The sequence below is a fragment of the Longimicrobiales bacterium genome (assembly GCA_029245345.1).
Taxonomy (GTDB): domain Bacteria; phylum Gemmatimonadota; class Gemmatimonadetes; order Longimicrobiales; family Gaopeijiaceae; genus CALFPJ01.
Map to the genome: position 1 here is coordinate 1 of JAQWPM010000022.1, position 115343 is coordinate 115343.

105 protein-coding genes and 1 pseudogene (1 of these 106 running past the window's edge) are annotated in these 115343 nt (G+C 61.8%); 52 read left to right on the plus strand and 54 right to left on the minus strand.

Annotated features, from left to right (window positions below; translation table 11 throughout):
* Nucleotides 1–75: 75 nt before the first annotated feature.
* A complete protein-coding gene (locus P8L30_14175) occupies nt 76–711 on the minus strand; it encodes an NAD(P)H-binding protein (GenBank protein ID MDG2241347.1) in 636 nt (211 codons plus the stop codon).
* Nucleotides 712–828: 117 nt separating this feature from the next.
* On the opposite strand from P8L30_14175, the gene P8L30_14180 reads away from it, so the two are divergent.
* Complete coding sequence (locus tag P8L30_14180; GenBank protein ID MDG2241348.1) at nt 829–1212, plus strand: hypothetical protein; 384 nt, start codon at nt 829–831, stop codon at nt 1210–1212.
* A 52-nt stretch (nt 1213–1264) separates the two neighbouring features.
* On the opposite strand, the gene P8L30_14185 is transcribed toward P8L30_14180, so the two are convergent.
* From P8L30_14185 to P8L30_14210, 6 genes are all read right to left on the minus strand, one after another.
* Nucleotides 1265–2053 carry a PHB depolymerase family esterase gene (locus P8L30_14185; GenBank protein ID MDG2241349.1) on the minus strand — a complete coding sequence of 263 codons (789 nt, stop codon included), beginning with the start codon at nt 2051–2053 and terminating at the stop codon, nt 1265–1267.
* Complete coding sequence (locus tag P8L30_14190; GenBank protein MDG2241350.1) at nt 2054–3160, minus strand: hypothetical protein; 1107 nt, start codon at nt 3158–3160, stop codon at nt 2054–2056. It abuts the gene before it with no gap.
* Nucleotides 3161–3371: 211 nt separating this feature from the next.
* On the minus strand, nt 3372–5321 hold the full coding sequence (locus P8L30_14195; protein ID MDG2241351.1) for an endonuclease/exonuclease/phosphatase family protein: 1950 nt from the start codon (nt 5319–5321) through the stop codon (nt 3372–3374).
* Nucleotides 5322–5773: 452 nt separating this feature from the next.
* Nucleotides 5774–6628 carry a hypothetical protein gene (locus P8L30_14200; GenBank protein MDG2241352.1) on the minus strand — a complete coding sequence of 285 codons (855 nt, stop codon included), beginning with the start codon at nt 6626–6628 and terminating at the stop codon, nt 5774–5776.
* Between the two features lie 83 nt (nt 6629–6711).
* On the minus strand, nt 6712–7389 hold the full coding sequence (locus P8L30_14205) for a flavin reductase family protein (protein ID MDG2241353.1): 678 nt from the start codon (nt 7387–7389) through the stop codon (nt 6712–6714).
* A 78-nt stretch (nt 7390–7467) separates the two neighbouring features.
* Nucleotides 7468–7995 carry a hypothetical protein gene (locus P8L30_14210; GenBank protein ID MDG2241354.1) on the minus strand — a complete coding sequence of 176 codons (528 nt, stop codon included), beginning with the start codon at nt 7993–7995 and terminating at the stop codon, nt 7468–7470.
* A 115-nt stretch (nt 7996–8110) separates the two neighbouring features.
* Here P8L30_14210 and P8L30_14215 point away from each other — a divergent pair, with 115 nt between their 5' ends.
* Nucleotides 8111–8512 carry a hypothetical protein gene (locus P8L30_14215; GenBank protein MDG2241355.1) on the plus strand — a complete coding sequence of 134 codons (402 nt, stop codon included), beginning with the start codon at nt 8111–8113 and terminating at the stop codon, nt 8510–8512.
* 83 nt (nt 8513–8595) lie between these two features.
* Here P8L30_14215 and P8L30_14220 read toward each other — a convergent pair whose 3' ends face one another.
* The 5 genes from P8L30_14220 to P8L30_14240 form a co-directional block, all read right to left on the minus strand.
* Nucleotides 8596–9066, minus strand: a complete 471-nt coding sequence (locus P8L30_14220; protein ID MDG2241356.1) for a nuclear transport factor 2 family protein — start codon at nt 9064–9066, stop codon at nt 8596–8598.
* Between the two features lie 52 nt (nt 9067–9118).
* Nucleotides 9119–9280, minus strand: coding sequence for a hypothetical protein (locus P8L30_14225; GenBank protein MDG2241357.1), 162 nt, complete (start codon nt 9278–9280; stop codon nt 9119–9121).
* 10 nt (nt 9281–9290) lie between these two features.
* Nucleotides 9291–10028: a metallophosphoesterase family protein gene (locus P8L30_14230; protein ID MDG2241358.1), complete on the minus strand. Its 738-nt coding sequence runs from the start codon at nt 10026–10028 to the stop codon at nt 9291–9293.
* Complete coding sequence (locus P8L30_14235; GenBank protein MDG2241359.1) at nt 10019–10384, minus strand: hypothetical protein; 366 nt, start codon at nt 10382–10384, stop codon at nt 10019–10021. Before P8L30_14235 ends, P8L30_14230 begins: the two co-directional genes overlap by 10 nt.
* 302 nt (nt 10385–10686) lie before the next feature.
* The gene (locus tag P8L30_14240) at nt 10687–11148 is read right to left on the minus strand and encodes a PTS sugar transporter subunit IIA (protein ID MDG2241360.1); all 462 of its coding nucleotides are present in this window, start codon (nt 11146–11148) and stop codon (nt 10687–10689) included.
* Between the two features lie 206 nt (nt 11149–11354).
* Between P8L30_14240 and P8L30_14245 the strand changes: the two genes are divergently transcribed.
* Nucleotides 11355–13163 carry a hypothetical protein gene (locus tag P8L30_14245; protein ID MDG2241361.1) on the plus strand — a complete coding sequence of 603 codons (1809 nt, stop codon included), beginning with the start codon at nt 11355–11357 and terminating at the stop codon, nt 13161–13163.
* Between the two features lie 9 nt (nt 13164–13172).
* Here P8L30_14245 and P8L30_14250 read toward each other — a convergent pair whose 3' ends face one another.
* The 4 genes from P8L30_14250 to P8L30_14265 form a co-directional block, all read right to left on the minus strand.
* Nucleotides 13173–14276, minus strand: a complete 1104-nt coding sequence (locus tag P8L30_14250; GenBank protein ID MDG2241362.1) for an aromatic ring-hydroxylating dioxygenase subunit alpha — start codon at nt 14274–14276, stop codon at nt 13173–13175.
* 754 nt (nt 14277–15030) lie between these two features.
* A complete protein-coding gene (locus tag P8L30_14255) occupies nt 15031–15666 on the minus strand; it encodes a class I SAM-dependent methyltransferase (GenBank protein MDG2241363.1) in 636 nt (211 codons plus the stop codon).
* Nucleotides 15663–16508, minus strand: a complete 846-nt coding sequence (locus P8L30_14260; GenBank protein MDG2241364.1) for a hypothetical protein — start codon at nt 16506–16508, stop codon at nt 15663–15665. The genes P8L30_14255 and P8L30_14260 overlap by 4 nt, the downstream gene beginning before the upstream one ends.
* A gap of 41 nt (nt 16509–16549) precedes the next feature.
* Nucleotides 16550–17002: a DCC1-like thiol-disulfide oxidoreductase family protein gene (locus tag P8L30_14265; protein MDG2241365.1), complete on the minus strand. Its 453-nt coding sequence runs from the start codon at nt 17000–17002 to the stop codon at nt 16550–16552.
* A gap of 108 nt (nt 17003–17110) precedes the next feature.
* Between P8L30_14265 and P8L30_14270 the strand changes: the two genes are divergently transcribed.
* Nucleotides 17111–18310 carry a dicarboxylate/amino acid:cation symporter gene (locus tag P8L30_14270; GenBank protein ID MDG2241366.1) on the plus strand — a complete coding sequence of 400 codons (1200 nt, stop codon included), beginning with the start codon at nt 17111–17113 and terminating at the stop codon, nt 18308–18310.
* A 23-nt stretch (nt 18311–18333) separates the two neighbouring features.
* Nucleotides 18334–20646: a HEAT repeat domain-containing protein gene (locus P8L30_14275; protein ID MDG2241367.1), complete on the plus strand. Its 2313-nt coding sequence runs from the start codon at nt 18334–18336 to the stop codon at nt 20644–20646.
* A gap of 11 nt (nt 20647–20657) precedes the next feature.
* Here P8L30_14275 and P8L30_14280 read toward each other — a convergent pair whose 3' ends face one another.
* The 5 genes from P8L30_14280 to P8L30_14300 all read right to left on the minus strand — a co-directional run bounded on the left by P8L30_14280 (nt 20658) and on the right by P8L30_14300 (nt 24081).
* Entirely contained in the window at nt 20658–20969 is a 312-nt protein-coding gene (locus P8L30_14280; protein MDG2241368.1) for an antibiotic biosynthesis monooxygenase, read from the minus strand.
* On the minus strand, nt 20966–21175 hold the full coding sequence (locus P8L30_14285; GenBank protein MDG2241369.1) for a hypothetical protein: 210 nt from the start codon (nt 21173–21175) through the stop codon (nt 20966–20968). Before P8L30_14285 ends, P8L30_14280 begins: the two co-directional genes overlap by 4 nt.
* Nucleotides 21176–21412: 237 nt before the next feature.
* A complete protein-coding gene (locus tag P8L30_14290; GenBank protein MDG2241370.1) occupies nt 21413–22021 on the minus strand; it encodes a GNAT family N-acetyltransferase in 609 nt (202 codons plus the stop codon).
* A complete protein-coding gene (locus P8L30_14295) occupies nt 22021–22488 on the minus strand; it encodes a GNAT family N-acetyltransferase (GenBank protein MDG2241371.1) in 468 nt (155 codons plus the stop codon). The genes P8L30_14290 and P8L30_14295 overlap by 1 nt, the downstream gene beginning before the upstream one ends.
* Before the next feature lie 39 nt (nt 22489–22527).
* Entirely contained in the window at nt 22528–24081 is a 1554-nt protein-coding gene (locus P8L30_14300) for a CRTAC1 family protein (GenBank protein ID MDG2241372.1), read from the minus strand.
* A gap of 129 nt (nt 24082–24210) precedes the next feature.
* Between P8L30_14300 and P8L30_14305 the strand changes: the two genes are divergently transcribed.
* The 3 genes from P8L30_14305 (at nt 24211) to P8L30_14315 (ending at nt 26159) form a co-directional block, all read left to right on the plus strand.
* Entirely contained in the window at nt 24211–25014 is an 804-nt protein-coding gene (locus P8L30_14305) for a carboxypeptidase-like regulatory domain-containing protein (protein MDG2241373.1), read from the plus strand.
* Nucleotides 25015–25022: 8 nt separating this feature from the next.
* The gene (locus P8L30_14310; GenBank protein MDG2241374.1) at nt 25023–25232 is read left to right on the plus strand and encodes a hypothetical protein; all 210 of its coding nucleotides are present in this window, start codon (nt 25023–25025) and stop codon (nt 25230–25232) included.
* Between the two features lie 252 nt (nt 25233–25484).
* Nucleotides 25485–26159 carry a DUF2161 family putative PD-(D/E)XK-type phosphodiesterase gene (locus P8L30_14315; protein ID MDG2241375.1) on the plus strand — a complete coding sequence of 225 codons (675 nt, stop codon included), beginning with the start codon at nt 25485–25487 and terminating at the stop codon, nt 26157–26159.
* Nucleotides 26160–26161: 2 nt separating this feature from the next.
* On the opposite strand, the gene P8L30_14320 is transcribed toward P8L30_14315, so the two are convergent.
* Together P8L30_14320 and P8L30_14325 are read right to left on the minus strand one after the other, a co-directional pair.
* Nucleotides 26162–26599, minus strand: coding sequence for a hypothetical protein (locus tag P8L30_14320; GenBank protein ID MDG2241376.1), 438 nt, complete (start codon nt 26597–26599; stop codon nt 26162–26164).
* A 131-nt stretch (nt 26600–26730) separates the two neighbouring features.
* Nucleotides 26731–27867 carry a CapA family protein gene (locus P8L30_14325; GenBank protein ID MDG2241377.1) on the minus strand — a complete coding sequence of 379 codons (1137 nt, stop codon included), beginning with the start codon at nt 27865–27867 and terminating at the stop codon, nt 26731–26733.
* Nucleotides 27868–28283: 416 nt separating this feature from the next.
* Between P8L30_14325 and P8L30_14330 the strand changes: the two genes are divergently transcribed.
* The 3 genes from P8L30_14330 (at nt 28284) to P8L30_14340 (ending at nt 31194) form a co-directional block, all read left to right on the plus strand.
* A complete protein-coding gene (locus P8L30_14330) occupies nt 28284–29165 on the plus strand; it encodes a hypothetical protein (protein ID MDG2241378.1) in 882 nt (293 codons plus the stop codon).
* Between the two features lie 293 nt (nt 29166–29458).
* Nucleotides 29459–29824, plus strand: a complete 366-nt coding sequence (locus P8L30_14335) for a helix-turn-helix transcriptional regulator (protein MDG2241379.1) — start codon at nt 29459–29461, stop codon at nt 29822–29824.
* Entirely contained in the window at nt 29824–31194 is a 1371-nt protein-coding gene (locus P8L30_14340) for a permease prefix domain 1-containing protein (protein MDG2241380.1), read from the plus strand. The genes P8L30_14335 and P8L30_14340 overlap by 1 nt, the downstream gene beginning before the upstream one ends.
* A 6-nt stretch (nt 31195–31200) precedes the next feature.
* On the opposite strand, the gene P8L30_14345 is transcribed toward P8L30_14340, so the two are convergent.
* Together P8L30_14345 and P8L30_14350 are read right to left on the minus strand one after the other, a co-directional pair.
* Nucleotides 31201–31896, minus strand: a complete 696-nt coding sequence (locus tag P8L30_14345; GenBank protein ID MDG2241381.1) for a hypothetical protein — start codon at nt 31894–31896, stop codon at nt 31201–31203.
* An 89-nt stretch (nt 31897–31985) separates the two neighbouring features.
* Nucleotides 31986–33530: an amidohydrolase family protein gene (locus P8L30_14350; protein ID MDG2241382.1), complete on the minus strand. Its 1545-nt coding sequence runs from the start codon at nt 33528–33530 to the stop codon at nt 31986–31988.
* A gap of 48 nt (nt 33531–33578) precedes the next feature.
* Between P8L30_14350 and P8L30_14355 the strand changes: the two genes are divergently transcribed.
* Both P8L30_14355 and P8L30_14360 read left to right on the plus strand, forming a co-directional pair.
* On the plus strand, nt 33579–33764 hold the full coding sequence (locus tag P8L30_14355; GenBank protein ID MDG2241383.1) for a hypothetical protein: 186 nt from the start codon (nt 33579–33581) through the stop codon (nt 33762–33764).
* The gene (locus P8L30_14360; GenBank protein ID MDG2241384.1) at nt 33759–34352 is read left to right on the plus strand and encodes a DsbA family protein; all 594 of its coding nucleotides are present in this window, start codon (nt 33759–33761) and stop codon (nt 34350–34352) included. The genes P8L30_14355 and P8L30_14360 overlap by 6 nt, the downstream gene beginning before the upstream one ends.
* A 41-nt stretch (nt 34353–34393) precedes the next feature.
* Here the strand turns inward: P8L30_14360 and P8L30_14365 are convergent, their stop codons facing one another.
* Both P8L30_14365 and P8L30_14370 read right to left on the minus strand, forming a co-directional pair.
* Nucleotides 34394–35566, minus strand: a complete 1173-nt coding sequence (locus tag P8L30_14365) for a cyanophycinase (protein ID MDG2241385.1) — start codon at nt 35564–35566, stop codon at nt 34394–34396.
* Between the two features lie 860 nt (nt 35567–36426).
* Nucleotides 36427–37350: a MerR family transcriptional regulator gene (locus P8L30_14370; protein ID MDG2241386.1), complete on the minus strand. Its 924-nt coding sequence runs from the start codon at nt 37348–37350 to the stop codon at nt 36427–36429.
* Nucleotides 37351–37483: 133 nt separating this feature from the next.
* Between P8L30_14370 and P8L30_14375 the strand changes: the two genes are divergently transcribed.
* The 11 genes from P8L30_14375 to P8L30_14425 all read left to right on the plus strand — a co-directional run bounded on the left by P8L30_14375 (nt 37484) and on the right by P8L30_14425 (nt 46382).
* Nucleotides 37484–37972 (plus strand): fasciclin domain-containing protein, encoded by a 489-nt coding sequence (locus P8L30_14375; GenBank protein MDG2241387.1) that lies wholly within the window; start codon nt 37484–37486, stop codon nt 37970–37972.
* 80 nt (nt 37973–38052) lie between these two features.
* Nucleotides 38053–39285, plus strand: coding sequence for an FAD-dependent oxidoreductase (locus P8L30_14380; GenBank protein ID MDG2241388.1), 1233 nt, complete (start codon nt 38053–38055; stop codon nt 39283–39285).
* On the plus strand, nt 39282–40040 hold the full coding sequence (locus P8L30_14385) for a DUF1365 domain-containing protein (GenBank protein MDG2241389.1): 759 nt from the start codon (nt 39282–39284) through the stop codon (nt 40038–40040). Before P8L30_14380 ends, P8L30_14385 begins: the two co-directional genes overlap by 4 nt.
* Complete coding sequence (locus P8L30_14390; protein ID MDG2241390.1) at nt 40037–41272, plus strand: cyclopropane-fatty-acyl-phospholipid synthase; 1236 nt, start codon at nt 40037–40039, stop codon at nt 41270–41272. Before P8L30_14385 ends, P8L30_14390 begins: the two co-directional genes overlap by 4 nt.
* A complete protein-coding gene (locus P8L30_14395; protein ID MDG2241391.1) occupies nt 41269–42039 on the plus strand; it encodes a DUF1295 domain-containing protein in 771 nt (256 codons plus the stop codon). The genes P8L30_14390 and P8L30_14395 overlap by 4 nt, the downstream gene beginning before the upstream one ends.
* Nucleotides 42039–43046, plus strand: a complete 1008-nt coding sequence (locus tag P8L30_14400) for a cyclopropane-fatty-acyl-phospholipid synthase (GenBank protein MDG2241392.1) — start codon at nt 42039–42041, stop codon at nt 43044–43046. Before P8L30_14395 ends, P8L30_14400 begins: the two co-directional genes overlap by 1 nt.
* Nucleotides 43043–43444: a DUF2177 family protein gene (locus P8L30_14405; protein MDG2241393.1), complete on the plus strand. Its 402-nt coding sequence runs from the start codon at nt 43043–43045 to the stop codon at nt 43442–43444. The genes P8L30_14400 and P8L30_14405 overlap by 4 nt, the downstream gene beginning before the upstream one ends.
* A gap of 1 nt (nt 43445) precedes the next feature.
* Nucleotides 43446–43967: a hypothetical protein gene (locus P8L30_14410; protein MDG2241394.1), complete on the plus strand. Its 522-nt coding sequence runs from the start codon at nt 43446–43448 to the stop codon at nt 43965–43967.
* A 7-nt stretch (nt 43968–43974) separates the two neighbouring features.
* Nucleotides 43975–44757 (plus strand): hypothetical protein, encoded by a 783-nt coding sequence (locus P8L30_14415; protein ID MDG2241395.1) that lies wholly within the window; start codon nt 43975–43977, stop codon nt 44755–44757.
* On the plus strand, nt 44748–45218 hold the full coding sequence (locus P8L30_14420) for an SRPBCC family protein (GenBank protein MDG2241396.1): 471 nt from the start codon (nt 44748–44750) through the stop codon (nt 45216–45218). Before P8L30_14415 ends, P8L30_14420 begins: the two co-directional genes overlap by 10 nt.
* A gap of 600 nt (nt 45219–45818) precedes the next feature.
* Nucleotides 45819–46382 carry a PH domain-containing protein gene (locus P8L30_14425; GenBank protein MDG2241397.1) on the plus strand — a complete coding sequence of 188 codons (564 nt, stop codon included), beginning with the start codon at nt 45819–45821 and terminating at the stop codon, nt 46380–46382.
* 11 nt (nt 46383–46393) lie between these two features.
* On the opposite strand, the pseudogene P8L30_14430 reads toward P8L30_14425, so the two are convergent.
* From P8L30_14430 to P8L30_14450, 5 genes and pseudogenes are all read right to left on the minus strand, one after another.
* Nucleotides 46394–46896: pseudogene (locus P8L30_14430) on the minus strand (transposase).
* 137 nt (nt 46897–47033) lie between these two features.
* Entirely contained in the window at nt 47034–47759 is a 726-nt protein-coding gene (locus tag P8L30_14435; protein ID MDG2241398.1) for a hypothetical protein, read from the minus strand.
* Nucleotides 47760–48266: 507 nt separating this feature from the next.
* Complete coding sequence (locus P8L30_14440; protein ID MDG2241399.1) at nt 48267–50840, minus strand: ATP-binding protein; 2574 nt, start codon at nt 50838–50840, stop codon at nt 48267–48269.
* A 322-nt stretch (nt 50841–51162) separates the two neighbouring features.
* On the minus strand, nt 51163–51723 hold the full coding sequence (locus P8L30_14445; GenBank protein MDG2241400.1) for a hypothetical protein: 561 nt from the start codon (nt 51721–51723) through the stop codon (nt 51163–51165).
* Between the two features lie 293 nt (nt 51724–52016).
* The gene (locus tag P8L30_14450; protein ID MDG2241401.1) at nt 52017–52985 is read right to left on the minus strand and encodes a proline iminopeptidase-family hydrolase; all 969 of its coding nucleotides are present in this window, start codon (nt 52983–52985) and stop codon (nt 52017–52019) included.
* Between the two features lie 573 nt (nt 52986–53558).
* Between P8L30_14450 and P8L30_14455 the strand changes: the two genes are divergently transcribed.
* Both P8L30_14455 and P8L30_14460 read left to right on the plus strand, forming a co-directional pair.
* A complete protein-coding gene (locus P8L30_14455; protein MDG2241402.1) occupies nt 53559–55619 on the plus strand; it encodes a S9 family peptidase in 2061 nt (686 codons plus the stop codon).
* A 394-nt stretch (nt 55620–56013) separates the two neighbouring features.
* Complete coding sequence (locus tag P8L30_14460) at nt 56014–58053, plus strand: S9 family peptidase (protein ID MDG2241403.1); 2040 nt, start codon at nt 56014–56016, stop codon at nt 58051–58053.
* Between the two features lie 484 nt (nt 58054–58537).
* Here P8L30_14460 and P8L30_14465 read toward each other — a convergent pair whose 3' ends face one another.
* Complete coding sequence (locus P8L30_14465; protein ID MDG2241404.1) at nt 58538–59686, minus strand: M42 family metallopeptidase; 1149 nt, start codon at nt 59684–59686, stop codon at nt 58538–58540.
* A 308-nt stretch (nt 59687–59994) separates the two neighbouring features.
* Here P8L30_14465 and P8L30_14470 point away from each other — a divergent pair, with 308 nt between their 5' ends.
* On the plus strand, nt 59995–60390 hold the full coding sequence (locus tag P8L30_14470; protein ID MDG2241405.1) for a RidA family protein: 396 nt from the start codon (nt 59995–59997) through the stop codon (nt 60388–60390).
* Nucleotides 60391–60922: 532 nt separating this feature from the next.
* The gene (locus tag P8L30_14475; GenBank protein ID MDG2241406.1) at nt 60923–61615 is read left to right on the plus strand and encodes a hypothetical protein; all 693 of its coding nucleotides are present in this window, start codon (nt 60923–60925) and stop codon (nt 61613–61615) included.
* Between the two features lie 89 nt (nt 61616–61704).
* On the opposite strand, the gene P8L30_14480 is transcribed toward P8L30_14475, so the two are convergent.
* A complete protein-coding gene (locus P8L30_14480) occupies nt 61705–62826 on the minus strand; it encodes a serine hydrolase (protein ID MDG2241407.1) in 1122 nt (373 codons plus the stop codon).
* A gap of 673 nt (nt 62827–63499) precedes the next feature.
* A complete protein-coding gene (locus P8L30_14485) occupies nt 63500–64426 on the minus strand; it encodes an MBL fold metallo-hydrolase (protein MDG2241408.1) in 927 nt (308 codons plus the stop codon).
* Between the two features lie 304 nt (nt 64427–64730).
* Between P8L30_14485 and P8L30_14490 the strand changes: the two genes are divergently transcribed.
* Nucleotides 64731–65588, plus strand: coding sequence for an MBL fold metallo-hydrolase (locus P8L30_14490; GenBank protein MDG2241409.1), 858 nt, complete (start codon nt 64731–64733; stop codon nt 65586–65588).
* Nucleotides 65589–65655: 67 nt separating this feature from the next.
* Here the strand turns inward: P8L30_14490 and P8L30_14495 are convergent, their stop codons facing one another.
* From P8L30_14495 to P8L30_14505, 3 genes are all read right to left on the minus strand, one after another.
* Nucleotides 65656–67542, minus strand: a complete 1887-nt coding sequence (locus P8L30_14495; protein ID MDG2241410.1) for a gamma-glutamyltransferase family protein — start codon at nt 67540–67542, stop codon at nt 65656–65658.
* A gap of 274 nt (nt 67543–67816) precedes the next feature.
* The gene (locus P8L30_14500; protein ID MDG2241411.1) at nt 67817–68269 is read right to left on the minus strand and encodes a hypothetical protein; all 453 of its coding nucleotides are present in this window, start codon (nt 68267–68269) and stop codon (nt 67817–67819) included.
* A gap of 68 nt (nt 68270–68337) precedes the next feature.
* The gene (locus P8L30_14505; GenBank protein MDG2241412.1) at nt 68338–68871 is read right to left on the minus strand and encodes a metallophosphoesterase family protein; all 534 of its coding nucleotides are present in this window, start codon (nt 68869–68871) and stop codon (nt 68338–68340) included.
* Nucleotides 68872–68954: 83 nt separating this feature from the next.
* On the opposite strand from P8L30_14505, the gene P8L30_14510 reads away from it, so the two are divergent.
* The 8 genes from P8L30_14510 to P8L30_14545 all read left to right on the plus strand — a co-directional run bounded on the left by P8L30_14510 (nt 68955) and on the right by P8L30_14545 (nt 75877).
* On the plus strand, nt 68955–69911 hold the full coding sequence (locus P8L30_14510) for a PhzF family phenazine biosynthesis protein (GenBank protein ID MDG2241413.1): 957 nt from the start codon (nt 68955–68957) through the stop codon (nt 69909–69911).
* Nucleotides 69908–70684, plus strand: a complete 777-nt coding sequence (locus tag P8L30_14515) for a carboxypeptidase-like regulatory domain-containing protein (GenBank protein MDG2241414.1) — start codon at nt 69908–69910, stop codon at nt 70682–70684. Before P8L30_14510 ends, P8L30_14515 begins: the two co-directional genes overlap by 4 nt.
* Nucleotides 70685–70749: 65 nt before the next feature.
* Entirely contained in the window at nt 70750–71727 is a 978-nt protein-coding gene (locus tag P8L30_14520; GenBank protein MDG2241415.1) for a polysaccharide deacetylase, read from the plus strand.
* Entirely contained in the window at nt 71727–72881 is a 1155-nt protein-coding gene (locus P8L30_14525; protein MDG2241416.1) for a serine hydrolase, read from the plus strand. The genes P8L30_14520 and P8L30_14525 overlap by 1 nt, the downstream gene beginning before the upstream one ends.
* A 19-nt stretch (nt 72882–72900) precedes the next feature.
* Nucleotides 72901–73152 carry a zinc ribbon domain-containing protein gene (locus P8L30_14530; GenBank protein MDG2241417.1) on the plus strand — a complete coding sequence of 84 codons (252 nt, stop codon included), beginning with the start codon at nt 72901–72903 and terminating at the stop codon, nt 73150–73152.
* Between the two features lie 433 nt (nt 73153–73585).
* Nucleotides 73586–74971 carry a Xaa-Pro peptidase family protein gene (locus P8L30_14535; protein MDG2241418.1) on the plus strand — a complete coding sequence of 462 codons (1386 nt, stop codon included), beginning with the start codon at nt 73586–73588 and terminating at the stop codon, nt 74969–74971.
* The gene (locus P8L30_14540; GenBank protein MDG2241419.1) at nt 74968–75399 is read left to right on the plus strand and encodes a cupin domain-containing protein; all 432 of its coding nucleotides are present in this window, start codon (nt 74968–74970) and stop codon (nt 75397–75399) included. The genes P8L30_14535 and P8L30_14540 overlap by 4 nt, the downstream gene beginning before the upstream one ends.
* Before the next feature lie 34 nt (nt 75400–75433).
* The gene (locus P8L30_14545; GenBank protein MDG2241420.1) at nt 75434–75877 is read left to right on the plus strand and encodes an MOSC domain-containing protein; all 444 of its coding nucleotides are present in this window, start codon (nt 75434–75436) and stop codon (nt 75875–75877) included.
* Between the two features lie 26 nt (nt 75878–75903).
* Here the strand turns inward: P8L30_14545 and P8L30_14550 are convergent, their stop codons facing one another.
* The 8 genes from P8L30_14550 to P8L30_14585 all read right to left on the minus strand — a co-directional run bounded on the left by P8L30_14550 (nt 75904) and on the right by P8L30_14585 (nt 84756).
* Nucleotides 75904–77088, minus strand: coding sequence for an aminotransferase class V-fold PLP-dependent enzyme (locus tag P8L30_14550; protein ID MDG2241421.1), 1185 nt, complete (start codon nt 77086–77088; stop codon nt 75904–75906).
* The gene (locus P8L30_14555) at nt 77085–77870 is read right to left on the minus strand and encodes a tryptophan 2,3-dioxygenase family protein (protein MDG2241422.1); all 786 of its coding nucleotides are present in this window, start codon (nt 77868–77870) and stop codon (nt 77085–77087) included. Before P8L30_14555 ends, P8L30_14550 begins: the two co-directional genes overlap by 4 nt.
* Before the next feature lie 636 nt (nt 77871–78506).
* Nucleotides 78507–80837 carry a bifunctional salicylyl-CoA 5-hydroxylase/oxidoreductase gene (locus P8L30_14560; protein MDG2241423.1) on the minus strand — a complete coding sequence of 777 codons (2331 nt, stop codon included), beginning with the start codon at nt 80835–80837 and terminating at the stop codon, nt 78507–78509.
* Nucleotides 80838–80841: 4 nt separating this feature from the next.
* Nucleotides 80842–81999, minus strand: coding sequence for an acyl-CoA dehydrogenase family protein (locus tag P8L30_14565; GenBank protein ID MDG2241424.1), 1158 nt, complete (start codon nt 81997–81999; stop codon nt 80842–80844).
* 17 nt (nt 82000–82016) lie between these two features.
* Entirely contained in the window at nt 82017–82814 is a 798-nt protein-coding gene (locus P8L30_14570) for an enoyl-CoA hydratase family protein (GenBank protein MDG2241425.1), read from the minus strand.
* A gap of 6 nt (nt 82815–82820) precedes the next feature.
* Nucleotides 82821–83234: a RidA family protein gene (locus P8L30_14575; protein MDG2241426.1), complete on the minus strand. Its 414-nt coding sequence runs from the start codon at nt 83232–83234 to the stop codon at nt 82821–82823.
* Nucleotides 83231–84004: an SDR family NAD(P)-dependent oxidoreductase gene (locus P8L30_14580; GenBank protein ID MDG2241427.1), complete on the minus strand. Its 774-nt coding sequence runs from the start codon at nt 84002–84004 to the stop codon at nt 83231–83233. The genes P8L30_14575 and P8L30_14580 overlap by 4 nt, the downstream gene beginning before the upstream one ends.
* Nucleotides 84001–84756 carry a creatininase family protein gene (locus P8L30_14585; protein ID MDG2241428.1) on the minus strand — a complete coding sequence of 252 codons (756 nt, stop codon included), beginning with the start codon at nt 84754–84756 and terminating at the stop codon, nt 84001–84003. Before P8L30_14585 ends, P8L30_14580 begins: the two co-directional genes overlap by 4 nt.
* Before the next feature lie 109 nt (nt 84757–84865).
* Here P8L30_14585 and P8L30_14590 point away from each other — a divergent pair, with 109 nt between their 5' ends.
* The 5 genes from P8L30_14590 (at nt 84866) to P8L30_14610 (ending at nt 90027) form a co-directional block, all read left to right on the plus strand.
* The gene (locus tag P8L30_14590) at nt 84866–86395 is read left to right on the plus strand and encodes a benzoate-CoA ligase family protein (GenBank protein ID MDG2241429.1); all 1530 of its coding nucleotides are present in this window, start codon (nt 84866–84868) and stop codon (nt 86393–86395) included.
* Nucleotides 86392–87306 (plus strand): hypothetical protein, encoded by a 915-nt coding sequence (locus tag P8L30_14595; GenBank protein ID MDG2241430.1) that lies wholly within the window; start codon nt 86392–86394, stop codon nt 87304–87306. Before P8L30_14590 ends, P8L30_14595 begins: the two co-directional genes overlap by 4 nt.
* A gap of 152 nt (nt 87307–87458) precedes the next feature.
* Nucleotides 87459–87716, plus strand: a complete 258-nt coding sequence (locus P8L30_14600) for a hypothetical protein (protein MDG2241431.1) — start codon at nt 87459–87461, stop codon at nt 87714–87716.
* A complete protein-coding gene (locus tag P8L30_14605; GenBank protein MDG2241432.1) occupies nt 87706–88428 on the plus strand; it encodes a uracil-DNA glycosylase in 723 nt (240 codons plus the stop codon). Before P8L30_14600 ends, P8L30_14605 begins: the two co-directional genes overlap by 11 nt.
* A 9-nt stretch (nt 88429–88437) precedes the next feature.
* Entirely contained in the window at nt 88438–90027 is a 1590-nt protein-coding gene (locus P8L30_14610) for an amidase family protein (GenBank protein ID MDG2241433.1), read from the plus strand.
* 30 nt (nt 90028–90057) lie between these two features.
* Here P8L30_14610 and P8L30_14615 read toward each other — a convergent pair whose 3' ends face one another.
* On the minus strand, nt 90058–91740 hold the full coding sequence (locus P8L30_14615; protein ID MDG2241434.1) for a carboxypeptidase regulatory-like domain-containing protein: 1683 nt from the start codon (nt 91738–91740) through the stop codon (nt 90058–90060).
* Between the two features lie 67 nt (nt 91741–91807).
* Between P8L30_14615 and P8L30_14620 the strand changes: the two genes are divergently transcribed.
* Nucleotides 91808–93058: an isoaspartyl peptidase/L-asparaginase gene (locus P8L30_14620; GenBank protein MDG2241435.1), complete on the plus strand. Its 1251-nt coding sequence runs from the start codon at nt 91808–91810 to the stop codon at nt 93056–93058.
* A 29-nt stretch (nt 93059–93087) separates the two neighbouring features.
* Here P8L30_14620 and P8L30_14625 read toward each other — a convergent pair whose 3' ends face one another.
* On the minus strand, nt 93088–93519 hold the full coding sequence (locus tag P8L30_14625) for a hypothetical protein (GenBank protein ID MDG2241436.1): 432 nt from the start codon (nt 93517–93519) through the stop codon (nt 93088–93090).
* A 199-nt stretch (nt 93520–93718) separates the two neighbouring features.
* Between P8L30_14625 and P8L30_14630 the strand changes: the two genes are divergently transcribed.
* Nucleotides 93719–94747 carry an acetamidase/formamidase family protein gene (locus P8L30_14630; protein MDG2241437.1) on the plus strand — a complete coding sequence of 343 codons (1029 nt, stop codon included), beginning with the start codon at nt 93719–93721 and terminating at the stop codon, nt 94745–94747.
* A gap of 96 nt (nt 94748–94843) precedes the next feature.
* On the plus strand, nt 94844–95212 hold the full coding sequence (trxA, locus tag P8L30_14635) for a thioredoxin (GenBank protein ID MDG2241438.1): 369 nt from the start codon (nt 94844–94846) through the stop codon (nt 95210–95212).
* Here the strand turns inward: trxA and P8L30_14640 are convergent.
* Nucleotides 95209–95883 carry a class I SAM-dependent methyltransferase gene (locus tag P8L30_14640; protein MDG2241439.1) on the minus strand — a complete coding sequence of 225 codons (675 nt, stop codon included), beginning with the start codon at nt 95881–95883 and terminating at the stop codon, nt 95209–95211. The genes trxA and P8L30_14640 overlap by 4 nt on opposite strands.
* Before the next feature lie 177 nt (nt 95884–96060).
* Here P8L30_14640 and P8L30_14645 point away from each other — a divergent pair, with 177 nt between their 5' ends.
* Nucleotides 96061–98952 carry a M14 family zinc carboxypeptidase gene (locus P8L30_14645; protein MDG2241440.1) on the plus strand — a complete coding sequence of 964 codons (2892 nt, stop codon included), beginning with the start codon at nt 96061–96063 and terminating at the stop codon, nt 98950–98952.
* A 43-nt stretch (nt 98953–98995) separates the two neighbouring features.
* On the opposite strand, the gene P8L30_14650 is transcribed toward P8L30_14645, so the two are convergent.
* Nucleotides 98996–99784, minus strand: coding sequence for an SDR family NAD(P)-dependent oxidoreductase (locus P8L30_14650; GenBank protein ID MDG2241441.1), 789 nt, complete (start codon nt 99782–99784; stop codon nt 98996–98998).
* Nucleotides 99785–99863: 79 nt separating this feature from the next.
* Between P8L30_14650 and P8L30_14655 the strand changes: the two genes are divergently transcribed.
* The 3 genes from P8L30_14655 to P8L30_14665 all read left to right on the plus strand — a co-directional run bounded on the left by P8L30_14655 (nt 99864) and on the right by P8L30_14665 (nt 104495).
* Complete coding sequence (locus P8L30_14655) at nt 99864–100784, plus strand: hypothetical protein (GenBank protein MDG2241442.1); 921 nt, start codon at nt 99864–99866, stop codon at nt 100782–100784.
* A gap of 340 nt (nt 100785–101124) precedes the next feature.
* Complete coding sequence (locus P8L30_14660) at nt 101125–103857, plus strand: hypothetical protein (protein ID MDG2241443.1); 2733 nt, start codon at nt 101125–101127, stop codon at nt 103855–103857.
* Nucleotides 103858–103967: 110 nt separating this feature from the next.
* On the plus strand, nt 103968–104495 hold the full coding sequence (locus P8L30_14665; protein ID MDG2241444.1) for a DsrE family protein: 528 nt from the start codon (nt 103968–103970) through the stop codon (nt 104493–104495).
* Nucleotides 104496–104579: 84 nt separating this feature from the next.
* On the opposite strand, the gene P8L30_14670 is transcribed toward P8L30_14665, so the two are convergent.
* Nucleotides 104580–107732: a hypothetical protein gene (locus P8L30_14670; protein ID MDG2241445.1), complete on the minus strand. Its 3153-nt coding sequence runs from the start codon at nt 107730–107732 to the stop codon at nt 104580–104582.
* Between the two features lie 135 nt (nt 107733–107867).
* Between P8L30_14670 and P8L30_14675 the strand changes: the two genes are divergently transcribed.
* On the plus strand, nt 107868–109208 hold the full coding sequence (locus P8L30_14675; GenBank protein ID MDG2241446.1) for a hypothetical protein: 1341 nt from the start codon (nt 107868–107870) through the stop codon (nt 109206–109208).
* Nucleotides 109209–109794: 586 nt separating this feature from the next.
* On the opposite strand, the gene P8L30_14680 is transcribed toward P8L30_14675, so the two are convergent.
* Together P8L30_14680 and P8L30_14685 are read right to left on the minus strand one after the other, a co-directional pair.
* Entirely contained in the window at nt 109795–110190 is a 396-nt protein-coding gene (locus P8L30_14680) for a Rid family detoxifying hydrolase (GenBank protein MDG2241447.1), read from the minus strand.
* Complete coding sequence (locus P8L30_14685; protein ID MDG2241448.1) at nt 110191–110616, minus strand: hypothetical protein; 426 nt, start codon at nt 110614–110616, stop codon at nt 110191–110193.
* A gap of 121 nt (nt 110617–110737) precedes the next feature.
* Here P8L30_14685 and P8L30_14690 point away from each other — a divergent pair, with 121 nt between their 5' ends.
* Nucleotides 110738–111280, plus strand: a complete 543-nt coding sequence (locus P8L30_14690) for a hypothetical protein (GenBank protein MDG2241449.1) — start codon at nt 110738–110740, stop codon at nt 111278–111280.
* Between the two features lie 6 nt (nt 111281–111286).
* Here the strand turns inward: P8L30_14690 and P8L30_14695 are convergent, their stop codons facing one another.
* Complete coding sequence (locus P8L30_14695) at nt 111287–113737, minus strand: fused MFS/spermidine synthase (GenBank protein ID MDG2241450.1); 2451 nt, start codon at nt 113735–113737, stop codon at nt 111287–111289.
* 10 nt (nt 113738–113747) lie between these two features.
* Between P8L30_14695 and P8L30_14700 the strand changes: the two genes are divergently transcribed.
* A protein-coding gene (locus P8L30_14700) for a multicopper oxidase family protein (GenBank protein ID MDG2241451.1) crosses the window boundary here: on the plus strand, nt 113748–115343 show its 5' portion. It continues 162 nt past the right edge of the window; only the first 1596 of its 1758 coding nucleotides appear in the window; it begins with the start codon at nt 113748–113750; the stop codon falls past the right edge of the window.

The following is a 115343-nucleotide window of genomic DNA, read 5'->3' on the forward strand; positions in this document are numbered from 1 at the left end:
CGCTCGGGTTCGCCAACGGTCCTGTGATTCACAGGTAGACCACCATGCGGTGCCGAGCCCCGGTCGGCAAGCGGGTCAGGCGTTCTGAATCGTCAGCGCGCCACCAACGTCCGGATATCGCGGTTCTCCAGGACCGGCCCCTAATGCTGCGGAGTCCCCTCCAGTCCGACCATGAGCATGGGTTTTGCCAACTCGTGCGAGGCGATCCCAACGTTCGGCACGATGGCTCGCACCAGAGGCCAGATCGGGCGAACCAAGCGGTCCCACACGATCGGCTTGTCTCTCGGAGTCACAGGATAGATGTACCCGGGTCGAAACAGGTGCACCCGCGAGAATCCCATCTTCACCAAGGCCTTTTCCGCCATGCCCTTGTATCGGGCGAGGGTTCGCCCGGCGGAGTGCTTCCCCAAAGGCGACCGTGCAGTCGACGGTGATCTTCCTGAAAACGTCATCGGGGACCGATCCTGTGTACGCCCCGAGGCAGAAGAGAGCGGCGTCCTGCCCCGCGAGCACGTCCTCGAGGCCAGTGAAATCCTCGAAGTCGGCGTGCTCGATCTCGGTCAGCTTCGGAGAAGCGACGCCGGTCGCCCGACGGCCGAGCGTGGTCACCGCACCGATCCGCGGCTCGGCTAGCGCCTGCTCGAGCACCAGCCCACCGACCATGCCGGTCGCACCGGTGATGACCACGTTGACTGCACTCAACTCGCGCACCCCCATCCACTTGTATATGATCGGAACCTGATCCGATCGGAGACTTCGTCCGCGAAGCTAGGAGCATCGAGCTCCCGCACCCAACGACGCCACGCCCGTCCCACTTGGAGGGGAAACATGTTCAAACGCGCACCCACGGCAGCCTTTATGCTGCTCGTCCTCACTGCTTGTGGAGCCAGCACACCGCCCGCCCCACCGCCTCCGCCACCGTTCTCACCGGCCGGCACCTACGACATCATGCTCGAGATGCAGGGGATGTCGATGGGTGGCATTCTCGTGATTTCGGGATCCGCCGAAGCTGGATGGGGTGGAAGCATCGAAGTTGAAATGGGTGGAACAGGGTTGGGCGACGTAGTCGTCAGCGGAAATACGGTCACGTTCAGCCTGGCCGAGATCGGCGGCACGGCAGAACTCGAGTTTGAGGGCGACGAATTCATGGGCATCATGAGCAGCAGCATGGGTGACGCTAGCCTGCAGGGAACGAAGCGGGCCGGCAACTAGCCGGCCACACCCGAAGACTTACGAAGATGATCGCCAAGCGGTCCCGTCGGGTTTAATCCTGTCGGGACCGCTCTCGGTTCTGGCTGAAGAGCCACGGCGCCAGATCGTCGGTGCTGTACGCCGCGTCCCACGAATTGTGGGTGACCCCTTCGAACTCCGTGTAGGTCACGTCCGCGCCAATGGCCTCGAGCGCCGCCGCGATCCCGCGTGACTCCGCGACCGGAACAACCTGGTCGGCGCCCCCGTGAAAGATCCAGGTCGGCAGACCAGCTACGGCCTCGGCGAGTTCGGAGAACGGTTCCTCTGAGTCGACGAAGGGACCAGGGTACCGCGCCGTCCCCGTCACGTAGCCGCACACCGCCACCAACGCCGCGAAGCGCTCCGCGTTGCGTGAACCCACATACCAAGCGCCGGCCCCACCCATCGATAGTCCGGTGAGGTAGACCCGGTCCACATCCGTGCTGTATTCAGACTCCGTCGCATCGAGGGCGACCAGTGCCACGTCCCCGAACGTCCCAACCCAAGTGGCGTCCTCAGCGACCTGCGGCATCACCATGATGGCCGGCCAGCGCATCACGTTGAAACGCACCGCGGCAGGCAGCCCGACCTGGGTCTGAATGAGACCGTCGTCCCCTCGCTCCCCCGCGCCGTGAAGGAACAGGATCACCGGCCAGTCCTGCGATGCGGTGTAATCACGCGGGACGTAGACTTGGTACCGGTGTTGGGCCCCATCAACGGTGACTGTGCGATCGAGGAACCCGGTCGGGACACCTTGAGCCGCGGCGCCTCCTCCTCCGGCGACGATCGCACCAAGCAGCAGCCCAGCCATACGCCTCGCCATTCAGCCTCCGCCTGGGGAGAACTTCTGAACACGACGTCCCGTGGATGCTTCACCCACGTAGATGTTGCCCTGGGAGTCCACACTCATGCCGTGGGGACGAAGGAACTGGCCGACCTGCCGGCCTCCACGTCCGAACTCACCAACAACCTCCAGACTCTCACGCTCCAGCACCCAAATCTTGTGGTTCGTGCCGTCGGCCAAGTACAGCCATTCCTGATCCGCATCGGGCGAGAGCGAGATCACAAAAGCCGAGCCCGACGCAAGCGTCTGAGGCGCGATGATCTTCTCGGTAACGAACGTGCCGTCCTGCTGGAAGACCTGAATGCGATTTCCACGCCGGTCCGCCACATAGATGTGACCATCATTCGATCCGATGAGGCCATGCACGGTGCCGAATTCCGTGGGCGGCATACCCACGTCGTAGTTTGCGTAGTCGTAGCGAGCTTCGTCGTCCGGCGTCTCGCCGTATGCGCCCCAATGGCGAAGATAGGCTCCCGTCTCACCGTCGAAGACGACAACACGCCGGTTGCGATACCCGTCGGCTACAAAGACCTCGTTCGTTCCCGAATCCACCCAGATCCCGGCGGGGCCACCAAGAAGCGTCTCGGAAGCGGATCCCTCGGTCACATCGTACTCACCAATCTGCATCACGAGTTCACCGCTGCGCGTGAACTTCATCAGTCGATGGTGGCTGTACGTGCCGACCCACACGAAGTCGTTGTGATCGACGAAGAGGCCATGTGGATTTCGGGGAAACTCAGACACGTCCTGTGTCGAGGCGTCACCCCACCCTTGCACGAGGTCCCCGTTCGCGTCGAACTCGAGAACGACAGGAGCGGGCACGCAGCATTCTCCAATGGGCGGATCCTGAACGGCGGACGTCTCTTCCGGAGTCAGCACCTCAGGCAGATGCGTGACCCACACATGGTCCTGCGCATCTACAAACACGGCCGTGACGGCTCCCATGATCCAATCGTTCGGCATCTCATGCGGCCAAGACGGATCAACGGTGAACGTCGGTGGGCCGTCCGTGCCTGCCTCACTCCCGCAGGCGCTGACACCAACCGTGAGCGCAACTACAGCCGTCATCAATCCGAATCTACGCATCGCTCGGTACCTCCAATCGGGTGGATCAAGCGAACAACTTGTAGAGGAGCCGCTGCGTACGCGAGTGTGTACCGGCCGGACTGAGCTAGAAATTCGGACCCAAGTATTCCCTAACGGAACTGGTCGTGGGCCTGCGCTTCGTCCGGAGATCCCAGTCCGTGTTTGGTACCGGCGACCGGCGTCGCCTCACGGGTCGTGACCTCAGGCGACATCAGCGGTGGATGATGAAGTCGACGAAGAGTGGTCGGTGGTCCGAGGCGACAGGTTCGTCCAGCACTCTCTGCTGCAGCACAGTGAAACGATCCTTCGGGCGCATGATGACGAAGTCGATCTCTCGTACCGGGTCGAAGGACGAGAAGGTGAAGCGGTCCACACCCTTGTCCACGATGCCCCATTCGTCGGCGAAGAAGTCCATCACGAACGAACCCGGTGTCGAGTTGTAGTCGCCGGCCAGGATCGTGGGAACACCATCGTTCGGGAGCTGCGCAGACAGTTCAAGCGCCTGAGCCAAGCGCTCGTCCTCCGTCCTGTAGAAGTGAATGCTGGCGAAGCGCACCATTTCTCCAGTCGATGGAGAAATGACGTCCACAACGACTGAAGAACGAGGCTCGTCTCCGTCTGGAAGTCGGACGTTTCGTGAGGCAGAAATTGGCCACCGAGACAGTACAGCCATGCCGTACGCGCCCCCTTGATAGGCCATGAATCGCCCGAAAACGGGCGTCATTCCCGTGAGTCGCCCCAATTCAGCGGCTTGATCGACCCCGTCGGTACGGGTCGCGACACTGTCGACCTCTTGGAGCGCCAAAAGGTCCGGATTCACTTCACGAATCAGAGCAGCGATCCGCTCGAGATCGAGCACCTCATCCATGCCGGCCCCGTGATGGATGTTGTATGCCATGACACGGATCGTATCCGCCGCGTCCGTCTCTATGGAAGCGCCGCCACCACCCTCACGAACCATGACCTCCGAGGTCATCTCGTATATCTCGAGGCGCTGAATGCCCAACTCGTCTACTCGCACGGTGAGGAGATGGTCTCGTCCCACCGACAGGAGACGCGCTCTCGGTGCCCGGACCGCCCCGAGAGAAGCACCGGACGGATCGAACAAGAAGTACTCCACGAATTCCCCGACCGGGCCATGCGTCACCCACAGGTCTCCCGAAGGCGCCAGGTGAAGATCCGAATAGGGAGGCCGCTCCGTCGGCATAGGGACCTCAGCCAACAGCCGGCGCATATCGTCCGCGCTGACTTTGGCACCAAGGGACGCGTAGGCAGCGTCACGCCACGTTGCGATCTCGGCCTCATCATCTCCGACCGGTAGGGGCGAGGCACTCCACTCGATCGACGTCTCGGTACCATCCTCGGCGAAACACGTGACACCACTGGCCGACTGATCACCAATGCACACGCGCCCTCCTGTCCCATCGACGGCGAAGGAAGGTTGCCGGGCGAGAGGAGGCGCCATGGCCCAATCGCCCCAAGGCGCGGACACGGTGACTTGTTCGAGGTCACCGAAGAACATCAAAGTGTCCACCGACTGCATATCCGCAGATACGCGAAGGGCACCACTCCCAGGACGGAAGCGTGCTTCGCGCGACCCCTCTTTCATCTCTTTCACCGAGGCCTTCTCGATGAGGCTTACCAGAATGTCCCGATTGGGGAGCAGCATGGCAGACTTCGGGTAGAGCGGCGCTGCCGTGGCCTTGGCAATCTGGGCCAGTGGATAACTGTCTACGCCTGCGAAGGCACCTTCTCCATCAAAGCTGGAGACCCGCCACGCTTCGCGATCCCACACGAAGATCGAATCTTGATCGCCAATGAAGACCTGGCTGGGAGATTGAAACTCACCGGGCCCCTGCCCCGGCCCGCCAATCACTCTCTTGAACGTCCCATCCGGAGCGAAGAGGCGGACGCTGTGTGTACCGAGATCAGCAACAACCAAGTCCCCATCCGACTGCAGGCCCGCCGCCGAGATGTTCACGAACTGGTACTCGGGATCTCCGTCCAGGACCCCCACTGAGCGCAGCGGCTCTGGCGAGACGTGCCAGGGACTTCGCTCCGCGGTACCCATGGCCGAGCTCGTGTCCGCAGGCCGATCTTCGCCACGGCAAGCGACAAGAACCGCGACGACGGCCAGAGCCGTGCACCTCCGGAGCTTCATAGTCCTCAGTCTCATACGGTCCCTGGTGCTCACAATTAGCCATCGAAAAAGAAGGTAGACTCCGATCAAAGTCAGGGTAGACACTTCCGACCCTGTCGGCGACGAGTGCCACCACATCCGGTCCGAACAGGTCCTTCAGTGGTACAGCCATGCTCCCCCATCCTCTTGTACGAGATCAACTGGATCTCATCCAACTCCGGCAAATACGCTTCCCGATCGGTGACCCGCAACTCGCATCCCTGGTCGGTCCAGTCCGAACGAAGGCCGCCCGGAATCCCGCCGTAGTCCTTCGTGTACGGAGGATCCTGGAGTACTTCACGAAGCACCTCGCCCCCGAGCCAGCAGAGTCAGCTTCAAACCGAGTCGACACTTTGAACGAGATGGTGCGGTGGGTATAAGCACCCAAGTCACGGAGGTCCCCACTCCGACTCTCGACGTTCATGCGCGAATGTTCACCGAACATGGATGGCGACGCCCAAGATGAATCGATGGGCTAATGCGAATTCATCGGGATCGATGATCGAGCTATACCACCCACTGATCTGATCTCGTAAGAACACCTCGACGCCCCACGCCTCCGTCAGGGGAAAGCGGGCCAGAATCCCCGGAACCAGGAGCTCCTCGGCGTTCGCGCTACTGCGGAAACCGGGGTCCGTCTCGTTGAGGTCATCCCATAGATAGGCGCCGATCCCGAGCGTCACACCAACGGCACCGCCACCGCCACCCGCACGGGTCATAAGACGTCCACCAATCGAGATCGAGGCGTGATTCCGATGGAGTTCGTCCGAAGCCACCGGAAAGTCGGTCCGAGCAAATCCGAGATCCATGGTGAACGCCGAGCCTCGCTCGGGTCCGCTGGAAACCCCGATGTTGATCCCCGGACCCACCTCAGTCCCATTGAAATCGGTATCAACCCAGAGCGTGGGGCCGACCGACCACTTGGTCTGCGCGGACACTGCCCCGGGTATGGCGGCCAAGGCGGTGATTATCAGCATTCGGCGGAGCTTCGTCACGATCTTCTCGGCGTCAGTTCCAAGTGGGATATCGGCGCGCATGGCGAGGCGAGGATCAGGCCCCGCGAAGGAGAGGCGAGCCCGGTAGACATCAGCTTCGGTTTGACTGACCAGCGCTTCGACGAGTGACGAGAGATCGTCGGCCCCTGCGGAAGCACCATCGGTAGCCGTGATGTCCGAGACGTTCACGATGTCCACACTCGCGATCGACAACTGATCGATGGATGCGAGCAGTGACCCCTGCCCGCACGGTCGGTCGCTTCCAGCGTCGAAGCGCCAGCGTGACTGATCCATCGGCGATCTGGACCAACGTCTTCTGCTTGAGAATCACATTCCCTCCCTCGAGCCGTCCCGGTTATCGAGAAGTCCTTAGGCAACTAGTACTTGATGTCGGTCCGTCCCACCGTCATCCCGATATTCCCGACTCGCTCGCCCATCGTGTAGTGCTCCCCGCTCCCCGCGGTCATGCCGAAGAAGGGTACGTTCGGGACGATAAGGCGACCGTCTGGATCGACGGCACCCTCAAGCGCCGTCGTCGCCACGACTTCCGCGATGAAGAGCTTCCGTACCGGGGGCACAACGAGCTTCGCGATGATACGGCACTCACAGTGGATCGCGGCTTCTTCCACAGTCGGAGCATCAACCACCGTGGCCCGTCCTCGAGTCAGTCCCGCGAGCTCGAACTTGTCCGCCACTCGGCTCGAGTTCATGTCGACGGTGTCGAACGAATCGATCATCGACGCGGTCGGAATGTTCAACACGAACTCGTCGTGCTCATCAAGCAACTTATGCGCCAAGTGCTCCGTCCCGGCGGCCACACCGACTTGGGGAGGCTCCCCATTTACGACGAACGTCCACAGAACCGAGATCTCGTCCGGGTCTCCCGGCATTCCGTTCACCGTGAGCAGAACGGCCGGAACCGGTGGCAACATGGGGCCCGGCTCGGCAAGCGTCCTGCGGGGGCCGGTCAACGGAGGCGCTGAGCAGCCCCAAACCGCAGCCAGCGCAGCCGCAGACGAACCACCTTCCAAAAAGCGACGTCGAGTCCAATCCAAGAGTCAATCTCCTCGGGGAGCGACGAGCGTAGTAGGAGTAGGAGTCGCGCCTGGCCGTCACCGGCCAGGCGCTACCACCTAGTGCAGCGTGTCGAATACTTCCAGAACGAGAGTCTTCGCCGAGTCGATGAAGCCCGGAATCGAGTCCTTCATCCCAGCGAGTACCTTCTGCTGGGCTTTCAGCGCTACGAGCATGTGTTCGCGGAGCTTGTTCCAAGCCTCCTTCCGCTTCTCGATCAGGTCGATGACGTCCTGAGCCTCGTTCGCGGTCGTTACGACCGGCGTCACGATCTTGGTGACGTATCCGTCTGACCCGGCCCGGGCTGTGTGACGGTAGTCGATGTCGAAGGGCAGGTTCCAGTCATGCTTCACCGCGGCTTTGGCCAGCTGCTTCTGGATCTTTTCGAGCTGGGTGATCTCGATCTTCTTGCTCGCATACTCTTCAGCGAGCTCCTTCCCCAGAATCGTGTGCCCCCTCTTACCCAGCCGGTTGAGGTCTTTGACAGCCTCGGTGAGCGGGTCATCGCTACTCGCGACCATGGCGCCCCAGCCTAATACATGGGCTCCCAAGGCGATGGCGCGGCGCAGCTGTTCCTGCTGACGCACACTCAACTGCCCTTCCTGCTTCACTTTGTCGAGTGCCAGACTCGCGACGGCACGGGCAACGGTCGACTGATCAGGAACAGCTTTGGGAGGCGGACCGGTCGGAGCTCTACGCGTAGTGGCCGCTCTTCGGGCCGGGCGCCGCGTAGGCGGTGGAGGTGGAGGCGTGGGAGCGGCCTTCTTCGCAGGGGCAGCCTTCTTCGCCGGCTTTGCAGCCTTCTTCGCCGGGGCAGCCTTCTTCGCCGGCTTCGCGGCCTTCTTCGCCGGGGCAGCCTTTTTGGCCGGCTTTGCAGCCTTCTTAGCCGGGGCAGCCTTCTTCGCCGGCTTCGCGGCCTTCTTCGCCGGCTTCGCGGCCTTCTTCGCCGGCTTCGCGGCCTTCTTCGCCGGGGCAGCCTTTTTGGCTGGCTTGGTGGCTTTCCGAGAGATGGAGCTCCTCCAGGGATTCTGCGTTTCTACGAACTACTTCAGGCCCGGATTGGGCCCAGCATCCCAAAGACTACAAGAGATTCCCGGAAGTTGAAGCCCGACAGGGCATCGGGGAGAACAAGCCACCGAGACAAGTCCCGAAAAGGCCCAGAGTAACAGGTTTTTTCAGGATTTCGATCACGGTGTGCAACCCGCCCCTTCGCAGAACAGCGTCACGAACAGCTCCGAGCGGATTCTCCAGCCGTCGTCGGTCTGGCGCCAATAGGCCGAATACCGCCCTCCGGCCCGTCTTGGCCCATCAGGCACCGTCCAGCTTCCGACCCAGGTGCCGCGTTCGGAGGCCACCGCGGCTGCGCTACCGATTTCAAGAGAGGTGATCGTTCGTACATACAGCACATCATCGAATTGATCGAACTGCCGAGCAAAGGCACTTCCCATCGCTTCGGACCCCGAAATGAACACCCCAGCTCCCGCTGTGACGTGAACTTCATCGTCCAGCGTGGCGACGATGGCGGGCACGTCATGCCGTGCGATCGCTTCGTTTGAAACGGCTCGGAGAGCTCGGATCTGCTCGGCATCCGTACCTGTCTGAGCAGACACCGGAGCGGAGAGCGCGAAGGCTAGGAACAGCGCGAACCACTGCTTCATTGACCCATCCTTTCCTTCCCAACGTGTTCGGAGCGCAGACGCACTGCCGCAGCTACCCCAGCAAGCGCTTAGAGAGTCGGCGGGCTCCGTAAAGTCCCACACCCGTCCCGATCATACTCACGACGAACGCAGTGAAAATCGAAATGTATGCGCCCAAGGCCCACCCGATCGCACTACCGATCGTCATCCCCATGAGATCCAAGAGCCGCTTCATGATGCTTCCGCTATTTGAGCGCCGCGTCCTCGAACAGACGCTCCATATCAGGCGCCCGCGGTGGTTGGAGAATGTCGAGGCCAGCCGCTTCAGGATAGCCCGAACTCCGGATCCGCTCGTCCGCAGCGGTGAGATCGTATTCGGTCCGGCGCAGATCCACTCCGGCGTCCAGCATCAACCAATAGGCCCCAGGCTCCCCGAACGGCATGCCAACGGAGCCAGCATTCACAACCTGAATTGAGCCAACGTTGCGATCGAACTGCATGTGGGTGTGCCCACAGACGATGACATCGGCGCCGGTAGGCTCGAACAGCATGCGAAGGGGCGGCTCCGGCGTGATACGCGTGAAGATCCTATTTTCATTTTCCGGTGTCGCGTGGCAAAACAAGACGCTCCCCATTCCCGGTACTTCGAGAGTGGTGGTAAGCGGCCACGCCGCGAAGTCTGCGATGTACTCCGGAGGCAAACTTTCGGCGACCCATCGCATGACCTCATGGAATTGCGCGGGCACTCGGACCATGGGCTCGCCGCGGTGGAGGGCGACGATGTCACTCTCTCCGTTCCCACGGATGAAGTCGACCGGAACGGAAAGATCTTTCAGAGCGGCGACACACTCGCGCGGCATCGGACCCGGCACGACATCACCCCCAACCACGATTCGGTCGATGCCTTCGGCTTGGATCTCACCCAGGACCGCCTCCAAAGCGGGGAGGTTGCCATGGATGTCGTAGATCGCGGCTACCCGCACCTGTAGCTCTCCCTACCCATCAGCCCGAGCCGCGACGCCGTACCGTTCGCGCAGCGTCTCGACCCATGTGGGAGATTGCGCTCAGGGTCCTGAACCTCTTCAGCAACACTCGCGACGCTCGTCATACCCATATCGCTGACGATCACAAGGCCGGCCGTGCTGATAATCCCCGTGCTGCCGGAGTCATAAAAACCGGCGAAGTCGGCCTGCAGCGCTCCGAGGCCGCAGAACCAGGCGAGGAGAATCAGCACACCGATCAACAGAAAGACCTGGAAGGAGCTGCTCTTCTTGGCTCCGAAGCAGTTCACCATCCCGAAGAACACCGCAAAGCCGGCCGCGATTGGACCGAGTTCCAACCTCCGAGAAGAACAGATGCAGATAGGCCCCCACGCCAACGAGCGCGAAGGCCGATCTGAGCACCAACGAAATCCACGTCCCAAATCCTCCGATCGTCCCAACCAGCGGACCCATGCTGCGATCGAGGAAGTAGTCGATGCCGCCAGCCTTCGGCATCGCCGCCCCCGCCCCCGCAACTGCAAACCCCGGGAGGAGGAAGAATCCCGAACTGAGCGTGGCGCCCGCCGCGAGCGCATAGACGTCCCATAGCCCAAGCTGCTTCTCGAGCGCCGAGTGCTGCGGGTGACTCCGGGAGTCGGAGTTATCCATGGGTTGCATCGACGGCCTCGACCGCCTGTACGACGGCCCCTGTATCCTCAGCAGCGTCCAGTTGCGCGGCGAATGCAGCGTCGCGGGACAGCCGACAAATGCGGGCGAGGAACCTCACGTGCTGACGTTCACGCCCCGGAGGCGAAAGGAGCACGAAGAACAGCCGCACCGGTTCGTATTCTTCCGGCCCAAACTGAATCCCCTGTGGAGCCAGTGCGACACCTAGCACCGTGTCGCTGAGTCCGTCCACAGTAGCATGAGGAATGGCCACGCCGGGCCCCACAATCGTCGCTTGAGACTCCTCCCGTACCATCAGCTGCGTCGCAATGACATCCCGACTCGCGATACCCGCGGCCTCCGCGCTCACGGACAATTCGTCTAGGACTCCAACCATGTCACTGGCCTGGAGCCGCAGGACGACGAAGTCCTTGTTCAGCACATCGATGAGACGCATAGGAGGGGTTCCTGACGGAATGGCGATTCTACCGGGCGCTGCAGGATGCCGAAGCGGGCGACGGGCGGCAAGGACGAGACCGGTCCGTGCGTCGCGTGCGACGGTTAATTTCAGTGCGCGCAGCACCTCAAGTGTGCCAAAGCGCGGCACTTATGCGTCGACTATAGGTAGGCAAAGGACGAAGACATCCGCACGGGAACCCTCAGATGCGACAACGAACAGCGCGGGGCCGAAGTAGGCCCTTGGTTTGGATCATGGCAGGAATCAGTGCACTCGCTATGTGTCCTGTCGTCACGTCTGCCCAAGCCCTTCAGCTCTCGGCTGACGACGCGGCCGCCCTCGAAGACGCATTCAAGCTCCAGCGCGAATTCGAAGAGTACCGTGAGAGCCGGACTCCGGTCGCCCCGCAGCGCAACGACGTTTACTGCGACGAGCAGATCGGGCGAAATTGCATCTGGTTCGGCGGAGACGACGGCGAGCGCTTCCCGACCGAACGGTCCGAGGTTGGCGGCGCACGTGTCGAACTCATTCGTGGCTTGTTCGACACCTTCGAGGAGATCCCACACGCGTGGGTCCTCGGCCAGCTCGTTCACTACCTCACGGAGGCCCGGGAGGTAGGCGAAGCCGAACGCGTCGCGACCGAGTGCGGCATTACAGACGAGTGGTGGTGCCACGCCCTGCTCGGATACGTCCTCCACGTGCGTACGGAGTACGTCGAGGCGGAAGCCGCCTTCCGCGAGGCGCTCGATCTCATGCCGGAAGTCGAATACGAACGGTGGATCACCCCGCGCTACATCGTCACGGACGAGGCGGTGCGCAAATTCCGGCAATCGACTCCGTTAGAGCAGGACCTTCAGTTTGAGCTCTTTTGGACCCTTTCCGATCCGCTCTTTCTTTTTGAAGGAAACGACCGCCTCACGGACCACTTCGCGCGGCTCGTCCGGGCAGAAAATCTTAGGAACGCCCGCGACCCTCAGGGCCAGGAATGGGGCGACGACTCAGCTGCAACACTCATCCGGTACGGCATGAACATCGGCTACAGCCGGACCCAGAATGCGATGGCTACGGTTGGGCCAGGAGGTAACGGGCTGAACGATACACGGCGCATGGTCGGTCATCATCACCCTAAGAGCAGAGGATACCTCTTCCCCGAGCAATTCCTCCAATCTCCGGCAGAGATTCTACCCGAGAGCTGGATCACCGGGCCGCGGGAAGCCAGGACGTGGTATGCCCCGCCCTATGCGCCGGACATTCGAGGGCTCGAGACACAGGTCGGTCGCTTCCGGCGGGGCCAGGAGATGCTCGTCGTCGGAGCATATCGTCCGACCCTCCCCTCAGACGGATCCCCTGGTTCAGTGGTCTCGGCCTGGGGGCCGAGCGATGGTGTGAAGGGGCCCGCGTACGCAGCGCTCTTCCTAATGCCCGAGGACGGGGCGGATCCGGAGCTCGTGCGATCCAGTGAACCCGAGGGCGTGCTCACCCTCCAAGCCTGGCCAGGACGATACGTGAGCAGCCTCGAGGTCGTGGACCTTGAGGGCAAACAAGGCTGGCGGGCCCGCCAAGGTGTGGTTCAGGAGCCGCTGATCCCCGGGCTGGTGGGGGTGTCGGACCTCATGATCCTGAGGGAAAACACGCCGCTTCCAGAGACCCTAGAGGAAGCCATTCCAAACGTTCGTCCCGGAGTACGGCTCACCCCGGGTGAGCGCTTTCCGGTGGTTTGGGAGGTCTACGGACTCCGGATCTTCGAACCGGTGAATGTGACGATCGGGTTCAGCCAAGGCCGTCCCGGATTCCTGACCCGGGTCGGCGAATTCCTGGGTGTCATCGAACCCGACGAACCCGTGGAGATCACCTTCGAAGACACGGGCCCGGACCAGGTTCAGTCAATCTTTCGCTCGATCGAAATCGAACTTCCCGACCTGGAGCCTGGACCGTACACGCTGCATCTCCAGTTGGATCTCTTTGGCCGAAGTCCGGTCATCGTGAATCGCCCGATCATCGTGGAGAACCGATAGGTGTAGGGTCTAGCCTTCGCCTATGGAGCGGAGGTACTCACGATCCCATGCGGCGATCATGCTCTCCAACTCAGAGTAGGGCCCGGGCGTATACGCTCGAGACGAGATGCCTTGTTGGGACAAGCTGCTGACGTGCCAGTCCTGCTTGTTGGTCAGGTTCCAGAATCCCACGGCGCCACTCGGATCGAAATCGAGCGCTGCCATCGCTTCTGGATGGAAGAGCCAGTCGCAGACGATCCTGGTCGAGTCCGGCGCCAACCGTTCGATGCGGTGGATGAGCACGTAGTCCGGATGCAGGCTCAGCAGCATGTTTGGGTAGACCGTGTAATACTGGACGCAGTTGAGCGCCTCACCACTTAGGTCTCCAAGCGGGGGAGCGCATGTCTGACCCGTCATGGTCATGCTGCCACCATCGATGGCCATACGCATGGGGCCACCCAAGTACGGCCCTTCTTCCAAATCGTTCGAGGAATTCCTGAACGGCGTGAGCTGATTCAGGGTCGGGTGCAGACCCGGGCAGTGATAACACTCCGAGTAGTTCTGAAAGACCAATTTCCAATTCGCAGGGATCTCGTAGATGATCGTGTGAGCGATTTGCAACTCGTCCATCGTCCAGGACGCGAACTTGTCGATGAGCGGCGCAAATGCCTGCTCGAACGGTTCGGGCTCATCCGCGAGACTGACGAAGATGCAGCCCTCCCATGTCGCTAATGACACCGACTTGAGCGGGTAGTTCTCCTGGCAAAACGACTCGACCTCGTCCATGAACGGTGCGCCGATCAGCGAGCCATCAAGAGCGTAGGTCCACGCGTGGTACATGCACTGAATGGATTTGGCGAGCGTGCCCTCGGGTTCCGAGAGCAGGCGTGTCCCTCTGTGCCGGCACACGTTGTGATGGGCGCGGACCTCACCCTCATGATCCTTGAGAACGATGATGCTCTCCGACTCGATCTCACGCAGGAAATAGCTCCCAGGCTCACTCAGAGCACTCGTGCGCCCCACATAGATCCAGTGCTTGAAGAAGACCTGCTGGGTCTCGGCCTCGTAAATGTCCTGACTCGTGTAATACTTGCCGTCGAGCGTCTTGGCATTCTGGGCGGTGCGGGTCGACATGGCGTGTACCTAAAGCACGTGATGGAATCGGGGCATGGTCGACAATACTGATGCATCGACGAGCCGGAAAGCGTGATTCGTTGGTGTAGACCCAGATACGCTACAGTGCCGCCTGACGGCCCATGACTGCTAGATGTACAGCATCCCTGATCATGGAAGCTGCAGTCGGAACCGGTTCACGCTCGTACAGTTTGTGGGAATCGGATGGTGTTCGCCGCAATTACCAGCTTGGCTGCCGTATCCCAGCCACCCACGTCGAGGCTTGGACCTGCTTCGGCGACTCCGATGTCTTGGGCCTTCCTAAGCGCGTCGGAATAGGCCCGCCCGTTGAGCATCTCTTCGCGATGTGGGTGACAAGTGTTTCTTGCACCTCTCGGTGGCCTCCCGCACCAACTGAGGCACGTCGATTTGTTCCGGCGCTTCGCGAGCCATGGGTTTCTTCGTTCGGGTTGATCCGGCCGGCAGTTGCAGGCAGCCATCTAAGCCGCGTAGGGTCGTCACCGACCTACCCCGTGTTGGTCGCCACAAAGTCTGGGCACCCCAATGACTACAGGAGCGGCGGAATCGTGAGTGGCTCAGTGACGTTCGACGGCGCCCCGCCGCCCGGCACGATCAACTTGGGCATTGGCCAACGACGACAGCCTCGGCAACTACCTCCGTCTGCCTTTTGCGCATTACAACGAGAATGACATTCGCGAAGGGATCGCGCGCCTGAAAACGCTGTTTGCTCGATAGAGCCTGACTGCTGTCTAGCTCAGCTCTTCTTGAGCACCCACGTCGTCATTGCGCGCATGTTCTGCACGTTCGTGGTCTTGAGGGGATCCAACAGCGTGCCCTCGAGCACGGCGCCAACCTTCAGCAGGTAGTCCTCATCCACGAGGAAGCGGTCTGTCCCGTCGGGTAGCGAATGCCATCTGTCGCGGAGAAGCGTTACCCGACTTTCGATCCCGATGGTTGATGCGAGTCGGGCGAAGAAGACTCCTCCGGGCGCGATCACGCGCCACATCTCGGCGACCATCGACTCGAAGTCAGCAGAGCCTTCCGCGAAGTGCAGCACCGCGCTGCAGATGACCGCGTCGAAGTCTCCATCGGCAAACGGGAGGTCGTCGAGTCGCGCGACGGCGAAGTTGCTGGCCGCCAGCTCGGGGGCGGCCTCCGCGGCGAGGGACTTGATCCGCTCGATCGGCTCTGGGTACGCATCAACGCCATAGACGTCTGCCCCACAGCGCATGAGATACTCTGAGTTGCGACCCGTTCCACAACCCGCGTCTAACACCTTCATCTGCGGGGTAATCCGACCTCGCATCAACTGATCGAACACGTAGATGTCGATCCGGCCGAAGGTGGCGAGCAGCTCTTCTGGGCCGCACGGAATGTTGGAGCCAGTCATGGCCTACTCCCGGTCTGTACCGAACCTGCATCCGACTCGGCACCTGTCGAGGTCGGGTAGCACGGCTCTGCGATCACACCCTCGTCACTCAGCAGCGCAGCGAGACTCTCGTCTCGCAGCACATCCACAAGATCGTGCATAACGCCGTCGATCGACACTTCGCGATGGACCAATCGAATCCCGTGGCTGTAGTCGACCCACCGGTCCGTGTGGCCGGTATAAAGCGGCTGGATCGGTTCAGCGTTGGCCTCATGCCATCCATATATCGCCACCTTCCCGGGGACTTCCGCGAGGGCGCCGGCAATGACGACGTCCTTCTTATGGCCTGCCATGATGCCATTCGGGCGACTTAGTAGCGCGGCGAGTTGACTTCGTACTACCCGATTGTGGGCTTCGAACACGGCGACCGTAGTCATCTCCGAGCTGGGCGGGATCGGGGCGGGTTCAAGCTGTGTGGAAGCCGCCTCCCAGATCGCATCCACCATGAACGGCGTCGGGAGCGAGGCTCCTACAAGGTCCGCGACACGCTGCGCTGTTTGAGGTGAAAGCGGCGCATAGAAGGCATCCTCTTCGGAACCCACGCCTAGGTAGTCCGCCGTCGCCCAAAACGTCACGCGATACTCGCGGCCATCCAGCTGCCGAGTGACCTGTACGGGCATGAGGGTCCGGAACGACTCCGGAATGTTGCCCTTCGCGATCTCCGTGAAGATCCGGTCTTCGCGTGCCTCCAACTCGACGGTCCAGACCATCGCGGCGACCTCGCGGCCGGTCGGCGCGTCAGCCCCGCGTGGGGGAAGCTCCAGCGTCTGTCCGCTCACCGGCATCCCAACGCTCATCGTCATGAGGCAGGTCCATCTCAACCTCTTGGCGAAGCGCCAGGCCCTCACAGAGTCACCTCGTCCGCGTCTAGGAAGCGTGAAGCGAGGTCAGGACTCGGACGCATGCACACCTCGCGCCGCCCAAACCACCTGTACCTGTTCCGCGCCACAAAGCGATACAGCGCATCGCGAATAGGCCGCGGCACCAGAAGCGCCCCTCTCAAGATACTGTACGGGGGCCCCAGATTCGAAGCGATGCGGATTGCCGCTGCCGAACGAACGTGAACACCTTCGTCGTCGATGAAAACAATACTGTCAGGGAGAGATCCCGGACCCGGAGCACCCACTTTTTCCAAGGCAGCTCGGGCCGCGTCGGATTGTAGAGAGGCGTAACGGAGCCGGGCGTCTGGGTCTCGAGCGATCAACCACTGCACGGCCGCGCTGCAGAGCGTACACACGCCGTCGAAGAGCACGAGTGGTCGCCCTGAAGAGGGACCGATGGGATTGTCGATGGGCATAAGTTCCATCCTAGGACCACGACCGAACTTTGCAACATCCCCTCGCCCCTCGTATCTGTGCGACGCATGTTGCCGACCATGCTCTCTCATCCACAAAAGGTGTAGCCGATGTCCTTGGCCATGCGTGTCCTCATCGGCTTGGTGACCGGGCTCGTCATTGGGCTCATTCTGTCCCCGGCTGAAGCGGGCCTAGCAGCTTCCGTAGTGGGTTGGATCGAACCGGTGGGCGGACTCTGGGTGAACGCGATCCGGATGACGGTCATCCCGCTCTTGGTTTCACTGCTCATCTCTGGGATCGCCTCGGCGAACACAGGCGCAGTCGCCAAAATTGGCGGTGGCGCAGTCGCTTGGTTCGTGGGACTCGCAGCGCTTTCCGCGACTCTCGGCGGGCTGCTCGCACCGCCCCTCCTCACCCTGCTCGGTGCCGACGCCGCTCAGGTCTCCGAGCTGGCGGCCGGAGCAGCGACGACGGAGGTCACGCTTCCGCCTTTTCGCGATTGGTTCGTCGGCTTGCTCCCGTCGAATCCCGTAGCGGCGGCGGCTGAAGGAGCGATCCTACCATTGGTCTTGTTCAGTGTGCTCTTCGGCTTGGCCGCGGCGCGCATTGATCCCGGGCCCCGCGCGCGAATTGTTGGTGGTGCCCAAGCGGTCGGCGACACGATGTTCGTCGTTATCGGGTGGATTCTGGCGGCCGCTCCGATCGGGGTCTTCGCGTTGACCTTGAACCTCGCGGCCCGGACGGGCTCCTCCCTCGTGGGTGCGGTCGCTGGCTTCTTGATCACGGCGTCGCTGTTGGCGACCCTCGTGACCGCTTTGCTCTACCCCCTCGTCGGCATGTTCAGCAAGACACCGATTCGTTTGTTCGCGAAGGCCGCAGCTCCCGCCCAAGCCGTCGGGTTCAGTACCCGCTCGTCGCTCGCGACGCTGCCCGTCCTCATGGAGGAAGCCGAGAAAACGCTCGGGATTCGGCCCGAAGTAGCCGGACTCGCACTCCCCGCCGCAGTGTCGCTCTTCAAGTATGCGTCGCCAGTAGTGCGGGTCACCGGCACGTTCTTCATCGCCAATTTGTTTGGCGTCGAGTTGGGGCTGGTCGAAGGCGCAGCTCTGGTCGCAGGAATCGGGGCGCTCTCGTTCTACTCTCCCGGCATTCCGAGTGGCGGGCTGTTTGTCATGGCCCCGCTCTATCAGGCGTTCGGACTTCCCCTTGAAGGCATCGGAGTCCTGATCGCCTTGGACATCATTCCCGACATGTTCATCACCGGCGCAAATGTCACCGCAAATCTTGCGGTCACGGCCATGGTGGACTGAACGACCTCGAGTACCACCGTCCCGTGAACACCCTTCCTCGTGTCAGCCGCGGTACTGGCCTGCTCGTGCTGTCGCTCGTCGTCATCGCATGTGACGAAGGGCCCGCACCGGCGGGGGCCGTGGCCGCCTATGTTGGCGCAGCGGCGTGCGCCGAGTGCCATGTGGCAGAGACCCAGGCCTGGCGGGGCTCCCATCACGACCTCGCCATGCAGGAAGCCACTCCGGACGCGGTCCTCGGTGACTTCTCCGGTGCGACCTTCGCGCACCGAGGAGTGACATCGACGTTCTCGCAGAGTGGAGAGCAGTTCTTCGTGCGCACGGAAGGCCCGGGCGGTGCGCTTACGGACTACGAGGTCGTCTACACCTTCGGAGTCACCCCTCTCCAGCAGTACCTCATCAGTTTCCCCGGGGGGCGCCTGCAAGTCTTGGGTATCGCGTGGGATTCGAGACCTACAGCAGAGGGCGGTCAGCGATGGTTTCACCTCTATCCGGATGCGGACACCGGTCCCGAAAGCGCACTGCATTGGACGCGTCCAGCCCAAAATTGGAACACGGTGTGCTCTGAGTGCCATTCGACGAACCTTCAGAAAGGGTACGACGCAGAGACCCTGACGTTCACGACGACATGGTCCGAGGTCGACGTCTCGTGTGAATCCTGTCATGGACCCGGGTCGATTCACGTGGACGTCGCCGGTGCCGTGGGCGCTCTGGCCGCGTCGCGCCCTGCCCCGGAACCCGAGTCCGGTTGGGGCTTCTCCCGTAGCATGGTCCAGCCGGCCCGCGCTTGGAGTCCCGCAGCCGGTGCAGCGACTGCATCGCTCACCACGACCGAACCCTCGACCCTTGTCGAAGACTGCGCTCGTTGTCACGCAAGGCGAGCAACGATCTCTGACGCGTCGGGCGCATCACTCCACGACACCTATCGGGTGAGCCTACTTCGGGAAGACCTCTACTACCCTGACGGACAGATCCGTGAAGAGGTCTACGTCTACGGCTCGTTCATCCAAAGCAAGATGTACGCGGCCGGAGTCACGTGTGCGGACTGCCACGAACCCCACTCGCTCGGACTCCGCGCCACCGGCAACACACTCTGTGGCCAGTGCCACAGCGCAGCGACCTTCGACACGAATGCGCACCATTTCCACGAGGAAGGCTCCACCGGTGCACAATGCGTCGAATGCCACATGCCCGAAACGACCTATATGGTGGTCGACCCCCGCCGAGATCACGGCATTCGAGTCCCGCGGCCCGACCTGACTGAAGCGACGGGCGCTCCGAACGCGTGCAGCCGCTGTCACCAGGACCAAACGGTCGCGTGGGCGAGCGAGGCATTCGAATCCTGGTACGGGCCGGCATCCACCCGGGGCACGCACCACAGCGAAGTGATCGCCGCTGCCCGGGCCGGGAATCCAAACGCACTCGACCCGCTCACATTACTCGCGGCGGACCGCTCAGCCGCTCCGATCGTTCGTGCCACAGCGGCCTCACTACTCGCCGGATATCCGTCGAACGAAGCGGTACAGGCCATTCGCACCGGACTCAATGATCCAAATCCATTGGTTCGTACGGGAGCTGCCGAGGCACTCGCTGGCTTCCCGGAAAGTGTCGTGTCTGCTCTCCTCTTCCCCCTCCTATCCGATCCCGTCCGCGCGGTGCGCCTGCAAGCCACTCGGGCGCTGGCGTCGTCACTCGCGAATCCGGCTAACGAGGCACAGGCTGCTGCGCTCTCGACCGCGCTTGACGAATACGAGCAGTCGAATCTGGTAAACGCAGATCACTCCGGTGCATGGGTCGCTTTGGGAGATCTATATGGAGCTCGCGGAAGTGTCGACGAAGCACGAAGAGCATACGAACAGGCCATCGCGACGGATCCAACGGATCGTGTCGCACACCTGAACCTGGCAGACATGCATCGTGCGACGGGGAGAGACGATCTCGCGGAACAAGTCCTGCTCGCGGCTCTGGACGCACAGCCAGACGCGGCTGAGGTGCAGCACGCGCTCGGACTCCTTCGGGTGCGAGAGGGAACACCAGAATCGGCGCTGCCACTCCTGCGCAGCGCGGCGATGACGCAGCCAGAAAACGCACGGTTCCAGTATGTCCTGGGCGTTGCGTTGGCATCGAATGGAGATGTGGACCAAGGAATCGAGGTCTTGGTCACGGCGTTGTCAGTAAGCCCCTTCGATCGGGATGTACTCACCGCACTCGCGACATACAGCAGAGACTCGGGCGACACCGACGGTGCCATCATCTATGCCGAACGACTCGTGGAGGTCACGCTGGGAGATCCAGGCACGATCGAGTTGTTGCGTCAGCTCCGCGCCGGGAGTCGCTGACCGCGAACGGTTCAGGCGCCTAGGTCGAGCACCACATCGAAGTGTTCGGCCCGACGGTCGTAGGTCGCGAGGAGTTCTTGGGCCTCTTCAGGTACCACCGCCACCCCGATGTCGGCGCCCGCGAAAGCCGCCACCGATTCAAGGTCGACCCAATACGTCTGCACGATGAACGAGTCTGAATCACCGGCGGTCCCACGCAGCACTCGAGCACCCAAGTTCCCAGGTACCTCTCTGATTTCTGGGAGGATCGATCCTTCTAGGAACGCCAGGTAGGCTTGCGCCGCACCGGGCTTGGTAGCGCCACTCCACGACCGGACAATCACATTCCGCCTCCTGCTCCGCTGAAAAAACACCAACTTTTGGGACGCAGGCTCTTCTTGCCCTGCAGAACATCCTGCATGTACTCACGAGTGTGGACCCGCACGTGGCCGAAGTCGAACACCTCGATCGAATGAAGCTCCCACGGCTCGTATCGTTCGATGTCGGAGGTGCCTAAATAGGCCGGCTGGTCGTCGATGTACCCACTCACAAGCGACTTTCGGCTCGACTACCAAAGCACAGGCGACCATCCTCGTCGTAGCACCCTCGGGTGAGTGGGATGACTCTCTTCAGCATCTCGACACAACCCTCACAGGCCGTGCAGACAAGAATCGGCGCTTCTCGCACTGCCCCGCGACTCCCACGTTCAAGCCTTCCAGTTCGACCGGTTTCGGGTACAGCGCGATCGTGAGGAGCGTGCCCGGCTCCGGTCCCCGAGTCAGGCGCCTCAGCACGCGGGATCCGGCCGAAAGAAACCCCAGGTCGTCAGCTCAGCATCCACTCGGGCACTGCCCACGCGGTCGTACCCGAAGTGTTCGTAAAAGGAAATGTTGGCTTCCAGTTCAGTCGTCAACGTGACCCCCGTCGACCACGGTGCCTCCTCCGATAGGTCATGGACGGCCCGCATCATTGCGCCGCCCAAGCCCGATCTTTTTGCCTCACTCCGCACGCCGATCATGTCCAAGTGGATGTGCGGCGCCTCCACCTCAAACGGTGCGTTCGCAGCTCCGAAGGACTCGTAGCGGGACCGTGCTGCAGGGCCGAGAGAGTCCCAAGTCCGTTCACGCAATTCGCCGAGTTCGGGAGGGCTCTCACGTTGGCCGGGATACGACACCGTCGCCGCAGCGAGCAGAGCCGTGGGCCCGGGCACACCAATCATCACCTCGTCCCGTAGCACTCGTGCCATCACGTAGACGGTCATCAGCTCGTGGAGGCGGGCGGTGTAGTCCGACGGTGACCCGAGGACCCAACGCATGACGGGATAGTCGTAGAACGCCTCACAGAGCACGTCGACAACCTCTGGTGCCGCATCCATATCGAGAACCACAGGAGTCATTACGACTCCGCCTCGAGGTGGAGCTTCAATCCGTCGTGCGTCCCCTCAAAACCCAGACTCAAGTAGAAGCGGAGGGCCTCGGGGCGGCGGCGGTCCGTTGTGAGCTGGACGAGGTGACAGCCCTTCCGTCGCGCCTGGGAGATCGCGTGTTCGAACAACGATTTCCCTACACCGCCGGACCGCGATTCCTCAGCAACCCGCACCCCTTCAATCTGCGCCCGCCAGCCACCCTCATAGGTGAGATGCGGAATGAAGGACAGTTGCAAAACACCTACCACAGCTCCGCCGAGGCTAGCTACGATTAGTTCGTGATTCGGATCGCCGGAGATCGCACGAAACGCATCGTAGTACGACGGCACCAACACATCTGAGCCGCCCTCACGCAGCGCGCCGAGTGGGTCGTTCGCGAGGAGGGACACGATGACCGGCAGATCGGCCTCGGTCGCTTCACGAAATATCGGCTCCATGGCACTCACTCGATCAACTGTCGTCGGTCGATCATCGCGCTACCTCCGGATCTCGAGAGGTCGTCCGACGAGAGCGGCGGGATCGATCCCGTCCTCGCGAGTCACAGAACGGGTTCCATCAAGTAGTACAGTGACCTCTACGTCTACCAGTTCAACTCCCTGCGGCAGTCCGAAGTGAACGGGTCTCGCACCTTGAGATGAATAGCCGCCTCCTGTCTCTATCATCCGAGTGCCCAGCAGCTGGCCGGACGCCGCGTCAAAGACTCGCACCTCGGAACCAGCTCGTGTCCAGCGTCCTTGGTCATCCAACAGGACGACCTGGAGCGACCGGGCTGACACGTCCTCGCTGGAAAGATTGCGGTATATGTGATGGGTGCCGCCCGTGGGATCGTTGTTGGCGAGCGCCAAGTCGAGATCGCCGTCCTGGTCGAAGTCTGCCCAAGCCACGCCGTGACTCGTGCCACGCTCCACCATCAGGTCAGGCGTGACCGTGTGGAAGCTCCGGTCACCGAGGTTCCGATAAAGATAGTCTGGCGCTTCAGGCACCCCCGAGAGGAAAACCCCAACGTAGAGATCGAGCCAACCGTCGTTGTCCATGTCACCCCAATCGGCGCTGACCGAGTGATGATCCCCCTCGAGGCCGGTCCCTACGGACCGAAGCTGGAAGCCCCCTTCGGGTCTTTGATTTTCCCAAATGAGGTCGGGCCCATACGACGCCACAAACACGTCGAGATCTCCGTCGTTGTCGTAGTCCGCCACTGCCGTTCCCACACTCCCTTGAACGTCCGAACGGCCGGGCTGATGCATGCCCATCTCGGCGGCAACATCCACGAACATGCCGTCCCCCTGATTCTGGAAGAAGCCGTCCTCATCTCCATTCTGGTTCGCGACGAAGACGTCCAGGTCACCGTCCTCATCCGCGTCGAACCAGGCGGCGCCGACGGTTCGGCGGGGGTCACCAATACCTGAGGCCGCCGTCACATCTACAAAGAGCCCTCCATCGTTCCGATGGAGCCGGTTCGGCTGATCCCTGAGAGCAACGAACAGATCGACATCGCCGTCCCCGTCGTAGTCCACAAAGGCAGGCTGTCGCGTCGCCCCTTCTATGTCCAAGCCCACTACCTGGCTCACGTCGACAAAGCGCGCGCCGCCTTCGTCGTTTCTATACAGCCGATCTTTGACCGGCGCACGAGATGCCACGGTATACCCGAGGTAGAGATCGAGATCACCGTCGCCGTCATAGTCGCCCCAGGCAGCTGCCCTTGTCTCGGCCTCCGGTACAGCCTGGGTCGCGAGGCCGACCGACCCAGCAACGTCTGTGAACGTGCCTTGGTCGTTCCGGTACAGTCGATTCTCACGGCCCCGGAATCCAACGAAGAGATCCAGATCTCCATCGTTGTCGTAGTCCGCCCACGCATTGGGTTGGGCGCCGACGTCCGTGAACAGATCCGGCTGATGCCGGACGAACTCAGGCGTGGGTCGTCCGACATCCCCGGCAACGTCTTCGACCTGATCAGGTGTTGGCGAACACGCCGCCATTAGCACGACAATCAACGGAATCCGGCGGACAATGGAGCATGTTTGAAAAGTCATGCGACCCAACATGCCCCTCTCAGCCAAGCAGCGCGACCACCGGAATGTAGGCAACATTTTCAGGCGAAAGGCCGTAGAATGTCGTGACCAAAACCAAACTGACTCTAGGGATCGAGGAGCGTAGTCGTGATGCGACTATGGACGGCCACTGCTGCAGCACTCATTGCTGCGACGGTGTGCTCCCACGGCGAGGCATCCGCCCAGGAGATCCACGGGCAGATCGTGGACACACAAAACGGCGGCCCGGTGGGCCTTGCCGCAGTCATCCTCTTGGACACAGATCGAAAGCCAGTCGCAGGCAGTTCCACGGATGTAGACGGTCGTTACCGGATCACCACGCCCGGGGCCGGGCAGTTCTACCTCGTCGTGGAGCGACTCGGCTACTTCGAAAATGAGACGCCGCTCTTCGAGGTCGGGCCCGAGGGCCAGTACGGCATCGACCTCGAAATGCGACCTGAGCCATTTCGACTGGACCCACTAGATGTGACAGTCACCAACGAGAAGCTCGAGGACTTCCTCGCCCTCCAATTCGGCCAGCACCCCGCCACCTTGCGAGGGTATCGAAACATCCAAGGCATCCGTCTGGCGCAAGCGATGCTGAAAGCGAAGGACAACACCGACCTCCTTCGTTGGCTCTACATCCCAGTGTCCCATGGCCGGCGGGCCTGTGTAGGCTCGTTCGGGGCGCCGCCCCTCCCGGCGAGAATGGGGTATGAGCGGACCATGGCTGCCTCTGAGGCAGCTGGAAACGTGGACGATCAATCCCAGTGCGGTGCGCTCTATCTGGACGGTTACCGATGCCGAAACGAGTTCCTTGAACAGATCGATCGGGACAGGATCGGCGTCGTCGTCACCATTGGTGAGGCCGTCTATCTGTACACGCGGGAATTCGATTGGACGTTTCGCCCGGGCGTTGGCACTCCCACGTGCTAACGTAAGCCATGGCCGACGAACGCAGATATCGAGACGGCGAAGTCGAGGAGATCCTCGACCTCGCGATGCTCGGCCTCCTGGGGATGGGCAGCGGCATCCTGACCGTCAACAAACTCACTCTGCCCAAATGGGCGCACGACGGTGAGGGCCAGATCGAATACGTCACCGGGCGCGTGAGAGAGTTTGTCGCAGAACAGTCGTCAGGCTCTACGGGCTGACGCCCGCCTCGGGCCGTCCGGCCACAACCAGTGCCAAGGACAAGAGAAGGCAAAGCTGCGGTTTCCATGGTGTAGGCACATCCACATCCAGCAAGAGAACAATCCACCTATAGGGATCAGGCATCGGGCCCGGTCAGAATACCGCGAGCGCCCTCAGGGCGCTCGCGGAGGCCCCTTCTAGCCACCACCCTTCTCCGCCCGGTACAATCCGGTGACACGCACTCCACCTAAGACTCACGAACATGCTACGGAATGGCTGAAACCGACCTCTACGCCCCAGTAAAGCAATTCTTGGAAGCTCAGGGATATGCAGTGAAGGGCGAGATTGGGGCGTGCGATGTCGTGGGCGTGCGTGGTGCAGAGGACGCCGTCGTGGTGGAGTTGAAGGAGCGCCTGAACTTCGCGTTGCTGCTCCAAGCTGTGGACCGACTGAACATCTCCCCGCTCGTGTACGTGGCGTTCCGCATCGGGAAGGGTCAAAGCGCCACTTGGCGTTCACGAAGAAAGCAGGTATTGAGCCTGTTCCGCCGCCTCGGGCTCGGCCTCCTTACCGTCTCGTCTCGAGGCAACGTCGTTGCTGTGCTGGATCCCACCCCATACAGCCCAAGGACGAACGCCCGCCGTAGCGAACGCCTGCTCAAAGAGTTCGCCGAACGGGTCGGGGACCCAGAGGTCGGAGGCTCGACCTCTCGCCAACGGCTGACCGCATACCGCCAAGACGCACTTCGGTGTGCTCGGGAGTTGTCGAGCGAGGGGACGCTCAAGGTCAACATAATCCGGGAGCGCGCTGACGTGGAACGCGCCGGGCCTATCTTGCGTGACAATCACTACGGTTGGTTCGAGCGAGTGAAGACGGGTTACTACGACCTCTCACCCAAGGGACAGCGCGACTTGGCCGACTGGTCTGAGGTGCTGGACAAACTCTAGCCTCAACCGTCCACTCCTGCCGCCAGGTCGTCTCCATCGCGAAGAAGGGATCGAACACCTCGCGGGTTGGATGATTGTCCTCGTTCGCCGCCGGACTTCGGATATAGAAATCCACCTGAATCGCCGCCGGAATCCCCGTGCTCGAAAAGCCAGGCCGCGATCCCTCCGTCGTGACAGGGCGAGAACTCCTCGAAGCGATCGAGCTCTACGGCGTATTCACCTTCCGGCAACTGCAGCGAGGCCCGGAACGTGCCGGTGTTGGAGAATTCATCGACATCGATCTCGATCGTGCCCCGGACCTCGTGCACGTTCGTCCCGTCGTCACTCAAGTGATCCCACGGCGAAGCGTCGGAGAGCGATCCGGCCTGATACACCCGGCTTCCCGAGATCACGAAACGGCCGTCGTACAGCGGATGCTGAGTAGGCGCGTGGATCCCCATGGTCGTACCCGGCTACCCCGGTGATTCGGCCGTCGTAGCCTGAGACGCGGGGGCCTCGGGTGAGCACGCACCTGCGCAGACGAGCGCAACGCGAACAACAAAGCGATGATTCATTCCTTCGCTCCACATCATCAGATTCCGTCCGGGTAACCGATCACGAGGGTCGCACGGGAGGCCGCAATCGACAGGTCCGTCCCATACTCCGCGGACAAGCCCTGGAATCGCTCCAGAATGGCGTCGGCCAGCCCACCGCTCGCCAACTCAGCGAGGCCGCGGCGAGACAAGAACTCTAGATCGTCATACTCCTCACGATAGGTCTCGCCTTCGTCCAGATCGAGAGGGATGAAATCGATCTGTTCGACTCGGCCTTCACGGATGACGACCTCCGCGACCAGACCCTCCCAGGGCCTGTGCTCATCGTATCCGCCGATTACCGGATTCAGTCCTTGGTACGCGAGGCCGCCGAGCTGCCGGATCAACGGCTTGCCGTCATAGACCTCGACCCCATCAAAAGCCCGGTGGCCGTGCCCCACGTACATGGAGGCCCCCGCATCTAGAACCGCTCGGGCGAAGTCCGTCTGCCACTGCGCAACGTCCGCAACCCAGACGTGCCCGTCCCCGGTCGAATCACCCGGCGCCACGCCCTCGAATTCGTCGAGATCAATCTGAAAGTGCTGGTAGAAGAGAACGAAGTCCGCGTTGGCAGCCGCCTCACGAACTGCGGAGATATTTCGATCCCAATCCTCCTGCCTTCCCGTCCAGACCCCGTTCACGGCGTGCCCAATCGCAGACCGCTCGTCATGGCTCGTCGTGGCAGCAATCAAGGCGATGGTGAAGTCGCCAACGGTGAGGTAGCCAGGTGCCGTAGAGGTGGCGACGTCTGCGCCGGTGCCGGAATAGGCGACCTCGTGTGCCTCTGCCGCAGCCTGGGTCGCAGCAACGCCACAGTCTCCCAAGTCATAGGCATGGTTATTCGAAAGCGACATGAGATTGAAGCCACGATCGGCGAGAAAACCCATCACGTCAGGAGCGACCGCGTGTGGGCCTCCTGTGTTTCCAGGCCGAGTCGCTGCGGGCAATCGAGGCTCAGCGAGCGAGACCTCGTAGTCGGCAGACACGCCGCACCGGTCCTCGTCGGACAAAATCGCCATTTCGAAGTTGGTGAACGCGACGTCCGCACGATCCAAGATGGGGGCGAGGCTTCCATACGGGTCCTCCCACCGGATCCGCGGATCCTTCTTGATCAACGCCTGGCCCGCGAGGACCAATCTGGTCTCGGACGCGGGAGGCGAGTCGGAACAAGCCGTAGAGAGGACCATGCAGGCACCTGCGAGGGCGAGCATCGGTGTCCGAGGAGGCCTACTCAACATCCTGCATCTCACGTTCCGCATCCTGGCTCCTAGTGATTCCTGAAACTCCGGAAACTGTGAGATATCACATCCCTGTAAGTGACCACAATGCCTCCCGCTGTCCGCGACGGGCAAGCAGCGTGCCCCGCACAGTCATTCCGTTGCGGCGCTGGCCTCCCTCGTGGTGCCTCCACATGGCGCCCGGATTCTGCTCACCGCTGCAATGCCAGTCCAGAACCGGGACATGCAAGACGAAACGGGCGAATGTGCTCACTCCAGGGCGGTGGACTGAGACACGAGTGCAGTCGCTTCGGTTAGTTTCACCACAGGGCCCCGTGCCCTTCCTCGTTGACTCACCTCAGCAGCGGGCTCTTCCAAAGATGGCGGACCGGGACCCAAAAATTCTCACGGACGAAGAGGCCGCGCAGGTCTGGAGCAAGGCAGCTGAGCTTCAGGCCGACGCCGGGAAGCAGGTCGAAAGCCCCCAGCGCGAGGGTGAGGAACCCCACCTTCCGTCCGACGGCTATGCGCTCACGCACGTCCGCGAAGCGGCCCATGAGGCAGGGATCGCCGGGGAATACGTCGAAGCAGCCTTGGTGCACCTCCGTGCGGAGCGGAGTCTCGCTGGGCATCGCAAGGGCCATCCTCTGGCTCGGAAACTCCTGAACGATCCGCCCGATGCGATCGTCGTACAGAGGGTCTTCGACGCCACCCCGGAAGACGTTTTTTCAGCGATGCAAGAGGTTTTCCCCACTGAACCATTTCGCCTGACGTTGACGGACGACGTAGGCGATCCGCTCGATGGTGGGGCGTTGATCTTCGACCTACCCGGAATGAAAAACGCCTTCGAACGGGGATTCGCGTTCGACATGGCAGACGCCGGGCTCAAGCAGGTCTTCGTGTCATTGCGGCCAAAGGACGAGCCAACTCCGTCGTGTGAGATCACCCTAGAGAGCCCCGTGACGTCGGAGAAGCTTGGAGGCGTCCTGGTGGTCGTCGCGGCGACGCTCGGTGGAGGTGTCGGACTCGGCGGACTCGGGGCTCTCGGGTTGGCCATCGGTCTCGGACCCGTGGGTGCCGTTGTCGGGGTCGTGTTAGGCGCCGGCCTGGGCATCAAGGGCTTTAGAGCCCTCTACTCTGCCTCCATGCGAAGATCACGAAAGGCGCTGGAAGGATTGGTAGGAGCCGTTGCGGTGCGTGCGAAGGGTGTCTGGTAGCCCGCATGCCAAGATCCAGTGGACCCATCTATCAAACACCAGGCAGCCGCCGCGACCGCGCCCGACTCGCCTAGTCGCCGTACCCGAGGAGTTTGGCGTGCAACGTGCGGTCTTCCAGGGCCGTACTCCTCGGTTGGGACGACCTGAACCTCCGCGGCACCATCATGCCTACGCGCTGGACCGACCCGCGAGGCGAGAGCCCCCGACCCGACAAAGAGCGAGCACGTGTACATACATAGCACTGTCATGTATAATACTTCTATGTATCAACGCCCCCCTCTCTGGATACCGTCGTGTCTCCCGAAATAGACATCGGCAAAGACCTGGTCGCGGCATCCGCCACGCCTCTGGTACTCGCCATCCTCAGTGACGGTGAGAGCTACGGCTACGCCATCATCAAACGGGTGGACGAGCTGTCGGGCGGCAGGCTTCAGTGGACGGACGGCATGCTCTACCCAGTCCTTCATCGGCTAGAGCGGAATGGCCTGGTGGACGCCACCTGGGGCAAGTCCGAGTCGGGCCGACGGCGGAAGTACTACCGGCTCACGGATCAGGGCTCCAAGGAACTGACGAACCAACGGAAGCAGTGGCAGATCGTGAATGAGACACTCCGCGCGACCCCGTTCCGGTCCTTCCAACTCGCAGTGCAGGGCCTCTAATGGCGCAGACAGAAGGCGCGCAGGTGCTCGAGGAACGGATCGACGAGTGGCGGTCCTACGTGCGCCGACGACAAGCGATCGATGCCGCAGACATAGATGAGCTCGAAGACCACCTCCGGAGTCAGGTGGCCGACCTCCAGGGGGCCGGGCTCGACGTTGACGAGGCGTTCCTTATCGGCGTGAAACGGATCGGCGAACTCGACACTCTGTCCCGAGAATTCGCGCGGGATCACTCGGAACGACTGTGGAAGCGCCTCGTCGTAGCGGACGCGGGTGAGAGCGACACGTTGTGGAGCCGAGAAGCGATGATGGCTCTAGGCATGGCTGTGTGCGCCGGGGTCGCCATCAAGGTGCCTGAGTTCTTCGGCGTAACATGGGACGGAGACGCCGACGCGTTGTTCTATCTGAGGAATATCAGCTTCTTTGTGCTGCCCTTCCTCGCAGGGTTCTTCGCATGGAAGCGCGGGCTGGCATCAGCAAGCCGAGTGGGCTTGGCCGCGACCTTCGTCGCCGCCGTACTGGCCGTGAACCTCATCCCCTTCGAAGCCCAGGGACAAACGGAACTCCTGGCGATCATCCACCTTCCCATGGCGCTCTGGCTCGCGGTGGGAGTCGCGTACGCCGGAGGTGCTTGGCGGAGCCACGATCATCGAATGAACTACGTGCGGTTCACTGGCGAGTGCTTCATCTACTACGTGCTCATCGCCTTGGGCGGCGGCGTACTGATGGGACTCACCGCGTTCGTCTTCAGCGCTATTGGGATGGACCCGGAGTTGCTCGTAACCACATGGATCATGCCTGTAGGCGCTGCGGGAGCAGTCATCATCGCCGGCTGGTTGGTCGAGGCGAAGCAGAGCGTCATCGAGAACATGGCTCCGGTGCTGACGCTGATCTTCACCCCTCTCTTCACCCTCATGCTCCTGGCGTTCTTGATCACTATGGTGCTCACGGGGAGTGGGATTCAGGTGGAGCGGGACGTCCTGATCGGCTTCGACCTCCTGCTCGTCTTGGTCGTGGGCCTGTTGCTGTACTCCATCTCGGCCCGGGACCCACAGGCGGAACCCACGCTCTTTGATTCCCTGTCGCTCCTGCTCGTGATCTGTGCTCTACTCGTGGACGCATTAGCCCTCTGGGCCATCATGGCCCGGATCACGGAGTTCGGCTTCAGCCCCAATCGGGTCGCGGCGCTCGGCGAAAATCTGATCCTAGTCGTGAACCTGGCCTGGTCGGCCGTGCTCTACATGAAGTTCGTCCGAAGACGCGGGAGCTTCTCAGCCCTTGAGCGGTGGCAGACTGCATACATGCCGGTATACGCCGTCTGGGCATCGATCGTCGTCTTGGTCTTCCCGCTGGTGTTCGGGTTCCAGTAGATGGAATCACCGTCCGAGAAGCGCGAGGACATCGGTAAGGTCTGACCGGAGGATCTGCAGCTCGTTTTCGGCCGAACGCGTAAGGCGATACCGCACCCATAATGCGTTGATCAGGCGGCGGTCGACGACCATGAAAGAAGAAGAGGTCGGCCGTTCAATTCCGACCCCGCCCCTCATGATGTCACGCACATCACTGATCAGCCACGAGTACGCTTCGCCAATCAAGGCGACCTCGCCCAGAATCGGCAGGAGCTCGCGGTATAACTGCTCCGAGGCCCGTTGCTCTTCTTCCTGTGCATCGGCCAGCGAACGACTCCAGCTTGCTAGAGCACTCTGCGTCTCAGGGGAGCGAATGAGCGATATACGGCCTGAGCTCACGGCCGCGTCCAGACTGCTCAGGTCGGGATCGAAGGTCGGATTTCTTCCGATGAGTGCAATCAAGGAATCCGGGAGCGTCACTGACGCTCCCTCACCCGTCGACTCGAGATAGCCCAGAAGTGCCTCTACCGATGAAGCAACGCTCTGGTGCAATACAATCCACCGGTCGAGCGTGTTTTCGTTTTCCTGAAACTCGATCGCGAACTCTTCGAGCAAGGCCTGCTCGTCCGAGCGATCCACTCGGTATTGCCACATCGCCTCGAGCGAGAGCGCGATGAGCACACCGCTGACGATGAGCACGACCTCACGCATAGATCCGCGCATCCTCGCTAGGCTCACGGGCTTCGGGTCACCGTCACTACTCAATGGCTCGCATCACTGCTGTCGTCCTCCAGGGTTCTCGTCCTCCAGTCTCACCGGCGATTGGTTACCGGGCGTAGCACCGGCCGTTCGAACGGCGCTCCCGGAATGAACTTCCCCGAACCCGGTTCGGCCAGTACGACGCCATTGTCGTAAACAATCTCGCCCCGACGGATTGTCGTGCGCGGAAATCCAGTGACCTCCCATCCCTCATAGGCGGAATAGCCGGCCCCGGACAGCAGATCCTCTTCGCGGATCTGCTTTGTGATGGTCGGATCCCAGATCACGATGTCGGCATCCGATCCCACTTGAATCGTTCCCTTTCGGGGGTAGAACCCAAACAACTTGGCCGCGTTGGTGGAGGTAACCGCGACGAACTGCTCGAGAGTGATCCGACTCGTCAGAACGCCCTCCGAGAACATCATCGGTAGGTACTCCTGCAGGTTCGGCGTGCCCAGCCGCTTGGTCCCTACCGCATGAACACTTGCGATCGTCTGGGTCGTGTCGAGCTTCGTCGCCCTCGAATAGCCCGTGTGATCCGTGCCGATGGTATGGACGGTCCCCTTCGCGATGCCTTCCCAGAGTTTGTCCTGGTCCCATTGGTCGCGAATGGGTGGTCCTCCGAGGTAAAGCCCGACGTCCGGCCTTTGATACACCTCTTGGGTGAGGTGCAGGTACATGGGGCGCGCCTCGACATACACAGGCAGACCTCTCGCCATTGCATCCTCGGCCACCTGCAGCGCCCGCCCCGACGAGATATGCAGGATGTACATGGGGGCCCCCGTTGCCTCCGCGATGGCCACCACCCTCTGCACCGCAACGACCTCTGCGACGTCCGGAGCACTCTGCGCAAAATTGTGAATCGATCCTTTGCCCTCAGCCATCAGTCGGTCTCTCGTCCCCTGGAGAATGGCGAAGTCCTCGGCGTGCATCATGCTGAGCACCCCAACCTTGCCAGACTCTTCATGGGTCTGATACCACTCCAACGCATGGTGGTCGTAGCCGGACCGGGCCATGAAATCTTCGCCCGTGCTCACGAAGCCTCGCTCGACCAGAGCCTTCAGTCGGTCGCGTCCAAAGGGGGTGGGGTCGTTCCCGGCGTTCACGTGGATGAAGACATCGGCCATTCCGTTCGCTTCGATGGCCCCAATAACCCGAGCGGCATACGCATCTTCGTCCTCGCCAGACAGCAATCCCCTGAAGTTCGAGACTGTCGTCACACCGCCAGCGAAGCCCGCCGCAGACCCACTGACATAGTCGTCCTGGTTTCCGTCAGGCCGAGGCGGATCTGGCATCACTGAGTTGAGGTGCGTGTGCGTGTCGACCGCGCCTGGAAGCAACAGCATGCCTTTGGCGTCGATCTGCCGCGCACCCGCGCCGGCCGCCAGGCTCGGTCCGATCTCGACGATGATCTCACCGCGGATCCGCACATCAGCCTCCAAGCGCCCTTCCGCGGTCACGATGAGGCCATTTCGGATGACCGTCTCGGGCTGCTGCTGAGCAGCCACATGGGCTGGCAAAGCCAAGGCGAGAGCCGCTAGCCAGGTCAGGCGTCGTGAGAGGGAGCGAACGATGGCAAATGCTTTCGATGTAGTCATCTAGCGGGGCTCCGAGTCATTCTGGGTACCAACGACCTTGGCACCGTGATGCGCGACTACAATGCTCCCCGCAGGCTGCGAGGTGCAAGACGTCCGGATAGATTCGGAAAACGCTCGCTCGCCGGCCGGATGGCCACACCCCCGTCGCCCAATGACTCCATGACCGACCCGACCTCTACCTCACCCGTCGGCTCAGCCCCCGAGATCTTCCAGGTGTTCACCGACTTCGTGTGACCATGGTGCTACTTGAGCGCCGGGCGCGTTCGAAAGCTTCAGGCCGAATATGAGATCCAGCCGGCTTATACCTACTTCCCCCTGCATCCGGACACGCCAAAAACGGGTCGTTCGCTCGCAGATCTCTTCAAGGGGCAAGAGGCCGTGTTCGAAGACATGCGAAAGCGTCTGGTCGAGTTGATTGCGGCCGAAGGGCTCCCGTACGGGGACAGGACCCATACGTACAACAGCCGTCTAGCCCAAGAGTTAGCCGCATGGGGGGATAGCCTTGGTGCAACGGATGCCCTCCATGACGCGTTGTTTCGGGCCTACTTCGTCGACGACCTCAATCTGGCCGAATCGGACGTCCTAGTCGCTGCTGCGGAGTCGGCCGGGCTGGACCCAGGTAAGGCCCGCGCGGTTGTGGAGGAGCGCCGTTTCAAAGAGACGATCGACGCCCATTGGCAGGCAGCGAGACAGACTGGAGTGACGGGCGTTCCGACCTTTGTGGCCGCCGGCGCCGGTGTCGTCGGAGCACAACCCTACGAAGTACTCGAACTCCTGATGGAGCGGGTTGGCGTGCCTCGACGCGGTACCGCGTCCCTCTGACAACGGTTCCTCCGGGAGTACTCGGTCCGCCATCTCCCGTTTCACGAACCGGGTCCCACGAGATCCACCCGGAAGGGTCCAGCAGACAAGCCATACGGCGTGTCCTCGACCCCGTTCACGGAACTCGTCATGGATGCAGAAAACCCAGCCCCTTCAACGATTTTGAGGGTAGCGCCCGAAACGGCGAACGTCGCTTCCGTATCCACGCTCGCGGCCAAGTCGGCTACCAAATGAAGGAAAGCCCACCGGGAGAACGGGTCCTCGGGTGACTCAACCGACGCGTCACTAATAGCGACCGCGGTCTTCGCGCCCTGCCTCCGGACCTCGAGCGTCCGCAGGTCCAGCACATCCCCAGCCCCAGCCAGGCTCACCCTCACTTCCGACGCACGGTGCGGTCCAGCCCTCACCACCGCGCGACCGTCAACGACGACGACGCCGGAAGCACCGACAACGAGGGCGCTATCTCCATCGACGACGAGAGCCGTGTTCTCGTCGATCCCCAATCCAACATCGGGCAACTCTTCTTGGATAACGGATACCAGGAGTCGCCCGATTCGACCTCGCGCCAAGAAGTGCTGGTCAAGCAGCGGTTCGAAGAAGCCCATGCCCTCGCGGATCTGGACACCGTCCTCGTCCCCACCGGCTGCAATCCCATAGCTCACGGCCTCCGAAGAACTTCCACCGGAGATCATCAAGCGGCTCATCATCGCCGCGCCGGCACTGCTCCCTGCGACAACAGCACCTTCCTGCCACCGCTGCCAAAGCGCCCGATATGCCGCAGTGGTGTCCCCTGCCGGGAGGAAGACATCCAGAATCCGGCTCTGCGAACCACCCGTGAAATAGAATCCTGAGCAGCCCTCCAGTTCGGAGACAACGGAAGGGTCCTGGGCCCGAGCAGGATCCTCTGTCGTGATGAGGATGCCGACTACTTGCCCATCCCCCACGTACCCGGTCAAGGTCTGGATCGCTCCACTCATCGCCTCCGGAGCGTCGCTGCTGGCCGTGGGCACGACACACAGCGGGCCGTCCCCGGCTCGGGCCGAGACCACGGCATCGTACACACCAGCATTGTCGGCTTGGAGCGCACCTCCAACGATGACCAACCGGCCCGGGTCGTTCGCGGCTTGGCCGAGCTCCTCAGTGCCTCCCGGCGCGCAGGCCTGAAACGCGGCCACGGCCAGAGGAAGGCAAAGGGCACTGATCGACTTCTTCATCGGGTCATCCGGAGGGAGATGTGAGCAGCGAGGGCTGCTACGCGACTACAATGCTTCCCATACGTCGCGAGGTGCAAGCGGAGTGATCCCATCTGACCCGACCTTGCCTTATCGGTGTAAGAAGCTCGCGACTCGCTGAGAGGTGATCGTGAAATCGATGCTGGAGCGCATCCGAGCACGACTCACGCCAGGCCTGACTTGGGCCGTCGCATAGGCACCCGTTGGGTTGATCGTCGGAGGGAATAGCCAGACTCTCGATGAGTTCCCCCTCGACGAAGTGTCCCTTCCTCCCTTCGGCGGCTTGGGAGCATTGGGTGGCGTGCTGCTGGGAGGAATCCTGCTCGCGTAGTGGAGCCTCGACCAAGGATTTGGGCCCATTTTCTCGTCGCGCGCCGCCGTACTGGGCGGTGCTACGACTCTAACTCATGGGCCGAGACGTGCCTCTATCGGGCCTTCTCCCAAGCCTCCACATCGTCTTCAACAACGGTGAAGAGCGGATGGATTACGGGCAACGCCGCCGCCGGGAGTCGCTCGCATCTCTCCGGGCGGCGCGCGCCTCAAGCTTGCGCCGCAAATGTCCCGTCTCGAAGCCTAACTGTCCCATCGTCACTGGAATCGTCACACGCACGCGCACGGGCCCGATCCTGGACCTGTCAAAACGATAGCCGCGCGTCTCGGGCTCGTCTGCGATAATGGCCAGATACCCGCTGATGGTGGCCAACTGGAGATCGAAGCTGCCGGAATTGCGTCAACTGCGGGTGCTGTCTGTATCCCTTCGTTGCACCTCGCAGGACCGCGCGGGCTAGGAGACCCCACGCCACCTTCGCGTCGAGGTAGAGGCTCCAAAGCCTCATGTGCGCCTAGGAACGGCGGGCGGGATGATGCGCTGCGAACCCTTCCAGTCCGACCATCTGGATCAGCCCCGCAGGCATGAGAACCTCGGGAATCTCGGCCAGGCCTCCGCCACCAACGAAGAGAAGGACGCGAGGATCAAGCGCCTGGCGAAGATCCGCCAGCGCGGACGCGCTGTCCATCGCGTCGACTGTTCGCACCACGCTGATCGCGACCCCATCCGCTGCCAGCGTCACGGCCGCCATCGCCACCTCCTCCACCGGCAAGTCCGTACCCAAATACACCACGCTCCAGCCGTCGAGCGTCGCCGCGGCGCTTGCAAGGCGGGCGCCCAGCCCGTGCTTCTCTCCGGGTAGCGTCGACACGATGAGGCTAGGCGCGTCGTGCGGGCGGGCGCGATCAACAACGCGGGCGAGGATCCGCTCGATGACTTCGCTCGCGAGGTGCTCGTGCGCGGGCGTGATTTGGCCGCCCTCATAACCCTCCCCAAGGAGTTGTATGAGCCGGCCGGCGACCTGAGAAAGGAAGGGCCGAGCGCCATGAATCACGAGCGCGCGCCAGAGTGATTTCTCGAGTCCCTCGTCATCCAGATCCCGAACGCACCTGTACGCTTCATCCAATCCGGACGGAGGCACGGCAAGCCCAGAAGAATCTGAGGGGATCCGCGTCGATAGGTCCTCCGTGAGCAACGCCTCAGCGTCTGCCAGAGAGAGGGCGGCCACCATGCTGATACCGCGCCCCGCGTCGGCAAGCGCCTTTAGCGTGCTCAGACGCTGTACGTCTACATCGGAGTAGACGCGCTGCCCCCCTTCGGATCGCGTCGGTGTAACGGCGTCGTACCGCCGTTCCCACGCCCTAATCGTTGCCGGCGTGAGTCCAGTTCGCTGTGCGACCACCCGGATCGGATGCCTGGCCTTTTCTGATTCTTTCATACCCAATTGTACACTCACGTCTAAGCAATGTCAAATTAATAGCTTGGCAATACCTTGACACATTGAACTTTTGTGACGAAGATTGCTGGACAACGGTTAAACACTCGCAATTATCTCCACGGAGAATCAAAAAATGACTCGCAAGTTTTTCGCTCTCGCGCTCCTCACCGTGTTCGTTCTTGTCCCCGCTTCAGCAGCCGCTCAGACGGCTGAGAAGAACATCGTCGAAACGGCCGTCGCGGCCGGTTCCTTCACCACTCTGGCCACAGCGCTCGAGGCCGCTGACCTCCTGGGCGTGCTCCAGGGAGACGGCCCATTCACAGTATTCGCGCCGACCGACGCTGCGTTCGCCAAGCTCCCAGCCGGCACGGTCCAGGCGCTCCTCGCGGACAAGGACGCCTTGATCCGAGTGCTGACCTACCACGTGGTAGCCGGAAAAGTGATGGCATCAGACGTGGTGGCCCTTTCCGCCGCTGAGACGCTCGCCGGTATCAGCGCGCCGATCGAAATCAAGATGGGCAAGGTCTATGTAGCCGGTGCAGAAGTCTCGACTACCGACGTGGCAGCGTCCAACGGCGTCATCCACATCATCGATTCCGTCATGCTCCCCCCACAGAACTAACCGAGAGACACTTCTTCGGAGTGCCGAGGCGGTCTGTTCGCAGGCTGCCTCGGTCAACTCTGGACCAAAGGATCCAGCTCATGCGCATCGCAATCATCGGCACGGGAGTCGCGGGGCTCGTCACTGCTCACCTTCTCCAAGACCGCCACGACATCACCGTGTTCGAGGCACGGGACCGGATCGGTGGTCACGTGAACACGATCGCGATCGAAGAGCGCAGCGGTCGACTGCGCGCCGTCGATACCGGGTTCATCGTCTACAACGAGACGAACTACCCTCTCTTCACCAAGCTGATGAGTGACCTCGGGGTCGCCACACAGCCATCGAACATGAGCTTCGGTGTTCGGAGTGACGCGGCGCGCCTGGAGTACAGCAGCGCCAGCCTCACCACACTATTCGCGCAGCGAAGGAATCTCTTCAGCCCGGGCTACATCCGGATGCTACGAGACATTCTTCGTTTTAATCGTGACGCAGCGCCTGCCATTCTTAACGGCGCGGCAGCGCTCACCCTCGGCGAATACATCGAGACGACTGATCTGTCTCCCCGACTCGCTGAGCACTACCTCATGCCCATGGGATCGGCTCTTTGGTCTATCCCTGGAGGTCGGGTCCTGGAGATGCCAGCGGAGTTCTTCGTCCGCTTCTTCGAAAATCATGGCATGCTCACGGTGAACAATCAGCCGGAGTGGCGTGTGATCGAAGGCGGATCCGCCCGGTACGTGGAAGCCCTCGCTACCCCGTTCAGGGACCGCGTCCGCACGTCGACACCGGTGCGTCGTGTCGAGCGGCACCACGCGCACGTGACCGTGGACGGTGAGGCATTCGATCACGTCGTCTTCGCCTGCCATTCGGACCAGGCTCTCTCGATCCTGGCTGATCCGAACCGCGCCGAGCGCGAAGTCTTGGCTGCGCTCCCATTCCAGGAGAACGACGTGGTGCTCCATACTGACACTTCGGTGTTGCCACGGAGCAAGCGCGCGTGGGCATCTTGGAACTACAAGGTCGGAGCAGACCCTGAGGCGCCCGCAACGGTCACCTATAACATGAACAAGCTCCAGACTCTCGACGCGGACCCGACCTATTGCGTCACCCTGAACGACACCGAGTCGATCGACCCGGAGACCATCCTCTACCGGACGCAGCTGAGTCACCCGATGTACACATTAGAGGGCATGGCTGCCCAGAAGCGTCACGAGGAGATCAGCGGCCACGGCCACACCCACTACTGCGGTGCCTACTGGGGATTCGGCTTCCACGAAGACGGCGTCCGGAGCGCGGCAACGGTCGCGAAGCGGTTCGGGGGGGCTCTGTGAAGAGCTGCATCTACGAAGGAACGGTCCGGCACAGGCGCTTCGGTCCAGTCCCGCACGAGTTCACCTATCCGCTCTTCATGATGTACCTCGACCTCGAGGAGTTACCGACGCTCTTCTCCGACCGTTTGCTCTGGTCCGCTGACGCCCCCGCTCCCGCATGGTTCCGTGCGGGTGACTATCTGGGCCAAGGTGAGACCGACCTTCGAGACGCGGTTGTTTCCGAAGCCGAGCGACTCACAGGGCGACGTCCCAAAGGGCCGATCCGCATGCTCACGCACCTGCGTTATCTCGGCTTCGCCATGAACCCCGTGACCTTTTACTACTGCTTTAATGAGGACGGTGAGAGTCTCGACGTCATCCTCGCCGAGATCACGAACACACCCTGGAAGGAGCGCCACGTCTACGCCCTCCAGGCGGACGAAGAAAGCGGATCACCGGCCCGCCGGCCCCATCGCTTCGCCAAAGCGTTTCACGTCTCACCCTTCATGCCAATGGAGCAAGAGTACACGTGGCAACTCAACGAGCCGCGCACGGGACTCTTGGTGCACATGGAGAACAAGGAAGAGGACGCGAAGGTGTTCGACGCCACGCTCCGACTCCGCCGCGAGGAGATCTCAGGAAGATCTCTCGCCACCGTATTGACCCGCTATCCGCTGTTGACCCTGCGCATCGCCTCAGGCATCTACTGGCAGGCTCTTAAGCTGCGTCTCAAGCGTCTTCCCTACTTCCACCACCCCGACCAGGTAGCAGTATGAGCACTCTTGATCATATAGCGGAACGTGCGGTCCGCATGAGCCTCAGGCGGCTTAAGCACGGGCGTCTGGCGCTGACACACGGCGGCACAACCAGCCACTTCGGGAGAGGCCACACTCCCCCCGCTTCTATCCAAGTGACGGACCCGTCCTTCTTTCGCTCGCTCACGTTCGGCGGCCACATCGGCGCTGCGGAGTCCTATGTCCGTGGCGAATGGGTAACGGATGATCTGCCCGCGCTCATGCGCCTCTTCGCAGCCAATCGCGACGCGCTCGATGGACTTGAGACGGGGTGGGCCCGTCTGTCCCAGCCCTTCCTAGCCATGCTGCGTGTGTGGAATCGCAACACACGAAGCGGAAGTTCCAGAAACATCCGCGCACACTACGATCTGGGAAACGACTTCTTCCGGACCTTCCTCGACGAGACGCTCACCTACTCGTGCGGGATCTTTAGTGACGATCGGACGTCGATGCGCGACGCTTCGATTGAGAAGTACGACCGGATCTGCAAAAAATTGGAACTCACCTCCGACGACCACGTGATCGAGATCGGGTCCGGCTGGGGTGGTTTCGCGATCCATGCGGCCAGCATCTACGGCTGCCGAGTGACGACCACCACCATTTCTGTCGAGCAGCATCGATTCGCTTCACGTCTTATCGCCGAGGCGGGCCTATCGGATCGGGTGGACGTGCTCCTGAAGGACTACAGGGACCTCGAGGGCACCTACGACAAGCTGGTCTCTATAGAAATGGTCGAAGCGGTCGGCCATCAGTTCCTCGAAGACTACTTCCAGAAGTGTGCCGACCTCCTCGCGCCCCACGGGCGGGCAGCCATTCAGGCCATCACGGTTCGGGACGACTGGTACGACCCGAAGCAGCGACAAATCGACTTCATCAAGCGGTACATCTTCCCCGGGAGCTTTATCCCTTCCGTTTCAGCGTTGAGCAGCGCTGCCGGGAAGACAGATATGCGGATCGTACACTTCGAGGACCAAACTCCGCACTACGCTGAGACACTTCGTCGCTGGCGGGCCGCGTTCATGGAGAACTGGCCCGAGATCCGTGCGCTGGGCTTCGACGCACAATTCCGCCGCCTCTGGGACTTCTACTTCTGCTACTGCGAAGGTGGATTTGACGAGGCGATCCTCGGTTGCGCTCAGATCGTTTGGGCCAAGCCGGCGTCCAAAGGTGTGATCGACGCACGTCTACATGAGCGAATCGAGGCGGTCGCATGAACACCATCGTCCTCCTCGGTTGGTCGATCCTCGCGGTCGCTCTTTCAGGGCTCTGGCTTCGTCAGTTGAAAACGAAGAACGCGACGAGCGTCGACGTCGCCTGGTCGGCTGGCCTTGCCTTCCTCGCCCTGCTCTACCCCTGGTTCGGCGACGGCGACATCTGGCGCAGAGTCCTCGTCTCCGCGCTTGGAGCCGTGTGGGCGTTTCGGCTTGCCTGGTACCTGCTGACCGACCGGGTTCTGAAGCACACAGATGAGGACGGCCGATACAAAGCGATGCGCGTCGAGCTCGGTCCGCGAGCGCCCCTGGTGTTCTTTCTCTTCTATCAGGGTCAGGCTGCAGTCGCGGTGCTCTTCTCCCTACCCATGCTCGCCGCCATGCAGGGCCCCTCACTCGGCCCATTCGCAGTCCTCGGTATTGTCGTGTGGATTGGGGCCGTCACCGGCGAAAGCATTGCCGACGCCCAACTGGCTCGTTTTCGGGCGGATCCGGCGAACAAAGGCCTAGCTTGCCGCGACGGCCTTTGGTGGTATTCCCGACACCCGAACTACTTCTTCGAATGGGTCCATTGGTGGGCCTACGTACTCATCGCCGAGGGTGCAGCACTCACCTGGCTCGGCCCAGTCATGATGCTAGTCTTCCTCTTTCGTATCACAGGAATCCCACACACCGAAAGGCAGGCGCTGCGGAGCCGCGGTGACGCCTATCGGCACTATCAGGAGACAACCAGCGTGTTCTTCCCCTGGCCACCCAAGGAACTCTCATGATGGGTGAATTCGGTATCGAGCTGGCCGAGCGAGGACTGGTTCCTCTGCCCGGCCTGAGAATGGGGGTGCGAGGGCTCGTGAGGCAGCGCCTCCGCGACGCCACGACCGGGCCGGACGTGGCCACCTTCGCCGCGATGTTGGCGGAGAGTCCGCTCGCACTCGCCCCCGAGACGGCGAACGAGCAACACTACGAAGTTCCGTCTGAATTCTTCGAACTGGCCCTCGGACCCCGTCTGAAGTACAGCGGTGCTTACTGGCCTCCAGGTGTGAGCACGCTCGAAGAGGCCGAGACCGCGATGCTCGAGCGCACCTGTGATCGAGCCCAGCTCGACGACGGGCAGGACATCCTCGAGTTGGGCTGTGGGTGGGGGTCGCTGACGCTCTATATGGCGGAGGCATTCCCGAACAGCCGTATCACGGCGGTATCGAACTCCGCCCCGCAGCGGCGTTTCATCGAGGCGCGCGCTCCGAAGAACGTACACGTCATTACAGCCGACATGAACGATCTCTCACTCGCTCAGAACTTTGATCGTGTCGTGAGCGTCGAGATGTTCGAGCACATGCGGAACTACCGCGAGCTGCTTCGTAGAGTCCACGGATGGCTGCGCCCCGACGGGCGCCTTTTTGTCCACATCTTCTGCCACAAAAAGTTTGCCTACCCTTACGATTCCGAGGGCTCTGACAACTGGATGGGCCGCTACTTCTTCACGGGTGGCATCATGCCTTCGTTCGACTTCTTCTCCCACTTCGAAGAAGACTTCGCCGTCGAAGTCGACTGGCAGCTCGACGGCACCCACTACGCGCGGACCGCACGGGCCTGGCGAGAGAATATCGAACGGCAGCGCGACGAGGTCATCGCGGTGTTCCGCGGCTCCTATGGTGGCGACGCGGAACGTTGGTTCCAGCGTTGGCGCCTGTTCTTTCTGGCGTGCGAGGAGCTGTTTGGCTTCCGCGAGGGCTCGGAGTGGATCGTGGGGCACTACCGTCTGGCTCCGGTGCAGCCGTGATTAGGCTCTATCTGTTCACCGCAGGTGTCCTGCTCAGCGCCGAAGCTCTTTGGTTGGGCCTCTTCGCCGGGAAGCTATTCCGAAAAGAAGTAGGCCACCTCGTTCGGCCCGACTTCAGCCTCGGTCCAGCCGCGGTCTTCTACATGATCTACGTGGCAGGAATTCTGGTGTTCGCCGTGCTCCCGGGCATCGAAGCACGACAGCTCCACCGCAGCGTCGCGCTCGGTGCGTTCCTCGGGATGGTGGCTTACTCGACCTTCGACCTCACCTCGATGGCGGTGTTCAAGGGATTCCCTCTCCGCCTAGCCCTCGTGGACATCGCGTGGGGAGCGTGTGTTACGGCGGCCGTCTCGGCTGCCGGGTATGGAATCGGCCGTTATCTGGGATTGGGAGACTGACATGCCCACCACCGATACCCTACTCTCGCTCGCGGAGATCTCCGCGGCATTCGCCGGCTTCGCTGCGCTCGTCAGCGCCCTAAAACGCAGCTCGGACCGCGCCGGCGAGGCAATCCATGATCTCCTCCGCTTGAGGCTGGTCATTTCCAGCGCCGTCGCTGGAGTTGTCGCCGCCCTGCTTCCGGTGGGGCTGGCTGGTTTCGGGATCGACGGTTCGCTGCTCTGGAGGCTCGCCGCTGGCGCCTTCCTCGTTTTCGACAACGGCGTCATCATCTCATTTGCGCGCGCATACAGTCCGGTAAGAAGGGTCATCAAGCCAGACCAACTCGCAATGTCGATCGTATCGATACTCGAATTGGTCGAGCAATCGTGCCTCATCGTGGTTGTGGTGGGCCTGTCGATCGACAATGCGCCGGCTTTGTACGTTACAGCGTTGATCGCCAACATCAGCCAAGCTGGCTTCATCTTCGTGCGGTTCGTGGGCTCCACGTTCAGCCATGAGCATGAGCTCGCCGGCCACTAGCGTGAGCGTGGGACGCAGATCGGGGCTCGGGCCGAGGGGAGATCTCCTACGGCAAATCGCAGGCGTACTGACCTTCGCCGTGGTGCTTTGGCTGAACAGCTTTGCCGGGGCCGGAGGCCTGAGCGGAGAGTCCATCGGTGTGATCGCCAACCGGTATAGCTCCGATTTTCTGCCGGCCGACTACGTCTTCGGTATCTGGGGGCTCATTTATCTCGGCCTCTTCGCCTTCACAGTATTCCAGGCGCTTCCCAGGCAACGCACGAATCCGCTGCTTCGTCGCCTCGGCTGGCTTTGGCCGGCAAACGGACTTCTCAACATCGCGTGGATCGTGACCTTCTCCTTCAGTCGATTCGGCGCGGCCATGATCGTCATGCTGATCCTGCTCAGCTCACTGGTTGCGATCCACGTCAGGGTCGGAATTGAGGATGACCTGGGGTGGAAAGAGCGCGCCTTCATCGCAGCTTTCTTCGCGATCTATCTCGCCTGGGTCTCCGTGGCGTTCGTAGCCAACAGCTTCCAATACCTGACATATCTCGACCTGGACGTCAGCCTCGGAAACGGTCCGGTGTGGTCGGCGGCCATGATGCTGGCCACTACGGCGTTGGCCGCATTCATGGCTTGGCGAAGACGGGTATGGCTTTACCCCATAGTCGTCGCGTGGGCGCTCTCCGGGATCGCCGTGCGCTTCGCAGAGACTGGGATGCTTGCCGGGACCGCATGGGCCATGGTCATTATCGGACTCGGGTCCCTCGCCATCAGTCGGCGCAAAAGGAACCGAGCGTGGGCCTGAGGCATCATCGACTCGAACGCGCGCAGGTTGTCGCCGGTGAATTGGCGGACGTCTTCGCGTTCTTCAGGGACCCGAGTAATCTCGAGGCGATCACACCCCCTTGGCTTCGCTTCGAGGTCCGGTCATCTACTTCGGCTAGGGTGCGACAGGGTACAAAAATCACGTACGGTCTCAGATGGCAGATCTTTCCGCTGACTTGGAAGTCTCGGATCGCGGAATACGAAGAGGGCAGGTTGTTCGCCGATGAGATGCTGAGTGGACCCTATGAGCGATGGTATCATCGGCATCTCTTCTCTGAGGTCAGCGGGGGCGTGAAAGTCACCGACATCGTAGAGTACAGGCTCCCCTTTGGTCCGCTCGGCCGGCTCGTCCATTTCGCGATGGTTCGCGGGCAACTGGAGGCCATCTTCGATTATCGACGCGATGCGATCGCTCGGCTCTTCACTCCCCTGGATTCATAAACTAAGTGCGACAGATGGTGCGACCGGCCGACTGAACTAGGAGTGACTCACGAGGACCTGCCACCAGCTCACCTCTGTAGAGCGACATGCGCTCTCGACCCTGAAGAGGCAATGACCCGGGCCAACGGCGATCGCTCGGGCCTTGGCCCGGCATCGCGGCACGGTCTATCGAGAGATCAAGCGCAATCAGGCGCCACCGTGCTCGGTACCGCACAAGCGCTATCTGCTCACGCTCGTCGACCGTAAGACAAGCTTCACCATCATCGGCAAACTCACCGCTCGAACCGTCGAGGCTACGCACTGGGGAAATTCGCTCTCACGGAGAACGCGGCTGCCCGGGTCCTCGCACCAGCCATGCTGGCTTGGTCGGTCGGCTTACTCCAGGCGGTCATTCGGATCGTCCAGCACGGGCTGGGCCAAGGGTCGAGCTTTGGCCATTCAGTGAGAGGCGCCATCTAACGACTCAGTGCCTTGCCCGGGGCTCACTGGCTGCCACGCATCCCTGCACGGACTGGCACTCGCAAGACCCTTTTACACGGGTGGACTGCGGGCTAGAGTTGGGAGATCCATTCAGCCTGCTGCGCGAACCCGGAGCCTCTCTTGGCCACCGAAATCATACTCTCCGAGGCTTCGTTCAATCGAAGTGTCAGAACCTACTGGCTCCTCTCGGGCACGATCTTCTGCGTGATCACTGTCGTAGGAATCTTGCTGCTCCCCTTCTGGCTGCTGCTGGGCCACTTCTTCGCCGAGCGTTATCTCCAGCACATGAGTTGCGTTCTAACGGATCGGTCGCTGAAGGTGAGCAAGGGACTTCTGGTACGGCAGGAGAAGACTGTCCCTCTGGACAAGATTACCGACCTCGCGCTGACCGAGGGTCCGATCATGCGGTATCTCGACCTCCAGGCCGTGAAGGTGGAGACCGCCGGAGGCTCGGCTCCGGGTTCGTTTATCACGCTAGTCGGGATAGTCGGAGCTCGCGACTTCCGGGACAAAGTCCTTCAGCAACGCGACGTCGTGGCCAGGGGCGGTTCTGCGTCGCCTGTTCAAGAGGCGGCACCCGCTCAGGTTTCTCGCGACCCTCTTCTCGTCGAAATTCGTGACGCCCTACTGAGGATTGAAGAACGACTGCCCGGCTCTGCGCCGTCAGGCGACTCGAGTGGTTAGCTCCGAAAGGTCCTTCGGGCCACCTTGATCGCCATGCACTCCCGCGTGTGTTCATCGATCACCGTAAGCAGTTTGAGCGGCCGACCGTCATGTGTCCGAGTGCTCACGAAGTCATACGACCATACGTGCTGAGCATACAGCGGTCGAAGTCCGATACACGATCCGTCATTGAGCCACAAACGGCCCCGCTTCGGCTGACGGACATGCACCACACACCGGCGTCTGCGTTCGGGGCTTAGAAGTTTCCCTTGGCTGCTTCCTCCGGGGTCAACTTGTCCAGCGTTAGGTTCGCCACCGCTCGCTTCAGCTGCGCGTTCTCTCGCTGCAGATCCTTGAACTCGCGTGCCGGGTCCACCTTCATCCCCCCGAACTCCTTCCTCCACCGGTCGTACGTCTGCTCGCTGACCCCGAGCTCCCGGCTCACCTCACCCACCGTCTCGCCGTTCGCCAGACCGACCTCGGCCTCCCGCAATGCCGTGATGATCTGCTCCGGCGTGTGCCTTCTCCTGCTCATCGCTGACCTCTTCTCTGAAGCTGCGACCAGCCTCGGATCCGAACATCCGCGCTGGTCTCGTTTCAGGGGGTCACGCCAGTGCCTCCTTACCGCTTAGCTGCTGTTGTGCTTCATACTTGATATCACAGAGCCAGCTCTCAGGAAGCCAGCTCCTGTTGAACCAAAGCATATAGACCGTCGATTAGCCTCGACACTTCTCGATTGCGGGCCAAAACTCTAGCCACCATCTCGCGGCGCTCAATGAGGAGGTTCCGGAAGACGTCGTCCTCCACCAGTGCGTCGAGGGACGGACGAGACAGAGTCCGAGCACCACCGGTTCCGATCCCTTCGAACGTGAGTTCACCCGGACGGAATTGTACCAGCTCACCCAGAGACACCGCGTCCAACGGAACCCGACGTGAGAGATAGGGGGCGAACCGGTCCGCGACGAACTCCCGAGTCGTCTGCTCAGTCAACGTGTTCTTGTCCAGTGCCTGCGCGTAGGTCAGAAGGCCCGCTCGGATGGCGTCGGACCGCAGCAACTGCAGTCTCCCCGAGGAAACCAAGTCGTCAAACACGGAACGAACCGGCGTAAACTGGCGCGTGGTGCGAGCTCGGCCCAGTGTAGCTCTCGTAGAGTCTATCGGCGGCGGCGGGGCGCCATCAGAGCTTCTGATGATGCGCTCAAGCCCCCATTCGAGTTCTTCTCGGGCCGCCAGGTCTGAGTCCAACTCAAGGCGGCTGGCCTCAAGTTCGACGACTAACCCAACCAGGTACTCTCGCTCTAGACGGAGTTCACCCCGCTCCTGCCACCATGCGTCAACGGCAAACGCGAGGAGGATACTCAGCGAGATGACCGCGCTCTCGGCGAGCAGTCGGCTCAACTGCGGCTTATTGGCAAACGTTCCTTCCTTACCTCAGAGGCTTCCTAACGTCTGGCAATTCTGCTGCACGGCCATCCTGCAAACAAGGGTTAGGAGCCGATAGGCGAGTGGCCCGTTATCGACTAGGTAACCCGTGTCAGTAGCAATCGCTTGTCAAGAAAGTCTCGGGATCGAGCCTCCGGGTCATCTCTCGCTCAGCGCCTTCGCGACGGCATAGCCGGTCAAAGCAACGACGCCCATGAGCCAACATTTCGGTCCACAATTCGTTAGATGAGCCTCCACTCCCTTCAAACGGGAGATGGCATTGGTAGCCGTATTGCCCGCAGTCGTACTCCTAGTCGTCGTGATAGCCCGCCACGTGAACAGGACGCAATCGCAGCACGACATCGAGGAGTACGGCCCTGAACGCTCCGTTACTCTGGAGCGGCTTTTCTTGGCCTAGCCCTGCCCTCGGTGCTACGACTTCCGGATGGAATTGATCTCAATCAGTCCCAACGCGAGCTCGATTCAGTCTCGCGCTGAACGCGCCTCCGTGATCAACGAAGTGACGCGATCCAGAAGAGTTTCACGAACGAAAGGCTTTTCTATGACCAATCCCGGCTTCTCCAGAAATTGTGCGCTCATTGTCGGATCTTGCACGAAGCCTGACATGAAGAGAACAGGGATGTGCGGTGCGGCTTCCCCGATAACGGAAGCCAGTTCCCATCCGTCCATCCCAGGCATGACGACATCCGTCAGAAGCAGGTCGACTTCGTAATTCAGTGATCGAAAGATCTCGACGGCCGCATCAGCACTTCCCGCCGCATGCACCTCGTAACCGCTCCGCGTGAGCATGGACGAAACGGACTTCAGTACCATCGCGGTGTCGTCGACGACCACGATCACGGCAGGGGAATCCGGATTGGGTGCAAGACGACCTGGAGTATCACTTACGAGTCCGCCGGCGGACTCGGGCACCCTTGCAATAACCGTCGTCCCACGACCCACCTCACTGGTGATGTCTACGGTCCCCCCGGCCTGTTGCAACAGCGTATAAACCGATGAGAGGCCAAGCCCTGTTCCCTCTCCAAGTGGCTTCGTCGTAAAGAACGGATCGAACACCTGCTTGAGATTTTCCGAATCTATTCCGACACCCTCATCCGTAACGCGCACGACAACTTCTGTACGAGAAGGGTCGACCTCAGACGGCTCCACCCCACAGAAGATGTTGATCTCGCCTCGTTCCTCCATTGCATCACGTGCATTGAGAATGAGGTTGACCAGCGCCTGCGCGAACTCCCTCGGGTCTAGGTCCGCATAGCACGGTTCGGCGCTGAGGTCGAGCACGATCTGGATATGACTCGGAAGTCCGGATCGCATCATATCCGTCGTATTTCGAACAACCTGAACCACATCGGACCTTGAGACATCTCCGGCACTCGGGCGGCTAAAGCGCAAGAGCCTACGTGTTACAGATCTAGCCCCGTCAGCCGCATCCAGTATCAGCTTCACCTGTGCCTGGTGAGGGCTACCTGGCTCAAAGGACTCCTTCAAAATTTCCGCATTACCGAGCACAGTCATCAGGACGTTGTTGAAGTCGTGGGCGATACCGCCCGCCAAATGACCGATTGCCTCCATTTTTTGCGACTGCCTCAGGGCTTCTTCGGCACGCCTCCATCCCGTTACGTCCATCAACACGGAATGCATGCACGGCCCTTCGCCATCGACGGGCATGATCACCCCGGACATGCGGAGCTGCACCTGAACCCCGTCAGGCCGGCTCATTTCGAGATCACGGGGTCGTACCCTTCCCGTGAGCTCAATCTCCTTTAGAACCTCAGCGCGCTCACTAGCATCGTGGTAGAAATCTTCGACATCCAGAACATCGGCATCGCCCAGATGGAAAAGTGAGCGCGTATATTCGTTCGCGTAGACAAGCTTCCCGTCCAAGCTGGTAACGGCGACTCCAAACTCGACGCTTGCCAGGATCTGCTCAAAACGCTCACGACCTCGCACCTCCACGAGTCGAGCCACGTCCTTCGCCTGGACCATCCCACCAAGAACCTTCATTAGTGGGGCTAACTCTGAGGGAATGTTCCTCTTTTCCTGGAGCTCGGCCCAGTCGCCGACATCCGCCTCAACCAGACGGACCTCCCGCTCAAGCATCTGGGTCAAGCGCCGATAGCCCATCGCGGTCGCCACAACCACAATAAGAACGATTAGGAGGCTCAGAAAGAAGGCCACGTAGCCTCGCTCGGCGAGAGCACCAAATGCCTGATATTGTGTGATGCCCGTGTAGACGCTCCACCCAGTGGGAGTGCTTACTTGACCCCAGTAACGTTGGGTGCCCGTCAGGTCTGGTCCTGCAGTAACAGACCTTCCCGGTTGGATCTCAACCGTTCCCCGTCTATTCTGGACTGGGACATGTGAACCAATGCGTTCACGGTCCTGCGAGCGAAAGACAACGACGCTGTTCGGGGACGCCACGGTCACAAGGGAAAGGTACTCGGCTTCCGGGAGTAGACGCTCAGACACAGCGTCAAGGTTCAGCCAGACCTGCAAGGTCAGGCCTTCGCGTGTCACAGTTTCGAGCAAGGGCACGGCGACAGGCAGCAACCAAGAGCCACCCGTGACCAGCTGCGATACGGGGCCCGTTTGCAGTCTGCCTTCCACTGGTGTCGGCCCCATCTGACTCAGCGGCGTGACCCGCGCCGGCAAGCTCCCGGCAGGGTAATCGCACAGAACGTCACCTTGCGAATCCACGACAGCGAGTCCGCTCGCATAAGCATACTTCAACTGGATCTGCTCAAGGTCAGTCGAGCACGATTCCAGATCGGAGCCACTGAGATAGTACGTGGACAAGGCGAATGCGTCGGCACTCAACTGTTCCGCGAGAACTTCAAAGAAGTTAGTGACCGTAACAGAGACAGCGTCGGTGATTCCGAGTGCGCTGCGTCGAGCGGCCTCCAGCGTCGAATAATATTGGTCGAAGCCGGCTACACCGAGCAATAAGAGCGGAGGAAATGCCACAGCAAGCGCGAGCAATCGGAGACGATTTGCGATCGAGCCAGATATGGGTGCAGCCATAATGGACTCCAGCATTTGAACTCTCTTCTTCACCGTCGAGGCGAGTCAACTGGAATAATAGCAGTAACGCTCGACTCCTGGGGCGCAGTTTCCGGCTCCAGAACATCTGTACCTTCGCACGCCATGGTCCGACAGGCGCACACCATGAGCGTCAAATGCTGGACGTACAAGGCAGGGTGATTCGGCTCATGTGGGGACTCAAGAGTCGGAAACCCTAGAGTGACGACACATGTCTGTCCGAATATTTTCGTCGCCGTCAGACCCGCTTCGGCACTTGAGTGTCACCCGGCCGGGAGGCCCGTGTCGGTAGCAACCGCTTGTTCGGCTTCCAGCGGTCCTAGTCAATCGTTCTCAGTAGAGACTCCTCAGCGAGCTCGAACAATCGGTGGACGTCAGCAAGTGTGGTGCGTGGATCGTTGTTGAAGTTCATGAGTCGATGGTCCACGACCCGGTCAGGCCACTCCGCCGCGATCACGCGCCGCACAGCCTGCATCGCCGGCTGGCGGTGTTGGTAGCGTCCCATCGCTCCAGCAGTAGCCCGAGCGAGTGCGCAATAAAGGCTGATAAGAGATGTATCGTTCTCACAATTTCGGTCATCCTCACGATCCCAACGCGCTTCTTCGTTCAGCAAGTCACGGGCTGTATGGAAAATGTCGAGATCGGTCTGCGAGGGAGGCGCCTCGATGCCTTCGTCCCAAGCGAGTCGCAGGCCTTGGTCGGAGACTGAGAGCTCGCCAAGCACATGCCAAAGGCCGGTCCGGACGATAAGCCGGGGGCCTGACGAGTATTGGTAGGTGGCGATCTCAACGGGAGTCGATCCAGTCGCACCCTCCACGGTTCCCACCCAGAGTGCGTCGCTAGCATCCGCAGGTCGCGACAGTTCGATCCGGCGTGTCACGGTCGAGAATTTACAGCTGCCGACGAACGATCCGGTGTCCCCTGCCGACAGGCTACAGGAGACAGATTGACTCGAGCCAGATGCCGGAAAGACACACAACATCGGCAGTACTAGGGCGCCCCTCGCCACCCAATGCGTGAAGTCTCTCCTCATAGTGCAACGTGTCCTCCGCTGGATGCCTGATGTCTCGTGGTTTGTGCTGCACGGCCAGCCCGTCCACAAGCGCGTAGCGGTGCCTACCCCTTCTCCAGGGGCGGCCCCACTCGCTTGTTGAGCGGAGTCTCGCTCGTGGGTTACCGACGCTCGACTCCCGCCAAGAATTCGTTCACGGCGGCATTGAACAACTCGGGTTGATCGACATTGCTCACGTGCCCAGCGTCCGGGATCACCCTTACGATGGACCCAGGTACCATGGCCTGAAACTCCCGGACCGTCTCTGGTCGGGCCTCATCATATTCGCCGACCAGGAACAGAACCGGCAGGGTTAGCTCCGGAAGCCGGTCGATTCGATCGTAGTCTCGCAGAGTGCCCGTTGAGACGAACTCCGAAGGACCCCACATGTACTCGTACAACCCTGAGTCTCCTGGTGGTCTGAGCGCGCACTCTTGAATACCCGCGTATGCATCGGGATTCCGGATGCCGAACTGACCCATGAACTCTGTGTTCGCTGCCTCAAAGGCTGCAGTCGCGAAGTCTCCAGAATCCACGGCAGCACGGACCGCGGCCTGAGCCTCAACCGAGAGTTCCGCCACCAGGTCATTCGCATCTCGAAGCCAACGATCCGTTCCGACCAGTGGGCCCACTAGAGTGACTGACAGCACTCCGGTTGGTGAGGCTGTGAGCAGGTATTCCAAGGCGACGGTGGCACCCCAAGAATGGCCCAAAATATGAAGCTCCTCCAACCCGAGTTCGGCGCGAAGAGCTGTAACCTCCTCAACGAACCTCGGAAGAACCGCGTAGCGCTCCAAGTCGGTTATCCGCTCTGAGTGACCTGTCCCCAATTGGTCGTACATGATGACCGGCCGTTCCTCGGCCATGCCAGTCAACGTCGAGGGATAGATGCAACTGGAACTCCCCGGACCGCCGTGAATGACCAGCACAGGCACCCCGGCTCCGTCGCCCATGACGCGGAATGCGATTCGTCCACCCGTGACGTCGACGAACCCATCGTCGGGCAGCCCTGCGGGTGGGCCACAGCCAGCCGAGTACAGGGCGACCGCAAGGAACGTCCCACACGCAGCAAATTTTCTTCGGTGCTTCACTATGCCTCCTGACTGAGCCGAACGTCTTTCGATTCTGCTGCACGGGCGACCTCGTGACAAAGCACAAGAGCCACCTGACCTGCCGCCTACGCAACCCGTGTCAGTAACAATCGCTCGTCACATAGCGCGGTTACCCCGTCACGCGCTCTGCGATTTTTTCGGGGACTGTGCCGGCGCACCCGAATGGCTGTCGGGATCTGACCCAATAGTCTGAGCCCGCGGCTCAGGGGACGCTCCAATAGGCCGGCACGGCATCCCCCTGACACACGCTGTTCGTGATGTCTGGCCCCGATCGAACAACGTGCATCCGCCCGAATTCCTCCATGCAAAAAGTGTCCTGATTGCAAAAGGTTGGTGGCTCTGGGCCGGACTCTTACTTGCCCGCCACCGGGCCCACTCGGATGTTGCACACCCTCGCGATCGCCTTGAAGGCACTCTGCGTAGTGATGTGGACCCGCCCGACGCCCGTCCCACCCTGCACCTGTCCTGTCTGTCGGCTCTGCCCACCGTGTCCCCATAACACCGCATCTCATGTCCAACCTCGCTCTAAAGCCGCTCCGGCCCACGACTCCGATGACCTGCAAGGTCGTGTCCGCCGCTCTCCTGGGGGTGATCTTCTCCTCTCCACTGCTTGCGCAGGATCTTCGTCCGATCGAGCCGACCGACATGTTTCTGACTCGCTCGGTAGGAGCACCAGTGGTCAGCCCGGAGGGCGACTGGATTGCATATACGGTCTCGCGCACATCGCTCGAAGAAGAGCGGGCCTTCACTCGCATTTTCATGTCGCCTTCAACAGGAGGAGAAGCGGTCGGACTGACGGCTCCGGGCAAGTCTGCCGGCTCGCCGGGCTGGAGCCCGGATGGCCGCTACTTCTCGTTCACCGCATCTCGTGACGAGGGTGAGACGCAGGTCTGGGCGCTCGACCGACGAGGTGGTGAGGGGTTCCCGCTCACCGATGTCTCACAAGGCATCTCCGGCTACCGCTGGTCTCCGGACGGCACCCGGCTACTGCTAACGGTACGCGACAAAGAAGACGAAAAGGAAGATGAAAAGGCGAACGCACCCCAGGAACCGTGGGTGATTGACCGCCTGCAGTTCAAGCGCGACAACACAGGGTATCTCACAGGCAACCGGCACACACACCTGTACGTCTACGACCTCGAGACCAAAACCCTGCGGCAACTCACTACCGGGCCCTGGGATGAATCTCTGGGTGTCTGGAGCCCCGACGGCACCCAAATCGCGTTCACCTCTAACCGGACGGACGAGCCGGACGCGAATGAAAACTCCGACGTGTGGACCGTGTCGGCAGATCTTTCTGAACCAACCGATTCGCCGACCCGGGTGACGACCAATCTGGGCTCGGACGGATCTCCGGCGTGGAGCCCCGATGGGCGTTGGCTCACCTACACGACCGGCGTTCGTCCCGACCTGATCTGGTACGCAACCACGCACCTCGCGGTGATCTCTTCAAACGGCGGTGAGGCTCGATTGCTGACGACTGCGCTCGATCGGAACGTGAGCCAGCCCCGCTTCTCCGCGAACGGCGAATGGATCTGGTTCCGACTCGAGGACTCCGGAGAAAATCACATCGCACGGATCCGACCCGACGGGTCAGGCCTGGAGCGACCGATCTCGGGCCCTCTCAGCGCGGGTGCGTTCGACTGGGCGGGTGAGACTTTCGCCGCATCCGTCAGCTATCTGGACCGGCCTGGGGAAATCTATCGAGCCGCGACCCTCGGCTCCGGGGACTGGATCTCTGGCACGGCGCCCGGTGAGACCGCGGCGCTGGATCCAGTGACCACGCACAATTCAGATTTTCTTTCCACGGTCCGCATCGCGGAGACCCGTACCATTCAGTTTCAGTCCGCCGACGGAACCGAAGTCGAGGGCTTCGTGACCTTTCCCCCGGACTTCGCCGAAGGACGTCGGTACCCGACTCTGCTTCGCATCCACGGCGGTCCGGTATCGCAGTACAGCCATGCGTTCCAGTTCGAATCTCAACTCTTCGCGTCCAAGGGCTACCTGGTTGTCCGTGTAAATCCGCGCGGATCGTCCGGATACGGCCAGGACTTCTCGGCCCAACTATGGGCGAACTGGGGCACGCCAGACTTCCAAGACGTGATGGCCGGCGTGGACCACGTGATCTCCGAGGGCTGGGCAGATCCGGATCGCCTCGGCGTGGGCGGGTGGTCGTACGGCGGGATCCTCACGAATTACGTGATCACCCAGACCGATCGCTTCCAAGGCGCAATCACGGGTGCGAGCGAGGTGCTTTACATCTCCAACTACGGGCACGATCACTACCAGCGGCAGTGGGAGGCTGAACTGGGGCTCCCATGGGAAGACGACAACCGTGACAACTGGGAGCGACTGAGTCCGTTCAACCGGGTCGAGGACATCGAGACCCCGACCCTGGTCATGGGGGGTGAGGACGACTGGAACGTCCCCATCCTGAACTCCGAGCAGTTATACCAGGCACTACGCCGGCGTGGAATCGAGACACAGCTCGTCGTGTATCCGGGACAGAGTCATGGGATCCGCGTGCCCTCGTACCAGGTCGACCGATACGAGCGCTACCTGGCCTGGTACGACACCCACGTTCGGGGCGCCGGCCGGCCAATCAGCGACTGACGGACCCGTCCCCTGGTCAAGCCATGACCCTGCAGCTTGCCGCACACAGCCTAGGAGGGCCAGAGCCGTTCACGCTTGAAGCGTGAACATCGCCCCGAGACCCTCAGAGCCACGGCAATCGCTCTGGATGGGACAACCATGCTCGATATAGCTCTTCAATGAAGGGCCGATGGGCTGGCTATGACGCGGCCAAAGACAGACAAACGCTGCGACTTGGGTAGTGCCCGGTATGCCACCCAACTCCTCCATGGCATTCTCGCGTTCAACTTCGAACCCCATACGCCACTCGTAGGGCGTTTGCGACGCTTCCAACGCTGGCGTGTTCGCCCGGCGACCGTAGCTTAGTCACACGATTTGAATTGAAATGTTTTCACCCACGAAACGAGGTGCTGCGATGTCGCAACGCATGCAACCCTTCGCTGCCGCGGTCCTGGCGATCGCCTTGGTGTTGGCGGCTCCGTCCTTCGCGTCCGCTCAGGCAGACGGAATAAGGACGATCTCCCTGGAGATGTATCTCGATCTTGAGAGCGCATCCGACCCTCAGATCTCGCCCGATGGCTCGCAGGTCGTCTACACCCGTGGCTGGGTCGACAAGATGAACGATCGCCGCGAGTCGTCAGTCTGGATCATGAATGCCGACGGTTCGAGGGCTCGCTTCCTCGTCGACGGCTCCGGTCCAATCTGGTCTCCCGACGGGACTCGGATCGCCTACACCTCGGAAGGCGAGCCCGAAGGCAGCCAGATCTTCGTTCGCTGGATGGACGATGAAGGTGCCTCGAGCCAAATCACGCGACTGCAGAAGGCTCCTGGCGGAATCCGTTGGGCGCCCGACGGTAACACACTTTCGTTCACGATGACCATGGACGGAGAAGAGGCTTGGTCGGTGAGCCCTCCCGGCCGACCGGAGGGGTCGAACTGGACCGAACCACCGAAGGTCGTCACCCGGGCCGACTATCGTCAGGACCGTGTCGGATTCGTCGACGAAGGTTGGCGGCACATTTTCGTGGTTCCCGCAGAGGGTGGGACCGCACGGCAGCTCACGGACGGATACTGGAACCACTCGACAGGAGAATGGACGCCCGACGGAGCGGAGTTGGTGTTCTCGTCACTGCGTACCGAAGACTCCGAGCTCTCTTGGCGTCAGTCCGAGGTCTACGCGGTGAACGTCGCGAATGGCACGATCCGTCAGTTGACGACCCGGAATGGCCAGGACTCCGGTCCGATCCCGTCTCCGACGGGTGACCTGATCGCGTATCGCGGTGCCGACTTCCACACCGACACGTATCGGAATTCCGGCGTGTACGTCATGAACATGGATGGTTCGAATCCCCGCCTGATTTCGGGAGACTTCGATCGTTCCATCAATGGCATGCAGTGGGCCCACGATGGAAGCGGCCTGTACCTCACGGTCAGCGCTGAAGGGGACCGGAACATCCACTTCGTCTCGACGGGTGGTGGCGTGACTGCGCTGTCGTCGGGTAACCACATGTTCGCACTGAGTTCGTTCACAGCTGATGGACGAGCGGTCGGCACCCTCACCAGTCCACAGTTGCCGTCCGACATCGTGTCCTTCAGTCTCTCCGACCCGAACCGTCGGACGCAGCTGACACACGTGAATGACGACGTGTTCGCTGGCGTGACATTCGGCGACGTCGAAGAGATCAAGTACGAGTCGGTCGATGGCTTCGAGATCGAGGGGTGGATCGTCAAGCCGCCGGACTTCGATCCGAGCCGCAAGTACCCGATGATGCTGTCGATCCACGGTGGACCGCACGGCATGTACAACGTCGGCTTCAACTTCGCCTGGCAGGAGCATGCGGCGAACGGATACGTAGTACTCTACACAAACCCCCGTGGCAGCTCCGGGTACGGAAGTGCGTTCGGTAACTCGATCAAGAACGCGTATCCGGGCAAAGACTACGACGACCTGATGAACGGAGTCGACTTGGTCATCGACCGTGGGTACATCGATGATGAGAACATGTTCGTCTATGGCTGCTCCGGTGGTGGCGTGCTTACGTCGTGGGTGGTTGGGCACACCGATCGTTTCGCAGCCGCTTCGGCAAACTGCCCCGTGATCAACTGGCTGTCTTTCGTGGGTACGACGGACGGGATCGGATGGTATCGGAACTTCGAGAATCTCCCCTGGGACGATCCGAGTGAGCACCTACGTCGCTCGCCGCTCATGTACGTGGGGAACGTCACGACTCCTACGATGCTCATGACGGGCGTCAACGACCTTCGTACGCCGATGCCTCAGACCGAGGAGTATTTCGCGGCGCTCAAGGTCATGGGTGTAGAGACGGCGATGGTTCGCTTCAACAACGAATGGCACGGTACGTCGAGTACGCCGTCGAACTTCCTCCGTACCCAGCTCTTCCTGCGAGAGTGGTTCGCGAAGCACTCTCGCGGACGGGGCATCACGCAGGACTGATTCAGTTTCGATCCGCAGTCGGATCCGAACGGGGGCTGGGTGGCATCGCCGCCCAGCCCCTTCGTTCGTTCAGTCGCTCTTCGAGTGCCCTCATCGGGGCGCAGAGCCTAACACGGCGGCCATTCCAATCACCGTGTCGGTCACGGCAAGCCAGAGTCTCTCCCCGAAGACCCGCCGCTGGACCGCGCCCCGATCGGCGCCGGGTGCAAGTCGAATTCCGATCTCACGCTCTCGGAGTGATACCGAGTAGGCCATCACTCCCTAAATAACCACCACAGCCAAGGTGAGGCCGGGCACTCCGAATCGACCGAGTACCGTCCTGCCCTCGGCCAGATCAGTCACCGACACAGTTGCTCACGTCTCGCGACTGTGCGGCACGGCCTGCCTGCCTGCTAAAAACCCCGAAACCCTACCTGACATATCCACCCGCGAGCTCGTGCCAGCAGCAACCGATTGTTAGAAAGCTGACTCGACTAGCTGAGGACTAACGGAAGCTCCCCAACTCTCGGACAGTCTCTTGATCGAGGCGTTGGAGCACCTCGATGAGCAACTGAACTGCCTCATCAAAATCCGACCGCTGTATGATGCCGGTATGAGAATGGAGATAGCGCGTGGGTACCGTGATGTTCACAGAAGGGCGGCCTGAGTCGAAGCGCTGGATCTCAGCGCCGTCCTCCCCGTACCCGGTCAGGACATCGGGCTGAAGGGAAATACCAGTTTCGTCGGCAATTCTGAACATGAAGTCACGGAACTTCCTGTTGGGGATCATGGAGCTATCCAGCAGGAACATTCCTGGCCCACCTCCGAGTCGCTCCTGAGCTTGGGTCGGGCCGATTCCCGGGAAGTCAGCCGCGACCCCGGCCTCAATCGAAATTCCGATTTCTGGCTCAGCGAGTGCGACGGCAGTTTGAGCCCCCCGCAACCCGATCTCCTCCTGCGTGGTGGCCACCCAGACGACCTCCGAAGGGACTTGGATTCCTTCATCCCGGATCCGTCTAGCTGCAACCAGCATCACTGCGAGGCCCACGCGGTCGTCCCACGCCTTCGCCGCGTAACGCTCGTTGGCCAGTACGGCGAAGTCACTGAGCGGAGCGATACCGTCTCCTGGCCTCACCCCCATCGCCTCGACTTCGTCTCTCGACGTCGCTCCCACATCCAGGAAAATCTCCTCCAACGCCCATACGCGCTCACGTTGAGCGGCTGGCGTGACGTGGACGGTCCGAATCCCGCTGATCCCCATCACTGGACCATCACTCCCCAGTATGGTCCACCGCTGATCCGGAAGGGCCTGTCTGAGCCAGCCACCGAGAGCCTTCACCCGGATAAATCCATCTGGCGTGATGTACTGCACCATGAGCCCGACTTCGTCGAGATGCGCCGTGACCATGACCACAGGACCACCCGCCCCACCCGGGACCGTGGCGAGCACGGACCCTAGACCGTCAAACCGAATATCAGCGCCCAGGTCCTCAAACTCCCGGACAACAATCTCTCTAACGGATTCTTCAAAGGCTGACGGACCCGGTGCCTCTGTCAGCGTCCGCATCAGCTCGGCACTCGCATCGAGCGTCTGGCTGGAGGCGGGGGCCGCCAAGAGCGAAGCTGCAAGCACAAACATCCAAGATCGATTCATCTGAGTTCCTCGGGGTAGCTCAACGTAGCAGCAGCCTTGTACCCTCTCGCGACTCTGCTGCGCGGCAACGCTAGTTGACTGCGCGCAAACGCACGCGACCCGACAGTAACCCGTGTCAGTCGCAACCGCTTGTTAGGCATCCGCTCCGCACCACGGACGGCTCCTTTAAAAGAAATGTGCTCTCGGCCATCTGGTCGACGGCGAACAGGGCCACGGCCCCGACCACTTGACTGGACAATGGCCCACGCCAATGATGCGCCCGCTGTCGAATGTCTCCGAACTATTCCCACCTGCACGAGAAGAGCGCCATGCAGAAACGAGAGATCAACCCGACCGACTGGCTACAGGGATTCAACATCAACCACGGCATCGAGGTCACCGGTGGGCAGCGTGTGCTCTACCTATCGGGCCAGACCTCAAACACGGCCGATGGCGCTCCGGTGCACGCCGGTGATCTCGTCGCTCAATTTGAGCTGGCCTGGTCAAACCTCAAGGACGCGCTCGCGGCCGCCGACATGACGCCCTCGAACATTGTCCGTCTCAACATCTACACCACCGATGTCGACGCGTTTATGGCAGCCGCCGGCGAGCTTGTACCGATCTACGCCGAGGACGGATGCAAGCCGGCGTGCACGCTTCTCGGTGTCAGCCGGTTGTTCGAACCGGAGCTCATGATCGAGCTGGAAGCCACCGCCGTGGCATGACGCTTCGGCAGGAGCTCGATGCCACGACTGGCCCGTGCGTCTCGTCGGGCCTGAGTTGAAAAGCACCGCGTTCATAGCGCCAGGATGACAAGGACAATCTCGTCGTCGTCGCGCGGTGGGAAACGAAGGCCGCGTTCGAGAACTACCTGGGATGGCGTCAAGAGACCGGCATACTCGATCAGTTGGTTGCCGCGTGCTCGGGACCACCGAGCATCCGATATTACGACATTACCGACGCTTAGGCGCATCTCCGCTGGCCTGTTCCGGCAAATAGGTCAGTCCACGGTCAGGCGACCGCAGCCGACCTATTTTAGGATGTGAGAAGCTGCTTAACGACTGCGGAAATCTGCTGCGCGACTACAATGCTTCCCACGGATCGCGAGGTGCAAGCCGAGTGACCCGGAACCCTCTACGCTTTCCCGCGACAGCAGCAATCTCTTGTTCGGCGGCACTCCGGTCGCTTGCACTCCGCCATAACGTCTGAGACCTTCGCGTCGCGACAAGATCACTTGACTCTACGAGAGGGCGCGCGGTGGGACAGCCATTCAAGCAAGTGCCTTGGGCGCGCGTCTTCGTGGAGGGCGCGGTCATCGTAGCGTCGATCCTGTTCGCCTTCGGTATCGAGGCGTGGTGGGCAGGGAAGCAGGCCAAGTCCGAGCAGCTTGAACTTCTTCAAGCGCTTGAGGCAGAGTTCGAGGCCGCCGGCGAGGAGTTGGGTCGAGCCGGGACGGTTCACGTCAACAGGCAGCGCGCCGCCGACCAGCTAATTCAGATCATGGAGGGGGGTCCGCCATTCCCTGAGCCTGACTCCGTTTGGGTTCTCGTGGAGGCCGCTCACAGGAGGACCACTACCGATCCACCGGGAGGGGTCCTCGCAAGCGCGCTCGGATCCGGAAGACTAGCGGATGTAGGCCAAGTCAAACTCCGATCGGCTCTCGCGGCGTGGCCGCGGAGCCTTCTCGACCATAACAATACCGAGGATAATACCCGCGGCTACATCAACAACGTGCTGTTGCCATGGTTCGCCGAGAACGCAGAGTATCCAAGGGCCGACGGTGCGATAGAATCCTGGAGCAGCGTGGCCGACTTCCTCATGCGGTCCAGGACCTATCGGGGTCACATCTGGAACATTCGCCTAAACACGGGAGCCGCTGTGTCCGAGAACGCGGCGCTCGTCGCTGAGGCTATGGGTATCCGGGAGCTATTGGCGGCGTCCATTCAGTAGGTGTCCAGCCACAAGTGCGACAGCCTGTGAAGGACGCTCAGGCGGCACGCTCCCAAGGGAGTGCCATCTAAAGGCTTTGGAATTCTGCGTCAGTTTGCAACCGCTAGTCCCAGCGCCCACCGTGCGATCCTGCGCTCAATCTTCCCGGGAACTCCACTACTTGTGTTGGATAGGACCACGATGTCGAGATCAGACTCTGGGTAGTGTGCCATCACGGTGCTGAAACCGTTGATGCCGCCCGTGTGGGCCACCCTGGAGTGCTCCTCGAGAGCGTCGACTCCTAGAGCGAAACCGTACCCGGTGGCTGAGCCATTATTCAACTGACCTGAGGTGGTCATGGCCTGGTAGCTGGCCTCAGATACCACCCGCCCGCTCCGCAGCGCCATGGTCCACGACAGTAGGTCCGGCACGGTGGAGCACAGCGCACCTGCTGCTCCCGGCGTGTTCATAGAGATGCTCCCGTCGTTGAGAAGCCCGTCCCCTCCCTGCTCATAGCCCTCCGCCCTACCGGGGATGATCTGGGCCTCATGGCAATAGGACGAACGCGACAAACCCAGCGGGCCGAAGAGGTGGGCGTCGAGGTAGTCGTCGTAGGACTCCCCACTCACCTCCTCGATGATCATACCGAGCAGATAGTACCCTGAGTTGTTGTACCGGTACTCCTCACCCGGGGCGAAGTCGAAGGGCTCGTCCTTGAATAGGGCGAGCATCTCGGTATGGGAGAGGTCCAAGAGGCCAGCCTTCCGCCAGAAGACATCTCCGAGGCTCGTGTAGCTCTTGATTCCGGACGTATGACCGAGCAGGTGGCGAATGCTCACCTCATATCCTTGGGTGGGATAGTCCGGCAAGTGCAGCGTCAGCGGATCGTCGATAGCAATCTGACCCGCCTCGACCAACTGCATGACCGCCGCAGCGGTGAACTGCTTCGTGAGAGAACCGATCCGGTACACAGTCCCCGCGGTCATCGGCACGCTATTCTCGATGTCTGCGACGCCGTAGCCCTTCACCATGAGCAGGTCACCGCCGCGCTTCACCCCGATGGTCAAGCCAGCGACCGGCCCGTCGCGGAGCGTCGCTTCAGCGAGGGAGTCGATCCGTTCAACCAGTTCCCCACCCCACACGGGGGCCTGAGACTGCGCACAAGCTGGCAGAGTGGAGAACAGACAGCCCACGATGACAAGACGAAGCATAGATCTCGAAGTCCTACTCATCGGTCTCTCCTAATTGACATGGATGGAAGCACCTGATCGGAACCGACCCTCGGCCGTCATCCCATTTTAGCCACAGCTCGGTAGGCTTCCGGAATTCGTATCCGGCGAGGATGGGGTAGGGATCAGCGCTCAAACCGGCCATCGTGACGCGCGCTCCGCGTGGAAATCGGGCCGCCTTCCTCTCAAAATCTGACATGCACCGGTCCCGTACAGACAAAGTCTGAGTGATCGATTCGCTATCGCCCTACCCGAGGAGGTAGCAGATGCGAGCTTAGGTCCAACCTGCAGGCTCGTCCAGGCGAGCAGGTCCCGTGCGCCACGCGAGCCCGCTTCCTAAAGTGCGAAACCCGCGCAGTACGCAGGTCCCCGATCGCACCGACTCCGTACATGTGGTGGTGCCACCAGAGAAGGCCCGAAAGCGCCTTTTCACGACGATCGCTCGGCCCGAGGCTCAGCCCTCCCTCCTTTAGGTGGGCGGCTCCCTAAGTAGGCTGGGCATGACATCCATAATGTCTGCGTTAAGCGCCGTCTAACGACTTTGAAAATCTGCTGCGCGACTAGAATGCTTCCCACGGGTCGCGAGGTGCAATCCGAGTTATTCGGGAACCTCTACGTCATCGCGCGACGGCAGCAATTTCTTGTTATGAAGCTCACAACCCAGAAATTGTAGCAGCTAGTTAATGACGATCGGCTCCAGATGGACAGGTGAAATCACTCGTGAATCTGGCGCCAGGTCTGCCGCAGCCTGAACGAACGGCACGATGTTGCGCTCGTAGTCCGCCTGCTGAGAGTAACCGTACGGGAGGCGGAAGTTGTCCCAGTGGGTCGGGATCACGATCGACGGGTACCCAGTAGACCGAAGAAGGCGCTCATCGTAATTGTATAGACCCAACCGAGACCCGTTGATACCCGCCAAGAGGATATCCGGATTCAGGCCCTGGTACTCGCGCTCAATGAAGTTCATAGACCCCATAGTGAGAACATCATGGCGAGCGAATCGAGCCAAGAAGCTCAGTGAGCCCCCTTCGATGAACTGGTCGATTCGGAGCGGCACTTGCAGCGTGCTCGCGTCCGTGAGGCGCCGAGAGTCATAGTAGCGCTTCTCGTTAAGGGCCGAGTGTATCGTTGGGACGATTCTGACAGAGAATCCATCGAACTGATAGTCTTCGCCCCCCTGCACGGCATAGAGTTGATCCTCGGGAACGCCGTAGGCCCGTAGGATCGTGATCACGGTCTCCGTGCCGATGACCTTCGCGCCGGTCTTCTTCGCGATATAGGGGACGTCGCCGAGATGATCGTAGTGACCATGGTGGATGAGGATGAAGTCAGCCACGGTGATGATCTCGTCGATCAACGTTGTATCGGACCAGGCAGGATCCGTCCGCGCGAAATTCGGTCTCGGATCCTCCGGATGAACGCCATCCCCGTACTTGAGGCGGGAGATGTAAGGATCGATGAGGACCGTCACAGTCCCGTCGTTGACCTCCCATCCGGCCGCCCCCAGGTACGTGAAGCGAATTGGATCTGCTCCCCCCTCCTGTGCATCTACGCTAGGTCCAGCCATCGCGATCGCAACAGCCAGAAAGAGTGTTGATTTCAAGGCACTGCTCATCGGATTGCCAGCCGGGTCTAAAGGGAGCGTCCTAACGACTTTGGAATTCTGTTGCCGCACCTTAGTAGCTGCCGGCGAGCGCAGCGAATCACCCTCACGCCATCAGCGGACAGCAGCAATTCCTTGGTACACGGCAAGCGACCATCGGGCCAAGAGAGCGTCAAGGCCCGCCGGACTTTCCATCGTCGTCCATCGGTCTCAGAATACGAATCTCAGGTTCGGACAAGGCGGTCGCACCGCGGATCCACCGTCCCACTCTCAGGTCGACCCATTCGTCTAGGTAGGAGATTCCATGCGTCCAGGGCGAGTCCCGCTGCTGTTCACCGTAGTCGCCGCATTCATGTCCCCAGCGGACGTGACCGCGCGCGTTCAAGACGTGGACACAACGATTGAGTCAATCCGTGTGATCGGGAACATCTACTACGTCGGTGGGCAGTTCGGCTCCTACCTCATCACCACACCTGAGGGTCACATACTCCACGACACGGGCAGCTCCGAGATGCACGAGGTCATCCTCGCGAACATCGAGCGGCTCGGATTCGACGTCGCTGATGTACGAATCATGATCTCGAGTCACGCACACTGGGACCATGTGGGGGGACACGCCGCCATGAAGCGAGTGACCGGTGCGCAGGTGGTGGCGCTTGGAGGAGATGCCCAGGCCCTTGAGTCGGGGGAGGACAACTCGGCTCTGGGAGCCCGGGGCTGGGAGCCCGTCGCAGTGGACCGCGTCATCCGTGACGGTGAGACAGTCACGCTTGGCGGAGTGACGCTGCGGGGCACCTTGACGGGTGGGCACACTCAGGGGGCGACCTTGTGGATGACGACGGTGGAAGAGAACGGCTCGGAAATCACAGTGGCATTCCGGGGCGGCGAGATCCCGAACGCCGGCGTTCAACTCATCGACAATCCTAGGCACCCGTCAGTCGTCGAGGATACGAAACGGACGCTGGAGAGGCTGAACGCGCTTGAGCCCCCCGACCTCTTCCTCCACAATCACGCGAGTCCAGCTCCGATGGAGCTCGACCCATCTCTGCCCATCCATCCGAGATGTGTCACGTGCTTCGACGCGGACGGGTGGACCGCTTATGTGGCTAGGGTCACCGAGGCCTTCGAGAGGATGCTCCGAGAGGGGGGCAATCGGCTCTGACAGTTCACGTCCCGAGAGTGCGTCGCTTGCCGTCTAACGACTCGCGGTTCTGCTGCACCGCCCTCACCTACCAACCCACTGCGTAGGCCACTCGCCTCGGGTCTGCTCCTGCCCAGAAAGTCCCGGTAATGGGGTCCCGAAAGATCCCCTGATTGCTGCCGAGGCTGTATGGAGCGGCAAGCTCTACGGTGTGTCCGATGTCCCTGAGCGCCGCGACGATGTCAGAGTCCACACGATTCTCAAGATTTAAGACGAGTTCTGCATCGAGCAGATAGAAGTTCGGCGCCGCTGTGAGGGCGAACCGGGGCGCCGCCACCGCCTCCTGGATCGACATTCCGAACTCCAGAACGTTGAGTATGGCCTGGAACTGTGTCTGGCCGATGGTCTCGCCGCCGGGAGATCCGATCGCAAGGACGAACTCGCCGTCTTTCATGACAATGACGGGGGAGTTGTTCAGCAACGGAATCTGTCCACCGCGGACGTAGTTGACATCATCCGGATAGGGGGAGGTCGAGCCGATCCGGGTCCCGTTGTTGAACAGCAGTCCCGTAGTCCCGACGACCACGCCAGTGCCGAACCCTCCACCGTGGGTCGGCGTTGCGGCTATCACATTTCCGAATTGGTCTGCCACGGAAAAGCTGGTCGTACCGCCTACCTCGGCACCCTCATCGAACTGAGGTCCACGAGGGGCTGCCATCAAAGCCGATGCTTCGGTTGTCGAGTGAGGTGGCTGGCCCGCTTCCGGATAGTGCATCGCTGCCAGCCGGCTGATCAGTTCACGGCGCTCGGTCGCGTACTCTTTCGACAGCATGCCTGCCACGGGGATATCCGTGAACTTGGGGTCGCCGACATAGTGGTAGATGTCGGACTTCGCGACCTTGATAGCCTCAGCAAGGATGTGCAGGGTCTCCGCGCTGTTGTGACCCATTGCCCTGAGGTCGAAGCCCTCCACGAGGTTCAGCTGCATGGCGACTTCGAAGCCACCTCGGGACGTCGAGGGACTTGAGTAGATGTCGTAACCCCGGAACGTCGTGTGAACCGGATCGGCCCAAATCGGCTCATACGCGGCGAAATCGTCGAGCGTGAAGTCACCACCGTTTTCGCTGTAGAATTGGGCCATCTCTTGGGCAATGTCACCCTTGTAAAAGAGATCGAAGGCGGCCTGCAGAGCTTCGGATCTGCTTTTGCCCTCCGCGAGCGCCTGTCGCTCAGCTTGCACCACCCGCCTGAAGGTGTTCGCCAGGTCGGTCATGCGGAACATCTCCCCAGGCTCCGGCACCTTTCCGTCAGGCAAGAAAACCCCCGCACTCGTCGGGAACTGTTCGAAGAACGATTGGGATCGGGCGATGGAGCCGGCGAAGGACGCTTCGATCGGGTGCCCGTTCTCCGCGTAGTCGATGGCCGGCTCGAGGACCTCGGCGAGACTCATCGTGCCGAAGCGGTCCAGGACCGCGATCCAGCCTCCAAACAGCCCCGGGACCACACCCGCTCGAATCCCTCTATTCAGAGCCTCCCGCGTCATCGTCTCCGGGACGATCGCCAGAGCGGCGGCCCCCGTCGCGCCCAACGAATAGACCTGATCGGTCGCCTTGTCATAGATCGTGATGAAGCCGTTCCCACCGGTACCCGAGCTCTGTGGCCTCACGACGTGCAGGGTCGCCAAGGTAGCCACCGTGGCATCGGCCGCGTTGCCTCCCTGAAGCAGGACCCTCAGTCCCGTTGTCGAGGCGAGCGGATGACCCGCGGTGACTGCTCCGTTCGTGAATTGAACGGCCGGTCGGTACACGGAAAGAGACTGAGCCGCAGGACCCGCTGCATCCGGATGTATCTGGTCCTGGCGATTCTGCGCTTGCCCCTCGACAGGTGCCTCCAGGTCGAGGACCCTGCCCAGTGCCAACAGAGCCAGGATCAGGACACCACCAATCACGCCCCAGAATCTATTCTCTCTACTCATGGCACTTTGCTCCTCGTTCTATCCAGCGTGACGTTCGGTCTCCAGGCCTGGTGCCGGCGAGGCACGATACCGCCCACAAGGGGCGATGTTCGCACGGTCAGTGCGCTGCCTAGTGCGTCACGATTCTGGAGCACGGATCGTCGGCAAACAACCCCAGGACGCACCGGACTGGCGACCGAGCCGACCCGCGTCAGGACGCTTGTGAGGACGGGCGCTGGAAAGCGAGACGAATGTCTCGGCAAAGGTGGGCGGTTTCCTGTGTTTTGCAGACTGCTCATAGGCGTAGGCCAGCCGAAGCAGTGTCGGCGCTCAGCCCACGCAGCACCGGAGAAGCGGAGAAGCGGAGCCCTACCGGAAGCCCTGAGACAAAGCCCATGGGGACGGTGATGCTCGGGTACCCGGCCATCGCAGCCGCGCTATAGCCATCACCGCCGAGAGGGCTTGGTTCTGTGAACTCGCCCTCAGCTTCAACTGATCCCGAGAGGCTCAGCGAACGCTTCGACCTCCAACGGCCCGGCCCCTCCGGGTCACGACCGCCGTGGCACGTCAGATACCGGCGAATCCAGGCCAGATAGGTCTTCTCGGTTCTCCGACTTAGCTGCCTCGTCCAGATGCCTCGGCTCATTTGTTCGAAGAGCCACTGCCGCGCTTGCGGCGCGAGTACAGCATGTCCGGACACCGGCCGGTTGAGCTCGAGCCCTAGATCGGCTTCGATTCGTCGTTTCATCCATCGACCATCCCCACAAACAGTGGGCGACGGCATGGACGGATGGGCCGTCGTCTTTACTGTGCCGCTCAGTCCCCGCCCGAGTCCAACCCCAAATCCAGAATCTCCGCCTCGAGCGACGCTTCACCGTCCGAGTGCGATATCCTGACCCGCCCCACCGTCACCGGCAGGCTGAACCGCCTCGGCCCAGCGCTTCCGGGATTCATCCACAGCACACCGTCTCGCTCGCGAATGAACGGCTCATGTGTGTGGCCGAAGACGACCATCTTCATGCCGGCAGCCTGGGGGTCCAGGTCGAGCTCTTCATTTATGTGAAGTACATAGGCGAGTACGGGGTTGGTGTCCGTATTCGGCTGGTCCGCACCGGCAGGATCCACAGCCATGAGGTCGACGACCTGCGAGTGAGGGAGCGCAGCCCGAAGAGTTCCATAGTCAGTGTTGCCAAACACGGCATAGGTGGGCGCGATCTGGTTCAGGGCATCGAGGATGTCGGAGCCTCCCACATCTCCGGCGTGCAAAATGAGGTCACTGCCCTCAAGCGCCTGCAGCGCCTCCGGCCTGAGTTGGCCGTGCGTGTCTGAAATCACCCCAATCGTGCGCATTCCCTCTCCATTGCCGCTGATGTCTCCTGCAGCCAAGGTAGGTCACGACCAGCCGGTACGCGTACCCTCTCCTCTGCACTTCCATGAATCTCCCGTTCCAAACCCTCGACGTATTCACTGAAGAAATCTTCGGTGGAAACCCACTAGGCCTCTTCACCGACGCGACACATCTCCCGACGGAGCTGATGCAGCGCATCGCCTTAGAAATGCACCTGTCGGAGACAGTGTTCCTGGGCCCCCCAGAAACACCCGAGGGCACGGCCCGGGTTCGCATCTTCACGCCGGGACGGGAGGTGCCTTTTGCGGGGCACCCCACAGTCGGCTCGGCAATTTTTCTGGCGGCGCTCGGTCATGCGGGGCCGCTGGAGGGGAACGGAGAGGTCACGGTCGTTCTCGAAGAGAACGTGGGACCGGTGCCCGTCGTGGTCCGCTACGAGAACGGGACCCCCGTCTTCGCTCGCTTCACGACGGCGCTGCTTCCGGAGCACCGACCGGCTCCTCATTCAGCGGCTGACCTCGCGGCTATGGTCGGCCTCTCGGCGGAAGACGTATGCGACGTGGAGCCGTCCTGCGGCCGCGGCGGTCCGAATGGGCTCTCCCCAGAAATGGTGTCGTGTGGGCTGCCCTACTACTGCATCCCGGTGAAGAGCATCGACGCGGTTCGGAAGTCCGCGCTCGACATGACCCTGTGGAAGAGTATGGGCGTCGCGACAGGTTGGGCGGATCATGTCTACGTGCTGTGCATGTCCGGCGAAGGAGACGCAGTCGATGTGCACGTGCGCATGTACGCACCAGGCTCGGGGGTCCCAGAAGACCCGGCAACAGGCTCGGCGGCAGCAGCGCTTGGCGGCTACCTGTCAGCGGCAGACGGACGCGACGAAGGCTCGCTCTCCTGGACTGTCGAGCAGGGGATCGAAATGGGTCGACCCTCACTTTTGTATGTAGAAGCGGACCGAGCCGGCGGAGAGACTACGGCGGTACGCGTGGGCGGCAGCGCGGTCTTCGTGAGCGCAGGTACAATGGACGTGCCCAACCCGTGAGCCTGATATGGCGTGGTCTCGTATTGGCCGCAGCTTTTCTTGCGGCTGCGGGGCCAATCCGTGCCCAAACCATCTCGGGCTGGATCGTAGACGAGCAGCGTGGGAGCCCCATCGGGGGGGCGATCGTGACCCTGGTCGACAAAGACGGCGAGCAACACGCCCAGGCCCTGTCCGACATCGCGGGTCGCTTCACGATCTCTCCTCCCGAAGCCGGGGAGTATCAACTCCGGGCATCACGCATCGGGTACCACGCCGGCCAGTCGCCGCTCTTGGCACTCGAAGCTGACGGCACTGCCGAACTGGACATGCTCCTTCAGCCCGCCCCGATCGGCCTCGAAGGGCTCAACGTGGCGGTCAATCCATCGGTGGAAGCGGCGGCCCAGCTCGAGATTGCCGGACTCCCCATCCGAGACCTTGGCAATCGTTGGATAGACCGCGCGGACATCGAAGCCGTCCAGGTGAAACGCGACGTGGGCAGTGTTCTGGAATGGCAGGGACTCGGGGGCGTACGCGTGATCCGCCCTGAGGCCACGACCACGGGCAGCGACCCGATCGGGCTGTGCATCAGCATGAGCCGCGCCAACACGTTCGGCGGCGCGAAACGATGCGCGCTTGTGGTCGTCGACGGTCTGGCCTGGAACAACATCGAGGCTCTTCACATCGATCCGAATACAGTCGATGCCATGGCGCTGCTCCTCCCCACGGAAGGCGCCGTCATGTACGGGACGCGTGGCGAAGCGGGCGTACTGATGCTCTGGACCAAGCGCCGCTAGCCACTGATGCTGGCCGGGACCCCGCCCTCACCGTAGGCTGGGACCATCCTAACCCGGAGCTTCTTATGCATCGTATGACCCTCCTTCTTTCTACAGCCATCCTCGTCGCCGGCTGCCAACCCGCCACCGACAGTGCCTCCACCGCAGACGGCCCGGATCCGACTCCATGGGACTGGTCTGAGGAGACGGTCCGCAGTGCGGTGAACCAAGTCCGAGCCGGCCGTGACCTGAACCCTGACGAGTGGCCTGGCGGCGCGCGCGTGGCGGTTCTCCTCTCGTTCGACGTCGACAACGAGACGGTTCAGGGCCTACGCGACGGAGTGGTGAGTGTCGGCCCGCTGTCCCAAGGCCAGTACGGGTCCCGAGTGGCGCTTCCTCGAGTGGTGAAACTGTTGGATGCCGAGGGGGTCCCGGCCTCGTTCTTCTTCCCTGCATGGAGCCTGAAGCTCGCGCCGGAACAGGCCGAGGTGATCAACGCGTCAGGTATGCACGAGATCGCGGTCCATGGATGGATCCACGAACGCAACTCCGAACTCGACGCCCCGACAGAAGAACGTTTGCTCGTTCAGGCCATAGAGAGCATCGAGGAGATCACGGGCCGCCGGCCGGTGGGGTACCGCGCCCCGTCCTGGAATTTCTCTCCGAACACGCTCGACATCGTGAGACGGCTGGGCCTTCTGTACGAATCGTCACTCATGGCAGACGACCGTCCGTACGAACTCGTCGCGGACGGCGTACCGACCGGTATGGTCGAGCTGCCCGTGGAGTGGATCCTCGATGACGCGCCGCTCTTCAACCCACGCGGTGACAGCTATGCGTCGCCCCGCGACGTGATGCAGGTCTGGATCGATGAATTCGACAAGGCCTGGGAAGAAGGCACGATGTTCCTCCTCACCATGCATCCGCACATAAGCGGACACCGGTCGCGCATCGTGGCGCTCGAGGGACTCATCGAGCACATGAAAGCCAAGGGCGGCGTCTGGTTCGGGACACATGAAGAAGCGGCCCTGTATGTGCGCGAGCAGGCGGGAATGAACGAGTGATGCGTCGGAACTTCGTGCTTGGCAGTGCCCTCGTGCTCGGCGCCTGTATCGCCCCAGCACTGGACGCCACGAAGCCCTACGTCCCAACGGCGACTTCCTGGGCAGTTCGAACGCCGGGAGAGGCGGGCATGAGCGCCGCGAAGCTCCAAGAGGCCGTCGACTACGCCCTCGCCCACGAGACCACGCAGATCCCAAACGACCCTGGCGTCTACCTGCGTGACCGCTTTGCAGGCCAGCCATACCAGGACATCGTCGGCCCGACCGCGGAACGGGGCGGCGTGAACGGTATCGTCCTGAAAGGCGGCTACATCGTCGCCGAGTTTGGCGACACGGACCGTGAGGACATGACCTTCTCCGTAACCAAGTCCTACCTGTCCACGGTGGCCGGTCTCGCCTTCGATGACGGCCTGATCCGCAATGTGGACGACAACATTGGTGACTACGTGACGGACGGGACCTACTCGGGCACGCACAACGCCCAGATCACATGGCACCATCTGCTGCAGCAGACCAGCGAGTGGGAAGGCACGTTGTGGGACAAGCCGGACCAAGCGGACCGGCGCATGGGCATCGACCGAGAGCTCCAGACGCCGGGCACGTTCTGGGAATACAACGACGTGCGCGTGAACCTGATGGCGTATTCACTGCTGCATCTCTTCGCGCGTCCGCTCCCCGAGGTGCTGGAGGAGCGCATCATGGATCGTATCGGCGCATCGGATGACTGGCGCTGGCACGGATACGAGACGTCTTGGACAGAGATCGACGGGCAGCGAATGCAGTCCGTGAGCGGCGGCGGTCACTGGGGCGGCGGTTTCATCATCGACACTCGAGACCACGCGCGCTTCGGACTGCTGGCACTTCGTGGCGGCCGGTGGGGCGGCGAACAGCTGGTATCCAGCGAATGGTTCGACATGGCCACGCGGCCCGCGGACATCCAATCCAACTACGGGTACATGTGGTGGCTGAACACGGACCAGGCCCAGCTCCCCTCCGCGCCGGGTTCTGTCTTCTACGCCAACGGTGCGGGCTCCACGAACATCATCTATATAGATCGTGACAACGATCTGGTGACGGTGACCCGCTGGGTTGACGGCGCGGAACATGTCGACGAATTCATTCGTCTGGTGCTTGAATCGATTGAGGGTGAGGGCTGACCCGCCCGGGACCGAGAACATGCCGATCTACGACTACATCTGCAGCGACTGCCAAGAAGTGTTCGAAGCGTGGGTGCGAAAAGAGAAAGACGTCCCCGCATGTCCCTCCTGCGAGGGGGCCAACTTGGAGAAACAGCTCTCCATGCCCCAGGTCCACTCCGCAGGCACAAAGGCGCGCAGCATGAAAGCAGCCAAGAAGCGCGACGCGTCACAGGCTGCTGAAAATACCTACACGCAACAGCAGTACGAACTGAACCACGACGACCACTAAGAGTTAGACGACCTCTGGCCCCATCGCCTGAGTGATGGCGGCGGTCACGCGCTCAATCGGAGGCGCCCCCACCAACGCGTCGCCGTTCCGGTAGACACGGCATCGCGGTCCCTGCGCTGGATCCCGCGGAGTCCATTGATGGGGGCCGGGGGCTACGTCTTCCCCGTTCACCAAAATGCTCGGTGACCCCAACCCCAGAACACGGGGCGGGCACTCGGCGTCCTCGCTGTTCCACTCGGTCCACACGGCCGGGATCTCACTCTCGCGACACGCAGCGGCGAGTACTTCACGCGCGAGGTCGACGTTGGGACAGCCCGGATCGTAGACGAGGTCGATTTGCAGACGGAGGGCCAGTTGAGGCTCCGGGGTGGCGAGTCTTCCTACAGATCTGCAACCTAGCAGTCACTCGATCCCCCCGCCCGCATTTTCGCTCATGCACACCATCGTCCCCGCCACACGCATTCTCGCTGCTGCTGCCGTGCTCACGACGCTGCTCGCCGTACGGCCGCTGCAAGCGCAGACCCCGGAGCAGAAGTACACGGACTGGGCCCGTCTCGACTTCAGGCCACAGGAGTACGAGTTCCGCCGGGACCGGCTCACGGATCACATCAGAGAGTCGGGCGGCGGGATTCTCCTGATCCCCGGTGGGGACGGAGCGCCCCACGGCGGCACCTTCCGGCAGCTGGACGATTTCTGGTATCTGACGGGACTGGAAGTGCCGGGCTCCATGTTGGTGCTGGACTCGAATCCGCCCGGTGGCTCAGCCACCCTCTTCATGCCGGCGCGAGACGCCCGCTTCGAGAACCCTGGCCGGCGAAACGACTTCCCTGGGCGTCCCCTGCTTAACGACTACGAGCTACGCGGCATTGCTGGCATAGGAACGTATCGGGACATCTCGGAGTTCGATGCGTTCCTCCGTGAACGGATCGCCGCGGGCACACCCCTGCGGGTGAACTCGGGTCGGGTGGGCGAGGTCCCCGCCCCGGAACCACCTCTTCTGGGCGTGATGGACCCGATCGCATCAATGATCTTCCGGCTGCGCGCCGACTATCCCGGCGCCGACTTCATCAACGCATTCGAGTCGATGGCACGGGTGCGGATGATCAAGAGTCCGGCGGAGACCCAGCACATGCAGATCGCAGCGGACGCCACGATGGCTGGTATCCGGGCGGGCGCGGATCGTGTGAGAGCGGGTGTAGACGAACGGACCATCCAAGGCGCGTTCGAAGAGGCGTGCCGTGCGTTCGGCTCCGCCGCGATTCCGTTCACCCCCATCATCAAGTCCGGCCCGAACAGCCTGTGGCCATGGCGCGTGCTCGCTGCTCACTACGACCGCAGGAACCGGCCTATGGAGAGTGACGAGTTAGTGATTCTCGACGTGGGCTGCGAAGTCGACGGGTACATCAGCGACGTGGGTCGGACCTTCCCGGTCGGGGGCACGTTTACTGACATCCAGCGCGAGAAGATGTTGGTGAGCACGAACGCGGCAGATGCCATCATCGCGGCCGTTCGGCCAGGCGTGACGTTGGCTGAGCTCACCGCCATCGCGTACGAGAACATCCCGGACCACGAAGAGCAGTACATGCAGACCCCGTCTTTCTTCGGGCATCACATCGGGATGTCCTCCGGGGACCCGGCCCTGATGGACATCCCGCTTGAGGCGGGTATGGTCTTCACCGTTGAGCCCTGGTATTACAACCACGACATCGACATCGCGGTCTTCGTAGAAGACGTGATCCTTGTCACGGAGGACGGAGCCGAAGTGCTCACTTCCGCACTCCCCCGCACACCCGAAGAACTCGAGGCGATGATCCGATGAGCACCGAAGACCTGACCCATACCGTGGAAGACGGCGACGGCATTCTCTGCGTTCGTAACCCAGACACCCACCGTGGATGGAACGGGATTCGGTACAAGACGGGCGTCTCGGCGAAAAACGTGGGAGCCAAGAAGCTCTCGATGAACGTCGCCACCGTGCCGCCGGGGGCGTGCGCCTACGCGCACATCCACGTGGACTTCGAGGTGATGCTCTTCATTCTTCAAGGCAACGTGCGCCACGAGTACGGCGAGAATCTCGAGCAATCCATGGAAAATTCGGCCGGAGACTTCATCTTCATCGAACCTGGAGTGCCGCATGAGGTACTCAACCTCAGCGACACAGAGCCCGTGATCGCCGTAGTGGCGAGATCGGACGCGTCGGAGTGGGAGAGCATTAGAGACTATCCGTCGGAGCGTCGGCCGGGCTGAAGGCGCACGAGGAAGCGAGACCTAAGGAGTGGCAATGAGCGGACGAGTCGAAGCAATCTGGACGAAGCGGTCCAAGGGCGGAGTGATGGACGCGGCACAAAGCGTCGATGCCCTGGAAGGCAAAGGCATCGAAGGCGACGCCAACTTCGGCGCGACGCGCCAGGTCTCGGTCATCGAGAAAGAAGTCTTTGATCGGATCAAAGACAGCCTACCCGACTCCGACCCGGCCATGCGCCGGGCGAACATCATGGTCAGCGGCATCCGCCTCGAGAACACACGCGGCCATGTGCTAACCGTGGGCAGAGTGAAGATCCGTCTACGCGGAGAAACGCGACCCTGCGAACTCATGGACGAGCAGTGCCCAGGACTCCGTGGTACGCTCGACCTGAAGTGGGCCGGTGGCGCGCACGGCGCGGTGATTCAGAGCGGTTCCATTTCGGTCGGGGACGCCGCGGAGCTAGAAGCGCCCACGGACTGACGGCCCGGAAACGCTACGGCCGGTCCCTAACGGGGCACGACCTCACGCAACGTCTCCATCGCCTGGACCACCTGCGCGTCGCTCAAGTAAGGGGCAGGACCAAAGCGCAGCCGGTCTCCCCTCGCGTCCGTGCTCACGCCGTGTTCGCGGAGCGCAACGCTCAGAGCCTCAGCATCCGGAGCCCGCACGGTCAGGAAACCTGCTCGGCTCTCGAGCGGCACCCCGGCATCGATCGACACCATCGCCGGGTCCAGATCTAGGCTTTCCAATGTCTCAACGAGCAGCCCCACCTGATGCTGGCTGACCGAGCGTAGGAGTTCTGTCGAGAGCCCCTGCTCCGCAAAGAAATCGAGCACTGCGGCTCCGCGATACTGAGACGTCGGGTCGAACGTGGACCCAGAAAAACGCATGAAGCCCTTTCCGTAGCGGACTTCGCCCTCGGTCTTCGCGTCCGCCAACTCGGCAAACTCACTGAACCAGCCAGTGATCACAGGGCGCATCTCACAGCCTTCGGGCACCCGCATAAAGCAGTTCCCTTCACCGAGCTGCATGTACTTGTAGCCCCCGCCCAGAACAAACGCCTGCTCCATTCCGTCCAACGAAAACGGGACGACACCCAGGGAGTGGTAGGCATCCACCATCATCTCGGCACCGTGCTTCGTGCATGCAGCCGCTATCTGCTGGAGCTCAGGCACAATGAGACCGGTGCCGAACAACACGGACGAGACGAGTACACACGAGGTGCGGTCGTCCACCTGGTCCGCCAGTCGTTCGGACAGCGTGTCCAGCGGATCCGCCGCCACCTTCACAACCTCAATGCCTTCCTCAGCCAAGCGATCGACCTGCCTGCGGATCGTGTGGAATTCGCCGTCTGTCGTGACAATACGCGGTCGCTCCCGGAGCGGCAGCGCAGACAGGAACCGCAGCAGCAATGCATGGGTGTTCGAGTCCAGGGTAATGTCTCCGGAGCAACCTCCTAACCGCTCACGGTACCCTTCACCAACACGCGCCCACTTCGCGGTCGCCGCGTCCCACTTCTGATCCACGAACTCAGCAGCATCCGACCACGCCTGCTTTTGGCCTTCGAATCCGGCGTCCGGCCACGCTTGGTGTGAATGCCCCGTGAGAAGCAGTCGCTCCGAGACCCGGAACGCCGAGTAATAGGGCGCCAGGGCATTGGGAGATGAATGGAGCTCGCCAAGAGAGATCACAACTGGGACCGGATCTCCCAGAGGTCCGGGAACGCCGGGCTGTTGAGCGTAGTGCGCAGGTACTTGGACCCTGCAGATCCGCCCGTCCCATGCTTCATCCCAATCGTGCGCTCGACCATTTTTACGTGGCGGTAGCGCCACTCCTGCACGCCCTCATCCAGGTCTACAAGGCGCTCGCACAGGTCGGCGTTGGCGGGATCCTCTCGATAAATCTTCACCAGAACAGCCTGCACCGCCTCGGACGCCTCGATCGGGGCCGTCACGTCACGCTCGAGCTGGTCGGCTGGTATGTCGTACCCCACCCCTGCGAGGTACCGGATCACATAGTCCCAGATCGTCGGCGCTTTCCACCGTTTATCGAGACCGGCGCGGGCGCGCGTTCCCTCGGCGAAGCGGTCCAGAGATGCCCGTGTCTTCCTGCCCAGAGCGAATTCGAAGGCCCGGAACTGATCCGACTGAAAGCCGCTCGCGCTCTCGAGGCGCTCCCGGAACGTCCGAAACTCCGTCGGCGTCATCGTCTCGAGAATGTCCAACTGCGCGACCAAGACTTTCAGAATGGTCAGCACCCGCTTGAGCGTGTGCAGCGCCCTCGCGGCATCACCTTCTGAAAGAAGCCGGCAGCAATAGTCGAGCTCATGAAGGATCACCTTGAACCAGAGCTCATAGACCTGATGAATGACGATGAAGAGCATCTCGTCGTGCTCCACTTCGTCACGCGGCTGCTGGAGGTTCAGCAGCTCGTCGATCTTCAGATACTTACCGTATGTGACCGCTTCAGACATCGACATGCTGGTTTGGAGTGCGTTTTCCGATGCCCAAAAATGGCGAAAAGAGGACACGCTCGCCACGGGACGGGCACAAAAACAGCCCCCCTAAGGTGTCTAGTCTGTGGCTTCTCTCTCCCCTTCGCCCGGTATTTGAAGGTATGGACCTTCGGACCAAGCTCGTATTCGCGCTCGTGCGGTGTCGCGGGTCAGCATGTTTTCGCTGGGCCTGCTGACGTACCGCCCTGCGCGTGATGTATGGCGCGCCAGGGCCATCGGGACCGGTGAACGGTTCGGCATCTCGAACCCAGTGATCGGCCTGACCGTCATCGCGATGAGCACCTCGGCACCCGAACTCTTAACGATCTTAGTGGCCGCCGCGAAGCGCCAGGCGGACGTCGTAGTCGGGAACGTGATCGGGAGCAACGTCCTCAACAGCCTGGGTATCATGGGTGCGTCGTCGCTCGCCAGCCTCCGAGGACTCACGGTCCCAGCCCACGTCATGGCGGTGGACATTCCGCTCATGCTCGCCGGAGCGGAATGTCGACCGTCGTCACCATGCGGAAGATGTCGATCGGCCAAAGGCTGGGCGGAGCCATGCTCGGCATCTATCTGATGTACTTCTTCCTGCTGATGACCGGCAGGGCCTAGGGCCTACTCGCCCCCGAAGTGGAACTCGAAGCGCGGCGTGTACCGACTGACCGACTTGTACGGGTCAGGCCACTCCATCTCGTAGCCCAGCATGTGCGCCGCATGGCGCGTCCAGTACGGATCGAACAGGTGAGCTCGGGCGAGCAGGCACAGGTCGGCCCGGCCTGCGGAGATGATGGTATTCACGTCCATCCACGACGACACGTTCCCCACCGCCATCGTCGAGATGCCGACCTCGTGCCGAATTCTGTCCGCGAACGGAGTCTGAAAGAGCCTCCCGTAAACCGGCTTCTGATACGGCACGGTCTGCCCCGCGGAGACGTCTACGATGTCGCACTCGTGCTCGCGCAGGAGCCGGGCCACATGAACCGCGTCCTCCGGCCCCATTCCCCCGGGCACCCAGTCCACGGCGCTCACACGCACACTCATGGGTTTGTGCTCGGGCCACACGCCGCGGCACGCGTCGAAGACTTCCAACGGGAAGCGCATGCGGTTCTCGAGTGAGCCCCCGTATTCATCCGTGCGCTCGTTGGTGAGTGGAGAGATGAAGCTCGCGAGCAGGTACCCGTGCGCCATATGGATCTCGAGGAGATCGAAGCCCGCCGCATCGGAGTACCCGGTGGCACGCACGTACTCAGCAACCACCTGGTCCATATCTCGGCGCGTCATCTCACGCGGGGTCTGACTCCGATCCGGGAAGTACGGGATCGGAGATGCGGACATGAGGTCCCAACCGTCCTTCTGCACCGGTTCCGAGTCGCCGGCCCACATGACCTTGGTCGCACCCTTCCGTCCCGCGTGACCCAATTGGATCGCCATCTTGGCTGCGGAATGTCCGTGCACGAAGTCCACGATCCTCCGCCAAGCATCAACATGCTCGGGTTTATACACGCCCGCACATCCGGTTGAGATCCGCGCATCCGCGGAGATGTCCGTCATCTCGGCATAGACCAATCCAGCACCACCCACCGCGCGGCTCCCGAGGTGTTGCATGTGCCAATCACCCACCGTTCCATCCTCGGCGTAGTACTGACACATGGGAGACACCACGACCCGATTCGGAATCACCAAATCCCGGATCTTGAACGGCGTGAACATGGGCGGTGGTGGCGGGTCGACTGGCACACGTGTGCCAGTCTGCCGCTCAGCCTCCTCGGCAATCCACGTATCCACTCGAGCCAGAAAAGCCGGATCGCGGACACGTAGATCTTCATGCGTGATGCGCAGACTGCGCGTCAGAAGCGTGAAAGTGAGCTGCACCGGATCGAGATCCATGTACCGCTCGGCATCTTCGAACCACTCGAGGCTCGCCTGGGCGGCGCGTTGCAGAGACTCAACTTGAGGGCGTCGCTCGGCCTCGTAAGCCATCAAACCGCGTCTGACCCGATCCGCCATGGAGGGGCCCGACCCATTGGTCGACCCTCCCAAGGGCTCTACCTCCGCCCATCCAGATATCAACGCGGCCCGCAGCGAAATCGCGTCCAGCATTCCCATGCGCGTCCCGGAGCCCACAGAAAAGTGTGCGGTGTGAACCGAGTCACCCATGAGCACGACGTTGTCCGCAGACCAGGCACCACATCGGATGGTCGGAAAACTACGCCACACACTCTTGTTCACGGTGAGCGCGTGACCCTCTAACTCTTCCGCGAAGAGCACCTCACAGTACGCGAGCGTTTCCTCCTCGGTAGCCGTGTCCATACCAGCCGCCTTCCAGGCGCCCTCCGTGCACTCAACGATGAACGTCGAATGGCCGGGTTCGTACTGGTACGCATGCACACGCCAAAGGCCATGCTCATTTTCACGGAAGTAGAACGTGAACGCCGGGAACGGCTTGGTCGTCCCGAGCCACACGAAGCGATTCGGGCGGCAATCGAAGGTGGGCTGCACTCGATTCCCGAGCAGTTCGCGGACCCGAGAATTCACCCCATCGGAGCCCACGACGAGATCGTACGCGCCGAACTGTTCGAGGTCATCAACACGAGTCTCGTAACGGACATCGACCCCCATCTCCGCGGCCACACCCTGCAGCACCGTGAGCAGCGTCTGCCGACTCATACCGCTGAAACCATGCCCTGTGCTGCGGACGACCTCCCCACCGTAGTGCACGTCGATGTCGTCCCAATGCACAAAGTGGTCGGTGATAGCCCGGTACGTCGCTTCGTCCGCGCTCTCGACCTCCGCAATCGTCGCATCGCTGAACACCACGCCGAACCCGAACGTGTCGTCCGGCTTGTTCTGCTCGAACACCACCACTTCATTCGCAGCGTCCGCGCGTTTCATGAGGATCGCGAAGTAGAGGCCCGACGGGCCGCCCCCTACGACGGCAATCTTCATCGGGTCAGCCATTGGCAGCTTTGGCTTCCGCGACCATCGCGCCGGCAATGATCAGGTGCTGGATCTCAGTGGTCCCTTCATAGATCCGCAGCGCACGCACCGAACGGTACAGCCGATCCACCGGGTGCTCCGCTAGAACACCTCGCCCACCCAAAATCTGCACGGCGTCGTCGATGATGCGCTGTGCGGCCTCAGTGGAAAAAGCCTTCGCCATGGCAGCCTCGACGGTGATCCGGTCCGCGCCTTGGTCCTTCTCGTACGCCGCGCGGTAAACCAGCATGCGCGAGGCAGTCAGATCAATGGCCATCCGGCCGAGCTTGTCCTGAATGATCTGAAAGTCGGACAACGGTTTTCCGAATTGTTCACGACCCATGGCGTGGGCTAGCGCCTCGTCGATCGCGCGCTGTGCCATCCCACACGCTGCGGCCCCCACAGTCGGGCGAAGCTGATCCAGCGTGGCCATTCCCAGCATGAACCCCCGACCCTCTTCCCCGATTCGGTTCGTCGCGGAAACTCTGCACCCCGTCAGTTGCAGTTCGCCGAGCGGGTGCGGCGCACTCATCACCTGGGCTCCGGCAAACGTCAGGCCCTCGGTCTCGGCCGGAACCAGGAACGCCGAGATGCCCCGGCTCCCTGCTTCTGGGTCGGTCGAAGCAAAGACCACGTAGTAGTCGGCGATGCCCGCGTTGCTGATGAGCCACTTGTGACCGTCGAGGACGTAATCGTCGCCGTCCCGCACCGCCCGCGTCTTCATGGACGCGACGTCGGATCCAGCATCAGGCTCGGTCATCGCGAAGGCGGACATGATCTCGCCCGCGAGCGCACCGGGTGCCCACTGCTCTCTGAGTCGATCACTGCCGGCGAGCAGAAGCGGCGTGATGCCGAGTCCTTGCAGCGCCCATACCGCGTCCGCCAGCGGCGATGCGGCGGCAATAGCCTCCCGAGCTAGGCAGCACGCGCGTAGGTCAAGCGTCCCGATCGGGTCGAGCAGGCCGGCCGCGCCCATGGCCGAGAGCACGTCTCGGGCTTCAATGCGTCCCGCGTCGTCATCTACGGGCTCCGGCCTTCGGGCGAGTTCAGCGGAAGCGAACTTAGCCGCTGTGCAGGCCCATGCCTCGTGCTCAGAATCTAAGAAAGCTCGGACGGGACGAAGATCGAGCATATGTGCGAAAACGCCTTCTAGAGGAAATTGGGGTCGCGCTTCTCGACGAAGGCTTCGTACGCCTCACGGAAGTCGGGGTGCAGCATCAACGAAGCTTGGATCTGCGCTTCGGCTTCGAGCGCGCCTTCCAAATCCATGCTGGCTTCGCGGTTGAGTGAGTCTTTCGTGATCTCGATCGCGAAGGACGGCCCTCGCGCCAGCTTCTCGGCGAGCTTGGTCGCTGCACTTAGTGCTTCGCCATCTGGAACGACACGATTGTAGAGGCCAATCCGATGCGCTTCGTCAGCGCCAATGAAGTCGCCGGTCATCAGCAACTCACTCGCCTTAGCCATGCCCACGATCTTTGGAAGCATCCACGCCGAACCCATGTCCGCACCGGAGAGACCAACGCGCGTGAACAAATAGGCGATTTTCGCCGACTCGGCCGCAACACGCATGTCACACGCGGTCGCGATGACCGCACCCGCGCCGGCCACAGTTCCGTTCAGCGCACCAATCACTGGTTTGCGGCATCGGCGAATCGACAGCACCAGGTCACACGTCATGCGTGTGAACTCGAGCAGGCCACGGAAGTCCCGCTCGAACAACGCACCGATGATGTCTTCGACGTCTCCACCCGAACAAAACGCCCGACCCGAGCCGGTGATGACGACCACCTGCACATCCTTCTCATCGTGCAGCACGTAGAAGGCTCGGCGCAGCTCGTCGTAGACCTCGAAGGTCAACGCGTTGAGCCGGTCCGGGCGGTTGAGCGTGATCGTCGCGACGCCGGTGTCGGCATCCAGTGAATACAAGAATGACTTCGGCTCGAACATGATTTCCTAGACGCTTAGGTCGGGGATCACTGCGGTCCCTTCGATTTCCACTTGGGCTCTCGGATCGAGTAGCCGTTTGACTTCCACCAATGCCATCGCTGGATAGTGTTTGCCCATGTGAGCTCGGTAGGCAGGTCCAATGTCGCCGCGCGCCTCAAGGTACGCATTCAGGTCGGACACGAAGATGGTCATACGCCCGATGTCTTCGGGTCCTCCGCCAGCCTCTCGGACCACGGTCAGCATCTTGGCCAAGACGATGTCAAACTGCTCCACGAAGTCGTCTGTGGTGACTTCTCCGTTGGGCTCGGCCGCGTCCTGTCCCGCCACGAACAAGATCCGCCCGTTCTTCGGGCCCAACATGCCGTTGGTCCACCCCTTGGGGGCTCCAAGCTCTTCCGGATTGATGTGCGCGTACGTCACGGGGTGTCCTTTCCATCGAGAATGACGACTTCGCCGTTGGTGTCGCTGGCTGAGTCTTCGCAGAGCTTTAGGATCGCGCCGGCAACCTCCTCGGCCCGGATCAAGCGGGGCTGGCCCGACTGCTCGAGAATCGCGATCAGGGCATCGTCTCGCGACTTCCCGGTCCGCGCCATGATTCGGGCGATGGTCTCGTCTGTGAGCGGTGTGTCCACATACCCTGGGCACACTGCGTTCACGGTGACACCAGTCCCCTCCGCTTCAGCAGCGATCGATCGCGTGAAGCCGACGACGGCGTGTTTGGCCGCCGTATAAGCCGAGACGTACTTTGCGCCCTTGAGTCCAGCGACCGAAGCGACATTGACCACCCGGCCCCATCTCTGCTCCGCCATCTCAGGCATCATCGATTGAGTGCACAGGAAGGTCCCCGTGGCGTTCACCGCCATGATGTGCTCCCACTCGGTCAACTTGATCTTGGCGAGGGAATTCGACGTCGCAGTCCCAGCGTTGTTCACCAGAATGTCGACCCTACCCATGGTCTCACGCGCGGACATGGCGAGGTCACGAACCTGCCTGGGATCGGTTACATCGCAGCGAAAGGCGAACGCGGTATAGCCGGCCTTACGCAGCCCAGCGGCGGTTTCCACGACTTGGTCTTCGTTCCGAGCGGCGAGGGCGACCGACACCCCTGCACGTGCAAGCTCCAACGCCGCGGCGGCCCCAATCCCCCGTCCCCCGCCGGTGATGACCGCAGTCCGTCCGGATAAACTCATGCCGAGGTCTCCACGCTGGCGATGACTGCATCGGCCAACAGTCCAGCCAGGACCTCGATGGTCTCTCGACCTTCCTCGGTCGTGGCGTCGGCAGGCCATCCGAAGTAGGCACGTGGCCCACCAGCGTCGGCAAACGTCCGGGCTCCGTCACGAATCGCGTCGGACAACGACGAGGGATTCGGCTCCAGTTCGGCGGCTACAGCAGTCTTCACCAGATCTGGGGCCTCGGCCATCACGACGCTTCCTTCAAAGCGCCCTGCGTGACAAGCGCCCGTCCGGAACTCATCCGTGAGTTGTTCGGCCACAGCGCGTCGGGTCAGGTCGACGAACACGACGTTCACACCCTCGTGCGCCTCCCCTGACGCAGCTCGAAGCGCGGCCAGATTTTCTGGGTCCAAATGGGCATTGGCGATCGCCAACGTCTTAATGCCGTGTTCGGCCAAAGCCGTTGCGATTTCACGGATCAGGCGGCGCACGGTGTCTCCGTCCACGCCGATCGTCCCTGGAAAATTCCGAGCGAAGCCCGCGGCTGTGTACCACAGTGGGGGCATGACCAGTGCGGTAAATCCTGCATCGGACAGCTTCTCACCACCCCGCCTCGCCATCGCTTCCGCGATGATCACGTCCGTGCCCAACGGCAGGTGCGGCCCGTGCGCTTCGACCGCCCCGACCGGCAAGATCGCAACCGCACGCGCACGATCCGCGTCACGGACGTCTTCCCACGTCATTTCGGCTAGGCGATGCACAGGCATGGCGTCGATTGCTACAGGATTAAAGCGATCGGAGGAGGCTTCGATTGACCCATATTCTAGCGGGCGCGTATCGTCATGCACCACTTCCCACTCGCTATCCCCGGAATCCGTGTCTGATCGCCTGAACCTTTACGAGCACTTCCTCGGCAGCCGTATTGCCGAAGGTCTCGCTGACAGAACAGCGCTGCTCACAGCAGATGGCGCTCTGACGTACGGCGAAGTCGATGCCCGCGCAGGCCAGTACGCCAACCTGCTCGTGGAAGCCGGACTCCGGCCGGAAGAACGAGTGTTGATCGCCATGCCGGACGGGCTCGACTTCGTCGCGGCCCTCTTCGGGATCATCCGAGCTGGCGGTGTCGTTGTGATGATCAACCCGCAACTCAAGCCGAACCAAATCAGGTATTTCTATGAGTACATCCGGGCGCGGGTGGCGCTCGTGCACGATGAAGTCGCAGACACATTCCAAGCCGTGCTCGCAGAGGCAGACCACCGACCAGATTTCATCCGGGTGGGCACGCCAGACTTCACGGCGACCCTGACTGCACACAGCGATGCACATCCCACGTTCCCGTCCCACGAAGACGATGCCGCAATCTGGATCTTCAGCGGCGGCACCACAGGCCACCCCAAGGCCGCCGTTCAAAGTCATCGCTCCTTCGTAAACACGACCGAGCTCTACGGCCATGGCGTCTTGGGCATCACACCGGACGACGTCACCCTCTCCGTCCCCAAGCTCTTCTTCGGGTACGCGATGGGCATCAATCTGTTCTTCCCGTTCAGCGTCGGGGCGACCGCAGTCCTCTTCCCGGAGCGGTGCACGGCGGAAACTCTGTTCGCAAAAATCGAGGCATTCAAGCCGACCATCCTCGCGAACGTGCCCACAATGGTGAACCACCTGTTGGGCCATCCGGACGCACCGAACCAGGACCTCTCGTCCATCCGCCTCGTGACTTCTGCCGGCGAGGCGCTACCCGCAGAACTCCACCGCCGTTGGAATGCACTGTGCGGCGTCCCGCTTCTGGACGGCCTCGGCACAGCGGAGATGTGGCACATCTTCATCTCGAACCGCCCGGGCGACGTGAAGCCCGGCACGCTGGGGCAGGTCGTCCCGGGCTTCCAAGTCGAGGTGCGAGGTGAGGACGGCGAAGTCCTAGGACCGGACGAAGTCGGCTATCTGTGGGTGAAAGGTGATTCCCGAGCCTCGGGATATTGGCAGCAGCGCGAAAAGACCCGCCAGGCATTCGTCGGTGACTGGTACGTCTCGGGGGACATGATCAGCATGGACGCGGACGGCTACGTCACCTACTGCGGCCGCGCGGACGACATGCTCAAAGTGAGTGGGAAGTGGATGTCCCCCGGCGAACTGGAGAACTGCCTACTCGAGCACGAGGCCGTGCAAGAAGTCGCCGTTGTGGGTGTGCGTAGCACGGACGGACTCATCAAGCCGGAGGCGTTCGCGGTCGTGGCCACCGGCCACACGCCGGGCGGCGCACTAGCCGCAGTGCTCCAGGAGTGGGCCAGGACCCGATTGGAACCATACAAGTATCCTCGTGAAGTGACCTTCATGGACGATCTCCCCAGAACACACCTCGGCAAAGTGGACCGAGGCAAACTCTCTAGAGAGGCAGCACAGTCATGACCGCATATGCGCTTCTGATGACACTCGCTGTGAGCACAGGCCCCACGAGCGACGACGCACATCCGCTTCCTTGGGGATTCCTCGGCCACGAAATGGCAGCCCACGCGGCAGTGCTCGCCCTGCCCGCTTCAATGCCCGACTTCTTCAGGTCCGCGGGAGAACAGCTCGTGTATCTGGACCCTGAGCCGGATCGGTGGCGCAACTTCAGCATGAGGGAAATGGACCAAGCCTTCTCGTACGACCACTACATCGACATGGAGAATGTGCCCACCGGTGCCCTCGACGCTCCGGACCGGTTCACGTATCTGAAGGCACTATACGATGCGGGGCTGCCCAAACCCGAACGCGACGCCGGCTTCCTCCCGTACCGGATCCTCGAGCTGTATCAGCGCGTGGTCACGGAATTCCGCATGTGGCGGAACGAGACGGATCCGACTAGACGGGGCTGGATCGAACAACGCATCATCAACGATGCAGGGGTACTCGGTCACTACGTCACAGACGCTTCGCAGCCCCATCACTCGACAATCCACTTCAATGGGTGGAGGGGCTCGGACGCTCTCGGTAATGCTGTACCGAACCCCGAGGGATACTCGGGTGGTGGCGACTTCCACAGCCGTTTTGAGCGCCTATTCGTTGAAGCACACGTCACGCAAGCCGATGTGAACCGGCACATGCCACGCAGTGCGCCGACCGACGCCACGGGCCGGAGCCGAGCCATGGTCATGGAGCATATTCAAGAGTCGAGCGACAACGTCGAGGCCCTGTACCGGCTGGATCGGGACGTCGGTTTCGATCCGGACGGTCCGCTCAACCCCGAGACCCGCGACTTCGCTGCCGAGCGGCTAGCTTCCGGAGGAGCCATGCTGTCAGTTCTATGGTGGTCGGCGTGGAACGAAAGCGGGTCGTAGCACTGATAAGAAACGCATCAACAGGGGGTTGAGGCCGCGACGCGGAAACCTGGCCCGTCTTCGTCGCGTCTGGTGGAGGTGCCTTGAGGGGACTCTCCCTGGGATGGGTGGCTCGGCTCGTAGAGTCGAGGAAATCGGGACGGAGGTACCAGATGACCGAGGAAGCACACCCAAGCGCGGGTGAGAATGGCTTCGAGAGGATCGATCCGAAGTTGAACATGTTCGCGCTTGCGAACGGTCTGGACCTGATCAAGTCGGACCGGGCGAGAAGGCTCACGTGGTTCACGGGGTCTGCTTGGCCGACCGAATCCCCGGCGGAGGCCACAACCACTTTCGTCTCAGACGCAGTTCCCGCCACGGAACTGAGCGCCACGCTTGAGCAAAGCATCACGGTCACCAATGTCCTCTGAGGCCAGCCATCCCGACCGCATGACCGCGCGCTCCATGGACGCGCTCCAGGCGCGCATCACACAGTGCCACCTTTGCTCCCGCCTCGTCGAATGGCGCGAACAGGTGGCGGTGGAGAAGCGCGCCTCGTTCAGAGACGACGAGTATTGGGGCCGCCCCGTACCGTCATTCGGTGACCCCAACGCCCGAGTGCTCGTTGTCGGGCTCGCGCCCGCCGCCCACGGCGCCAACCGCACCGGGAGGATGTTCACCGGCGACAGATCTGGCGACTGGTTGTACGGAGCACTTCATCGGGCCGGATTCGCCAACCAACCCCGCGCAACAGCCGTCGACGACGGCCTCGAGCTCCAGGACGTCTTCGTGTCTGCCGCGGTCCGCTGTGCACCCCCTGCCAACAAACCGACCGTACAGGAACGAGACGCGTGCCGGCCCTGGCTGGACGAGGAGCTCAACCTGCTCGCTCAACTCCGGGTGGTCGTCGTGCTGGGCAGCTTCTCCTACATCCAGGCGCTGAAGGTGCTTGGAGACCGAGGCTTGGACGTGCCGAAGCCCCGGCCACGCTTCGGCCACGGTGTGGAAGTCGACCTCGGGGCACTGACCCTTATCGCGTCGTATCACCCGAGCCAACAGAACACGTTCACCGGAAAACTGACCGAGCCGATGTTCGACGGGATCTGGCAAAGGGCCCGAGCACTCACGGGACGGCGGCCTTAGTTCGCAGCGATGGAGGTGCCGCTCTACTTTAGCATCATGAAGAAAATGCTCCTTGGGGTCGCGCTGGCGGCCTCCACCGGAATCGGCGTCGCCCCCATCCACACCGCCGCACAGAATGTCGGGGGCGTCGAACTCATCGAACTCACGATCGCCCAGGCACACCAGGCGATGCTCTCGGGAACGCTGACCGCTCGCGAACTGACCCAGGCGTATCTGGATCGGATTGATGCGTACGACAGAAACGGCCCGACGTTCAACTCCATCATCCTCATCAATCCGCGTGTGCTCGAACGCGCAGATGAGCTGGACGAGTCGCTGCGCAGCACCGGGTCACTGACGGGAGCGCTTCACGGCATCCCGTTCATCGTGAAGGACAACTACGACACACACGACATGCCCACGACGGGCGGTTCCGCCTCGCTCGAAGGCTCCATGGCCGCGGACGACGCGTACCAGGTCAGGAAGATCCGCGAGGCTGGGGCAATCATCCTCGCCAAGTCGAATCTGGCCGAGTTCGCGTTCACCGCGCTGGAGACGGTTGGGTCGATGCTTCCTGGTTGGACCTTCAACCCTTATGCCCTCAATCGTGTGACTGCGGGCTCCAGCGGCGGCACCGCTGCCGCTGTGACGGCCAACCTCGGCCTGATCGGGCTCGGCACCGACACTGGCAACTCCATCCGAGGACCGTCCAGCCACAACGGACTCGTGGGCATCCGGTCTACGCAGGGACTCACGAGCCGCGACGGAATCATACCGTTGTTCGCCCACCGTGACATTGGCGGCCCTATGGCCCGCACCGTCGAGGACGCCGTTCGTGTCTTCGACGTCATCGTGGGGACCGACCCGAACGACGCCGTGACCGCAGAGGCGGATGCGCGCCGCGCTGAATCGTACATGGACTTCCTCGAGGACGACCTGACCGGTCTTCGCATCGGCGTGGTCGGACAGATCGCGTACAAGGCGAGCGCGCACCCGGAGATCCTGCTGCGCTTCATGGAGTCCTTTGACGATCTGCGCGCGCTCGGCGCTACCGTAGTCGAGGACTTCCACATCGAAGACCTCGACGAGCTGCGCGAAGGCACTGGATGCTCCCGCTTCCGCTATGACATCGAGAACTATCTGGCAGATATCCCGAATCCGCCCGTGCGTACGCTTCAAGAAATCGCGGACGGCGGCAAAGTTTACCGGACCGTCATGCCAACCGTGCGTCGCTTCCTCACCTTCGAGGGAACGCCGGATACGAACGAGCAGTGCATCCGCGGCCGTGCCCAAGAAGAGCGATTCCGGGTCGGCCTCAGAGCTGCGATGGCCGAGTATAGCGTCGACGCCATCATCTATCCCAGCTGGAGCAACCCGCCCCGGCTCGTTGGAGACATGACCACCCCGGCTGGGGACAACAGTCAGTATCCAGCACCCCCAACAGGCTTCCCCGCGCTCACCGTGCCCATGGGCTTCGTGCGGGACGCGACGCTACCCGCCGGCCTCCAGGTGCTCGGCGACGCCTGGTCGGAACCGATCCTTATCCGGATCGCCTACGCCTATGAGCAGCGCACGCAGCACCGGAGGCCACCGGCAACGGCCCCCGCACTGGGTCGGTAGTCGGTCCAATGCCAACCACAGAGACGCGTGTTACCGCCGAGCCCTGAGCTCGCGGTAGGTGATCTCGCCTGTCGGGAGCACGATCTCGACATCTCGCGCGGACCTCGCGGTGCCGTCCACGCTCAACTCAATACGCGCCTCGGCGGGCGCTCCGCACACCAAGTAGCGCCCGTCGGAGCCGGTCCTGAACTCGCGCGTGAAGGTGTCGGTCATGCCGCCGGACCTGGCGGCCTCCCACTTCGCCGTGACGGTCACGGCCTCCACGACCTCGCCGTCTGGGTCGACGACCCGACCCGTTAGTACGGCCCGCACGTCGCCTTCACTCGGGCACATACCGGCCGCCACACTCCTGAAGCGTGGAACGGCCAGGAGGACGTCCGCCCTGTCGGCGTCTTCCAGGGCAACCTTGATGAACGGCGACGCCACTCCCCAGAGTGACAGGTCGGCATGGAAGAACGAGACCTGATACTCACCGGCCGGCAGCCCACTAATCTCAAAAGCGCCATCAACATCCGAATCCGCCGAGAAGCGTGTCCCCAGTACGGCAACGCGCGCTCCAGCCAGCGGTCGGCCCCGGATACTGTCGAAGACCGTTCCTCTGATCTCCGCCGATCCCGTTGCTCCGTCGCCTGCTCCCGCGTTCGTCGCGATTTGCCTCACCCGACCGCCGACATCGAAGTAGCCGGCCACCTCCGATCGACTCACCGAGCCCGGCCCGTAGCGCACGCCGACCTGTGGCATGCGGATGTACCAGTCCGACACGATCCACGTCCCGGACGGCAGGTAGCGGAACCGAACTTCTCCGCCCGACTCGTTCGCGGGCAACCAGTCGATGTTCGCATAGCGGTACTCGAGGCTCTGGAGTTCGGCAGTGGTCGAGTCCACCCACAACGTGCCGAGCACGTCAGGGACACGGCGCGTCCGAGTGGGCTCGAAGTGCAACCCGATCAAGTCCCGATCCTCGTCGTGATCCACGATGGAGAAACAGTGCTGAGCGAGGAACACATCGGCCAAGAGTACGTCGGCATCGGGCGCGTAGTAGGCCCGATCACCCTCCGCACCCTGAACGAATCCACCTTCAGTCAGGAATTCCGCAGAAGCCGAAACGAACGGGCGCGTGGCGAACCCGATCTGTAACTCGGTGCGCTCACCCGACAGTGATTTGAGGCCCGCGGACCATTCGCGCTCATACTTCTGAATTCTGAAGCGCGCCAACTGGTCCTTTTGCACGACAGAGCTGACCTCGAGCGCCTTCCGAATCTCGTCCCACCAGCGCTGGATCTGTAACGCCTCCGCCGGATCGATCCGGCACCCTTGGACTCGCGTGTCTACCACGAGGCCTTCAAGCTCCACCGCGTTGTCCGCCATCGTGACTCTCACGAAGTGCACATCGCCCGCCGGGACCTCGAACACCTCAGTCGTCGTCGTGGCAAGTCCGATTCGGGCTGCGACAGCCCTGAAGCGTCCAGCCCGAGGCACCTCAACGACGAACCTCCCGGACGCGTCCGACAGCACTGCCCCCACGCGAGTCCCCGCCTCACTCTCGACCGTAACCAGAACACCTGGTAGTGGAGCCGAACTCTGGGCCTCGACGACCACCCCCGTCACCCCCTGGCCCGCGACTCCGCCCGGGGTCAGAGCAACGGTGAGGCCCAGGAACACGACGAGTGCCCCCTGCCATGTGGTAGTTGATGCGGATCCGCGTGGTGTCATGCCAGACCTGGCTGAGCGTGCTATGGTGACGCATTCAACATACGCCACACTGAGCACAGAGTATCTCATGGACAGACGTGACTTCGTAAGGACTACTGCCGCAGGCGTCGCAGCAGCCGCGACACCCTCGGCGCTCTCGGCGGAACTCAGCCGAGTCGCTCCCGCCGTCCACATCCGGCGGGCCCGTCCACTTCTCGTCGCCGACGTCTCTTCCATCCGATACAAGAACGGCGGCCCCGAGAGTGCCATCGAACGAGCATATCGTGGCATCACCGAGGGTGAAGACATCCTCGACGCATGTGTTGCAGGTGTGAACATCCCGGAACTCGACCCCGAAGAAGCCGGCATCGGCTACGGAGGTCTGCCCAACGCAGACGGGAACGTGCAGCTCGACTCCTGCCTCATGCACGGCCCACGAAAATGGGCTGGCGGTGTGGCTGGGATCGAAGGTGTAAAGACACCGTCGCTCGTGGCGAAGGCGGTCGCCGAACTCACGGACCATCACCTCATCGTCGGTGAGGGCGCCCGCGAGTTCGCGCGCTCGCTCGGTTTCGACATCCACGACGATCTGAACACGGAGCACTCTCGCTCCATGTGGCTGGAGTGGCGCCGCCGGGTCGACCCCGGCCATTGGCTGGACCCGGAAGAACGCATCGGCGGAATGAGCCGCGCGGGGGAAGACACTGACCCTGACACCATCGGGCGGGGCCGAGGCCGGTCATCAGCTCCGACCGAATATCGACGAGATCCCGAACACGAAGCTCGACTCCAGCGCTTCTACGACGCCAGCCTAGACGCCGGCCTCTCCATGGTGGACGACGGCCTCATCGACGCCAACTCGTTCTGGGGCACAACGAGCATGGAGTGTGTGAATCAGAACGGGGACATCTGCGGCGTGACCACGACGAGCGGCTTGTCCTGGAAGATCCCGGGCCGGGCAGGTGACTCCCCCATCCTGGGTGCCGGCCAATACGTCGACAACGACGTGGGGGCCGCGGGCTCAACCGGGCGAGGCGAAGCCAACCTCTATAATTGCGCCTCGTTCTTGATCGTCGAGAACATGCGCCAAGGGATGTCGCCGAAGGACGCCGGGATGGCCGCACTCACACGCATCAAGGACAATACCATCGAGTCGCGTCTCCTGAACTCACGAGGCCTGCCGAACTTCGATGTACGCTTCTTCGTGCTGAACAAAGCCGGTGAGTACGCCGGAGTGGCTATGTATGGTCAGGGTGAGTCGATGTTCGCCGTTTGCGACGAGAACGGCGCGCGTGAGGAACCCCTAGAGGGCCTACTCGAAGGACCGCAGCGCGACTAGCCGTTCGAAGTCAGACACTTCGGACTGGTCTAGGTAGAGCGTTTCGCCTTCGCCTTGGGCCTGGTCTTCTCCTTGGTCCGCTTGTGCGACGGCCCGATGCGGCGGCCCATTTCAACGAGAAAGGCGGTTCGGTCCGAAACGGGCTCAATCCGCTTCATGCCCGACTCGAGTGCGTCGAGGATGTCCGCCTCAGCTCCCACCTGACGCAGCACGATGTGCCCAGCAAAGACCATGGCTGGGTTCCCGAAGGGCGGAGTCTTGGGCTTCCCTCGACCCCTCGGTATGACGGGCGCCCCAGTGCAACCCAAGAGGTGAAGTGCCGGCCTCATCGAAGCGGCGACATTGATCACTTGTTGCGGAGTCGGCGCGGCCGGAGAGAGCGCTGTGACGCGCCTTGCCACCAGCTCTGCCAAGGCCAGCGCGATGAGAATTCCGTTGGCAGGCAGCGCCAGGAAACTCAAGCCGCTCGCGATTGAGCCGGCGGCGACAGAGATATCGATGAGCCTGGGCGTTTCCTGGGTGTACTCCGCCTAACCTCCCTGCCTCGCCTCGCCACAAGCTTTGGATACGCCTGGCGGCCGCAGTTTCCCGTCGGACTCGCGACAGCGGGCTCGGCCCCGCACATTGCCCGACGCACTGTAACTCTGCCGGGAGGCCGTTTTGAGGACCCCAATCACCAGGCTCGTGACTCGCCTGTCGCTCACAGTGGCCGTGGTCACGTTGGCCATCGGCATCTCGGCCGCGGCGCCGGTCGAAGTCGCTGCCCAAGACACGCTCCACTTCGAGCCGACCATCGGATATCCAACGGTCGACGTGCGTGACCCGGTCGCGACGATCCGCCCTGGCACGGTTCTGATCTCACGCACGAACCACAGCGACTACTACGAGCCCGGAGGCGGCCCCTTCCCGGGCGAGGTCGGACCATTCTGGATCGAAGGCGCCACCACGAATGACATCCTGGTCGTTGAAGTCCTGAAGGTGCAGCCGAACCACAACTTGGCCGGGGCCCAGTTGTACCCCGACTTCGGCGGGCTCGCCACGGACAGCCGCTCACGCTTCCTCAACGACCCCATCGAGGCGCGCCGGTACGAATGGGCCCTAGATACAGAGGCCATGACCGGCACGGTGGACCTGCCCGATTCCGAAATGAGCAGCATCACCATCGACCTAAAGCCAATGCTCGGCCGAGTCTCCGTAGCTCCGGCCAACGGTGAAGCCTTCGCAGGCCTCTGGCCGGGCAACTTCGGCGGCAACATGGACGCACCCGAGATCCGGGAGGGCACGACGGTCTATCTGCCCGTATGGAACGACGGAGCCTACTTCTACTTCGGAGATGGTCACGCCGCCCAGGGCGAAGGTGAGGTGAACGGCACCGGACTCGAGACTTCGATGGACGTGGCGTTCCGCATCAGTCTCATCAAGGGCGAGACCATCGCATGGCCCCGACTCGAAGACGACGACTACATCATGGTCGCCGGTAGCGCGCGTCCGCTGATCGACGCGTTCCGGCTGGCGCACGTCGAGCTCGTCGAGTGGCTCGTGGACGAATACGGCTTCGGAAAATGGGACGCCTATATGCTCGTCGGGCAGTTAGGCGAGAGCACGGTCGCCAACATTGTCGACCCGATCTACACGGTGGTGGCTAAGTTCCCGAAGAAACACCTGCCGGAGTCGAACAGAGAGCGCTGACCGCGCATTCTCTCTGTAACAGCCGGGCGGCCACCCGCGAAGCGATGAGGCACCCCTGCGGGTTCAGCAGAGTCATACCCTGCACGAGAGGTAGCTGTGTTCTTCAAAAAGAAGCCCAAGGTCGAAGCTCCCATCGATGACATCGGGGACGACGATTTTCAAGAAGAGGTCTTGAACGGCGACGGCATCACCGTCGTCGACTTCTGGGCTCCGTGGTGCGGCCCGTGCCGCATGATGGCTCCCATCCTGAACGACATCGCCATCGAATTCGCAGGGCGAGGTGTTCGGGTCGTGAAGGTGAACACGGACCTCGCGCAGGAGACAGCTTTACAATTCGAGATCCGATCGATCCCGACCCTAATCTTCTTCAAGGACGGAGAGCCGCTCTTCCAGTTCGCCGGATTGGTGCCGAAGAAGGTCTTGGACCGAGAACTCAACACGCTCTTGGGCGAGGCGACGGCCTAGGCCTTCCGCCCCACGACGACCTTTATGGGCCCGTTCTCCCAAACGCATTCGGCTTGGAAGCCCACAGCCCGCATCGCCTCCAATTCGACCTCGAGGGGGAAGTACGTGTCCTCTTCGGCCCACTGGGCGAAGTGAGCGAACGCCTCTTTCCGGTCGATGCCGGAGGTGGCCATATGCTCGGCCCAGGCTTCGTACGTCGCATCTCTGACAGCAGGATCGGCGGACATGGTGGCGTCTGCGTTCACGAAAACACCGCCGCCCCACAGCGCGGCATGGATGCGCCCGAAGAGTGCCTGCTTTTCCTCTATGGTCGGCACATGATGAAGGGCCAGCGAAGCCGAGACCGCATCGCACGACGGTAAGTCATCGAGGAATGAGCGCTCTCGGAACCGCGGCCGCCACTTGAATGGCAGGAGCCGCGTGCGCGCCTGCTCGAGCATCTCGAGGTCCACGTCCAGAAGCTCGATCGAGCGGACAGCGCTCCCTCTCAGGATCGCCGCAGACAGCGCCCCCGTTCCCGCACCCAAGTCCAGGACCAGGCCCGGGTCGACAGATGTCACCTCACGAGCAGCGACAGTCAGCATCTCTTCATAGCCGGGAATGAAGCGCCGAATCGTGGCGTCGTACTCGTCGATGTCGAGTCGTAAGTGACTGCTTACAGAATGGCTCATGCGCTGACACTCCAAAGGATCTGCCCAGCCGTCAACCGATCCCCAGCATCTCGGCTCCCTTGCGGGTCTAAGTAGGCACACCTAGACCACATGAGGGCGCAGGCATCCGCCAGCACCTGTATCGCGTCGAAGTCGAGCCACCCTCGGCTTTGCCACTAAAGAGGCACAGGGGGTTTCATGTCCCGAAGCATCAACCGAATCGGATGGGCGCTCGCCGCCCTCCTCGTCGCAGCACCATCGTTCGTCTCCGCTCAAGCGACGCGGGAAGGCCAGGCGATCGACGAGGAATACACGGCGCTCATCCTGGAGCACACCCAGGACGACCGGATCATCACCGAGCTCGTCGACCACCTTCCAGCATCGGAGACGGTTCCGACCCCGCTCGACTTCCATGGGCGCATCATCGGTACGCCGGACGAGCTCACGTACGCCTCGGACATTCACGCGTACCTCCGTGCCATCGCAGACGCATCGCCCCGTGCGACCGTCATGTCGATGGGACTGTCCGAAGAGGGTCGTGAGATGATCCTCATGGCCGTCGGTGACGAGGAGACGATCGCGAACCTCGAGACCTACAAGGGCTACCTAAACGAGTTGATGGACCCCCGCATCACGTCTGACGAGCGGGCCGACGAACTCATCAAGGGCGGACTCGCCAAGCCGATCTACTGGCTCACAAGCGGCATGCACTCCGGTGAGCGCGGCGGACCCGAGATGCTCCAAGAACTCGCCTACCGCCTGGTCGTTCAGGAGACCGAGTTCATCCAGGACATCCGGGACAACATGATCACCTTCATCACGCCGGTCATCGAAGTCGATGGTCGAGAGAAGATGATCGACACATGGAAGGTCAATAACGACCGACCAACGGGTGAAGTTCAGCTCCCGCTCATGTACTGGGGCAAATACGTCGCTCACGACAACAACCGTGATGCGATGGGTCAGATGCTCGCGCTCACAAAGCACGTGAACACTGTGCAGCTCGAGTGGACGCCGACCGTCATGCATGACCTGCACGAGGCCGCCAACTACCTGTACTCCTCGACTGGAACGGGTCCGTACAACGAGGCCTTCGACGCCATCACGATCACCGAATGGTGGATGCTCGCCGAGAACGACGTGCTCCAGCTCACCAAGCGTGGCGTGCCGGGCGTATGGACGTACGGCTTCTACGATGGCTGGACGCCGAACTACATGTTCACCATCGCACACGGTCACAACTCGATCGGACGGTTCTACGAGGTCGCCAGTTACGGCCCGCAGATCCGCACGCTGCGCACGAACATGAGCCGCGAGTGGTTCCGTCCGAACCCCCCGCTCAACGAGATCCAATGGGGCCCGCGGAACAACACGAACATCCAGCAGTCCGCAGTGCTCTTCTCGCTGAAGATGATGGCCGAAAACCGCGAGATGTTCCTCGACAACTACTGGGTGAAGAACAAGCGCTCGGTCCAGAAGGGCATCGACGGCGAAGTGAATGCGTGGGTGATTCCTGCGGATCAGCGCCGGAAGGCAGACGCGGCAGACGCCGTGAACGAGCTCATGCGTCAGGGCCTTGAGATCCACCGAGCCGACGATTCGTTCGAAGTCGGCGAGATGGAGGTCTCGGCAGGCGACTACGTCATCCGCGCGGACCAGCCGTACCGCACGCTTGCGGACATGTACCTCTCTCTGCAGCAGTTCTCACTGGAGAACCCGCGCCCGTACGACGACACGGGTTGGACCTTCCAGTTCATGCGCAACATCGACTTGGAAGCCATTGGTGACGTCGCCGTCCTGGACGAGGACATGACGCTGCTCACGGATTCCGTTCGCGCACCCGGTGGAATCTCGGGTGGTGGCGACATCGTCGTGGTCGAGCACACGACCGACAACAACCTCATGAAGTTCCGGTTCGAGCATGCGGGCATCGAAATGCACGCGGCCGAGGCGGACTTCGAAATGGACGGACGCACGTTCCGAGCGGGCACATTCATCATCCCCAACGCGGACCGCGACGCGCTTGAAGCTTCGCTCGCGGATCTCGGACTCTCCGGGTACGGCACGAACGACATGCCTGAAGTCCTCATGCACGAACTGGACGTACCGCGCATCGGGTACATGCACGCCTGGCGGCGCACGCAGGACGAGGGATGGGTACGCGGCGCGCTCGACTACTACGGCATTCCGTACGAGTACTTCGCGGACAAGCTCGTGGCCGAAGGCAACCTCCGTGAGCGCTTCGACGTGATCGTATATCCGCACGTCGGCGGGAGTGCGCAGTCACACTTGGACGGCATGTCCACCAACGGTGATATGCCGCTTCCGTACCGGCGCTCGGCGGACACGCCACACCTGGGCGGAATCGATGAGTCCGACGACATCCGAGGCGGGATGGGATGGGAAGGTCTCGTTGAGCTCGCGAACTTCGTCCAGGAAGGCGGACTTCTTCTCGTCGAGGGATCCACGGCGACGATCATGCCGGAGTTCGGCGTCGCACCTGGGCTGAACCTGACGCGGCCGGAAGGGCTCGTGACGCCAGGTTCGGTACATCGCGGCCTGTTCGCGGACATGACCAGTCCGATCGCCTACGGGTACGACGACGAACAGCTGCCGGTCTACTTCAAGGGTGACTTGGTCTTCGGGAGCGCTGCAGGAGGCTTCTCGAATCCGTGGCAGGGGATCAACCCGATGGCTTCACGCCCGCGGCTGTCTGACATCGACGATCCGGAGCAGGCTGCTGGCCGTGCTACGGGTGGTGGTGGACGGGGCGGCTTCGGCGGCTTCGGACGCGGCGGTGGCGGCGCGGGCTCGGCCAATAATCGCGTCATCATGCGCTTCCCGAGCGACCCGGATCAGATCCTTCTCTCCGGTGCGCTCGCCGGCGCCGAAGGGATCGCCGGAACGCCTCAGGTCGTCGACTCGAAAATCGGCGACGGACACGTGGTCAGCTTCGCGATCCGCCCGTTCTGGCGTTGGCAGACTCAGGGGACGTTCTTCCTGGGCTTCAACGCGATCCTGAACTGGAACGACTTGGACGCAGACGGGACGGAACGAACGACGCCGATCTCGGAAGACGGCAGCCACTAGGGTGTGATCGTGAGGGGGCGGTTCCCGAAGAGCGGGGCCGCCCTCAGTCGTCTTCGCGCAGCGGCACCGTGTAGTTGAGCGAGAGCCGTCCGCCATCCGGATAGATCGTCTGGCCGGTCATGTACGAGGCGTAGTCGCTCGCCAAGAAGACCGCGACAGAGGCGACCTCTGCGGGATCCCCTGCCCTGCCCAGCGGTGTGCGGGACAGAATCCTCTGCCGGGCTTCATCGTCCTCCATAACGGTGTTGAGCATGTCCGTGGAGATCGAGCCTGGACCGATGGCATTCACGCGGATGTCGTGTGCCGCCAACTCCATGGCCATCACCTTGGTCAGCTGCTGGACGCCGCCCTTGGATGTGGCATAGGGGAGCTGATCAGGGATCGTCACGACGGCGTTGGTGGACGACATGTTGATGATCGTGCCCTTGATGCCTCGTTCCACCATGTGGTTGGCGACCGCCCGACTCAGGAGAAACGGCCCACGGAGATTCACGGCCAGAACCCGGTCGAAGTCTTCGGTCGAGGCGTTCAGAATCGAACCCGCCGCGATGATACCGGCATTGTTCAGGAGGATGTCGCACTGTCCGAACTGATCGATGCAAGCGGCCAGCAGAGCCTCGCAGTCGGCTTCCTCGCTCACATCGGCACGAACGACATGCGTCTCCACGCCCGTGTCTCGACTGATGGAGGCGGCCGCCTCGGTACACCTGTCCTCTAGGATATCGGACATGACGACACGCGCGCCGTGTCCGGCGAACGCGCGGGCGCATGCCTCACCAATGCCGCGGGCGGCTCCGGTTACGATGGCGGTCTTTCCGGCTAACGAGATCAACGGCGACTCCAAGTTCTGTTGCGGGTGCGTGCCAGCGTAACCCCCTGGACACCCCCCTACAAACCGCCGAGCGTGTGGCATGCACGATGTCCACCTTACTGAACCGGCTGTGCTGACGGCCCCGACCTGGATCGCACGCGCCCGTGCGCATCGCGCTCGAGTCCGCGTTTGGACCGGGCCGCACAAAGAGCGGCGGTCTCGTCGGGAGAAACACCCGGTCTACGACTTCCTCTTCCAGTACTACATGTACTCGGCAGCGAAACTCGAGGCATGGCATCCGAATGCACACGAAGCGGTCGCAGATTCTCCCGAAGCCAGAGAACTCTTCCGTGCCCCCGCTTACCAGACCGACGACGGCGCCATCCGACGTGACCCGAGCGCTCTGACCGAGGTACAGATGGAGGCGCTACGCGAGAACCTCCATGTGCTCGAAGCAACTCAAGAAAAGCCACCGAACTTTGGCTGCTTCGGGGTGCACGAGTGGGCCATGGTGTACCGGGGCCACGACATCCGGCACGCCGAGATCGCGCCACTCAGGCTTCCGCAAAAGGAAGTGGATGCCTTCGTAGAGAGTCGGCCGGTAGCGTGCAGCCATTTCGACGCATTCCGCTTCTTCGCGCCGGAAGCGAAGCCGCTCAACCACATCGATCTAGAGTGGAAGACCCGTCACGAGATGGAACAGCCTGGCTGCATCCATGCCAACATGGATCTCTATCGATGGGCTTACGCATCCATGCCGTGGATCGGAAGCGACCTCCTCTGGGACAGCTTCGAACTCGCGACGGAGCTGCGGGTGCTCGATATGCAGGCCACTCCCTACGACCTGAGCAGCCTCGGCTTCGAGCCGGTGCGGGTAGAGACCCCTGAAGGGCGCAGCGAGTACCAATCGCGCCAGCGAGCCTTTGCAGCGCGCGCCGAGGCACTACGCTCCCGGCTCATCGCCACGCTCGAAAGTGTACTGAGTCCCAGCGTCCCCTCAGAAAATCCCGCGCTTCAGTAACAACGTCCTGCGCCCAGGTCCGGGCGACGCGGGGCATCGCGCTCCCTCCCGGACGCGCGAGTCTTCGAGGTCCATTAGGGGGACGGAGAACTGCTCGGTACAGCAATTCAGCTTGATCTGTTCGGTCGGTAGCGGCATACCGAGGGGCCAACGCACCCTGGATGCGAATCGTCGGCTCTGCATCGCCCGCAACATGAGCGATGTACTCGGTCCACAGCCCGGCTTGCCCACCTCAACACCCGTGCCTAGCCTGCTGTCCTCTCCAGTACCGACACAGTACCGACTTTGGGCGGACAGACCGCCTTTTCCAGCTCAGCACGCTGAACACGGAGTTAGACACATGAGACACCTTCGCCACGCCCTAGCCCTTGGGGCGCTCGTGGCCGTTTCGATCCCCGCCACCCCCGCGCTCGAAGCGCAGAACATGGGTGACGCGATCATCGCCGCGACCGAATACCGCGAGATCGGCCCGACCCGCCAAAGTGGACGGTTCGTCGACATCGCGGTCCCAGCGGACGACCCGCACACCTTCTATATCGCGACCGCGTCGGGCGGCCTGTGGAGGACGAACAACCGAGGCATCAGCTTCGACGTCCTCTTCGCGGACCAAGCCGATGTCTTCTCCATTGGAGCCATCGCGGTCTCCCAGACGAACTCGAACGTTCTCTACCTGGGATCGGGCGAGGGCAACAACTCACGCTCCAGCTACTGGGGCAACGGGATGTACAAGTCGACGGACTACGGTGACACATGGACCAACGTGGGCCTGCCTGAGTCGCACCATTTTGGGCGGATCGTCGTACACCCCACGAACCCGGATGTCGTGTACGCAGCCGCACTCGGGAAGCTCTACTCCGAAAACGACGAGCGAGGTCTCTACAAGACGACCAACGGTGGTCGCTCTTGGGACCAGGTTCTCGCACCTGAGGTCGAGGGCCGCACCATTGGTGTGGTCGACGTCGTAATGAGCCCTGCGGACCCGAACACACTGTACGCCGCGACCTACGACAAGGTGCGCTTGCCATACACGTTCGACCTAGCTGGCCCGGGTTCACGCGTCTACAAGACCACAGACGGTGGCGACAACTGGATCCAGATCGGCGCGGGGCTGCCCGAAGGCATGCTCGGCCGCATCGGCATCGATGTGTACGACAAGGACCCGAACATCCTGTACGCGACCATCGAGAACGCCAACAAGGCGGACATGTCGGACGAGGACCGTCGCCAGGAACTCCTCAACCACGAGTCGTCACGCGGCATGATCGGCGGTGAGGTCTACCGTTCGAACGACGCGGGACTGACGTGGGAACGCGCTTCTGAGGAAGGCGCCAACGTCGGCGGTGGGCCAGCCTACTACTACGGCCAGATCATCGTGGACCCGAACGATCCTGAAAAAGTTCACGTGCTGTCAGCCGCCTCATGGGGCACGTCGGATGGCGGAGCAACGTGGGACCGTCGGCCACTGGGATTCGGTGGGGACGACCACGCGCTGTGGATCAACCCGAACGACTCCCGCCACATGATCCTCGGCTACGACCACGGCATGGGCGTCACCTACGACGCCGGTGAGAACTGGTACCACCCGGACTTCCAGTCCTTGGCTCAGTTCTACGCGATCGGGATCGACAACTCGTATCCCTACCGCGTCGCGGGCGGCCTGCAGGACAACGGGTCGGCCATGGCGTACAACACGAACCCCGCTGGTGGCCCGGTGCGGCTCGAGGACTGGAGCCGCGTGGGTGGTGGTGACGGGATGTTCAACGAATTCGACTGGTGTGAGGGCCGTTTCCTCTACAACGAGTCGCAGTTCGGACCGATTTCCCGTCTCGACCTCGAAACCGGTGAGTCGAAGGGCATCCGTCATCAGGACGCCGACATGCGCTACAACTGGATGGCGCCCATCATGGTCTCCCCACACAACTGCGATGTGGTCTTCCATGCGGGGAACAAGCTCATGCGTTCGCCATTCCGTGGTGAGACGTGGGAAGTCATCAGCCCTGACCTGTCCAAGAACGACCCGGCCACCCTTACCACCGGTAAGGGCGGCGACGGCAACATCCAGTACGGCACGATCACGACGATTGACGAGTCCATCTTGAAAGCAGGACTCATTTGGGCCGGAACGGACGACGGTAACGTTCAGGTCACACAGGACGGCGGTGACAACTGGGCCGACGTTACGGACAACATCCCGAACAACCCAGAGTACTGGGTGACCCGTGTTGAAGCGTCACACCATGAACTCGGTACGGCCTACGTCTCGTTCAGCGGCCTCCGGAACGACGACTTCGGTGCCTACGTCTACAAGACCTCCAACTTCGGTGAGTCATGGACAGACATCTCGTCCAACCTGCCCAAGTCGTCCGTGAACGTGGTCATCGAACACTACGAAAACCCGAACCTGCTCTTCGTGGGAACGGACCTTCAGGTGCATGCGTCACTCGACGGTGGCATGAACTGGCAGAGCATGAAGGGTGACATGCCCACCGTGCCCGTCCACGACATCGAGATCCACACCCGTGAGAACGACCTCGTGGTCGGCACACACGGCCGCGGTATTTACATCGCGGACGTCAGCGAGCTCTCACAGGTGAACTCGATGAACATGACCGCACAGGCGCATCTCTTCGATCCAGAAGACAAGGTGCGGTACGTCGCGTCAGACCGGATGAACCGCAGCTATTCCAACTTCGACGGTGAGTCTGAGCCTTCCGGCTCGACGCTCAGTTACTACCTCGGCAGCGAGGCGACCGACGTCTCGGTGTCCATCTACCGTAGCACCGTGATGATCGCTGAGTTGGAAGGTGAGACCGAAGCAGGCTTCCACGAGATCATGTGGGACATGACGAGCCGTCGTGAGCGCAGCGAGGCCGAGCAGGAAGTGGCCCGTGGCCAGGGCCAGGGCGGCGGGCGCGGTGGTTTCGGCCGGGGCCGAGGCGGTCCGGACCGGACTCGCTTCGAGGTCAATGAAGCGCCGGCAGGTGAGTACCGTGTCGTCCTGACCGTAGACGGTCAGGAAATGGACAGCACGGTGCGGATTCTCAAAGACGAGTGGGCGGCCGAGCGCAGGTAGGCTCGACTCCCTCAGTAACGCCGAAGGGGCGGCCGCTGATGCGGTCGCCCCTTTTGTATTCTCGGCCTACTATCCGCGCCGGCATCGACGAACCCGAACTCATGAATCCCATGCGACGTCTTCTAGCTTTCGCACTTCTCGTCTTCGCGATTCCCATTTCGGCCCAGCAGACCAGCCAGGCCGGGCCCGCAATCCACTCGGGAGGCGCCGTCTTCGCCATCAATGCGGAGATCCCCACCCCGGCGGATCGAGAGTACAAGGTCGCGTTCGAGGCCTCGACGGGTGATCAGGGCGAACTCAACGTGGTCTTCAACAGCGTGGCCCGTTTCATCAACATGCATGCCCAGGCCGGCGTGCCGCGCGAGAACATCCGCACCGCCATCGTCATCCACGGCTCGGCAGGATGGGATCTCATCAATGACGCAGCGTATCGGGAGCGCCACGGGACGGCGAACCCGAACGCTGAGCTCCTGTCAGAGATGATGGCGTTCGGTACCGAAGTGATCCTGTGCGGCCAAACGGCAGCCTCGCGCGGCATCCCGACCGACCGACTGGTCAACGGCGCTCAGGTGGCCCTCTCCGCAATGACAGCCTTCGTACTGCTCCAGCAAGACGGCTACTACGCAAATCCCTGGTAGCACCCGGCTGGTAATTCGTCGGACGAAAGAGGGGCCAGGCAGTCACTGCCTGGCCCCTCTTTTTTATGATGGCTCACAACGCCGTCAGCTGATGATGCGCGTCCTCGTGGGTAGCACGACGGCCGGCAGGCCGAGCTGCTCAACCATCTGGTTGAATCGCCTGAGTTCGTTCTCGAGCAAATCGATGTACCGCGTGCGAATCACGTCCCATTCGCCGGTTAAGTCCTCCAACCGCTCCATTGTCCCCTCATGGGGCGCACCCTCGGCTCCGCCGGAGATGTATCCGTCTGTCCCGGTAATGCGGCCATACAGTTCCAGCCACTGGTTGTCGAGCCGTGGCGGGAACCGGATCGGATCCTGACCCGACCGGTTCTTCGTTTGCATGAGGTCTTCGGTCACGCCGGTCGTCTTTTCGTCCAGCGTGTCCGCGGGTGCCCGCAGCGCGTCCCCCTGCCCAGCCGACTCCGCACGGTCCATCACGCCGCCCACCTGATCGCGAATTGCGGCAAGATCGTCGATCGCCCGTGCTATGGAGCTGATCGAATCCCGGACCACCATCGCAGCCTGGAACTGTTCGGCATAACTCGCAGTCGTGACCTCTGGAATTCGCGGATCGGGGAGTAGGCGGAGCGTCTGTTCTTGGACTCCAGCCGCAGTTGTCATGCGGACCGTGTAGTCGCCCGGAGGTGCCACGACGCCACCGGAGTAACCCCAGATCACTGCACCCTCGGGAAGGTGCGGAGGCGGGTAGAAGATCGACCATGCGACGCGGTGCAGCCCGGACTCGGCCGAGATCTCCTGCCCTTCCACCTCTTCAAGCGTGGTGGAGTCGGTCGCAAATGTGTGGGCGATCTCGCCGCGCGCGTCCACGACGTCGATCCGGACATCACCCTCGTGCTCCTCACCCAGCCAATAGTGGAGCTGCGCGCCCGCGGGACGGGGCTCAGGGGCCAACTCAGCCAAGAACGTCGGGCCCACGTTCGTGAGCCGGTACTCGTCTCGGGGCTCAAAGAGGTGCGCCTCTGCGCCCAGCGCTTCGGTCAACTCACGCAGCGGGCTGATGTCGTCCAAGATCCAGAACGATCGACCCTGGGTCGAGATAATGAGGTCGTTATGTGCCACCCTCATCCCCGACACCGGAGTGATGGGCAGATTCTGTTGAAAACTCTGCCACGCACCACCGCCGTTGAACGACACGAAGAGCCCGTACTCGGTGCCCGCGAAGAGCAGATCTTCTTGCTCAGCGTCTTCCCGAACCGTCCGGACCGGGAAGTCGCCAGGAATACCGTCTGTGACGAGCGACCACGACGAGCCGTAGTCGTCCGTACGGAAGATGTACGGAGCGAAGTCGTCGAGCCGGTAGCGCTGCACAGCCACGTAAGCCCGGCCCGGTGCGTGCACGGAGAGGTCGATCTCATCCACCGTGCCGTACTGCGGCATTCCGGGCGGTGTGATCTCCGTCCACGTGGCTCCGGCGTCCCGGGTGACGTGGAGGCGGCCATCGTCGCTGCCGGCCCAGACTTCGTCAGCATCGAATGGCGACTCAGCGAGCGAGAACACCACGTTGTAGATCTCGACGCCCGTGACGTCTGCATTGATCGGCCCACCGGATTGATCCTGATGCTCTGGAGTGTTCGTCGTGAGATCCGGGCTGATCGTCTCCCAGGTGAGTCCTTCGTCGCGCGATCGGTTCACGTACTGGGAACCATGGTAGATCGTCGTGGCGTCGTGCTGGCTGACCACCATGGGCGACACCCACTGGAAGCGGTGGGTGAGATCCCGCGTCGCCATACCGAGCTGGAGCTGTGGATAGATCATGATGTTGCGACGCTGCCCAGACTCGAGGTCATAGCGGTCCATAACCCCGCCGTAACAACCCGCATAAACGACGCTAGGACGGTCCGGATCCATCGCCACCGGGCCCGTCTCACAGCCCCCGACGTTGAGCCAATGTTGCTTCGGGTAGAGCGTATTGGTGTCCGACCAACCTGGCACCGAAATCGTCGTATTGTCCTGCTGAGCGCCGTAAAGCCGGTAGGGAAAAGCGTTGTCGACCACCACATCGTACAGTTCGGCCGTCGCCTGGTTGAAATAGGTCGACCAACTTGTGCCGCCGTTCACCGTCACCTGGCCACCTCCGTCATCGGCCACGACCATGCGGTCCGGATCATTGGGGTGGATCCACAGATCGTGGACGTCCCCGTGGGGGACATTGATGACCTCCCACGTCGTGCCCGCATCAACAGACCGGTACAGGCTCGTGTTCAGAGCGTAGACCGTGTTGGGGTCCTTGGGGTCCGCCTGCACGTGTGTGTAGTACCAGGCACGTTGCCGGAGGTTGTTGTCCGAATTGGTACGCGTCCAACTCGCACCGGCGTCGTCCGAGCGGTACACACCGCCATCGGGTTCGGCTTCGATGATGGCCCATACCCGATCCGGCATCGCCGGCGAGACCGTCACTCCGACCTTCCCCACCACGCCCTCGGGCAACCCGCCAGCGAGCTTGTCCCATGTGTCTCCACCGTCGGTGGATTTGTAGACACCGCCCTCCTCTGCACCCGAGATCATGGCCCACGGCTTCCGTTCGCCCCGCCACATGCCCGCATAGAGTATGCGCGGGTTCGTGAGGTCCATGGTGAGATCCGACGCACCCGTCGAGTCGTTCAGCGCCAGGACGTGCTCCCAGTTCTCACCACCATCGCGGGAGCGGAAGATTCCCCGCTCCGGGTTCTTTCCGAACGCGTGTCCGAGCGCGGCCACGTAGACGAGGTCGTGATCACGGGGATGCACTTCGATGCGCCCGATCTGCCCGGCCTCCGGAAGCCCTATGAAGTCCCAGCTGCGCCCCGCATCCATCGACTTCCACATGCCTCTACCGTGAGACGTGTTGCCGCGCACATCGACAGATCCCTGACCCGCGTAGATCACGTTCGCGTCGGATTCGGCCACTCTCACAGCCCCAATAGACCCGCCAAAGAACCCATCCGAGATATTGGCCCAGGTCACACCGTTGTCAGTGGACTCCCACATTCCGCCGCCGGTCGTGCCCATCAGCCAGTGATCCGGGTCGGCTGTGAATCCGGTCACCGCGGTGGAACGTCCGCCGCGATACGGACCGACCATGCGGTACTCGAGGTCGGAGAAGACGGATGGGTCGACGGCCTGAGCTGATGTGGATGTGGTATCCAGACCACTACTCAGAACGAAAGTGAGTCCGAGAAAAAGGGCGCGGCGCATGAGGTCCTCCAGATGGGTTGAGAGGGCCAGTCTGCTCCTCTAGTTGGGACAAGACAAGAGGGTCCGCTCTCTAGCGATTCCGCCGGATGCGCTTCATCTTCGTCTACCTGAGACAACTTTGCACAGAGGTGCCGCATGTCATTGAAGCGCTTGTTCGTCCTATTCGCCGCTATCGCCGCTACAGCTCCAGCCGCAGCCGCGCAGCAGGTCCCATGGAGTCCCGCGAATCGCGGAAGCGACAACATCGAGGTACTGGGCCATTTGCCGCTGGGGCATCGCCTCTCCGTCGCGGACATGGATCTCGAGCAAGAGATGGACCGCCCCTACGCATATGTCTCCCGGATGGTCTACGGATTCGACGGGCCGAAGGGCACGGACATCATCAGCCTGGCAGATCCTGAGAACCCGGTCCTGCTCTACGAGTGGAGAATCGAGAATCAAGATCTCCACCAGCGCACCGGCGGCATGGATGTGAAGCACTTCAAGTGGAACGATCGGTACTACCTAGTGCAGTCGTTGCAGTTTGGCGGCGGACCGGACAACGACCTTGGTGCTGTCATCCTCGACGTCACCGGACTTCCAGATCCGTCGACGGTGCGTGAGGTCGCTCGGATCCGAGAGCCCGAAATGCCCGGTGGCTTTCACAACATCTTCATCTACAAGCACTCGAACGATCGGATCTACCTCTTCACGACGGCCCGCGCGCCCGGTGCCCTCGTGTACGACCTCGGGATGATCGTAGACGGCGACCTGGAGAACGCTCGAGTCGGTATGGTCCCAGTCCCCGAGAGTTCTGCTGGCAGCGGCGACTCCCGCGGGTACCACGACTTCTACGTGGGATACCATCCGGACACGGGTGAAGACCGCTTCTACGGTGGCGGTACGGGTGGCTACTACATCTACGACGTTTCCGTTGTCACGAACCCCGAGCTGCGCATCACGCTTACGGGCGTCAGCGGCGTTACGTACGGCCACACGTTCACGCCGAGTCCAGACGGGCGCTACGTGATCGCGGAGACCGAGTATCAGTATGCCCCGCTCCGCATCTTCGATCTGCAGCCCGCCCTAGAGGGCGAGGTGACTAATATCCGGTCACCCATCTCAGCTTTCACGGCGGACTGGCGGAATCTGGTGCATAACCACGAGGTGCGTTGGCCCTACATCTTCGTGTCCGGGTATCTGGACGGTCTGCAGATCTTCAATCTCCAAGACCCCGTGAACCCGGTGACCTCGGGGTACTACGACACGTATATCGGACCGAAGAATCCCATTCGCAGCGCCATGTTCAACGGCGCCTTCGGAATCGATGTCCGCAACGAAGATGGGCTGATCGTCATCTCCGACATGTCGACCGGTCTGTGGACCTTCAAGATGGACGGCTTCCAGGGCTGGAATGGCGAGCAATGGGGCATGCCAAACATCTCGTCCGCCCAGGACTGGGATAATCCGGTCGTGAAGCGCCCGATCAGTGACTGACCGAATCTAGGGACACGCAGTGCTGAGGGCCGCTCCACGTCTTGGGGCGGTCCTCTTCTTGTGCCCCGCTCGGCGGAGATCATCCTCCGACGTCTATTCATCATCTCCGTACGATGTACATCATAGACTGGTGAGCTTTCCCTTCAACTCAATGCGCTTCGATCGATGGAGCGAGATGTTCACCTAGGTCGCATACGAAACGATGCCAGAGTCCGAGGCAGACGTCGTCGTCAGGAGAGCGCTCCGCATGCGGGTCGTTCTCGAGCGCCACCTCCCCATCGCACAGGAAGCGCACCCCAGTCCGAAGAACCGCTGTCCGAGCCGACCGAACTCGCTGGCCTGATCGAGTACCAACCGGGCCGTGTCATGACACTCTTCGCATTCGATGCGGACGAGGGTCTATCGGAGCAATCGACGCCACATGACGCAATCGTGCAGATCCGCAAAGGTGCGTTAACGGGAGAGATCACCGGGGTGTGCACAGGGGGGGCACACTGCGCCTACCGTCGGCGCCCCCCCACGCACTGATCGGGGCCGGGCGCTTTAAGATGTTGTTGACGCTGCTGAAGAACCCGGGGACGCCGACCTAATCCTTATAAGCGATCGCGTCGATTTCCACCCGGAGACCGACGTCGGGAAGGGAGGCGACCTGCACAGTCGTCCTCGCCGGTCGGTGATCCCCGAAGACCTCAACATAGACCGCATTCATCTTCTCGAAGTCCCTCAGATCGACCAAGAAAACGCCGCACCGCAGCACCCTGGAGAGGTCCGATCCTGCGGCTTCCAGGATCGCCTTGATGTTCTCGAAGACCTGGCGCGTCTGCGCCTCAACGTCAGCACCCGCCAGCTTGCCGGTGGAGGGATCCGTGGCCCCCTGCCCCGACACGATGACGAGCCGGTCAAAAATCATGCCTGGTGAGTACGGCCCAATCGGGTCGGGGAGGCCCGTAGCCTGAACGGATCTATGCGCACTGTCACTCATTTAAACGCCTTCGTAAGGATTGATGGGGGGGAGAAACTTCGTGGCGGCCAAGAAGACGAAAGGATATGCGACCAGCTGCCCGACAATGAACCACACAGGGTAGGGGAAGGCGACCCAGTTGCTGACACTCCCGGCTACGGCCAACAGGACCATTCCGGCTGGGAACCACTTCTTCTTCGAATCGGCGATTCTACCCGCCGTTAGAGCCCCGAGAAAAGCACCTAGAATCTCGGAACCCCAAGCCAGTGCCCAGGCGGCGAATGGCATTGTCGCAAGATGTGCCGTGAAGGCGGCCTGGTCGTCGGGATTCATGGGGTCAACGCCCGGTGGAAGCGGATGGATCAGACCCCCTGCCCACCGCAGCGCAAATACCACGACACCCAAGACAGCGACGCCGGCAACGACAGCTCCGATCTTCCGGCCCATTTCAACCCCCGGTTCTGTTCACACTTGTCGGGCCAAAGGGCCCTGAGTTACGCTCCACAAATAGCTCGGACACCCCGGGTCCAGCCAGTGCCACCATTGCATCGAACTGAAGAAGACAACGTTGAGCCTTCCGATCCTCGCACTTCTCGCCTTTCTAAGCGCCACGCCAACGGCGGCGACTTCCGCTCAGCCCGCTTTCTGCGGGGCTATCGGACCGGAATACTACGCGATCGAACTCTTCACAACGCGTAACATTCCGGGCACCGGACTCGCCAAAGGAATGGTGGAGGTGACGGTCGCCTCTTCATCGCCTTTTTCGGTCCAGCTCGATGCAAACGGTCGCTATCAGTACAACCTAGGGGTGACCATCCGACGCATGCGCGCTCCGCGGTACGGACACCTTGTGGCATGGGTCACCACGCCTGACCTCGATGAAATCTCTCGACTAGGGACCCTCGACCAGAACTTCCAGGTGCCTGGCTCCGTCGCTTGGAACCAGTTCATCGTGGTGATCACCCTCGAAGAGGCGGATGACCCAGAGGCCCCAATGTGGTCGGGGCCGGTCGTCTTCCGCGGCCTGTCTCGCAGTGGCATGATGCACACGATGGCAGGACACGGTGCGCTGCAGCAGGAAAACTGCGCTTCATACGGCTACGGGAACTAGCTCGCTCTAATATCCCATCAAATTGCGCAGGAACCCCACCCGGTCGGCTGGCCCAGTGAAGATGTGATCCGGAAAACCCCGACGGTCGAGCACCTCACGATAGATGTCGCCGGCCACGTACTCGTTGAGCCCGAGCCCCGCCAGATACATCAATCGCAGATTGCGATCGCGGTTCAATTCGGCGTCGGCCAACCAATCCGCTAGGTCGTACGCGTCGGCGGCATATGTGGTGAGTAGATCCATAGCACGCGGAAAGCCCGTCTGTGCCAGAGACATCGCCACAGAAGAATGATCGGGCGACATCAGCCGGTCCACGTAGTCCACCACGTTGATCTCGAGACCACCCTTCCGAGCAGCCATCACCACGTCGTAGCCTGCGCCTTCGTAGGTATTTCCCCAAACAGTCCCGTCTGGGAAAGCCTCGAAAAAGGTCGCCATTTCACTCTTCACAGCTGGCTCCGTGCTCTCGTAGAGCGGCACCCACTGCGTGACCACACCACCATCGTTCAACCTGTCCTGGACGAGTGAGAAGTACTCTGCGCTGTACAGGGCAGCCGCACCCTTCATCCACGGATGAATGGGATCGGACGTGATGAGGTCGAACTTCTCGTCGGTGGTGAGTAAGAAATGCCGGGCGTCGTCGTGGATGACCTCCACGCGAGGATCGGAGAGCACGTCGTTGTTGGCCTCAGAGAAGTACTGCGATGACACATCCGTGATGAGCGGTTCGATTTCACAAATCACGATTCGTTCGATGCCGGGGTGCGCGACAAACGTTCCCGCCGTCACGCCTGCCCCGAAGCCCACGATGAGCACGGTCTTGGGGTCGTCGTGCAGCATGGCCGTCAAGTGTCCGAGCATCCCCTGGAGGCGCATATCCTGTGGTTCTGTAGAAGCCACGACCTTTCCGCCCACATGGAAATTCCGCAGTCCGTTGCTAAGTTCGGTGACCGCGATCGAGGAATTGCGTCCTTCTCCCATATAGAGCGTGTTAGGCGGGTCGTACGTGGGAGCATAACGACCGTACGCGACGAGCACCGGTGGAATCTGGGTGACCCCAGTGAGGAGTAAGAACGCGACGATCACCCCTGCCCCGAGCCAAACAGGCCCAGTCTTCTTCTTGAGCACGAGCGGCATGAAGAGCGTCACCGCCGCCACAGCTGCAAACCCGATCAGGACGCGTTGGGCGTTCTGCGAACCCAACCACGGCACTACCACAACACTGAAGGCCAGCGCCCCGACAATCGCCCCGATGGTGTTGGCGGCATAAACGCCGCCCATCAAAGCGCCTGGATCTTGGTCTTTCTCCGCGATGGCCGAGACAGCTAGCGGAAAACTCGCGCCCCAAAAGAAGGGCGCCGGAGCAAGCGCCCATAACGTCCGCGCCAGATCGAGTTGGAAAACGAAGCTCGCCTCGCTCGCGATGGACGGGTTGATGGGCCAGAACGGCAGCTGTTGAGAGATCGCATGAGCGGTCCACGCGATGCCCACGAGGGCCCCGACCTGACAGAACGCGAAGGCCGTTCGTGCGTTCGGCGTCGAGCGCGCCACGTAGGACCCAAGCGCGCTCCCTGCACCCAACGCGGCCAGGAAGACCGCGAGGATGATGGAGAACGTGTACGTCGTGGCGCCTAGTGTGAGCGCCATTAGGCGGGTCCACACGACCTCAGAGCCGAGCGCGGTGAAACCCGAGAGCCCAATCGCGACGAGTACGGCGCGATGGCGCGGCACAAAGACGGAGGAGCCCTCGGGCTCTGGGCTCCCAGCCCCTTCCTTCTCCGCGCTTCGCTCACGGGACGGGGGCGAATAAGGCACCACGCGAGACAGCCCATACGCGAGTCCGGCTACCGCCAAGTTCAATCCAAAAGCGACGGCCGTCGCAAACACGATGTCGTGCACCCGCAACAGATAGAAGCCGGCCAAGAGGCACCCGGCCACAGCGCCCGCGATGTTGCCTCCGTAGAAGAAACCCATCCACGACACGCCAGTGGGCGTGGCGCTCACGTACCGCGAGATCGCAGGCAGCGTCGCGCCCATGAAGAGCGTAGGTGGAATCAGGAGGAGGCCCGCCAGTAGCCCGCGGAAAAGCACCGACCCGAAGCCGCTTGGTACGACAGCGACGTATCCGCTGCCCACCAGCGGTATGAGCACGAGCAGCAACAGTCCGAACGCACCGATCGCGAGCTCGAGCGCCGCATACACCTTCAACGGATGGCGATCCTCCGGCACATAACGCGACAAGAGCAAGCTGCCCAAGAACATGCCACCCATAAACGCGCCCAGTAGCACGCCGAGCGACACACCCGTCGAGCCAATGACGAGCTGGAGCATTTGGAACCAAACGATCTCATAGACGAGCGCGGCACAGCCACTCCCCACGAAGAGCAGAAGCATGACCGGAAGAAACGGTCGCTCCCCGGTGTCCATGTCGGTCCCTTTGGCGTCCCTGTCTCTCATCCCGATCCTTGTGCCTCGTAAGCGCTTGCCCGTGCCCGCCCCGCTCAACCAACTTCTCGGTCCCTACATGACACCGGAGGACCCGATCTCGATGAACTGGCGCGCAACAATGTGGCTCCTCGCTCTGCTGATCGCGACCGTGCCCGCCCCAATTGCAGCGCAGCACGACATGCGCGGCATGACCATGGATGGCGGTTGGCGAATGGTCCCCATGGACCCGAATATGCCCATGCTGCCGGGGCTCGAAAACGCGGTGCCAATCGTAGGGCCGTTCATGCCGGGAATGGGCATGGACCCTGCAATGCTCCCAGAGGCCCGGCCCTCCGAGTTGGTCCCGATGGCGAGCGGAGACACACTCGACATCTCCGTATCCATGGTCCGCCGCACCCTCAATGGTCACGAGATGATCATGTTCGGCTACAACGGACAGTATCCCGGTCCGTTAATCCAGGCGGAGAAGGACGCCACGATCATCGTCCGTGTCACCAATGAGATCGAGATGCCCACGACGATCCACTGGCACGGCATCCGAATCGACAACCGCTTCGATGGCGTGCCCGGGGTGACACAATCCGCGATCGAACGTGGCGAGAGCTTCACCTACGAGGTGCACGTCCCCGACGCAGGCATGTTCTGGTACCACCCGCACGTGCGTGAAGACGTCCAGCAGGACCTAGGGCTCTTCGGAAACCTACTCGTCACATCGCCCGATCCTGACTACTACGGACCCGCGCACCGCGAGGAAGTCTTCGTCCTCGACGACATGCTCATGGACGACCAGGGCGCGATCCCGTGGGGAGACAGCGCACCCACGCACGCGCTCATGGGGCGCTTCGGCAACGTCATGATGGTGAACGGTGAGACGGACTACCGCCTCGATGCGAAGAAGGGCGAGGTGGTCCGCTTCTACCTGACCAACGTGGCCAACACTCGCACCTTCAACGTCACCTTCGGCGGGAACCCGGTGAAGATCGTCGCCTCAGATGTGGGTCGGTACGAGCGCGAGCAATGGATTCCTTCTGTCGTGATCGCTCCGGCAGAGCGGTACGTCGTCGATGTTCGCTTCGACGATCCAGGCGAAGTCGCGATCTCGAACACGATCCAAGCGATCGACCACTTCCGCGGGACCTTCTACCCGCATGTCGACACTCTCTCCATCGTCACCGTTTCGGACGAAGCTGCGGATCCCGCGATCTCTGAGGCGTTCGAAGAGCTCCGCGAGCACGATGATGTCGTGGCGGACATCGATCGATTTCGGCAGTACTTCGGCCGCGCTCCCGACCACGAATTGGAGACGACAGTCCGTATTCAGGACTTACCCAACTCGATCGTTATACAGATGGAATCGGATACGCTCTTCTTTCCGCCCATTGAATGGAACGACGGCATGCCGATGATGAATTGGCTGTCGACTGGCGAGCAGGTGACCTGGATTCTGAAGGACCGAAAGACCGGAGCGGAAAACGGAGACATCCACTGGAACTTCAGCGTCGGGGACGTCGTGAAGATCAGGGTCTTCAACACGCCCGATTCGTTTCACCCAATGAACCACCCCATCCACATCCACGGTCAGCGCTTCCTCGTCCTGAACAAGGATGGTGTGGAG

What these genes read in the sequence shown, in the direction of transcription:
- P8L30_14380 (MDG2241388.1), top strand. Translation starts at nt 38,053, where the DNA reads ATGCGCATCGCAATCATCGGCACGGGAGTCGCGGGGCTCGTCACTGCT.
- P8L30_14465 (MDG2241404.1), bottom strand. Translation starts at nt 59,686, where the DNA reads ATGAATCGATCTTGGATGTTTGTGCTTGCAGCTTCGCTCTTGGCGGCC.
- P8L30_14300 (MDG2241372.1), bottom strand. Translation starts at nt 24,081, where the DNA reads ATGACTTTTCAAACATGCTCCATTGTCCGCCGGATTCCGTTGATTGTC.
- P8L30_14645 (MDG2241440.1), top strand. Translation starts at nt 96,061, where the DNA reads ATGTCCCGAAGCATCAACCGAATCGGATGGGCGCTCGCCGCCCTCCTC.
- P8L30_14270 (MDG2241366.1), top strand. Translation starts at nt 17,111, where the DNA reads ATGTCCTTGGCCATGCGTGTCCTCATCGGCTTGGTGACCGGGCTCGTC.
- P8L30_14565 (MDG2241424.1), bottom strand. Translation starts at nt 81,999, where the DNA reads ATGCTCGATCTTCGTCCCGTCCGAGCTTTCTTAGATTCTGAGCACGAG.
- P8L30_14395 (MDG2241391.1), top strand. Translation starts at nt 41,269, where the DNA reads ATGAACACCATCGTCCTCCTCGGTTGGTCGATCCTCGCGGTCGCTCTT.
- P8L30_14245 (MDG2241361.1), top strand. Translation starts at nt 11,355, where the DNA reads ATGCGACAACGAACAGCGCGGGGCCGAAGTAGGCCCTTGGTTTGGATC.
- P8L30_14370 (MDG2241386.1), bottom strand. Translation starts at nt 37,350, where the DNA reads ATGAAAGAATCAGAAAAGGCCAGGCATCCGATCCGGGTGGTCGCACAG.
- P8L30_14525 (MDG2241416.1), top strand. Translation starts at nt 71,727, where the DNA reads ATGCGTCGGAACTTCGTGCTTGGCAGTGCCCTCGTGCTCGGCGCCTGT.
- P8L30_14585 (MDG2241428.1), bottom strand. Translation starts at nt 84,756, where the DNA reads ATGCCTGTGCATCGCCTAGCCGAAATGACGTGGGAAGACGTCCGTGAC.
- P8L30_14600 (MDG2241431.1), top strand. Translation starts at nt 87,459, where the DNA reads ATGACCGAGGAAGCACACCCAAGCGCGGGTGAGAATGGCTTCGAGAGG.
- P8L30_14375 (MDG2241387.1), top strand. Translation starts at nt 37,484, where the DNA reads ATGACTCGCAAGTTTTTCGCTCTCGCGCTCCTCACCGTGTTCGTTCTT.
- P8L30_14250 (MDG2241362.1), bottom strand. Translation starts at nt 14,276, where the DNA reads ATGTCGACCCGCACCGCCCAGAATGCCAAGACGCTCGACGGCAAGTAT.
- P8L30_14440 (MDG2241399.1), bottom strand. Translation starts at nt 50,840, where the DNA reads ATGCTGGAGTCCATTATGGCTGCACCCATATCTGGCTCGATCGCAAAT.
- P8L30_14365 (MDG2241385.1), bottom strand. Translation starts at nt 35,566, where the DNA reads ATGAAGAAGTCGATCAGTGCCCTTTGCCTTCCTCTGGCCGTGGCCGCG.
- P8L30_14530 (MDG2241417.1), top strand. Translation starts at nt 72,901, where the DNA reads ATGCCGATCTACGACTACATCTGCAGCGACTGCCAAGAAGTGTTCGAA.
- P8L30_14265 (MDG2241365.1), bottom strand. Translation starts at nt 17,002, where the DNA reads ATGCCCATCGACAATCCCATCGGTCCCTCTTCAGGGCGACCACTCGTG.
- P8L30_14605 (MDG2241432.1), top strand. Translation starts at nt 87,706, where the DNA reads ATGTCCTCTGAGGCCAGCCATCCCGACCGCATGACCGCGCGCTCCATG.
- P8L30_14520 (MDG2241415.1), top strand. Translation starts at nt 70,750, where the DNA reads ATGCATCGTATGACCCTCCTTCTTTCTACAGCCATCCTCGTCGCCGGC.
- P8L30_14510 (MDG2241413.1), top strand. Translation starts at nt 68,955, where the DNA reads ATGAATCTCCCGTTCCAAACCCTCGACGTATTCACTGAAGAAATCTTC.
- P8L30_14570 (MDG2241425.1), bottom strand. Translation starts at nt 82,814, where the DNA reads ATGTTCGAGCCGAAGTCATTCTTGTATTCACTGGATGCCGACACCGGC.
- P8L30_14560 (MDG2241423.1), bottom strand. Translation starts at nt 80,837, where the DNA reads ATGAAGATTGCCGTCGTAGGGGGCGGCCCGTCGGGCCTCTACTTCGCG.
- P8L30_14290 (MDG2241370.1), bottom strand. Translation starts at nt 22,021, where the DNA reads ATGACTCCTGTGGTTCTCGATATGGATGCGGCACCAGAGGTTGTCGAC.
- P8L30_14680 (MDG2241447.1), bottom strand. Translation starts at nt 110,190, where the DNA reads ATGAGTGACAGTGCGCATAGATCCGTTCAGGCTACGGGCCTCCCCGAC.
- P8L30_14410 (MDG2241394.1), top strand. Translation starts at nt 43,446, where the DNA reads ATGCCCACCACCGATACCCTACTCTCGCTCGCGGAGATCTCCGCGGCA.
- P8L30_14470 (MDG2241405.1), top strand. Translation starts at nt 59,995, where the DNA reads ATGCAGAAACGAGAGATCAACCCGACCGACTGGCTACAGGGATTCAAC.
- P8L30_14190 (MDG2241350.1), bottom strand. Translation starts at nt 3,160, where the DNA reads ATGCGTAGATTCGGATTGATGACGGCTGTAGTTGCGCTCACGGTTGGT.
- P8L30_14615 (MDG2241434.1), bottom strand. Translation starts at nt 91,740, where the DNA reads ATGACACCACGCGGATCCGCATCAACTACCACATGGCAGGGGGCACTC.
- P8L30_14180 (MDG2241348.1), top strand. Translation starts at nt 829, where the DNA reads ATGTTCAAACGCGCACCCACGGCAGCCTTTATGCTGCTCGTCCTCACT.
- P8L30_14340 (MDG2241380.1), top strand. Translation starts at nt 29,824, where the DNA reads ATGGCGCAGACAGAAGGCGCGCAGGTGCTCGAGGAACGGATCGACGAG.
- P8L30_14200 (MDG2241352.1), bottom strand. Translation starts at nt 6,628, where the DNA reads ATGGATCAGTCACGCTGGCGCTTCGACGCTGGAAGCGACCGACCGTGC.
- P8L30_14220 (MDG2241356.1), bottom strand. Translation starts at nt 9,066, where the DNA reads ATGAAGCAGTGGTTCGCGCTGTTCCTAGCCTTCGCGCTCTCCGCTCCG.
- P8L30_14460 (MDG2241403.1), top strand. Translation starts at nt 56,014, where the DNA reads ATGTCGCAACGCATGCAACCCTTCGCTGCCGCGGTCCTGGCGATCGCC.
- P8L30_14260 (MDG2241364.1), bottom strand. Translation starts at nt 16,508, where the DNA reads ATGACGATGAGCGTTGGGATGCCGGTGAGCGGACAGACGCTGGAGCTT.
- P8L30_14595 (MDG2241430.1), top strand. Translation starts at nt 86,392, where the DNA reads ATGACCGCATATGCGCTTCTGATGACACTCGCTGTGAGCACAGGCCCC.
- P8L30_14505 (MDG2241412.1), bottom strand. Translation starts at nt 68,871, where the DNA reads ATGCGCACGATTGGGGTGATTTCAGACACGCACGGCCAACTCAGGCCG.
- P8L30_14310 (MDG2241374.1), top strand. Translation starts at nt 25,023, where the DNA reads ATGGCCGACGAACGCAGATATCGAGACGGCGAAGTCGAGGAGATCCTC.
- P8L30_14305 (MDG2241373.1), top strand. Translation starts at nt 24,211, where the DNA reads ATGCGACTATGGACGGCCACTGCTGCAGCACTCATTGCTGCGACGGTG.
- P8L30_14670 (MDG2241445.1), bottom strand. Translation starts at nt 107,732, where the DNA reads ATGCGCCGCGCCCTTTTTCTCGGACTCACTTTCGTTCTGAGTAGTGGT.
- P8L30_14540 (MDG2241419.1), top strand. Translation starts at nt 74,968, where the DNA reads ATGAGCACCGAAGACCTGACCCATACCGTGGAAGACGGCGACGGCATT.
- P8L30_14455 (MDG2241402.1), top strand. Translation starts at nt 53,559, where the DNA reads ATGACCTGCAAGGTCGTGTCCGCCGCTCTCCTGGGGGTGATCTTCTCC.
- P8L30_14315 (MDG2241375.1), top strand. Translation starts at nt 25,485, where the DNA reads ATGGCTGAAACCGACCTCTACGCCCCAGTAAAGCAATTCTTGGAAGCT.
- P8L30_14685 (MDG2241448.1), bottom strand. Translation starts at nt 110,616, where the DNA reads ATGGGCCGGAAGATCGGAGCTGTCGTTGCCGGCGTCGCTGTCTTGGGT.
- P8L30_14295 (MDG2241371.1), bottom strand. Translation starts at nt 22,488, where the DNA reads ATGGAGCCGATATTTCGTGAAGCGACCGAGGCCGATCTGCCGGTCATC.
- P8L30_14350 (MDG2241382.1), bottom strand. Translation starts at nt 33,530, where the DNA reads ATGACTACATCGAAAGCATTTGCCATCGTTCGCTCCCTCTCACGACGC.
- P8L30_14345 (MDG2241381.1), bottom strand. Translation starts at nt 31,896, where the DNA reads ATGCGCGGATCTATGCGTGAGGTCGTGCTCATCGTCAGCGGTGTGCTC.
- P8L30_14610 (MDG2241433.1), top strand. Translation starts at nt 88,438, where the DNA reads ATGGAGGTGCCGCTCTACTTTAGCATCATGAAGAAAATGCTCCTTGGG.
- P8L30_14620 (MDG2241435.1), top strand. Translation starts at nt 91,808, where the DNA reads ATGGACAGACGTGACTTCGTAAGGACTACTGCCGCAGGCGTCGCAGCA.
- P8L30_14580 (MDG2241427.1), bottom strand. Translation starts at nt 84,004, where the DNA reads ATGAGTTTATCCGGACGGACTGCGGTCATCACCGGCGGGGGACGGGGG.
- P8L30_14665 (MDG2241444.1), top strand. Translation starts at nt 103,968, where the DNA reads ATGCGACGTCTTCTAGCTTTCGCACTTCTCGTCTTCGCGATTCCCATT.
- P8L30_14555 (MDG2241422.1), bottom strand. Translation starts at nt 77,870, where the DNA reads ATGTCTGAAGCGGTCACATACGGTAAGTATCTGAAGATCGACGAGCTG.
- P8L30_14490 (MDG2241409.1), top strand. Translation starts at nt 64,731, where the DNA reads ATGCGTCCAGGGCGAGTCCCGCTGCTGTTCACCGTAGTCGCCGCATTC.
- P8L30_14255 (MDG2241363.1), bottom strand. Translation starts at nt 15,666, where the DNA reads ATGACTGGCTCCAACATTCCGTGCGGCCCAGAAGAGCTGCTCGCCACC.
- P8L30_14640 (MDG2241439.1), bottom strand. Translation starts at nt 95,883, where the DNA reads ATGAGCCATTCTGTAAGCAGTCACTTACGACTCGACATCGACGAGTAC.
- P8L30_14480 (MDG2241407.1), bottom strand. Translation starts at nt 62,826, where the DNA reads ATGAGTAGGACTTCGAGATCTATGCTTCGTCTTGTCATCGTGGGCTGT.
- P8L30_14355 (MDG2241383.1), top strand. Translation starts at nt 33,579, where the DNA reads ATGCGCGACTACAATGCTCCCCGCAGGCTGCGAGGTGCAAGACGTCCG.
- P8L30_14225 (MDG2241357.1), bottom strand. Translation starts at nt 9,280, where the DNA reads ATGAAGCGGCTCTTGGATCTCATGGGGATGACGATCGGTAGTGCGATC.
- P8L30_14655 (MDG2241442.1), top strand. Translation starts at nt 99,864, where the DNA reads ATGCACGATGTCCACCTTACTGAACCGGCTGTGCTGACGGCCCCGACC.
- P8L30_14500 (MDG2241411.1), bottom strand. Translation starts at nt 68,269, where the DNA reads ATGAAACGACGAATCGAAGCCGATCTAGGGCTCGAGCTCAACCGGCCG.
- P8L30_14535 (MDG2241418.1), top strand. Translation starts at nt 73,586, where the DNA reads ATGCACACCATCGTCCCCGCCACACGCATTCTCGCTGCTGCTGCCGTG.
- P8L30_14240 (MDG2241360.1), bottom strand. Translation starts at nt 11,148, where the DNA reads ATGCGTCTCATCGATGTGCTGAACAAGGACTTCGTCGTCCTGCGGCTC.
- P8L30_14185 (MDG2241349.1), bottom strand. Translation starts at nt 2,053, where the DNA reads ATGGCGAGGCGTATGGCTGGGCTGCTGCTTGGTGCGATCGTCGCCGGA.
- P8L30_14195 (MDG2241351.1), bottom strand. Translation starts at nt 5,321, where the DNA reads ATGAAGCTCCGGAGGTGCACGGCTCTGGCCGTCGTCGCGGTTCTTGTC.
- P8L30_14495 (MDG2241410.1), bottom strand. Translation starts at nt 67,542, where the DNA reads ATGAGTAGAGAGAATAGATTCTGGGGCGTGATTGGTGGTGTCCTGATC.
- P8L30_14400 (MDG2241392.1), top strand. Translation starts at nt 42,039, where the DNA reads ATGGGTGAATTCGGTATCGAGCTGGCCGAGCGAGGACTGGTTCCTCTG.
- P8L30_14660 (MDG2241443.1), top strand. Translation starts at nt 101,125, where the DNA reads ATGAGACACCTTCGCCACGCCCTAGCCCTTGGGGCGCTCGTGGCCGTT.
- P8L30_14695 (MDG2241450.1), bottom strand. Translation starts at nt 113,737, where the DNA reads ATGAGAGACAGGGACGCCAAAGGGACCGACATGGACACCGGGGAGCGA.
- P8L30_14320 (MDG2241376.1), bottom strand. Translation starts at nt 26,599, where the DNA reads ATGGGGATCCACGCGCCTACTCAGCATCCGCTGTACGACGGCCGTTTC.
- P8L30_14545 (MDG2241420.1), top strand. Translation starts at nt 75,434, where the DNA reads ATGAGCGGACGAGTCGAAGCAATCTGGACGAAGCGGTCCAAGGGCGGA.
- P8L30_14675 (MDG2241446.1), top strand. Translation starts at nt 107,868, where the DNA reads ATGTCATTGAAGCGCTTGTTCGTCCTATTCGCCGCTATCGCCGCTACA.
- P8L30_14390 (MDG2241390.1), top strand. Translation starts at nt 40,037, where the DNA reads ATGAGCACTCTTGATCATATAGCGGAACGTGCGGTCCGCATGAGCCTC.